This window comes from Sphingobium sp. Cam5-1 (assembly GCF_015693305.1).
Lineage (GTDB): Bacteria > Pseudomonadota > Alphaproteobacteria > Sphingomonadales > Sphingomonadaceae > Sphingobium.
This window is the reverse complement of record NZ_CP065139.1, coordinates 1-115,343: the sequence shown is the minus strand read 5'-3', so window position 1 is coordinate 115,343 and position 115,343 is coordinate 1. Positions and strand designations below refer to the sequence as shown.

The following is a 115,343-nucleotide window of genomic DNA, read 5'->3' as shown; positions in this document are numbered from 1 at the left end:
CAGACCCAGTTCGGCGGCAACCGTGTACAGCGGGAACATATATTTATGATTGATCGCCACCTGCGGCAGCGTGCCCGCCGGGAACACGCTAATCGCCGACAGGCCTACTTCGGCGTGGATACGCTTGATCCGCCTGACTTCTTCCATGCCCTTATTGGGATCGCACGGCAGGTCGAAGAAGAAACGGTCGCCATACATCTCCTTCGCGCGGTAGGACTTCGCATTGTCGCTCCATCCGACCAGCGCCTTGTCGATGCCGTATTGGTCCATCTGCTCGACGGTCCAGGACACGAAATCATCGACCTTGCCGGTCTGCGGAATGTCCTTGAACATATATTGCGCGGGCATCGCGAACTGCTGGAGCGTCTGCTGATCCTTGATCAGCGGCCGGAACGGATCGAACCAAGCGGAACGGTCTTCCGCCTCCGGAATCCCAAGCATGCAGTCGATTATCTTTATGTCCTTGGGCATGCCCATGAGGAACTCTCCTGTTCAGTTGTTTTCGGCCAGCTCGGGCCAGAGCGCACGAAGCGCGATCTTGTTGATTTTCTGCGACTGGTTGCGCGGCAGAGGATCGCGCGAGAAAGCCACGCGCACGGGCGCCTTGTACGGCGCGAGCCTGCCCGCCACCCAATCGATGATGCTACGTTCATCCAGGCCATCCGCATGCACCACGGCGACCAGCGCCTCGCCCAGCCGCTCGTCCGCGATCCCAAACGTCGCGCATTCAGTGATTTGCGGCATTTCGCTCAGGACACGCTCGACTTCGGCGCAATAGATATTCTCGCCGCCCGAAATCACCATGTCCTTGGCGCGATCGACGATGAAGATATAGCCGTCCTCATCCTGATAGCCGATGTCGCCGGTGCGCAGCCAGCCATCGGGCGTAAGGCTCTTTGCCGTATCCTCCGGCCTGTTCCAATAGCCATTCATGATCATGGCACTGCGCACGATGATCTCGCCGGTTTCATTGGGTCCACAGACCGCGCTGTCCTCGCGCTCGATCCGCAAATCTACCAGCGGCAACACCCGTCCCGCCGAAGCACGAGCCGCCAGAAAGTCCGCTCCCACGGCCTGCGCAATCGCGCCCGACGTTTCGGTCATGCCATAGCCGGTGCCGATCATCGCATGCGGGCATAGCTTCCGCACCTCTTCCAGCAGGTTGAGCGGCAGCGCCTGCCCGCCCGATCCAATGTTCCGCACGGAACTAAGGTCAGCATCTTTGCTGCGCGCGCGATGCACCATGTCCCACAACATGGTGGGAACAGTGGAAAGCTGCGTCACCCGCTCCCGCTCGATCAGGCGCACGGCCTCTTCCGCATCCCAGCGGCGCATGACGACGATCTTGCCGCCCGACAGGAACGGCGCAAGGAAGCCAGCACCCAGCCCCGAAATGTGAAAAAGCGGATAAACCAGCAAAATAGCCTGGGGCGGCACCTGCGCTGCGATGGCTTCCACCGGAACACCATATTCCCGCGCCATATTGTGCAGCACCATCATTCCGGTCAGCTGCGTGCCCAGCAATCCGGTAATCAGACTGCGGTGTGATAGCACCGCGCCCTTTACCCGCCCGGTCGTTCCCGATGTGAACAATATGGCGCACGGATCGCCCGGTCCCGCAGTCGCATTGTTCGCAATCGGTGACGTCTCATCACCCAATGGCTGCGTCACGTCGATCAGACGCCCCGCATAGCCTCCGTCGCGCAGCAACGCCGCTCTTTCAGTGTCCGCCAGAACAAGGTCCGGCGTAACCTCCTCGACCATGGTATGAAGTTCGGCGGGCGACCCGCGGCTGTTGAGCAATGCCGCAACGCCGCCCTGCTTCACAACCGCCAGAAACGCCACCACCCACTCCGCGCGGTTGCGCATGCAGATTGCGACCCGCTGCCCCCGCTCGACGCCCAACCGGGCGGCCAACTGATCCCGCCAAGCGAACATGTCCGCAAAACTCAGCCGCCGCTCACCCGTCGGCCCGTCAAAATCAACGATACAGACCTGCTCTCCGAAGCGGCGCGCGCCTTCTATCAATTGATTGAGGTCCGACGGCGCGTTCACGAAAAAGCGCAGCCCATCCTGCTCGCCAATTTCAAAAGGCGTGCCTGGCGCGGTGACTGTCGCGAAAATTGGGTCGATCTTGCTCATGCTATCCTTGGGGATCACTCTACCGCCGTGGAATTTATCGACGAGAGTTGGAGCCGGAGCCGCAGCCCCCGCTCATTCCCGACATCCTCCATCCTCGACTCGTCGCCTGCTTTTGTTGAAGCCAACTTTATTCCCTCATTCGCGTAATTCAACAATATTATTTTTCCGCATGTATCAGACTGCCATTCATACTGCTTCCGCAAGCGAGGAAGTCGCTGAAATGCCCTGAAACCAAAATGATTTTCGCGCTATCCCGGCTTGAATGATAGCGGATCGCGACATCGTTACGATGCCATCATATATCCTCTACGACGCCGCGAAACATCCATATTCGGAATTTATAGATTTACAAATTACGAATTCTGAATGATCCTGAGTCGCATCGCACCGGTTTCGGCAAGAGTGTGATTCTGTTTAGGTGAGGTTCTGGACGTCGAATGAGCGAGGATTTTCAAGGCCGCGTCGCCATCATCACAGGCGGCAGCGATGGCATCGGCTTCGCGACCGCCGCCCTGTTGGCGCAGCGCGGCGCTCAGGTCGTCATCTGCGGCCGCAGGCAGGCGCTGCTCGACAGCGCGCGCGACAGCATCGCCGCACAAGGCGGCCGGATCGAAGCAATCCAACTCGACGTCACCGACACCGATGCCCTTGCGGCAATGGTCGAAGGCACCGCGCAACGATATGGGCGCCTCGACATGCTCGTGAACAACGCCATGTCCACCCATTATGCGCCGATCACCAAACTGACGCTGGAACATTGGCGCAAGGATTTCGCCGTCAACAGCGACGCCGCCTTCGTCAGCACCAAGGCTGCCCTGAAAGTAATGGCTCAGGCGGCCAAGGGATCGATCGTCAATATCGCCTCAACCTGCGGCATCCGCGCGACCGTGAACATGGCAAGCTATTCCGCCTCCAAGGCCGCGCTCATCCACTTCACGGCCGCCGCCGCGATGGAGGCTGCGCCACTCGGCATCAGGATAAACGCGATCATTCCCGGCCAGGTGCAAACCGCACCCACCGAACTGTTCTCGGCACGCGCAGCGGACACTGCCGCCCGTACAACGGCCGCCATACCCATGAAACGTGGGGGCCAGCCCGAAGAACTGGCTCACGCCATCGTTTTCATGTTGTCCGACGCCGCAAGTTACATCACGGGAACAGCTCTACCCGTCGATGGCGGGAAGGCGGCTCAACTTTACATGCCGAGCTGAGGCCCAAACCAGCGACATCCAGAACTGAATAGTCCGGCACACGCAAATAGACTTCGGCGCGTCCGCATTCGTCACAACTACGAACCTTATAATATCTATGGGAGAGATATTGATGGCCAAGACATATACATGTGCAGCGCTACGACTGATCATTGGGGTCAGCGGCTTGGCTCTTGCCAGCCAATCAATGGCGCAGACCGCCGCGACGCCTTCGGAGCCGGGGCTCGATGAAATCGTCGTCACTGCCCAGAAGCGGGCCCAAAATCTTCAGGATGTCCCCATCGCCATCAGCGCGATCAGCTCTGAAAAGGTGGAACAGCTCGGCATTCGCGACAGCCGGGACCTCAGCGGCCTTTCTCCAAACGTCGTAGTGACGCAGGGCACCACCAGCAACAGCGCGGCGGTCTTTTCCATGCGCGGCATCTCGAACGGCGGCAGCGAAAGCTTCGGCATCGATGCTGCCAACGGCCTTTACGTGGACGGCGTCTATATCGCGCGCGGCGGTGCCATGGGCCTTAGCGTCATGGACATTGAACGGGTGGAGGTTCTGCGCGGGCCGCAGGGCACCCTGTTCGGCCGCAATACAACGGGCGGCGCGATCCACTTCATTTCCCGCGCGCCCTCATCCACCTTCCGGCTGAAGGCGGAGGCTGGCTACGGCAATTTCAACGCCTGGAACGGCAAAATTTCCCTCGATCCCGGCGAGATCGCAGGCATCTCAACCACCTTCTCCTACAGCCACAGCGAACGGGACGGGGTCATCGACAACATCCTGCAACCCCGCGACTCCCGCGATCCGGGTGCGCGCAAGTCCGACGCGTTTCGGGCTGGCGCCAAAATCGACCTGGGCGGGACCGGCAGCATCCAATATGTTTTCGACTGGAACCGTATCAAGGGCACGCCGCTCCCCTTCATCCTGACTCATGTGGCGGATGGCACGCCCATTGCCCCGATCACTGTCGATGGCCGACAGGCGCTGGTGACGCAGCAGGCACCGGTCGCTCAATATCTGGCGGGAGCGACCTTCGCCGATCCCGAATGCGCGGCACTGGCCACCCCCCGCCGCACCTACCGGCACGAAGTCTGCAACAACATCCTGAGCCGCGCCGTCGATAAGACCTGGGGTCATAACCTCCAAGTCCAGAATGATTTTGGCGGGTTCAAAGTCAAGTCGACCACAGGCTATCGTTTCTGGAACAGCGACTATGTAACCGATCTGGACGGCCTCGGCGCTTTCAGCGGCCCTGCATTCTCCAACGCAACATTGTTCAACGGCATGCCCGCGTCGCTGTTGCAGTTCATCCCCACCATCCCCGCCGCCGCCATTCCGTTCATCTCCGCAGCGCCTGTGCCAACCATCAGCCAGGATCTCTTCTCCGTCGATAACAGTCGGCGTCACAAGCAGTTCAGTCAGGAAATCGAAATCTCCGGCGACAGCAGCGCGCTCGACTGGGTCGTCGGCGGCTTCTATTTCTGGGAAAAGGGATCGGAGAATGGCCGTCAAAATAGCGGTTTCATTCTGGACACTAACTCGGTCTTCCTCGCCAATTTCGGCCCCCTTGGACCGGGCTTTGCCGCTGCCAACCCGGCCCGTTACCGGCTCGTCCAGACGCTTGCCCGGCTTGACTACACGACATCGAGCGAGAGCACTGCGGTCTATGGCCAATTCACCTTCTACCCGGGTGGTCGTGACAGTGGCATCCGCCTCACCGCTGGCGGCCGCTACACCTGGGACGAAAAGAAGATGATCCGTCTCCAGAACGGCGCAGTCCCGCCTCCCGTCCCTGAATATGGCGCTGCCAAATTCAGCAAGTTCACCTGGAACCTGATGGCGGGTTACGACGTCGCCGATGGCATCAACGTCTATGCGCGCGCCGCCACGGGCTATCGTTCGGGTGGCTTCAATTCTCAGGACCCCGCGCTCACCGGCACCAACCAGCTGGGCAGCTTTGAACCGGAGAAGGTGACCTCCTATGAAATCGGGGCAAAGACGGAATTGTTCAACCGCCGCCTGCGCCTGAACGTCGCGGCCTATCACAACATCTACGACAATCTGGCCGTTATCGGCCCCGTCACCGACGCTCCAGCGGGCACATTTGCCACCCGGATCATCAACGCGGGCAAGGTCGTCTATAATGGCGTCGAAGCCGAAGCGCAGGCGGTCCTTTCCGACAACTTCTCGATCGATGGCAGCATTGGCTATATCGACATAAAATATAAGGAGTTCCTGGCCGGACAGTCGCCCGTGGCCGGGGAGCCTGCGGTCAACATCGCGTCGATCGCAACGCCCGGCTATACGGCACCGCTGACCGCCAATGTGGCACTGAACGCGCAATTCCCGCTGAACTGGGGTAATGCAACCCTGCGTGGTCGGATCGGCTATACGCATGAAGACGGCAAATATAATTTCAGCAGCAGCCTCGGTTCCCCGTTCAACGAACAGATCAAGGGCGATAATATCGACCTGATCGACGCCCAGATCGGCATCGACGGCATTCCGCTGGGGACGGGCGAAGGCGAAGTCCGCCTGTGGGTGAAGAACCTCACCAACGCGAAGGATTTCGTTCGCGGCATCGACTTCGGCCAGCTCGGCTATGCGGGCGGATATTATGCCGAACCGCGAACTTACGGCATCACCGTCGGCGCCAAATTCTAACCCTTTTCGGGGCCATCCCGCCCTCCCATGCCCCGTCTCCTCCCGGAGGCGGGGCCTTTTTCTGCCTGACCTTGGCGATCATTTCACTTCGCATTCAGCCTCGTTGCGCTAAAACAAGAAACCGACCTAGCGCGAAGGGATCGCCGAACTTGCTGAAATCATTGGCCGCCGCATCCCTTCTTGCCCTGCCTTCAGGCTTCGTTGCGACAGCCAATGCCGAAACCTATTATGTGAGTTCCACGCTGGGCGACGACAGCTTCAACGGCACCTCACCAACGCAGCCTTGGCGCTCTCTCTCGCGCCTATCGACTTTCCCGCTGCAACCGGGCGATCAGGTCAAGCTGATGGCGGGATCGGTATGGCGGGAACCTCTCACCCTCACCCGATCGGGCAGTGAAAAGGCGCCCATCACCGTCACCTCTGACGGAACAGGCCCTCGCGCGCGGATTGATGCAGGCGGGGTTTCTCCCCATGCCGTCGGCATCATCAATGCGGATTATGTGACGGTCAGCGGTTTCGAAGTCACGAACGACAGCCCCCTTCCCGCCCACCGCACCGGCCTTCTCATATCAGCGGAGGATCGCGGCATCACGCGCGGCATCCGCATTCGGGACATGTACATTCACGATGTACGCGGGACCAACGACCGAAAGGATAATGGCGGCATAGTCTTCCGCGCCACCGGGCAAAAGCTGCCGACCCGGTTTGACGACCTCATCATCGAACGCAACATCGTCTGGCGCGTCGATCGATCCGGCATAGCCGGGATCAGCGATCAGGTGACGTCCTCCAACTGGTTCCCCAGCGAAAAAGTCGTCATCCGCGACAATTATGTGGAGGATGTTGGCGGCGACGGCATCGTACCGCGCGGCACCAATGGCGCGCTCATCGAACATAATATCGTGCGCTATGCGGGCAGTCGCGCGCCCGGCTATAATGCAGGCATCTGGCAATGGAGCACCGATAACAGCCTGATACAATTGAATGAGGCCGCCTATACCCGCACCCGCTATGATGGTCAGGGCTTTGATTCCGATTTCAACTCCCGCCGCACGACGTTCCTCTACAATTACAGCCATGACAATGCAGGCGGCTTTCTGCTCATCTGTTCGCCCGGCCAGGACGACAGCGCCAATATCGGCAATCACAAGACCGTCGCCCGCTTCAACGTCAGCCGCAATGACGGAACGCGCATATTCCAGATCGCAGGCAATGTGTCGGACGCGCTGATCGAGAAAAATGTCGTCCATGTCGGAAAGGCGATGGACGTGCAGATGGTCGTCGCGACCCAATGGGACGGATGGGCGCGCGGCGTCCGCTTCCGCAGCAATGTGTTCAAGGTTGCGGGGACTGCCCGCTACGGTAGCGAGATCGGGCGCAACGGCCCTGACTATCTGATCAAGGCGGGCTTTGACCCAGCGGAATCTTTCCGGTTCAAGGGCAACAGCTATTTGGGCAGCCATGTCGATGCCCCCGATGACGGGGCCGCCCAGATCGAAAGCAGCTATGAAGAACAGCCTGCGGACTGGCAGGTCCCCGTTTTCGACCCCGCCAAACCGGACGGCTTTCCCCAATATATCGAAAGCCATCGACTCTGGATGCTGGAAATGCTGCGCCGCGAACTCGGAACCTTCGTGAAACTGAAGCAGCCCCACCGCCTTCATGTTTCAGAAGTGCGGAGGTAGAGCATCTTGGCCACGCCACCTCTCTATGACATGCTGATCGTGGGCGGAGGGATAAACGGCGTCGGCATCGCCCGCGACGCAGCTGGGCGGGGTTATCGGGTCCTCCTGATAGAACAGGACGATCTTGCCAGCCAAACCTCGTCCGCCTCAACCAAGTTGATCCACGGCGGCCTGCGTTATCTCGAATATGGCGAGTTTCGGCTGGTCCGTGAATCCCTGATCGAACGGGAACGGCTTTGGCGCATGGCGCCTCACATCATCTGGCCGCTTGGCTTCCTGATGCCGCAAAACCTCTCGACGCGCCCGGCATGGTTGGTGCGTCTCGGCCTCTTTATCTATGACCATCTGGGCGGTCGGCAGAAATTGCCCGGCACGCGGACGATCGCGCTCGATCGATCGCCCCTGGGAAACGGCCTTGCAAACCGCAAGGGACGCGGCTTCCTCTATTCGGACTGCTGGGTTGAAGACAGCCGCTTGGTGGTACTGAACGCGATGGACGCGGCCAAGCAAGGCGCGCATATCGAAACCCGCACCCGCCTGCTCCACGCCCGCCGGGACGGGTCAGTCTGGTCAGCCACGATCGAGGATGCGCATGGCGTTAAGGAAGTGCGCGCACGCATATTGGTCAATGCCGCAGGTCCATGGGTCGCCGACATCATCGCCCGCTCCGGCCTCCATAGCCGCCGGAAAGTCCGCCTCGTAAAAGGCAGCCATATCGTCGTCCCACGCCTCCACGAAGGGGACCATGCCTTCACGCTCCAGCACTCTGACGGCCGCATCATCTTCGCCATTCCCTATGAGCATCACTTCACGCTGATCGGCACCACCGAACAAGAGTGGCACGATCCACCGGGCAAGCCCCAAATCAGCGAAACCGAGGTCGACTATCTGCTGGGCGTGGCAAACCGCTATTTCTCCCGGAAAATCGCGCGCGAAGATATAATCTGGTCCTATTCAGGCATCCGCCCCCTCTATGACGATCAGGCAGGCAATGCCTCCGCCGTCACCCGCGACTATGTCCTCGATCTCGACAGCGAAGGCGCTCCCCTTCTCAGCATCTTCGGCGGTAAGATCACCACCTACCGGAAACTTGCCGAGCAGGCGCTCAATCTCCTCGCGTCTCAAGGAATAGAGACGCGGGGCGCCTGGACCGCGAACGCACCGCTTCCGGGCGGGGACATGCCCGGCGGGGACCTCAACGCCTTCTTGCGAGAGTTGGAACACCAATATCCCGCCCTGCCCCATTCGCTCCTCCACCGCCTGGCCCGCGCTTACGGCACCTGCGCCCTGAAACTGCTGGGCGCCGCCGGAACGCTGGACGATCTGGGGGAGATGTTCGGCGGCGACCTCAGCCGTGCCGAAGTCGACTATCTTGTCAGGGAAGAATGGGCACAAACCGCGGAAGACATTCTCTACCGCCGCAGCAAGCTCGGCCTGCACCTGACGCCGGAAGCAAGCGAGCGGCTTGCCCGCTATCTCGACCATCCTGTTTCATGCCGATCCGATGCCCGGAATGAGTGAAGCACAGCGCCCCAGGTGGGGAGATGGGTCTTTTAGGACGCTGTGCTTCTCTCCCACAGTGCGACCCGAGGGAGTTGAGGCAGCGCGATATGGCGGGACTATCCCGCACATGATCGCGATATGCCTGTAACCGGGATCGGGCAGGCTCGATCGATATCCTGCGCCAGCCCGACCGGGGGCTAATTCAGCCCCGCCGACAAATCGCGTGGCCAGGCGGCCCAAATTTCAGAAATGGAGAAAAAGGGATAAGCGGTTTCATCGCGTCAGGTCCTGTTTCGGTAACCCCGCTGTCTCAATCAAGAGATCGGAAGCTTTGCGTCCTGCCGTCACCAGCAGTTTGCCTTTTCGTCAGATCACTCGCCGCAGCGCGCTTCTCTGCCTTGGGAATTATTTAACCGAATTATCGCGTCAGGTCAAACATTTGTGGCTAAAAAAAAGATGAGGCCTGACAACTTTGCTGCCGATCCATCTGTAGTTGTTCATCTCTTCCCAACAAGCCGCGACCCCTTCCCCGGAACGACTTGAACCGATAACAGCATCACGCGGCGCCAACGAAGCAGGTGGGACAAGGAATGACAGATCAGTTGATCATCTTCGTGCAAAATGGCGTCGGCCGTATCCGCCTGAACCGGCCACGGGCGATCCATGCGCTAACGACCGAAATGTGCGCCGCCATGATCGATGCCCTGCTCGCCTGGCGTCACGATGAGGACGTGTCCGCCGTCATGCTCGACCACGCCCCCTCCCCCGATGGCGACCCCAAATTGTCGCGCGGCTTCTGCGCCGGCGGCGACATCGCCATGGTCGCCACCAGCGCGAAAGGCGACTGTTCGGAAGCGGAGCGCTTCTTCCATACAGAATATCGGCTGAACCATCTGCTGTTTATATATGAAAAGCCCATCATCGCCTTCATCGACGGCATAGTCATGGGCGGAGGCGTCGGCATATCCGATCCTGCGCGGTTTCGCATCGCAACGGAAAGAACCGTCTACGCTATGCCCGAAACAGGTATCGGCCTTTTCCCCGACGTCGGCGGTGGCTGGTTCCTGCCACGCATGCCGGGCCGCACCGGCACATGGCTCGCCACCACCGGAGCCCGCATCAACGGAGCGGACTGCGCAGCGATCGGCATCGCCACCCATTATATGGCCTCGGAAAAGCTCGATGCGGTCAAGGCCCGGATCATCGCAGACCCCGACGGCATCGGCGAAATCCTCGACGAGATGAGCGACCCGCCGCCCCAATCCGCCTGGGAAGCGCAGCGGGCCAACATTGACCGGCTGTTCGCCCCCGACCGCTACGAAGACATCCTCGCCGCCCTGCGCGCAGACGGATCGGAATGGTCACGAGCGCAGCTCGCGGTTCTTGCGACCAAATCCCCCCAGACGATCAAGGTCGCCCTGCGGCAAATGGCAGAAGGCGCAGCCTTCACAGACTTCGCCGACAACATGCGCAATGAATATCGCATCGCCTGCCACGTCATCCGCCGCCCCGACTTCATCGAAGGCGTGCGCGCCGTCATCTTCGACAAGGACAATGCGCCAAGATGGAACCCGGCCACCCCCGAAGAAGTAACGAATGCGCTTATCGATAGCATCTTCGCACCACTCGCCCCGGACGGGGAATGGACGCCGCTTCCCGAACTCAGCGAGTGAGCGGTCGTTGATCCGGGTCCCGCTCTAAGCCCTGCCAATCAATCACACATCCCAAACGCCGCTAGCCGCCGCATCCTGCGCATATTCGAAAAAACACCTCGGCTTCCGGCCCAAAACCCGCTCAACATCGTCCGTAACATAGGCCAGCTTGCCGTCGGCGATACCCGAATAGGTATAGGCATATCCCTCGGGCAAACCGTTCGACAGGATCGACTCCCGAAATGCGTCGAAACTGATGGGGGTGAAACTGATCTTCCGTCCCGTCGCCTTCGTCAATGCGTCGGCGGCTGCTTCAAAGCCTATCGATTCCGGCCCGGTCAGCTCATAAATCTGTCCACTATGCCGACCGTCCAATAACGCCTCTGCCGCGACAGCAGCGACATCTTCGATATCGATAAACGGCTCGGTCGCAACACCAACGGGCAGCACGATCTCACCCGCCAGCACCGCGTCGAGGAAGAACATTTCCGAGAAATTCTGCATGAACCATGCCGGACGAAGGACTGTCCAGTTCGCCGCACTTGCCCTGAATCCGCCTTCAACCGCATCCAGAAAGCCCTCATCGGCTCGCCCGGAAAGCAGCACCTGCCGCTTCACCCCGCAATCGAGCGCACGCTGTGCAAGCCGCCCAATCTGTGCGCCAGCATCGGGATGCGTATTGTCATGATGCGCGATATAAAGGCTATCCGCGCCCTCCAGCAGGGGTTTCCAGCTGGCCTCATCCTCCCACGCAAACGGCTGCTCCGCGCTACGCGAACCAATGCGAACAGTGTGACCAAGAGCCGTCAGATGATCGGCCAGACGACGACCCGTCTTGCCCGTGGCGCCGACGATGAGAATGGTCGATTTCTGGCTCATTTCTATCCCCTCGGCTGCCATCAGCATATCAATTACAACGATGAATGTAACCTGGCGCCCGCTTTGTCCATGAAGAGTTCCTATACCGGCCGCTCTCCCGGCGACTGGCGCGTTAGCCAAGGACAGGCTATCAGCCCGTCATGAGCGAGGATATCCGCCACATTCTCGATCGCCTGCGTACACCGCCCCACAATGTCGTGGCCCGCGCCCGTCGCATGGTCGAAGCTTATGTGCCGGAGGACCGTCGTGGCCCCGGTTGGGACCGTCACTGGCGCGAACTGGAAGCCTATATCGAATTGCCCGGCCGCTGGATCGGCGGAGAGAAAGCCGAAGATGACGTCTGACAAAATCACCGATCTCCTCGTCGCCCGCCTTGTTCGCGACCACGGCCGCAGCAAGCATCACTGGCGCAAGGTGCTCGGCGCCGTCCGCCTCTACAGCCGCGCCACCCATCCGCATTGCAACTGGACGATCACACCAACGGGCACCTTCCATGAGGTTTCGGTGATCGAAGGGCTGATGGATGACCTTCGAATGCGTTATCCGGTGATCAGCGGCTGAAGCGGCGATCCGCCATTCAGGCCGATCTCATCAACTGCCTGCTTGCGTATTGACTGGTGGCGCCAGCGGGTTGGGGTCCTTCACATCGCCTCTTTCGATCCTTTTTTCCGCTTCGTCGCTTTCCTGATCGCCACCCGCCAGCGGTGATCCCCGTTCCGGCGGCGGGATGTCATCCCAGCCTTCTGCTGGTTCGTCCGATGATTGGCCGCTTTTCCTGTCCTGCTGCATCGACTCTTCCTTTTGCTGCTGTTGATCAACGCCGCGACAGCAGCAGGTATCCATGAGAGAAGTTGGCGCTGAAATGGCATGCCGGTTAGCCCGGCACCCCAAAGCCATCAAAGGCGTTCAGCCACCATGGCACGCGCGCTCAAGGTCTATCGCACCCCTATCGGCTTCCACGACGCCTATGTCGCTGCGCCCAGTCAAAAGGCGGCGCTGAAAGCCTGGGGCGCCGACGCCAATCTTTTCGCACGCGGTTCTGCCGAGCAGGTCACCGACGCAGAATTGATGCGGGAACCCCTCGCCAATCCCGGCAAGGTCATCAAACGACCACGCGGCAGTGAGGCGGAACATCTGGCATCCCTTGCCAAATCACCGCAGTTACCCGGCAAGGCGCAATCCCGCCCGGGAAAAGCGACTCCTCCCAACTCGCCACCGAAGCGCGCATCCTCTCCAACACCACGACCCAGTCGGGGACCACTCGACAAGGCGGAAGAAGCCCTCGCCCAGCAGGAGGAAGAAGGCAGGGCGGCGCTGAGGAAACTCGAAGAGAAACAGGCGCAGCTTCGCAAGCAGATCGAACAGCTGCGCAAGCAGCAGCAGGCCACCTATAGTCAGCTGGCCAGCCGCGTGGAAAACGAACGCCGCAAATATGACGCCGCGCTCGAACGCTGGCGCGCGTCATGATCGATCAACCCGCCAAAAAGATAAGGATTTTTGCCGCTTTGCTCCAACAGCTTGGCACCAGATCGGCTTTGCGTCGTTTATCGTCATTCAGGAGGGGTCTTGAATGGACACCCGTGAAGACATTGTTGCGATAGGGCTGCTGACGCAGAACGATATTCATCGGCTTGGCGAAAGTTTTTCCCGGCTCTTCCCGCTCCCGCGCGACGGCGCCTTCGACGATCTGATTAAGGCGATCGACGAAGCAGACCGCCAAAGGCACCGCCGTACCAAACCATGATCGGCTGCCCATTGTCCTGGACCACACGGGGCTGAAGGAAAGTCGGGTCCGGCTGTAAAGGTTCGACATCATGGTCGGGGCAACCGGACCCGGTTCCGCAAGGTCGGGGGGAACCTCGCGGAAGCCGCAGGCTCCCCGAGCACCGGCGACTGAGCAGCATTCTACAATGACGCGGCTCCGCGAACACTGACGCTTAATGCTGCAAGTCCGGCGATTTGGGACGAAGCCAAATCTCCTTTAGGAGAGTTGACGTAAAGCCACGCTATCCCCATGGAATCGCAACTGGCTATCCCGATAACAGCAGGCTTGAGCAGACCGCCGCTGTGCCGTTATGACGCAACCCATGCGATCCTCCCTTTTGCCGCTCCTGCTTGCCCTGTTTGTCGCTGGCTGCGCTTCGTACCAGCCCGTATCGGACACGCCGGTTCGCGTCGGGCCGCCCTATACGGTGCGCGGTGTCACCTATGTTCCCGCGCAACAACCAGGCTATGATGAGGTCGGCTATGCCAGCTGGTATGGAAATGAATCAGGCAACCGTACCGCGCGCGGAGAGAAGTTCCGGCCGGGCGGTATCAGCGCAGCCCATCCCACCTTGCCGCTGCCTTCCTATGTAGAGGTGACGGAGCTGGGCAGCGGCCGCACCGTGTTGGTTCGCGTCAATGATCGCGGTCCCTTCACGCGCGGGCGGATCATCGACCTTTCCCGAGGGGCGGCGGACGCACTCGGGATACGCAACCAGGGGCAAAGCGCCGTGCGCGTCAGGCTTGCCGAACCCCGTGAGAAGGATCGCCAGCGCCTGCGCAAAGGCAAGGAAGCGAGCGAACGGCCGCCGCTCACCGGCGCAGCCCTTGCCGCGCAACGCCGCCGCCTTCTTTCACCGCGCTGAATTTAGCCTCGCCTTGACGGCCAACCGCTGTATAGCGTCATATATACCTTAGGCGTCAGGCGTCGCATGCATCGGTTCCTTGTTCTGCTCCTCCTTCTGCTCGTTACCGGCTTTGCGGTTGAACCCGCTGAAGCGCGCGATCGCGGGCCTTTGGTGTTGGCCGCCGCCAGCCTCCAGGAATCGCTGACCGCCGCTGCCGATGCCTGGACGGCGCAGGGGCATGACCGGCCCATCCTATCCTTCGCCGCCTCTTCCGCCCTCGCCCGGCAAATAGAGGCCGGGGCACCTGCCGACCTGTTTTTGTCGGCGGATGAACCCTGGATGGATGCCATCGCCGCAAAAGGGCTCGTCCGCCGGGGAACCCGTGTTCCGCTGCTTACCAACCGCCTCGTCCTGATCGCACCGGCGGGCAGCGGCACGAAAATGACGATCCGCCGTGGATTCCCCCTCGCCCGTGCGATCGGCACTGGCCGCCTCGCAATGGCTGACCCGGACAGCGTTCCGGCCGGAAAATATGGCAGGGCGGCGCTTATGGCGCTCGGCGTCTGGCCAGCGCTATCCGGTAAAGTGGCGGCGGCGGAAAATGTCCGGGCGGCTCTTGCGATGGTGGAGCGGCGGCAGGCGCCCTTTGGCATCGTCTATGAAACCGATGCACGGGCGACGCGAGCCGTCCGTATCGTGGGCGTCTTTCCTGCGGCCAGCCACCCGAAAATCACCTATCCACTGGCATTGCTGAGTCGTTCCACCCATCCCGAAGCGACAGCATTTCACCGCTTTCTCCTTTCTACACGCGGCAAGGCGATCTTCCGCCGCTACGGTTTTGGAACGCGTTGACGGTGACCGTCTTCAGTCCGGAAGAATGGGAGATCGTCCAGCTGTCTCTGAAGGTCAGCTTTGCGGCCATGCTCTTCACTCTCCCCTTGGCCTTCGCCCTCGCCTGGGTCCTCGCGCGCTGGCGCTTTCCCGGCAAGCTGCTGCTCGACGCGGCGGTTCACCTCCCGCTTGTCCTGCCGCCGGTAGTGATCGGTTGGCTACTACTCCTGACCCTCGGACCTGCCGGACCTGTAGGAAGCATAATGGAACGATGGTTCGGTGTGACCGTCATGTTCCGCTGGACCGGCGCCGCCATCGCCGCGGGTATCATGGCCCTCCCCCTGATGGTGCGCGCGATCCGCCTATCGATCGAAGCTGTAGATCACCGCCTGGAAGAAGCCGCCCAAACCCTCGGCGCCAGCCCCGCCTGGTGCTTCCTGACGATCCTCCTCCCCCTATCTCTACCCGGAATAGCTGCGGCATTCATTCTTGGTTTTGCCCGATCACTCGGCGAATTCGGCGCGACCATCAGCTTTGTCTCAAACATCCCGGGAGAAACCCGCACCCTCTCGCTCGCCATCTACAGCGCCCTCCAAATCCCGGGCGCCGACGCCGTCGTATGGCGGCTTGCCGTGATTTCGATTTGCCTGTCGCTGGGCGCACTGTTGCTTTCAGAAGCGCTCAGCCGCCGGGTATCGGCCGATAGGTCCAGCCATGTCCTTTGACATCGACGTCCGCAAGCTTCTCGGCCCCACCCTCGTTACGGCGCGCTTTGCAGCATCAGATGGCATCACCCTACTCTGGGGGCCTTCCGGCGTAGGGAAGACCTCTATCCTCAACATGATCGCTGGTCTGCTGCGCCCGGATCAGGGCCATATCAGCGTCGATGGAGAAATATTGTTCGATGCCGATGCCGCCATCGATTTGCCCTCCTATCGTCGCCGCATCGGATATGTTTTCCAGGATGGCCGCCTTTTCCCACATCTTCGGGTGCGCGCGAACCTGCTCTATGGCTATCGGCTTGCGCCGCCGCAGGACAGGTGGATGTCTCTACAAGCGGTCGTCGATTTTCTCGGGATTGAACATCTGCTCAGCCGCCGGCCACGCACGCTGTCGGGCGGCGAAGCACAACGCGTTGCCATAGGCCGCGCTCTGCTGTCTGGTGCCCGAGCCTTGCTCATGGACGAGCCTCTCGCCTCCATCGACCCCGCCCGTCGGGAAGACATCATGGATGTTGTGCTGCGTATACGGGACGAGCTTCGGCTCCCGATAATCTATGTCACCCATAATCCAGACGAAGCCGATCGTCTGGCAACACGAAAGATTGAACTTACGCCTTCATTTCGATAAGGGCGACCAGCCCGCCACCTTCCGCATTCATCAGCCGGACGGACGCATCGAAGGTGAGCGCCAGTGACCGCGCTATAGTCAGACCGATGCCCGTGCCGGGTCGCCCGCCCGGCTGCCCTGACGCCCCGCGAGTAAACGGCTCAAACATCTGATCTAGTTGTTCCGACGGTATGCCCGGCCCCTTGTCCCTGATGTGAATGACAAGCCGACATCCCTGGCGGAAACATCCGATTTCGGCCTCGCCGCCATATTTGATGGCGTTACTGACCAGGTTACTGATGCACCGGCTCAGTGCATTGGGTTTGGCCCGGATCGTCCCGCCACACCCTCCCGCGAACCGCAATGGGGCGCCCAGATCCTGCGCATCCTCGACCATGCTTTCCAGCATGGAATCGATGTCGATGACGGACCATTCTTCCTGCGTCTCGGTACTGGCGGCGAGATCAAGCCCCTCCTTGACCAGGGTTTGCATCGCCTGATGGTCCTGCAACAGCCGCGCACGCAACTCCTCATTTTCGACGAGTTCAAGCCGCAACCTCAGCCGGGTAAGCGGCGTCTGCAGATCGTGGCTGATGGCCGCCAGCAATTGCGTACGCTCGGCAAAGCCAGCACGCGCGCGCCGTTGCATGAGGTTGAAGGTCGATAGCGCCGCGCGCACTTCTTCAGGCCCATTTTCCGGGATTTCCTCCGGGTCGAGCGACAGGGAGAAGGACTCCGCCGCGTGCTCAAGGCGCCGCAGTGGTTGGGTTACGATCCGGGATACGATGATAGCAAGACCAGCAGATGCGATGATGATCAGGAGCATATAGAGCGGGTTGGTCATCATACTGGGCGGACGCTCCATGCGCGGCAGGTTGAGCGCCATGGACCGCCGAGCACCAGTGCTATCGGTAAACCGCACGATCCAGCATGCCGGACGCGGCGCGTTGACCACCCCAGCGGCCCCCGCCGATGGATCATAACGCAGGCGAGGAAAGCAAAATCCTGCAGGAACCTGGCTAGCCTCCGGGTTGGACCCGGGGCCGAACCGCGCCCTGAGCGCTTTTGCAAGCTCGGCATCCGGTTCAGCCACCGCAATGCCCTCCGGCGCCAACGCTGCGCCCATGATCTGCTGGGCCGCCAGCATGGCCTCCACCCGCTTGGGATCACGTTGAAGGCGATGGCCGATATCCTCGGCGCTCGCCACCACCCGCTGCATGCGCCATTGCTGAAAGTCATGGCTCCTGCTCTGTTCAGCAATCAGCAAAGCCAGCATCGCGGCCAACGACATGCCAATCGTCAGCAGCAGGAATATCTGTCCTGTCAGCGAGCGCAAAAAACCTCGAACACGGCTCCAAAGACGCTCAATCATTCGTAGGACACCGGACTGGCGAGTACATACCCTTCGCCCCGCACCGTCAGAATGAGTTCCTCACCCCCCGGCATGGTCGCCAGTTTCTGCCTCAATCGGCTTACCTGTAGATCGGTCGAGCGGTCGAACGCAGCAGTCGCTCGACGTTCAGGCACAAGGTTTTCCCGTGAGAGGACCACATTGGGCTCATCGATAAACCGGGACAGCAGGCGGAACTCCGCTGACGAAAGCATCACCAGTCGCCCGTCTTCAGCGATCAGCCTGCGCTGGAAGAGATCGAGGCGCCAGGGACCGAGCCTGGCGACACGCACGCCTTTGTCGCGCTGCCGGTCGGGTTCGTCAGCATGGGATCGGCGTAGCAGGTTGCGTATGCGAACGAGCAATTCGCGTGGCTCGAACGGCTTTGTGAGATAATCATCCGCTCCCAGTTCCAACCCGAGCACCCGGTCGATCGCACTGCCTCTGGCGGATACCATGATGATGGGGACGTCATTTCCTTCGGCCCGCAACTCCCGGCACAGGGTGAGCCCGTCACCGTCCGGGAGGTTGAGGTCAAGCACGATGAGGTCGGCCGGATGCACCGAAAGGGCCTGATAAAGCTCTCCCAAGCTGCCCGCGGCTATCACCTCATAATGTTCCTGCCGCAGCTGCTGAACAATCAGGTCCCGAATATCGGGGTCATCATCGACTACGATCAGGCGTGCTTGGCGGCTGTTCATCTGGTCAGGCATCGCCTCCTTTTACGGCGTTCAGCATTAAAAGTCTGCCTTCCTCAGAGCCTCTGATACGCGCCGATACATTCTGACATATTGCGATGCACAATGGCACATGTTCGGCCTTTTCAAACCCCTGCCAACACGCGAATAGGGGGGCGTCGGAGCCTGCCAGCCAGCTGGCCCGTCCTTCACCCGGCGCTCCCCCTCCCCCTGCGCCGGGTGAAGTTTCCGCTCTGCTGAACCCCGCCACTGGATCACCTGCCGCCATGCCGCTGCGCTCTGCACTCTCCACGTCCCGCTACGCTCAATTAGGCGCGGCATTTTGTTTGCTCGCGACTGCATGCGGCCAAAGCAAACCGCCTGAGAAAAAGCAGGTCGAAGTGGGCGTAGTCACGCTTCAGGCGCAGGACGTTACCGTATCGACAGAGCTACCCGGACGTACCGCTTCGACGCTGATGTCTGAGGTGCGACCTCAAGTTGCTGGGGTCGTTCAGAAGCGCCTCTTTACCGAAGGCTCCTACGTGCATGCGGGCCAGCCATTATATCAGATTGATCCATCCCTCTACCGCGCCTCTCGCGACGAAGCGCAAGCTGCGCTAGCCAATGCGCAGGCGACGGCGGTTGCGGCTCAGGCCAAGGCGCGCCGCTATCAAGCGCTTGGGCAGACAGAGGCCGTAAGCGCGCAGGAGCGGGACGACGTGGTCGCGGCTTCGCGGCAAGCAAGCGCCGCCATCCAACAAGCGCGCGCTTCGCTTCAGACTGCCAGCATAAACCTGCGCTTTACCGAAGTCCGGGCACCGATCAGCGGGCGCATTGGCCGTTCCTCAGTTACGCCGGGCGCATTGGTCACAGCCAGTCAAGCTGCCCCCCTCGCCACGATCCAGCAGCTTGACCCGATCTTTGTCGACATTACCCAGTCCAGCGCGCAGCTCCTGGCGCTGCGCCGCAATCTGGCTGCGGGTAAAGCACTACCCGCCAGTGCCACCATCCGGCTGAAACTGGACGATGGCAGCGACTATCCGCTTGAAGGCCGCATAGAATTCGCCGAGCCCATCGTGGACCCCAATAGCGGCACCATCACCCTGCGCGCGCGCTTCCCCAATCCTGACAGTCTCCTCCTCCCCGGCATGTTCGTGCGCGTCGTGGCCCCGCAGGCCGTCGTCCCCAATGGCATACTCGCGCCCCAACAGGGGATCAGCCGTGACCCCAAGGGCAATGCCACCGCACTTGTCGTCAATCGCGCGAACAAGGTGGAGCAACGCACCGTCACTACGGCACAGGCGATAGGCGACAAATGGCTCGTGACAGCAGGCCTCAAGTCCGGTGATCGGCTGATCGTCGAAGGAACGGACAAGGTGAAGCCGGGCGATACCGTCCGCGCCGCAACCGTCGGCCAGGGGAGTTAGGTCCTCCGATGCTCAGCCGCTTTTTCATCTATCGGCCGATTTTCGCCTGGGTGATCGCGATCGGCATCATGCTGGCCGGACTTGGGGCCATGCTGTCGCTGCCTATCGCTCAATATCCCGATATCGCTCCACCTGCGGTCAATATCAGAGCGAGTTATCCTGGCGCCTCGGCTGATACTGTGGAGACCAGCGTCACTCAGGTCATTGAGCAGGAACTAACGGGCATCGATGGCCTGATGTATTTCTCATCGACGTCCACCGCCAATGGTCAGTCGCGTATCACCGCTACCTTCAACAAGGGCACCGATCCCGACACCGCGCAGGTTCAGGTCCAGAATAAAGTGCAGCAAGCGTTAAGTCGGTTGCCGAACGCAGTTCAGCAGCAGGGCCTGACCGTCACCAAATCGCAGACTGACTTCCTGATGCTCGTCGCGCTGTACGATCGTACCGATCGAGCCACTCAGACTGATATCTCCGACTATCTGGTCAATAATTTTCAGGACCCCATCTCCCGCCTGGAAGGTATAGGCGATGTTCAGATTTTTGGATCTCAATATGCGATGCGCATCTGGCTGGATCCTTACAAGCTCGCGACGGTCAAACTCATGCCGTCGGACGTTGAAAGCGCGATCCGGTCCCAGAATGTCGAAGTTTCCGCCGGTCAGATCGGCGCTGATCCGGCGCCCGCCGGACAGCAACTGAATGCCACCGTTCGCGCGCGTGCACGCCTCCAGACTCCCGAAGAATTTCGCAACATCATCGTAAAGACTCAAAGCGATGGATCCGTCGTTCACCTCTCCGATGTTGCTCGGGTCGAACTTGGGAATGAAAGTTACACCTTTTCAGCCGCGCTGAACGGACATCCTGGATCGGGCATCGCGCTCCAACTCGCTCCCGGCGCCGACGCTCTGAAGACCGCCGAGCTCGTCAAGGCAAAGGTCGCCGAGCTGTCCACGAACCTGCCTCATGGGTACAGCATCGCATTCCCGCGCGATACGACACCCTTCATCCGGCTTTCCGTGGATGAGGTCATCAAGACACTTATCGAAGCTGTCGGACTGGTCGTCGTGGTCATGTTCGTCTTTTTACAAAGCTGGCGCGCGACGTTGATCCCTGCGGTGGCGGTGCCGGTCGTCCTGCTCGGGACGTTCGGCGTGCTGGCCCTTTTTGGCTATTCCATCAACACGCTCACCCTGTTCGGCATGGTGTTGTCCATCGGCCTTCTGGTCGATGATGCGATCGTAGTGGTCGAGAATGTCGAGCGGCTGATGCATGATGAGGGGCTTGACGCGCGCGACGCCACAATCAAATCGATGGAAGAGATAGGCAGTGCGCTGATCGGCATAGCGCTTGTCCTTTCGGCCGTCCTCCTGCCCATGGCCTTTTTCGGTGGTTCCACGGGGGTAATTTACCGGCAGTTCTCCATCACCATTGTGTCCTCCATGCTTCTGTCCGTGGTGGTTGCACTCATCCTTTCGCCCGCCCTGTGCGCCACATTATTGAAATCGGCTAGTGAGGAGCGCCGTCAGCAGGGTTGGGCGGGCCGGTTCAACCGCTGGTTTGGGCGCGTGACCGGCGGCTATATGCGGCGGCTTGAGGCAATCATGCATCGGCGCGCCCTCTTCTGGACAATCTATCTGCTGATACTGGGCGTCCTTGCGCTGATCTTCGTTCGTCTGCCGACCAGCTTCCTCCCCGTAGAGGATCAGGGGCAGGTCATGGTGCAGATGACCCTTCCCGCTGGTGCCAAGTCGACGCGAACCGCGCAAGTGGTCGAGAGTGTTCGCAACTACTTCCAAAGCGAAGAAGGAAATAACGTCGGCAATATATTCATAGCCCAAGGTTTCAGTTTTGCGGGACAGGGCGAAAATACCGCGCAAGGCTTCATCAATCTCAACCCTTGGGAAGACCGGAAGGGTAAGGCGAACAGCGCAACCGAGATCGCGAACCGAGCTACAAAGCAGCTCGCAGCCGTACGTGATGCGAAAATTCTGGCCATGACACCGCCCGCCATCCGTGGCCTGGGTCAGTCGAACGGCTTTACCTTCGAGCTGCTCAACACAGGCGGCCTCAGCCGAGACAAGTTCCTGGCCGTGCGCAACCAGCTGCTCGCTGCAGCTTCGCAAAGCCCTCTGCTCGCGGGCGTGCGTGCCGCTACGCTCGAGGACACGCCCCAGTTGAAGGTCGATATCGATAATGAAAAGCTGGCCGTGCTTGGACTTACCCAAAATGATGTGGACGATGTATTGAGTTCCGCCTGGGGAAGTAGCTATATCAACGACTTCATTGATCGAGGACGCGTAAAGCGCGTCTTTATGCAGGCAGACGCGCCTTATCGAGCTTTGCCGACCGACATTGAAAACTGGCAAGTGCGTTCCGCTGCCACAGGCGAGATGGTTCCATTCTCCGCTTTCGCTACCACCCATTGGGAAATGGGTCCGACAACAGTGTCCCGTTTTAACGGCCAATCCTCCTATGAAATACAGGGACAGGCCGCACCCGGTGCGAGTTCGGGAGAGGCCATGGATGAAATAGCGCGTTTGCAGCAGCAATTGCCGACCGGAACCAGCTATGCCTGGAGCGGCCTTTCATACCAGGAACAATTGTCCGGCGGACAGGCGCCATTGCTTTATTCTCTCTCCGTGCTGGTCGTCTTTCTCTGCCTCGCTGCGCTTTATGAAAGCTGGTCAGTGCCGCTCGCAATATTGTTCGTAATCCCGCTGGGCCTGATCGGGGCAGTCGTCGCGGTGTGGGCGCGCGGGCTGGAGAATAATGTATTCTTCCAGGTAGGCCTCCTCACCACGATGGGACTGGCGGCCAAGAACGCAATCCTGATCGTTGAATTCGCTGAGTTTGCCTATCGCGATGGCAAGGACGCGATGAGCGCGGCGATCGAAGCAGCCAAGCTCCGTTTCCGACCGATCATAATGACCTCGCTCGCCTTCATCGCGGGCGTTATGCCGCTGGCGCTCGCTCATGGTGCTGGCGCACAAAGCCGCATCGCCATCGGCACGGCGGTTGCTGGCGGCATGCTGACCGGAACATTGCTTGCCATCTTTTATGTGCCGCTGTTCTTCTTCACGATCATGCGGCTTTTCAGACGCAAGGACCATTCATCTGTCACCGGGTCGGAGGTGCCGGCATGAGGCGCTTGCTCCCCCTCGGCCTGTCCGTGACGCTGACCGCCTGCAATCTGGCGCCCGCATATGAGCGGCCCACCGCGCCCGTTCCGCCCGCCTGGCCAAATGGATCCGCATATTCAGCCGCCCTTCCTACAGAAAAGGCAGGTTTGCCTTGGACGGCTTTGGTCGGCGACGAACGGCTGCGGACCATCATTGATCGGGCGCTAATCAACAATCGCGATCTTCGCGTAACGCTGGCCAACGTTCTAGCGGCGCGCGCCCAATATCGCATTCAGCGGGCCGCGCAGATGCCTACGGTCACGGCGGAGGCCAACGCAACGCTCACGCGCCGGAATGACCAACGTCAGGATAGCTACAGCGCCGACATCGGTTTTAGCGCGTTCGAAATCGATCTGTTCGGCCGCCTGCGCAACTTGAGTGAATCCGCCCTTCAATCCTATTTCGCGAGCCAGGAGGGCTCGCGCGCCGCGCGCATCGCGCTCGTCGCGGAAACGGCCAGCGCCTATGCAACGCTTGCTGCGGACCAGCAATTGCTCACCGTAGCTCGTGATACGCTCAGCAGCGCCGAACGCACGCTCGCGCTTACACGATCGCTCAACGGCGTCGGCCTTTCCGGCAAGCTTGACGTCCATCAGGCGGAAACGATCGTCGAACAAGCGCGCTCCGATGTCGCGGCCTCGGTCACGCAGGCGGCGCAAGATCGCAACGCGCTGGATCTGCTCGCCGGAGCGCCGGTAGAAGAAGCTCTACTCCCGCTGTCGCTCTCCGCGCTGATCAGCACGACTACCCAAGTCCCTGCCGGGATTTCATCAGATGTCCTGCTCCAGCGGCCAGATGTGCTGCAGGCCGAACACCGTTTACAGGCTGCAAATGCGAATATCGGCGCCGCAAGGGCTGCGATGTTCCCGAAGATCAGCCTGACGTCAGCGATCGGTGTCGCCAGTTCAGCACTGTCGTCGCTTTTCACGGGCGGCGCATTCAGTTGGACGGCTGCGCCATCGGCGAGCCTTCCCATTTTCGGCGGCGGAATCAAAGGCAATGTCGAATATAGCAAGGCGCAGCAACAGGCTGCTCTAGCCAGCTATGAGAACGCCATCCAAAGCGCCTTTCGTGAAGTCGCCGATGCCTTGGCACGCGCAGGCACCATAGGCGAACAGCAGCAGGCTCAGCGAGCTCTCGTCGCATCGAATGAGAATGCCTACGCCTTGTCCCAACAGCGTTATCGCGCGGGAATTGATCCGTTCCTGTCCACACTCGTGAACCAGCGCTCGCTCTATTCCGCCCGACGAAGCGCGATCGCGACGGACCTTGAACTGTTGCTAAACCGTATTTCTCTTTATCGCGCAATCGGCTCTGATTTTTAGGTGTTACTCGTATTGGCTGGAGCGCCGCAACCTCCCTCTCCACCAAGTTCGGTCAAGCCGGGCGAACTGACTTTGGGCGCGACAGTTTCCGAGCAGTTTTCTTTGACGAAACGAGCTTCGAGCCACGCCGCGTGCTGCGCGGCATGGCTCGATCCTCACGCAACAGGCATTGGCAGTCCTCAGCTTTGATTATCAGGCGCTGACCTGAACTTCGCTGATAAGGGCCAATAACTGCTGAGCATGTTCCTTTCGGCAAATGAGCAGGTCAGGCAGATACACATTTGCCTGATTGTAGATCAGAGGGCTGCCATCAATTCGCGAGCAGTGCAGGCCGTGCGCCTTCGCCACGGCGACAGGTGCCATACTGTCCCATTCATATTGGCCGCCGGAATGCAGGTAAATGTCTGCCTGCCCCAATATCACCGCCATCGCCTTGGCGCCGGCCGAGCCCATCGGAACAAGCTCGGCACCCAGCTTTTCCGCGACCGCGACAGCTTCGGCGGCCGGGCGGGTGCGGCTGACTACCATGCGCAGCTTTTCGGGTGCAGGCGGGATCGGCTGCGGCTGATCCGACCGAACTATTGTACCCTTCCCTGTTCCGGTCAGGTCAAGGCCCGGCAGCGCTACAGCGCCGATCTCCGGCTGCCCATCGATCGTCAGACCGACATGGACCGCCCAATCGGATCGCTCCTCGCCATATTCCCGGGTGCCATCGACAGGATCCACGATCCAGACGCGGCTTTGGCTCAGCCGCTCGGCATTGTCCTTCTCTTCCTCAGACAGCAACCCGTCCTCGCCCCGTTGTTCACGCAAGGCGTGAACAAGGAACTGGTTGGCCGTTTGATCGCCCGCCTTGCCCAGCGCCTTGGCGCTGAACATGCCGCTGGCGCGCACTTCAAGCAGGATGCGTCCAGCGGTTTCGGCAAGATGCGCCGCGAGGTCGGCGTCGCTCATGCCGCCGCTCATGGGATCAGCCTGGCGACGATGGCGTCAGCGGCTTCCTCGGCAGTCATCGCCGTGGTGTCGATGCGGATTTCCGGGTCCTCTGGAGGCTCATAGGGGCTGTCTATGCCGGTGAAGTTCTTGAGATCCCCGGCACGCGCCTTCTTGTAGAGACCCTTGACGTCCCGCGCTTCTGCTTCAGCAAGCGGCGTGTCGATGTGCACCTCAATGAACTCGCCCGGCTGCATCATCTGCCGCACCATTTCGCGCTCCGACCGGAAAGGCGAGATGAAGGCGGTGATCACGATCAGGCCCGCGTCGGTCATCAGCTTGGCGACCTCGCCCACGCGGCGGATATTCTCCACGCGGTCGGCGTCGGTGAAGCCCAAATCCTTGTTCAGGCCATGGCGCACATTGTCGCCATCCAGCAGGAAGGTGTGCCGGTTCATCCGCGCCAGTCTCTTTTCCACCAGATTGGCGATGGTCGACTTGCCTGCGCCAGAAAGCCCGGTGAACCACAGCACGGCCGGCTTCTGGTTCTTGAGGCCCGCATGGAACTCGCGGGTGACATCGGTCGCCTGCCAGTGGACATTCTGCGCCCGCCGCAGCGAGAAGTGCAACATGCCCGCCGCCACTGTGGCGTTCGTGATCTTGTCGATCAGGATAAAGCCGCCCAGCGCCCGGTTCTGCTCATAGGGCTCGAACACGATCTGCTTGTCGGTGGACAGGTTCGCAACACCGATGGCGTTGAGGTCCAGCGTCTTGGCCGCCAGATGCTCCATCGTGTTGACGTTCACCTGATATTTCGGATGCTGAACCGTCGCGGTAACGGTCTGCGTCCCGATCTTCAGCCAATAAGGACGGCCCGGCAGCATTTCCTCGTCCGCCATCCATACGATGGTCGCTTCGAACTGGTCGGCCGCCTGTGGAGGATTGTCGGCCAGCGCGATGACGTCGCCGCGCGAGCAGTCGATTTCGTCAGCGAAGCAGATCGTCACCGACTGACCCGCCACCGCTTCTTCAAGGTCGCCGTCCAGCGTCACGATCCGGGTAACCGTGCTGGTCTTGCCCGAAGGCAGCACGCGGATCGCATCACCCGGCTTCACGGTTCCGGTGGCGATCAGGCCGGAAAACCCCCGGAAATCGAGGTTCGGGCGGTTAACCCATTGCACCGGCATGCGGAACGGCTTTTCCGCGTCGGTCGCGCTGTTGACTTCGACGGTTTCCAGATGCTCGATCAAGGCCGGGCCCTTGTACCAGGGCGTGTTGTCCGAAGGGCCAGTGATATTGTCGCCCTTGAAGCCGGAAATCGGCATCGGCACGAAATGCTGAATGCCGATCGAGCGCGCGAATTCGGTATAGTCCTTGACGATGCTGTCATAGATCGCCTGGTCATAATCGACCAAGTCCATCTTGTTCACCGCTAGAACGATGTTCTTGATGCCGATCAGGTGCGCCAGATAGCTGTGCCGCTTCGTCTGGGTCAGCACGCCCTTGCGCGCGTCGATAAGGATGACGGCGAGGTCGGCGGTCGATGCGCCGGTCACCATGTTGCGCGTATATTGTTCGTGGCCTGGCGTGTCGGCGACAATGAACTTGCGCTTTTCGGTCCCGAAGAAGCGATAGGCGACGTCGATCGTGATGCCCTGCTCGCGCTCGGCGGCGAGACCATCGACCAGCAGGGCGAAGTCGATTTCCTGGCCCTGCGTGCCGACCTTTTTGGAGTCCGCCTCCAGCGCGGCGAGCTGATCTTCGAAGATCATCTTGCTGTCATAAAGCAGGCGGCCAATCAGGGTCGACTTGCCATCGTCCACCGACCCGCAGGTGATGAAGCGCAGCATCGTCTTGTGCTCATGCACCTTCAGATATTCGTCGATATCCTCGGCAATGAGGGCGTCGGTCTTGTAAATAGGTTCGTCGAGAATGTCGGTCATGTCATCTGTCCCGTCATCCCGGCATCGGCCGGGATCTCGTTGATCTGGGGAAGGGCCGAGCCTCAAATGGTCTACCATCAGGCCCGAGGCCCCAGCCTGCGCTGGGGCTGACGCTTCGGAACACTTGCGCATTCCGTGGTGCGTCAGAAGTAACCCTCCTGCTTCTTCTTCTCCATGCCAGCTCCGCCTGCATCCTTGTCGATGGCGCGGCCCTGGCGTTCGGACGTAGTGGTCAGCAGCGTTTCCTGGATGACCTCCGGAAGCGTCTTCGCCTCACTCTCCACCGCGCCGGTCAGCGGGTAGCAGCCCAGCGTGCGGAAGCGGATCGACCGCATCACCGGCGTCTCGCCTTCCTTCAGCGGGAAGCGCTCGTCATCCACCATCAACAGCATGCCGTCACGCTCAACGGTCGGGCGCTTATCGGCAAAATAGAGCGGCACGATCGGCACATCGTTAAGGTGGATATACTGCCAGATATCCAGTTCGGTCCAGTTGCTGATCGGGAAGACGCGGATGCTTTCACCCTTGTTCTTCTTGGCGTTGTAGAGGTTCCACAGTTCCGGACGCTGGTTCTTTGGGTCCCAACCATGCGATGCCGTGCGGAAGGAGAAGATGCGCTCCTTGGCACGGCTCTTTTCCTCGTCGCGGCGGGCGCCGCCGAATGCCGCGTCGAAGCCATAAAGGTCGAGCGCCTGCTTCAAACCTTCGGTCTTCCACATGTCGGTATGCAGCGCGCCGTGGTCGAACGGGTTAATCCCGCGCTCCTGCGCTTCGGGATTGTGGTAGACCAGCAGCTCCATGCCGCTTTCCTTGGCCATGCGATCGCGCAGCTTGTACATTTCCTGGAACTTCCAGGTCGTATCGACATGCAGCAGCGGAAAGGGCGGCGGCGAAGGATAGAATGCCTTGCGGGCCAAATGCAGCATCACGGCGCTGTCCTTGCCCACGGAATATAGCATGACCGGCTTTTCAGCCTCGGCCACAACCTCTCTCAGAATATGGATGCTCTCCGCTTCCAGGCGCGCCAGGTGGGTGAGCGTTTTGCTATCTGTCATCGTCTTTTCCAGCCTTTCGCTGACCCAGATGACAGAAGGCGCGAATCATCAAACCTCCCAGATGGGAGAGAGATATTTCTTCCATTGTCGCATGCCGAATATTTAATCAGTTACAAGAGCGCGAGCCGATTTTTCAGGCGTTTTGGGGCGACTTTTCGTCTTCACCCGAACTCAGTTCCGCCTCATACCCAGAGATGATCCGCTCCAATGTTGTGCAATAATCGCCGAGGATGTCCGGCAGCGGCCCCCAATTTTCAGTCTCGTACTCAGGGAGTTGAATCAGCACCTCCCTCCGCATCATGCTGATCGCAGCACCGATTACGACCTGATTTATCTCGATATAAACGTTCAGGGCCACAGCAGGAGGGAGCCCCCTCGCCTCCAGCATCGAGAGGACCCTCTGCGAATAGTCAAACGAATGCTGTTCGGGTTCTTTTCCGATCAGATTGGTGATGAGGTGAGGCAGGGACTGAAAGAGACGATAGGTAACTGTCGCATGTTCGCGCAATATATCCTGCCAACTCTGTCCTTCATCCTTGATCAGCGCTTGTCCCACGAGACGCTGTGCCACGAGTTGCAGCAGATGTTCCCGCCCCCGCACATAGCCATATAGCGTGGCGACGCCGGTATTCAGCCTTTCGGCAACCAGGCTCATTTCCAGCTTGGCGATGCCGACCTCGCAGGCGGCATCGACAATCCTTTCTAGCGTCAGCCTTCGGGGACGTCCTACCGTCCGTTTCGCCTGACTCGGCATTTCGCTCTCCAAATTCGATTTCAAAGCGATTCTAGCGCGCCTGTTTATATTGACAACGTTTCCCTACATTCTTGCACGAACTGGTTGATCTATGGATAAATTATATCGATCGCCTCGTCGCGGCGGTCAGGCGTGTCTGCCCGCCACCGCACAGATCCGGTTGGCCGTTCAAGGCGTCGGCGCACCCGCCCCTCGCTGCGACCCATATGGAATATATTGGCGGCGTCCTCGATCTGACGGTCGCCCATCGTCATACGATCGCGTTGGTGCAGATAATCTCCCCAGGTTGGACAATGATAATGTTCGGTCCAAAGTTCAGGATCGGCGATGTCACGTGCCACGGACCAGCCAAAGGCACCACTTCGCAGGCGCGCGCTGCGCACCTTCTGCATCGCGGCATAAAAGTCGCGCGCCTTGTCAGTATCTACCCGATAATCAATTTCCACGACGATGGGACCACTGCGCGAGGTCAGCGCAAGGCCAACCTGCGGCTGATGACTGAGTATGCTTTGTTCCAATCCATCGGGGAGCGATCGCGCCAACGGAAAGACGAGGCCGAGAATAGTGCTGAACACCATCGCTGCCCCCGACATCATCATCGCTTCACCTGTTCCTAGAGCAGTAGCGACCGATCCCCACAGCCACGCGCCCAGAGCGAGCCCACCGGTCAACGCCGAGCCATAGCAGGCAAGCGCGCGCGCCGTGACCCAGCGCGGTGCTGACATCTGGACAGCAACGTTGAACTGCGCGACCAGGATCATCCATGCAAAGCCCGCAACCAGTAGTGCCGCGCAAGTCAGAAGGGTGTAGCTGCTGATCCCGGCGAGGATGATCATTGCGCCCAGCAATATCGACAGCAGCCGCGCAGCCTGCTCCGGCCGCAGACGCCGACGCACCAGATCAAGCCCGGTCGCGCCCAGCACCGCGCCCACGCCATAGGCACCCAATAACAAGCCATAGGTGCTTGCCGATCCGTGCAGCAGATCCTTTGCAATCAATGGGGTGAGTGCAGAAACTGAAGCCCCCGCCAGACCCACGACATGTGTGCGGATAAGCACGACCCGGATTGGGGGCGAATGCACCGCATAGCGGACCCCCGACACGATCGCCCGATCGATCCTTTCCGGGGGCAAGCGCGAAGGCTTATGTTCTCGCTGCCACATCAGGAAGGCGAGGATCAGCGGCAGATAGAAAAAAGCGTTGGCTGCAAAGGCCGCCATCGCCCCTAATGAGGCAACGATAATGCCGCCGATTGCGGGGCCGAAGCTGCGCGCCACATTGTAGCTGATCGTGCCGAGCGCGATCGCTGCGGGCAGATGTTCACCGCTTACCTGCTCTCCGATCGAGGCTTGCCAGGCAGGCCCATATAAGGCGACGCCCGTGCCAATCAGGAAGCAGAAGAGCAGCAAGGTCCAGGGAGAGAGCAGTTCCGCACCGGCAAGCAGCGTGAGGCAGATCGCCATCAGTGATGCGAAGGCAAGGCCAGCCAACGCCACCTTGCGCCGGTCGAACATGTCCGCGATCGCCCCGGCGGGCAACGCGACGAGCATCAAAGGCAGCATGAGGGCCGTTTGGACCAGCGCCACCATCTGCGGCGATGAACTCAGCCGCGTCATAAGCCAGGCCGCGCCGACGCCCTGTATAAGTTGCCCGAAGTTCGAAAACAGGCTGGCGATCCAGATTGTGCGGTAAGTCCGCTGGCGCAATGGCTCCAAAAGGGCGAAGCGGCCCGCCCCTGAGGGCGCGGTTTCAGCTGTGGTTACGGCCTTGTCGCTCATCTGCCTTGGTCTCGTTTCACGCTGAACACTTGTCTTGTGCGGCACAGGGACAGAATATTGCTGAACGTCCCGGAGTTTTCCAGCAAGGGTTTCGATTTAGGTTGTCTTCTGACTATCAGGCAGCCGAGGGACAACTCCCCGCTAAGTTCAATCGCGACGGAATACAGGAGCGCGCTTTTCGAAGAAGGCAGCGAAGGCTTCCTGAGCCTCTTCGGATTCCAGCATCTGTTCGAAGAGCCGTGCTTCCTCTTCGATCCTGTCGAGCAGCGCGGCAGGATCGCCCTTTAGCAGCCGCCGGGTGGCCGCCAGTGCCTTGGGCGGCTTCTTCATCAGGGTGGCCGCCTTCGCCCGAGCGTGATCAAGCAATTCGTCGGTGGGTATCACAGCTGTAACCAGACCTGACCGGTCAGCGGTTTCGGCGTCCATTGGCTCGCCCAGCAACAGCATCGCCGCTGCTTTTGCATGGCCCAGCGTCGCGGGCGCTAGCAGGCTTGAGCCAGCTTCCGGCACGATGCCCAGATTGACGAAGGGCATGATGAAGCGCGCGTCGGACGCCGCATAGACAAGGTCGCAATGGAACAGCATCGTCGTGCCCACGCCCACGGCCAGTCCTTGGACGGCAGCGATCAGCGGCTTGTCGAAGCCTGCAATGGCGCGGATGAATGCGAATGCAGCCGCGCCACCCTGCGGTCCTTGCGTAAAGTCCTTAAGGTCATTGCCTGCGCAGAAGGCGTCACCCTTTCCTGCGATCAGGACAGCGCCGATGTCGCTCCGCCCCGATGCGTCGGAAAGGGCTGCGGTCATGCTGTCGTACATGGCCGCGGTAAGCGCGTTCTTTTTGTCGGGGCGGTCGATGTGGATTTCCAGGACGCCGCCCTGTTCGATAATTTCGATCCCGTTGCTCATGACCGCCTCCATTTCCCAAGCGCCCACTAATATGTTGATCGGCCGGGCGTCTATCCTTTTTCCGCCAGACTGCCTACAGCCGCGGCATGAGCCGTCTCCGGGAAATTGCCGACCCCTTCCTGCTGCTGCTGATCGCCATGGTGGCGCTGGCCTCCTTTCTCCCCGCGCGGGGCGAGGGTGCGCATATCGTTGGCATCCTTGCGGATGCGGGCATTGTGCTGCTGTTCTTCCTGCATGGGGCGAAGCTGTCGCGCGAGGCGATCTGGGGCGGGGCGACGGCGTGGAAGCTGCATCTGGCGACGCTGGGAACGACATTCGCGCTGTTCCCGCTGGTCGGACTGGCGACGCAGCAGGTGGAAGCGATCCCCGGACAGATGCGAGCGGGGCTGCTCTTCCTGACGCTGTTGCCATCGACGGTGCAGTCGTCGATCGCCTTTACAGCGATTGCGCGAGGCAACGTCGCGGCTGCGGTGGTGAGTGCGTCCTTCTCCAACTTGCTAGGGATCGTTCTGACGCCAGTGCTGGTGGCAGTGCTGATGCAGAACAGCGTCGGAGGGAGCGGCGGCCTGATCTCGTTATCGGCGGTGGAGGGGATAGTGTTGCAGTTGCTGCTGCCCTTCCTGCTGGGGCATCTGGCGCGGCCGTGGATTGGCGGCTTTGTTTCGCGGCACAAGGCGATGCTGGGAAGAGTGGATCGCGGATCGATACTGTTAATTGTCTATTCGGCGTTCAGTGCCGCAGTGGTCGAAGGACTGTGGCATAAGGTGTCGCGGGAAGAATTGTTGTTGCTCGCGCTGTTGTCGATTGCGATTTTGGTGGTGGTGCTGCTGTTCACCTGGGGACTGGGGCGCTTGCTGGGATTGTCGCGGGAAGATGCGGTGGTGCTGCAATTTTGTGGGTCGAAGAAGAGTTTGGCGACGGGGGTGCCGATTGCCGGGGTTTTGTTTCCGGCGAATGCGGTGGGACCGATATTGTTGCCGTTGATGGTGTTTCACCAGATTCAGTTGATGGTTTGTGCCGGACTGGCGCGGCGTTATGGAAGTCGTGAAGGAAATGGCGAATAGAACGGGATTTTCCGAAGCCCGTGAGTTGTTGTACATATGTATAAGTATGACGCGGTCATTATCGGGGGCGGGCATAATGCGCTGGTGTGCGCATTCTATCTGGCGCGCGCGGGTTACCGGGTCCGCATATTGGAACGGCGGCACATCGTAGGCGGCGCAGCGGTGACGGAGGAGTTTCATCCCGGTTTCCGCAATTCGGTCGCCAGCTATACCGTCAGCCTGCTGCATCCCAAGGTCATCGCCGACATGGCCCTCCCCGACCATGGCTATCGCGTGATCGAACGGCCGGTCGCCAATTTCCTGCCGCAGCCGGACGGACGCTATCTGAACGTGGGCGGCGGCATCGAAAGGACGCAGGAGGAGTTCGCAAAGTTCAGCGCGAAGGATGCGGCCGCCCTGCCCCACTATCAGGACGCACTGGAGGTGATAGCGGACCTGCTGCGCGACATGATGCTGAAAGCTCCGCCCAATGTCGGCGACGGGCTGTCCATGCTGACGGCGGCATTGTCGCAGGGACGGCGCGTCGGCGCATTGTCGCTGCACGGGCAGCGCGACATGCTGGACCTGTTCCTGAAATCGGCGCGCGCCTTTCTGGATGGCTGGTTCGAAAGCGAGGCGGTGAAGGCGGCCTTCGCCTTTGACGCGGTGGTCGGCAATTATGCGTCGCCCGATACGCCGGGCAGCGCCTATGTCCTGCTGCACCATGTCATGGGACAGGTGAACGGCAAGAAGGGCGCATGGGGCCATTGCGTCGGCGGCATGGGCACGATCACCCAGATCATGGCGAAGGTCGTCCGCGCGATGGGCGTGGAGATCAGCCTGGAGGCGCGGGTCGAGCGGGTGCTGGTGGACGGCGGGCGGGCCGTCGGCGTCAGGCTGGAAAGCGGGGAAGAGGTCATGGCGGCGGCGGTGATCGCCAATGTCGGTCCCAAGCTGCTGTACGAACGGATGATGGACCCGGCCGACCTGCCATCTGATTTCCGCAAGCGTATCCGGGGGTTCAGGACGGCGTCGGGCAGTTTCCGCATGAATGTCGCGCTGTCGGCGCTGCCCGACTTTTCCTGCCTGCCGGGACCGGGCGAGCATTTGCAGGCCGGGATCATCATCGCGCCGGACATGGACTATATGGACCGCGCCTTCATGGACGCGAAGACAAGGGGCTGGTCATCCGCGCCGATCGTCGAGATGCTGATCCCGTCGATTGTCGACGACAGCCTGGCGCCGCCCGGATGCCATGTAGCGAGCCTGTTTTGCCAGCAGTTCGCGCCACAGCTGCCCGATGGACGAAGCTGGGACGATGCGCGGAGCCAAGCAGCGGATGATGTGATCGCGACGGTGGACGCTTATGCGCCCGGCTTTGCGGCGTCCGTGATCGCGCGGGACATATTCTCGCCATTGGACCTTGAGCGGAGGTTCGGGATGATGGGTGGCGACATCATGCATGGCGCGATGACGCTGGACCAATTGTGGGCGGCACGGCCGGTGCTGGGCCATGCCGGTTATCGCGGACCTGCCGAAGGGCTTTATATGTGCGGCGCGGGCACCCATCCGGGCGGCGGTGTCACGGGCGCGGCGGGACATAATGCCGCGCGCGTGGTCATGAAGGACATGGCGCTGGGCGGACGGCTCCGGCGGCGCAAGCGTGCCGATTGAGCCTGTCGGTAGGGGAATCGAGTCTGCGGCATGAATGCGCGCAGAGAGAGAGATTCGCGCGGCACGAGCAGGCGCATGGACGTCACCAACCCCCAAAATATGTCGAATCCGGCACGAAAATATCGGTTAATGGGCAAAAACACCCCTAGTTGCGGGCGATGAGACAGGTTAAGACCCGTCGTCCACGAAAGGGAGACGATCGATGAACAATACCGAACTCGCCGAAGCAGTTGCAGCCGAGCATGGCCTGACCAAGGCCGACGCCCGCAAATATGTGGACGGCGTGTTTGCCGCTATCGCTGGCGCCGCTGCCAAGGGTGACGAAGTTTCGCTGAGCGGCTTTGGGAAGTTCAAGGTCAAGGATCAGCCGGCACGTGAAGGCCGCAATCCGTCGACCGGCGCAACCATCCAGATCGCAGCATCGAAGAAGCTGACCTTCACGCCCGCAAAGGCGGTCAAGGATCAGCTGAACGGCTAACGGGCCGGGCGTCCCTTCCGGCAAGGAATGGGGCGCCGTGAATGTTACGATTGCATGACGTGCAATCGACATGCCGATCTAAACAATTGTCAGAAGAGGATCGCGGCGGCAAATGCCGCCCTGCCTTTCAGGCATCCTCTCCTAAAAACTCATTAGGCCGGTCCTTTTTGGACCGGCCCTTTTTTTTGGTCCGCAACGCGACGGCCGGTTACTTTCGGCGATGGCGGCGTATTTTGGATGCGCATTCCGCGCTCCCCCCCCGGCGACAATATATAAGATGGTTACGACCCAAATTGTGGGTAGAGCCGCGTTCAATCAACATCTTCACCCATCATGTCGATAATGAGCCAGGACAAGATCAGCCCTCTACTAAGGGCGCCGCAGCAGCGGAACATCAGAAGCGTCCTTCATAGGGACAGATATCGCCACACTAAAAGAGTGAAGGTGATTTACATTTGAGTTGAAAGCGCGCAGAAGGTCGCCACAGTTATTCAGTGCGGAGAAGCGTGCCAATGTCTGAAAATTCGCAGCCCGACATCACGACGCTCACAGTTCAGCTTTTGAGTGCGTTTGTCTCCAACAATTCGGTTACGAGCGAGGGGCTCGCCGAGCTTATCCGGACCACCCGGATCGCCTTGACTGAAGATCCGGCTGCGGAGTCTGCCGAGGCGCAGGCAGCGACTTACACACCGGCCGTTTCCGTTCGCAAAAGCCTGTCGTCACCCGACCACATCCTGAGCATGATCGACGGCAAGCCATACAAGACGCTGAAGCGCCATTTGGCGACGAATGGCCTTTCGCCGGACGAATATCGCCAGCGCTACAATCTGCCCAAATCCTATCCGCTGGTTGCGCCCAGCTATTCCGAAGCGCGCCGCGCGGTTGCCACGCGCCTTGGCCTGGGCCGCAAGCCCGCAGCCGCCAATGGCGTGAAGGCAGCCGCACCCGCGCAGGCGGATGCAGGCGCCAAGGCGGCACCGAAGGCAGCCGGTGCCGAAGCCAATGCGAAGGCTCCCGCGCGCAAGGTAGCGAAGGCTGCAAAGCCCGCCAAGGCAGCGGCGAAGCCCGCAGCCGCTTCGGCAAAGGCGGCTGACGGCGCGCAGCCGAAGGCGGCCAAGGCAGCACGCAAGCCTCGCGCAAAAGCGGCACCGGCCGGGGCCGAAGCCAAGAGCTGACGCTCCCTTCTTTTCCGAGATAATGGACGGGCCGTTGCGGTTGGCGCAATGGCCCGTTCTTTGTCAGTTGAAGGTCAGTCGTCCCTGGCGGTCACGCGCACCGGTACATGGCCCACCCGCTTGGCGAGTTTGGCCTCATCGGTCAGTTGCAGGCGGCCCGAACGCAGGATGACATCGCCACGCCGCCGCATCTGTTGCAATGTGCGGTTGACGTGAACGGACGTCAGGCCGAGGGCATCGGCAAGGGCGTTCTGCGTCAGCGGCCATGCAAAGCTGCCCTCACTCACCAGTCCGCACAGCGCCAAACGGTCGCGCAATTCCAGCATGAGATCGGCGAGCCGTTCCTCCGCGCTGAGGCGGCCGAGGCGCGTGATCTGGGCAAGCAGATAGGCTTCGTCCAAGGCGTGGCTGATCCGGTAAGCCTGCTGAAGCGCCGGGGAGCCGATGGACGGCGCGGCGCAGACCGTCAGCTGGCTGAGCGCGACGACGGTCGATACCGACAAGGGGCGGTCGTGATGGCAATTGCCGATGAGGTCGCCGGGCAGGATTATGCTCATGATCTGCCGCCGTCCATCGGGCAGGAAGCGCGTTCGAGCGGCCCAGCCATTGAGGATCAGCAGCGGGTTTGGAACAGGCCCGCCCTCCGCGATCAGTTCGCGGGCGGGCTTCAATATGCGGCTGCGCAGGGCGGCATCGGCCAGCGCCGCCTCCGCATCCTGATCCAGAGGGGCGAGCGCGGAGAGCCTACGGATGGCGGGGCGCGCCGGAGCGGACAGGCGGGTGATGACAGTCATGGCCGGGACACCGCGTTGATGGCGGCGCGTTTACCGATCAGCCGCGCCATCGCGAACGGTTTTCCGGACCGGGGCGCGTCAATGGACCGCAGGCCGCCCCTAATTGTCATGGATAGCGGCAAGTACTTCATTGGGAATGCCTGTCCCATTTCGCCGACCTCCAGAAGCATCGATTTTGCCTGCAAAGGTTAATATGAACGGATGGGAAACGATGTTGGAGACGAAAGGGTCCACATGTGGTGCTCAACCTGAACCGGTTCGTCTTAAGCCCGCCAATGGCAGTTGGCATTCGCCCGATGACGTCGCGGGCGATGGAGCCATATGCGCGTCGGTATATGTGCGTCATTGGGGGGATGGCCAAGAAGCATCGAACGCGCGGCGTTAGGTAGAGTATGGCCGGACGCCGTGGGCCTGTTCCATCGGTAATCCGATCGGGGCGGTCAGAGACCAAGCTCCCCCTGTCGCGGGCGCACTGGCGCGGATACTGGCGGGGAAATCGGCGGCTGCATGGGCGGCATGGCGGCGGATGCTATCAGAATGCGAGCGAGGCCGGTCAGCGTATAGACGGCCTGCCGCTGTGCGCCGCGATTATGGTGATCGACGCGGTAGCCCTGATAATGACGGCGCAGCAAGCCCGCCGCGACCATTTCCGATACGGCGCGGCTAAGGTTGGTCTTGCCCGAAGCGCGGACGCGCAGCTTCACTTCCTCTTCAACCGCAAGACTGGCGGCGTCGGGATCGACGGGAAGGCGCCCCTGTATGGCAAGTTCCGCTCGCACGCGCGCGGTCAGCGCCATGCGGCGGGGATCGCGGCCGCCCATGGGGGTCAGCGCGTCGCACAACCAGTCGCGCAGGGGCTGCAAGCCGCCCTCTTTCGCCACTAACGGACCGGCACTGCCGTCCGGGCGTGCCGCTTCGGCAATCAGGGTCAGCAGCATGAAGGCGTAGCGGGGCCGCGTGCTGACATGGGCAAGCCGGTCCAGCAGGGCGGACAAATCGCCACTGGCCGAAGAACGAGGCTTGATCGAACCGTGAAACATAGCGGGGACGAATCAAGCACAGGTGGAGGCCAATGTGAATCCCTTGCGTTGGGCATTGGTCGCTTTTGTCACGAATGACACTTTGCCCGAGGGTAAAGTGTCATTGTTGGCACTTTGGTCGGTGGCGTAGTTGAGGGAAAGTGGATGGCGATCAGTGGAGGCCTGAGCCGCCTCCGCTAAGTTCCTTGGCGATGGAACCGACCATGTCCTTGGCGTCGCCGAACAGCATTTGGGTGTTGCTGTTATAGTAGATCGGATTGTCGATCCCGGCGAAGCCCGCGTTCATCGAGCGTTTGATCACGAACACAGACTTGGCCCTGTCCGCCTCGATGATCGGCATCCCCGCAATCGCGCTCTGCGGATCGTCGCGCGCCGACGGGTTCACCGTGTCGTTCGCGCCGATGATCACCGCAACGTCCGCCTGCGGCAGTTCAGGGTTGATGTCGTCAAGGTCGACCAGCTGTTCGTAAGGCACGTTGGCTTCGGCCAGCAGCACGTTCATGTGGCCGGGCATGCGGCCCGCCACCGGGTGGATCGCGAACTTGACGTCCACGCCCTTCCTGGTGAGCGCCTGATACAGCTCGCTGACCTTGTGCTGCGCCTGGGCGACGGCCATGCCATAGCCGGGGATGATGACCACGCTGCTGGCATTTTCCAGCTGCATCGCGGCTTCCTCGGCAGACGCCGAGCGTACGACGCGGTCGTCCTTGCCGCCCGCAGCGCCTGCGACCACCTTGCCGAAGCCGCCGAACATGACGTTGGCAAAGCTGCGGTTCATCGCCTTGCACATCACCAGCGCCAGGATGAAGCCCGATGCGCCGTCGAGCGCGCCCGCCACGATCAGCAGCTTGTTACCCAGCGCAAAGCCCATCGCCGATGCCGCAAGGCCCGCATAGCTGTTCAGAAGCGCGATGACCGTCGGCATGTCCGCCCCGCCGATCGGGATGACCAGCAATATGCCGAACAGCAGCGCCAGGCCGGCGAACAGCGGGAACAGCCAGGTCTGCGTCGGATCGATCGCGAGCATGATGCCGATCGCCACCGTCGCCAGCGCCACCGCGCCATTGACGATGCGCTGGCCGGGGAAAGAGACCGGACGGCTGCCCATCAGCTCCTGCAGCTTGGCAAAGGCGATGATCGAGGCCGTGCAGGTCAGGAAACCCAGCAGCATCTCGAACATCAGCGCCCACAGGATGAAGCCGCCCGCATATTCCGCATGGGCATGCTTGTAATATTCCGCCGCACCGATCAGGCCTACAGCCAGCGCGCCAAAGGCGTGGGAGATGGCGGTTCGCTGCGGGATCGCCGTCATCGGCATCAGCAGCGCCATCGGAATGCCCGCCGCCGCGCCCGCGATCATCGCGATGATGATCAGATTATAGTCCACCACCTCATGCTGGACCAGCGCGCCGACGATGGCGATGACCATGCCGATCTCGCCCGCGCGCACGCCGCGACGGGCGGTCGAGGGATGGCTCATCCACATCAGCGACAGGATGAACAAAGCGGACGCGACAATCGCCGCGAAGGGTACGAAGGCGTCCATCTGTTACTTCCCCCGCGGCTTGAACATCTTGAGCATGCGATCGGTGATCATGAACCCGCTCACAAGGTTCACCGTCGCGCAGAACACCGCGATGAAGCCCAGCGTCTTGGCCAGCGGCGTTGCGCCCGCCTCACCCGTGATCGTGATCGCCCCCACAATCACAACCGCCGCTATCGCATTGGTCAGCGACATCAACGGCGAGTGCAACAAAGGCGACACCTTCTTGATCAGCTGAAAACCAAGAAAAGCCGCCAATATGAAGACGAACAGATAATCTGCATTGAAAGCGTTCACTGACTTATCCCCTGTGTTCAGGCCGCCGCTGCCTGCACGAAGCGCGGGTGGACGATCTCGCCATGGCGGGTCAGCGTTACCGCTTCGATCAGAGCGTCATCGGCGGGCATCGTCAACCTGCCTTCCGCCTTGTCCCAATAGGCTTCGATGAAATTATAGCAGTTGCGCGCGAACAGGTTCGACGCGTCCACGGCGACCTTCGCCGCGCCATCGACAAGCCCGATGAGCTTGACGCCATGACGCAGCACCATTTCCCCGGCAACGACGCCTTCGACATTGCCGCCGCTTTCGGCGGCCAGATCGACGATCACGCTGCCCAGCTTCATGCTTGCGATCTGCGCGTCGCTGATGAGGCGCGGAGCGGGCCGTCCGGGGATGAGGGCGGTCGTGATGACCATGTCCTGCCCGGCGATATGCCCGCTGACCAACGCCGCCTGACGCTGCCGATAGGCTTCGCTCATTTCCCCGGCATAGCCGCCCACCGCTGCGGTCAGCTGGTCGCCATCCTGAATCTCTTCGAATATGGGCTTGGCGCCCAAGGACATGATCTGCTCGCGCGTTTCGGGTCGCACATCGGTGGCGGATACGACCGCGCCCAGTCGCCGTGCGGTCGCGATCGCCTGAAGGCCCGCGACGCCCACGCCCATGACGAACGCCTTGGCGGCAGCGATCGAGCCTGCGGCCGTGGTCATCATCGGCAGGCAGCGATTAAGTTCGGTCGTGGCCCGCGCAACGGCATGATAGCCAGCGAGATTGGCCTGGCTGGACAATATATCCATTGCCTGCGCGCGGGTCGTGCGCGGGAGCAGTTCAAGCGCCATCGCTTCCACCCCCAGATCGGCATAGGCTGCCATCCGGGCTGGATCGGCAAAGGGTGCCAAGCCGCCGATGAGCTTCGTTCCCGGACGAACCCCCAACAGGTCGGTGGCGGCCGGAGGACGGACCGTGACCAAGACATCCGCCTGCCCAAGCGCATCCTTGCGATCCACGATCAGGGCGCCCTGCGCGGCATAGGCGTCATCAGAAAAACCCGCAGCAAGACCTGCACCGCGCTCAACCAGCGTCGACAGGCCGAGCTTTGCATATCGGGCGACAATCGAAGGCGTCATGGCTACGCGATGTTCACCAGCCACCTGGTCGGCCAGGACGGAAATATTTACCATCGATCCTCTCTCTGCCTCAGTCAGCCGGGCAACGATCGCCGCAGCTGATATGCCTCGCTATGCGGGGATAGCCCGATTCAGCCTTCGCGGGCTGCGTCAGTGATAAAGGTTATATGACATATGTCAATTATCAATGCAGCCCACGCAGAGGCGTGCAGCGGGCCGTCATGGAGCAGGCGCCGTCATGAAGACTGGCGCCTGCCCAAAGGTTCAAAGCGAAATGCCGCCGTCGACGCAGGTGATCTGGCCGGTGACATAGGACGCCTGTTCAGACGAAAGGTAGAGCACCATGCTGGCAAGCTCCTCGCCCCGACCCGGCCGATTGCCCAGGCGAATGCGGCTGGTCATCCATTCCAGCGCCTCGGCCCCAGCTTCACCGCCGGTCATGGCACGGCCCGGATCATCGAGCGAAGCCTCCGTCTTGTCGATCGCGCCCATGCCGAAGTTGAACCAGCCCAGGCGGACGACATTCGCGCGCACGCCATAGACCGCCTCTTCCGCCGCGAGATAGAGCGCCATGCTTTCCAGACCAGCCTTCGGCACCGCCGATTGACCGTCGCGATCGAAGCGGCGGGCGTTGCCGAAGCTGGTGCAAACAGTGATGACGCCCTTATTGGCGCGCATCTGTTCCTTGGTGGCGCTGATCACATTGAAGAAGCCGAACAGTTCGGTCTTGACGAGAAACTCCATGAAGCTGGGCTTCACGTCGGCCAGTTGCAGAGTGTTGTCCCACATCGGCCCGGACGCATAGATGACCGTGTGGATATGGCCAAAACGCTTCACGACGCTGCTGATGCATTGTTCGACAGCCTGCAAGTCGGTTATGTCCAGCTTGCTGGCCGATGCCGTTACGCCTTCGCTTTCCAGTTCATTCACCAACGCATTCGCCTTGGTTTCATTACTGTTGTAGGTAAAGGCGATATTGGCGCCAGTCTTTGCAAAGGCGCGCACGATCGCTGAACCCGCGCCGCCGGTTCCGCCGATGATGAACACGGCACCTTCGCGCCGTACCGTCAAATTATAGGTCATTTCTTCCTCTCCATAAGTCCGCGTTGCAAGCACTCAATCCGCCAGCGAACGCCCGTCAGTGCCAAAGGTGTTTGCATATTACCTGACGGTTGTCGTTCATTTAGTCAATGACCAATGCGCTGTACCGCCCCCCAAGGGGCCGCCTCCCCCGCCCCATTCAGTCGATGCCACCATTTATCAATTTGACGAATGAAGGCATATTGGTTAGCAGACATTTGTCGTTTGTCGAGAAATCAGCGACGGAGGAGCAGGGCATGAGCCGCTCCGGGTAGAGGATGAATGATCACCAAAAGGTCACCTAAAGCGCTGCATAGCGGACGGCCAGATCGCTCAAGGGCCAGGAAATACGCTGGTTTTCGGACCTGCGGCATGTCCTTGGTCACCGGCGGCCGACATGGTCCAATGCCGTCGGCGAAGATCGGATCCCTCGCGCGATTACCCTCACCGTCGAATCAATCATCTGACAATTGTCTTTGAAGGAAGCAACGCCATGAGTGATTTTATCTTCACACCTGCCCTCGCTATCACGCAGATCGCTTTTGTGGTGCCGGACGCCATCGAAGCCGCCCGTGCCCATTCCCGCCGTTATGGATCGGGGCCGTTCTGGGCAGTCGAACATTATCCGCTTCACGTGCATCGCTATCGCGGCAAGGACAGCGTTATCGACGTTACCTCCGTCTATGGTCAGTGGGGCAATATCACCGCCGAATTCGTGCAGCAGCATGATGACGAGCCGTCCGCCTATCGCGACCTGGTGAAGAAGGGTGAGTCGCGGATTCATCATTTCGCCATGTTCGTCGATGATCTGGACAAGCGGATGGCGCAATATGAAGCTGAAGGCTGTGAGGCTGCTCTTTATGGCGAAACCTTCCCTAATCGTATGGGCCGCTACGCCATCATGGATACGTCGAAACAACTTGGCGTGATGACTGAACTTTACGAAGAAGAAGGCACCCGCCCCTTCTACGACCATATGAAGAAGTCCGCGGAAGGATTTGATGGAACCGATCCGATCCGCCGGATGCAGTTCACCGACCTTTAACGCGAAGTGGAGCCGCCCCGGCAGCTGAAAGGTCGGGGCGGCTACCGCATGTAGCGAAGGGTCGCCGGATCGGCATTTCCGCACGCCAGATTCCATAAGTTGGCGGATTTCGAACCGCGATTTTGGCTCACTGATGGACGCTTGCGCAACCCCCGGCAAGCTGGGCATCGAAATACCGCCACTAGAGCATGATCCGATCAAACTGGATCGGATCATGCTCTATTTGTCTTTTGTTTCCCGCATTTTCCGAGCCAGCAGATGATGCCATCTGCCTCGAAAATGCTCTAGAGCGCGCTGCGTTCAATCGGACTTAGCGCGTTCTAGCTATTTGTTGTCGCATCCTTTTTTGCGCAAAAAACCGGTTTCCACTCTTACGCACGATGCTCGAGCGAAAGGGAGGGGCGCCGACGCTCCCCTCCCTTTCCATTTTCCTCACGCCATTCGGACGGAAGCAATGCCCCCGCCCGCACCGCTCTGTCGTCGTCAGCTGCTCAGATGCGCCGTAGCGCGCGCGGCCACCTCGCCCAGTTCGGACAGGATCGGGTTGCGGCGGAGCGTGAGTCCGCCATTCACCTGAAGATTCTGGCCGGTCATGAAACATTCGTCGGATGCCAGCCACACGACGGCAGCCGCAATATCTTCGCGCGTGCCGAGGCGGCCGAGCGGATATTCCTTTGCAAAGGCGTCGATCAGTTCCTTCACGCTGAAGCTGTCGCCAGCCATCGGCGTTTCGGTGAGGCCCGGCGAAATGGAGTTCGCCCGGATACCACGCGCGCCATATTCGTTGGCGACGGTACGGATCACATGGTCGATTCCAGCCTTGGTGCCCATGTAAGCGGCGTGATTTTCGAGCATGATGGTCGCCGTGGCGGAAGAGATCTGAATGATCGATCCGCCCTGCCCCATGACCCGCAACATCGCCTGGATGAAGAAGAAGGGACCTTTGAACTGGATGTCCATGATCTTGTCGAGATCAGCCTCCGTCGTTTCATGGGTCGGCTTCATCAGCCCCCAGCCAGTCGCGTTCACCCCGACGTCCAGCTTGCCATAGGTTTTGACGGCAAAGTCAGCGGCGGCATCGACATCGGCTTTGCTGGTGATGTCCATCAATATATAGCTGCCACCGATCTGCTCCGCGATCGCGCGCAGCGGTTCTTCATGCCGCCCTGTCACGACGACCTTGCAACCTTCCTGCGCCAATCGCTCGGCGATTTTCTGGCCCATATTGGCGGTTCCTGCCGCCCCGGCGACCAGCGCCACCTTTCCTTCAAGCCTCATCTGAACAACTCCTATGTTTCAATTGGCGGCGGCCTGTCATTCTTCGGCTCTGAGCATTGTCGGGCAGTGTTGGAGCCTGCCCCGCCGCCCAGAGCCGAAGTCCGGATCAAAAGCGTGCCGTCAGCGACGCGCCCCACTGGCGGCCGGGCGACGGATTGGCGAATTCGATGAAAGTGCCTACCGCGTCACCGGAGGTATATCCATCATATGTCGTGTTGTTGGTGACGTTCTTCACAAAGCCAGCCAATTCGACGGTCGTGTTGCCCGCGACGGGCAGCTCATAACGAACGCCAAGATCGATTTTCGTCACCGGCGGGATGGAACCGCGAGGATCGTTCAGCACGTCCGTTTCATAGCGACTGGTGTGGAAAATCGCCGCGTTGAGTCCCACAGTACCCGGACCGGCCGCGAAGCTGTAGTCCGATATGGCGCCTGCGGTCCATTTGGGAACGCGCCGCAGCTTGAGGCCGCTCAGATCCGCCGGACCTTGGCCCAGATCTCCGAAGAAGTCCTTATATTTGGCGTCCAGATAGCCCACGGACCCGGTGATCGTCCAACCGCGCATCGGTGCGAGGGCCAGCTCTGCTTCAAAGCCCTTATACTGCGCCTTGGCGACGTTGAGCGTAGTAGCGACATTGGTCGTACCCACGACCTGGAGGACATTTTCCTGCTTTTCATCCAGCGTATTGTGGAAAGCCGACAGGTTCAGGCGAACGCGCTTGTTGAAGAGTTCGGTCTTGAGGCCGATTTCATAGGCTTGCATCGTCTCTGGCTCATAGGCCTGAACCGCGGTGACCAGATTGCCGGGGCGTCCGTTGAACCCGCCGGTGTTGTAGCCCTTGCTATATTGCGCATAGGCCAGAATGTCGGGCGTGAACTTATATTGCAGATTGACCTTCGGCGTGAACTTCTTGAACTTCGCCCGGCCTGTCACCTGTCCAACCAGCGGGCCAATCGCGTCATTGTCACGCGTCGTCGATAATTCCGGCGCCCAGAGGCTGTAATCGGTCGTCTTCTTGTCCCAGGTCTGACGGCCGCCGACGGTCAGGCGCAACTTGTCGGTGATATCATAGTCAGCCTGGAAGAACAGGGCGAACGTCTTGTTCGTCTGGAAAGTGCGATAGCGATTCAGGGAATTGAGGAACGCTACGCCCGGCGGTGTCGAAAAGGTCGGCAAGCCGTTGGTCAGAATGACATTTCCATTTGCATCCATGTCCGGCAGCACCGCGGCGTCCAGCGACGGGTTCTGCTTTTCGGTGTACCGATAATTCATATAGAAGGCACCCGCCACGATGTTGAACGGGCCTGAGAAAGAGGTCGCGAAACGCGCTTCTTGCGAAAATTGCTTCGCGTCGACCGATGCCTTGTCACGGAACAGGGCGAAGCGCGTCGCGTCGAAGTCGCTGGTCTGCCGTTCGTGGAATTCGCGATATCCGGTCAGGGACGTGAACTTCACTTCATCGGTCAGGTCATAGGAAATTTCGCCAGTGCCTGCGGTGAGACGCAGGGAAGCTGGCAGCTGGGTGGTTTCGACTTCATTCTTGCCCTGATCCAGATCACTCAAGGGACGGCAGATGATCTGCGTTGCGGGATTGAGGCAGGTGGAGTTCAGGCCGCCGAAATAGCCCGGGATGGGATAGGCGATAAGGTCTGGAACAGGCGTGGCCACATAGGGCGGGATGGCGCTGTCATTTTCCAGCCGGTCGAAGGCGACATAGATGTTGAGCCTGTCCGTGGGCGTCGCAACTGCCGCCAGTGAATATTGCCGGACATCGCGATCCCCTTCGCGGCCGCCGGCCACGATGTTGCGGAACTGACCATTGTCCTTGCGCACGGCGATGGTTGCCTTGACCGCCAGTATATCCTTGACGACGGGCGCCATGATATAGCCTTCATAGTCGTTCTGGCCAAAGCTGCCGATAGTGAAGCGAACCTTCCCGGTCGTGTCGGCGGACGGATCTGGACGCAGGCGCACGACGTTGATCGAGCCGCCCGTCGTGTTCTTCCCGTTCAGAACGCCTTGAGGGCCGCGCAGCACTTCCACGCGCTGCACATCGAACGCGTCGATCAAAGCGCCGCGCTGGAATGCGATGGGGATCCCGTCGAGGGTGATGCCGATGCCCGGTTCCACGCTGGGCAGCACGTCCTGAATGGAAATGCCGCGCAAGCTGATCTGCGGCACGTCCACGGCGGCGCCCGACCGTGTGACGGTCATGCCCGGCACGAGGCCGCGAAGGCCGGTCAGGCCATCGACGCGGGCCTTTTGAAGCGTGTCATTGCTGAATGCGGAAACGGAGACAGGCACACTTTGCAGTGGCTCGGCGCGCTTTTGCGCGGTTACGATGATGTCCGAAAGTCCTTCGGATTGCTGCGGCTGATTGGCTGCGGTCGCGTCCGGCGCTTGCTGCGGCTCCGCGGCCAATGCCGCCTGAAAGCCGCCCAACGCAGTTGCGATCGCTATCGCCGACGAAAATGCCAGGCCTCGCATATGCCCTCCCCATTCAACGCTGATTTTTGATCCGATGTGGCCGCGACTCTTTCTGAATCGACTTGTCGCTACACAAGTGTGCTAGCTAACTGCTTTTCGCCGGAGGGTCAACAGTGAAGGGACCGCAATAAGCGCTTGTGAGCTTTTTATCTGACATATGACGCTTATTTTTTTCCTGTCCCGGGCCGGTCCTTGATGCATCACGTCGTCGCTTGAATATCAGACGTTCGTCATTTAACGTGAGGTTGTGCGGTGAGAGCCAGGCTCCGGCCGCGATCGCAAGGAGTGGATATCAGATGAGCGTTTATCTTCAGGCAACGTTGGAACTCGATTATGAGACGCTTCCCGTCTTTTTGAACATAGTTCCTGAGATGAAGCGCATCGCCGAAGGCGCTGGTTGGGAGATGATCGCCGGGCTCGTCACCAAGATCGGCCGGGCCAATACCGTCATCCATCTTTGGAAATTGCCCGACATGAATGCTTTCGATGCCGGTATCCAGGCCATGGCGAGCGCGCCTGAAGGTGGCAAAATCTATCAGGAAATCTGTCGCAGCGGTGCGAAGGAAACGCTGATCTTTGCTGATGCAGCGCCCTATTCACCGGCGCATTGACACAGAGCTGAAAATGAAACGGCGGGAGGCTTGGAGCTTCCCGCCGTTTTTTACTGGTGCTCCCCGGCCGTAGTGACTGGGGACCGTCGTTAACTAAAGCTGATCCAGCTCCGCCATTATATCTTGCGGCAAGACTGTCATGCAGGCCTGCGCATTGGCGTAAACCTGTTCGGGCTTGGTCGCCCCGGCGATCACGGATGAGACGAAGGGCTTTGCGGCGAGCCAGCCGAGAGCCAGCTTCACCATCGGAATGCTCGATTTGCGGGAAATCTCCCCGAGACGGCTGACCTTCTCAAACCGTTCCGGCGTCAGGAACTTGTCGAAGAAGGGGATTTGCTTGAGGGTTTCCAGACGGCCCGAACTGTCGTCGCCGCCCAGATATTTGCCGGTCAGCAACCCGTTGGCGAGAGGGAAATAAGGCAGAAACCCGACGCCATTGGCGACCATCAAGGGCGCAAGTTCGCTTTCGACATCGCGTGCCAGCAGGCTGTATTCGGATTGGCATGATATGAAAGCCGCACGATGGGTTGCTCCCGCCGCGTCCAGTGCTTCCGCCAGTTGCCCGGCGCTGTGGTTCGCACAGCCGACATAGCGCACCTTGCCCTCCTGAATCAGCTGGTCGAATGCGGCCAGCGTTTCGCCAATCGGCACCTTCGGATCGGGATAATGTAGCTGGTAGAGATCGACATAATCGGTGCCCAAATTGGCCAGGCTTTCTTCCAACGCCTGACGCACATAGGCAGGGGCCGCGCCCTGATTATCGTCGCTGTCCCCAACCTTGTCGCCGACTTTCGTGGCGATGATGACGGAATCCCGGCGACCGCGAAAAGCTTCGCCGAGGATGCGTTCCGATTCTCCGGGAGGAAAGCCATAGTTGTTGGCTGTGTCGAAGAAGTTGATCCCGGCGTCCAGCGCAGCCGAGATCACCTCAAGGGATTTTTCCTTGTCGAGGAACCAGCCGAAATTATTGCAGCCAAGACCAGCAATAGAGACTTTCAGGTCGGATTTCCCGAGATTACGCTTTTCCATGTCGAGAATATCCCCTTCAGGGTTGGCCATATATGTAGCGGATGGGATCGGACCCGTCCCAGCCGTCGGCGGCATCCCGCACCATCTTGTAAAAGTCGCTGACAACGGCCTCTTCATAAAATTCGGTCAGCATGCCGAACTCCTTGCGCGTGTCCATCATCGCATAGGGGCTGGGTTTGGAGTCGCCAAGCGGAGACACGACAGAATAGAGGATGTTATCAAAGCCCTTGCTTTCATAATCCTTGATCGCTGCGTGAATGTCGTCAACGAACACCGTCATATGGTGCAGGCCGGGACCGCCCGTCGGATAAAGTTCGCTGTAGGCCGATGGCGTGTCGCAATGCTGTTCCACCAGTTCGACCATCACATCGCCCCATTGACCCACGACACCTGTCGTATCGAGGTCAATTTCCTTGCCGCGATAGGTTTGCAGGTCATGGGGAAGGTGCGCGAGCACGAAGAAGGGGCCGGACCCGAAACGGGCCATGTGTCGGCGCGCCCATTCGATCGCGTCCGGTACAACGAATGCGATCTGCCGCACCTTTTTGAGTTGGCCTGAAACAGGGTCCAGGAACATCGAGCCTCTCCTTGTCTTTAGAGCGCCGCCCGTGGGTGCAGGCGCACGTCTTGCGTTTCGCCAGTTACCGGACGACATCCGTTACACCAAAGGCGCTGCGGGCGCGGACGCCCGCAGGCCATTTGTCATTCAGCGGCGATAGACATCTCATTTTCAGCGATCAGTTGATCGATGCGGTCGTGATAGTGGGAAATCCGCTTTTCCTGCCCGGCCAGTTCCGCGCCATTCCACCCGCGCGAATGCATGCCGCGCTGCTGCGCCTCCATGATGCCCGCATCGCCGTCGAGCGTGATGCCAAGGCTTCCTTCGCCAAAGTTGCGCCATTCGCGTTCCACAGGCGCCCGCGCCGTGTCAGCCACGCCGCCCGCCGAGGTCAGCATCTTGGTAAAGAAATCCTCTGAACCCGTCGCATAGAACCAGGTGTCGAAGGTGCATTTTTCCGGATCGGTCGGATGCGGCCAGGCGCGCAGGAACAGCATGCCGTCCGAAAAACAGGTCAGCGTCAGATTGGGGAAAATCGAATAGAGAAAAGTGTCGGTCAGCTGCGCGTCTTCCATCCGGTCATAATGGCTATGGCCGCGCTCGACGCCCAGCTTCCGCTTCTGCGCAATAATCGCTTCACGGATCGCCAGCGGCTTGTCCTTGAAATCTTCCGGATCGAGTTCCCAGGTCTTGAGGTCCTGGATCAGATACTCGTCGATTGCCAGCTTGCCGTCCGGCAGGTAGCGCGAAGGCTGGCTGCCCGGCGTCACCAGACGCGCATGCCCGTTCTTCAGCGTTTCGATGACCGCTGTCACATAATAGGGCTCGTTCACATACAGCCCCTCCGGATGCGCGGTGGGGATGTGGTATGTTTCGCGGAAATTGTCCGAAATGATCTTCCAGTTGCAGGGCATCCGCACCGATATGGCCTGGGTGCAATGCATCTGCTCGAAGGGATAGCGCGCCAATGGCTCGTACAGTTCGCCCAGATACTCCTTGAGGGGCATCGGGTTGGCGTCCATGTTCACCCAGACGAAGCTGGCGAAGGTCTCGCTGTTGATTTCCGCGAGCCGCTTGCGTCCGCATGGGGAGCCTGCGGCGAAGTCCTCCGGGTCCTGCGCGCCGATGCATTCGCCTTCCAGCGACCATTTCCAGCTGTGATAGGCGCAGGTGAAGGACGGCATGGACCCTTCCGCCACGGACACCAGCTTGTTCCCGCGATGCTGGCACACATTGTAGAAAGCCTTGATGCCGCCATCTTCCTGACGCACCACTAGAATGGATTCCGCGCCGACCTCTTCCACAAGGAAGTCACCCGGCTCAGGAATCTGGTCTTCGCGGCAAACCACGAGCCAGCTCTTGGTCCAGACCGCATCCCACTCCCGCCCCGCGAAGTCGCGGTCGAAATAGCGCCAGCCCTGAAGTTTCGAAGAACGTCCGGCTCCCGCCTCGGCGACCAGATTTTCCGTCATTTCCATCTCCTGTCGATTCAATCCAGGCGCATCCCGGCGCGCTGATCCTGTTTCCAATCGTCCAGCTACATCCGACGGCCCGCTTTACGCGCACCAGGCAAAGGGCGGCCAGGTTCTGGACGATCATGCATAACGGACATTTGTCCGTCAATAGCGGAGTATCCTTCCTTCGCGGGGTCCGCGCCTTTACGGCAGATCCCGCGCAAGATTTATCCTTGTGACGGCTTGTCCACCGCCTGGGCGATCTTCATCGCCAGATCTTCAGCAACCGGCTTCAGCATCGGTCCCAGCAGCAGGTTGAGAACCGGCCCGGTGGCTCCGCCCGCCTGAACGTTGAGCCGGAAAGTGATCTGTGTGTTCGGATTGCCCACATCTGCCACGGGTTTTGCGACTTGCACATCGGCACTGTTGGTGACGCGCCGCAATAGCCAGCGGGACAAGCGTTCCCACAATCTGCTCAGCCAACCGCCGGAAGACGAATGTGCGGAAACGGGGGCAGTTGGCGCGGCATTGGGCACGCTGCCGCCCAGGTCCGTTGCCAGAAACTCGCCCGAACCAGTGACAGGCTCCTGCAAGCCCTGCATCACGAAGGTCACGCGGCTAGGCTCGTTCCATTCCGTAACCTGAACCTTGAACTCCGCGCTGCGGGTCAGGCCGCCCAGCTCGCCCTTCACAACCCAGATGGATTCATCGCGGTTGATCTTCTCGTGGCGCTGATACCCTGTGAGGAACGGCGCCCAATTGTCCATGTCCTCGACGAAATTCCAGACCTGAGGCAGGGAGGCGGCGACCGTTGTGGTATGTTCGACTTCGGGCAATGTCGCCTCCTTTTCAGAACCTGTTGACGCTGGACGCCGCCTCGCGTCCGGCGATGTGGCCGAAGACCAGGCCCGGCCCGATGGTGGCCCCGGCGCCCGGATAGGCCATGCCGGTGAACCCGCCGGAGACGTTCCCCGCCGCGTAAAGGCCGGGGATGCGGCCACCCCTGACATTCACCACTTCCGACTTGGCGTTGATCTTCGGTCCACCCTTTGTGCCGAGCACGCCGGAATAGACACGGCAGGCGTAGAAGGGGCCTTGCTGGATCGGCCCCAGCGACTGGAGCGCACCTTCGCGCGATGGGTCGCCATAATGACGGTCATATTTGCTCCGGCCACGGTGGAAGTCGGGGTCCTCACCCCGTTCGACATTCGCGTTGAAGCGCGTGACCGTGTCTTCAAGACCATCGGGGTTTACGCCGATTTTCTCCGCCAGTTCGCGCAGCGTCGGCGCGGATTCGAGCCATGCCGGAATCGGATCGCCAGGATAGCGCGTGCCGAACGGATATTTGTCGAGGAAAGTCGAATCGAGGATGATCCAGGCGGGCAGGTTTGGATAGTCGAACGCCACTGGGTCGAAGTTGCGGAAGGAACGGCCAACGTCATTATAATTGTGGGCTTCGTTGACGAAGCGCTTGCCCGCGCGGTTGACCATGATCGAACCGGGCGAGGCTCTTTCGCCGACGACCATGCGGTTGAGCTGCTGCCCTTCATATTCGTCGCCCGGAATGCGGATCATCGGCATCCACCATGCCTCATGAGCGTTCGCCATGCTGGCCTGCGCTTCGGCCGCCATGATGAGACCGTCGCCTTCATTGTAAGGCGGGCTGAGCGGTCCTTCGATGGGACCGCCCATCATGTCGGTCACCATGTCCTTGTTCCATTCAAAGCCGCCGCTCGCCAGAATGACGGCGCGACGCGCGCCGATCCGGACCATGCGGCCATCCTGTTCGACCTCTATGCCGACAATGGCGCCATCGTCGATCACCAAACGCCGGCCACGGGCGTTGCGGCGAAACTCCACGCCCTTGTCCAGCGCGCCCTTGATGAGGCCAGCCATCAGCGCCATGCCGGTGCCCACCATGCCCTTGGCAAGGCGGTCGCCGATGATCTCGGGGTCCAGCATATTGGTCCCGTCATCGATGTCGGTCATCGATACAGGCAGCGGGAAGCAGGGGGCGGAACGCAGGTGCGCGCGCAGTTCCCCCAACTCGCCCGCAGGAAACAGGCCGGGGCTTACCGAGCGGCCGAAGGTGCCGCCGGGATGTTCAGGATGATAGTCCGGCGTCTTGAGCGCCCGGAACGCCAACTGGGTCTCTTGCTCAAGATAACGCAGCACGCCCGGCGCTTCATCGACATAGGTTTCGGCTAGTTCGATGTCCATTTTGCCGAGCGAAAGGCTGCGAAGATAGGTGAGCGCCTGTTCGCGCGAGTCAGTCGTTCCAACCTCATGCATGTGGTGATTGTTGGGGATCCACGGCACGCCGCCGGACACGGCGCTCGTACCGCCCAGCTTGTCGCTGCGCTCCAGCACCAGCGTCTTGCAGCCGCGATGCTGTGCCGCGATCGCGGCGGAAACGCCCGCCGCGCCGGAACCCATGACCACCACGTCGAAAACCTCATCCCATACCGGCATTATAGCTCTCCAGTCGCTCGCGGTTCGCGCCGCTTCCTATGTCGTTTGCACTTGTCACGCATGGCTGCATCCCTTGATCAGGTCCGCCGCCTTTTCGCCGATCATGATGGCGGGCATGTTCGTGTTCCCGCCGACGAGCGTCGGCATCACCGACGTGTCGGCGACCCGTAGCCCGCCAATGCCCCTGACCCGCAGGCGGGCATCGACGACGCTGTCATCGTCCGATCCCATCTTGCACGTACCGGCCGTGTGATAATCCGCATTTGCATTGGCGCGGATGAAGGCGTCGATCTGGCTGTCAGTCTGTACCGACGCGCCCGGCGACAATTCATCGCCGCGATAAGGATCGAAGGCGGCCTGTCCGAAAATCTGGCGGCACACTTTGATCCCGTTGCGGAAGTCGACCATGTCGCGGGTATCGCTGAGATAGCGGTGATCCACGACCGGGGCGGCCTGCGGGTCGGGCGAGGCCAGCGTCACATGCCCACGGCTGTGGGGCCGTACGACGCAGACATGCGCCATGAAGCCATGACGCGGCATCAGGCCCGTCAGCGTGTCATTCATCAGCGCCAGCACGAGCGAGAGCTTTATGTCCGGTTCAGCGACGTCCGGCCGCGATCGCACATAGGCGACCGCTTCCATGCCGGTGCTGGCGAGCGGCCCCTTACGGAAAGCCAGATATTGCGCAAAGGCCAGCGCCCCCTTCAGCGGGCTGACATATTGATAATGGGAAACCGGCTGCGTCACCGCCTGCTTCACATAGGTGGACAGATGGTCCTGAAGATTCTGACCGACGCCGGGCAGGTTATGGACCGGGTCCACGCCGACCTGTGACAGGGTCGCCGCGTCACCGATTCCCGACAGCATCAGAAGCTGGGGCGAATTGATGCCCCCGCCGCAGAGGATCACCTCGCCCCCCGCGCGGAGGTCCAGTTCTTGCCCTTTTTCCCGGATGCGAACGCCGACGGCGCGGCCATTTTCGACCAATATCTTCAGCACCTGCGCGCCCAGACGCACGTCCAGGTTCGGGCGTGAGCGGAACGGCTTTATGTAGGCGGTCGCCGCGCTCCAGCGGCGGCCCCGGCTGACGAACATGTCGACGGGACCGGCGCCATCGCGAACCGCGCCGTTGGTATCGTCATTATAAGGATAGCCTGCTTCTTCACAGGCTTGCAGGAACGCCTTGGCGAGTGGATTATGAACACCCGGTCGGCTGATCCTGACCGGCCCTGAGTGACCGTGCCACCGTGCGTCCCCGCCCGGCTCGTAGCTTTCGGCCCGCTTGAAATAGGGCAGCACGTCCTCATAGGACCAGCCGGAATTGCCCAGCGCCGCCCACCGATCATAGTCACTCGGCGTGCCTCGATCATAGATCATGCCGTTGATCGAGCTGCCGCCGCCTAGAACCTTGCCACGGGGGAGGAAAAGGACGCGGTCGTTCAGCTCTTCCTGCGGCGCGCTCCTGTAGTTCCAGCTATGCCTGCCCGACGTCAGAAGCGGCATCAGCCCGCCGGGCGCATGGATGAGCGGATCACGGTCAGCGCCCCCCGCCTCAAGCAGGATCACCTTGTGGCGGCTGTCTTCCGACAGTCGGTTAGCGACGGCGCAGCCCGCCGCCCCCGCGCCCACAACGATATAGTCCGCGTTCAACGCCCGCGCTCCGGCAAAGAGGTCCGTCCATCATAAAGGGGAGCCGCGCCGCAACGGCCGACCGGCGCACAGTGGCGGAAATGCAAATGACCTTGCAACGATCCTACTCCTTCAGGACGCATTTCGCCCCAATTTTTCCCCGGACGCCGTGACGCGCCCCGATCCACTTTATGCGACCCTTGTCACATTACGCAATGGCGGCTGACCGCAACTATCTCAACTTACCTCCGCAGGCACCGCGACTTCCACCTGACCATCCACGACACGTGTTTCGAACGTGCGGAGCGGCTTGTCCGTCAGCTGTCCCTTGGGATTTCCGGTTCGCAGATCGAAGGGCATGCCATGTTCGGGACACAGCACCATGCAGCGCCTGATGCGTCCGGCCGCCAGGGAAAATGCGCGATGCGTGCATTCATTCTGCACACAGAAAAACTCTCCGTCCGCGTGACACAGCAGAAGGTCCAGGCCGTTCACTGTTATCGGCTTACTGCTGTTGTTGGGCAGGTCGGCTGCCGCCGCGACGGGAAGGAAATCGGCGCTCATGCTATGGTCAAGCCTCCATCAACGACAAATTCGGCACCCGTCACATAGGACGCCTCCTGCGATGCCAGGAACAGGGACATGTTCGCGACATCTTCCGGTCGGCCCAAGCGGCCGAGCGGGATCGGCGCAATGGCGGCGTCGATGGCGGCCGGATCGCCCTGAAGCAATTGGCCGACCATCGGCGTTTCGATCGTGCCGGGGTGCACCGAATTGCACCGGATGCCATAGGGCGCTTCATCGAGCGCAACACTTTTGGTCAGCGCACGAACAGCCCCCTTGGTAGCGGCATAAGCAGCGCTTCTGTGAACGCCCGTCAATGCGGCAATGGACGAGATATTGACGATGGAACCGCCGCCATTGGCGCGCATGCGCGGGATCACCGCCTGGCAACCCAGGAAAGCGCCCCGCAAATTAATTTCGAAAAGGCGGTCGAGCATGGCGACGGGTGTGTCAGAAACATATGCCGCATGATAGATGCCCGCATTGTTCACGAGAATGTCGATGTGCCCGAACCGTTTGAGGACGTCGGCGGCGAGTTCCTGCCATCCCTCTTCCTGACGGACATCCTGTGATCGGGACGACGCAATGCCACCTTCCTGCGTGATGGATGCCGCAACCGCCGCCGCGCCCGCTTCGTCAAGGTCCGTCACGATCACCGACGCGCCTTCCCGAGCGAACAGGCGGGCGGTTGCCGCGCCCATGCCGTGCATCGAGCCAGCGCCTGTGATAATTGCCGTCTTGCCAGACAGTCGACTGCCCAACGCACCTCTCCCTACAGCCCGCTCCATATCCGGCGTGATCGATCACCACAGCCTTTCAGAGACAGACAAATGTCACATAAGGACCATCTATCGCGCCAGCGGAAAGCTGTAAAGCGATATCGTGCGCTAGGATACTATTTTTGCAATATCGGAGTTGACAGCTGTCATCGAAGCGCCTTCACTTGAAACCTCACCTCGCTATGATATGGTTCAACGATGAAAAAACAGGGACTGGCGCCGCTCAAAGGTAAAGCGGAGAAAATTTCAACGAAGATCAAGCCTCACAGTTTGAGGACAGATTCCGAGCCCAATACCCTTCAGTTTCTTCAGAGCGAGTTGCTTTCCGAACGGGAGAAGCTGGGGCAGCGCGCGCCGGGCAGAGCCCGCGTAGACCGGATCATCGAAGCGACGATTGAACTGCTCAAGGCGCATAAGCCAGCTGACATCTCCATCGCCATGATCGCCGACCATGGCGGCATCACCCGGACATCCATCTATTCCCACTTCGCCAGCGTCGACGAGATATTGGGCCAGATCGCGATCCGCTTCGTCCAGCAGACTGGCGTCGAAGTGGAACGCTATGTTCGGCGGCGCAAGCCCGAAAGCCTGGAGCAATTGGTCACGTTGATGATCAAGGGCATCCAGGAATATTTCAACCAACCCAATCCAGCGAAGCCAGGCGCCCTCGCTCGTCACATTCCATTCGAGTCCCGCCATTTGGTGCGGGATTTCGACAAGGTTGCTGCCCTGCCCTACCATACTTTGTGGCATACAGGCTGGGCTGTCGAACCGCTGTCGGAAGAAGATCCGTTCCGCACGCTTGTCATCATCCAGTCAGCCATTTTCGAAGCCAGCATCCAGCAGCAGGGCAAGATCACGGATCTGGCGGTAAAGCAGGCGACAGAAGTCGCGCTGGATTTCCTCGCTCGGGCCGAAGCGCGTTACGGTGCAGCGCCGGAAGAAACTGCGCCCGCAGAGCCCACGCCGGAAGACAGAATAATGGCGGCCGCCCGAACCCTGGCCGCGCATGACGACCCGGCACTCATTGAGATGGCCACGGCGCAGATCGAATTGCTCGCGTCCACGGTCACCAAATTGGCAGCCAAGCCAGCGGCGAGGCGTCGCAAGAAAGCGTGAATTGAACAATGCCGACGCTGTGTCGGCATTTTCGCTGACGTTCCCCGGCGCTGAAGTTCCCCGGCCCAGCGTACATGACTGCCGGGCGGGTGTCGGGGAAGGACGAGTCGTTCGCCTTCCCATCGCCGCATTTCTGTAACCCGGCATCCGTCCGATTCCGGCATTGTTGCGCGCCCATGACGCCGACGCAGTGAGCGACGGCGCGCGCGCCTGCTGCCCCTTTGTCCTTGCTTTTCAACGTCCGACAAGCGTCAGATATTGGTCGGCGATCACCGGCTTGGTCCTACGGCCTATTATCCAACTTTCCATTATGTCCGGAATAGGTTTTCATATGATCCGTGGCTGTCCCAGGACGAGCCATCGGTAATCAGATTTATAGTCGCGCGAAAAATGACGCGACAAACGGAAGACCGACAACAGACATAAATGGAGGGGATAACATGCGGACCTTTACAGGAACTTCGCTATTGGCGCTCAGTTTGGGCGTGATGGCACCCGGTAGCGCCTTGGCGCAAGCTTCGGCGGACTCGAAACAGTCCTCGTCGACTGAGCTGGCGGACATCATCGTCACCGCTCAGAAACGGGCCGTGCCGTTGCAGGACGTGCCCGTCGCCGTGACGGCTTTCACCGGCGAGGCCATGCGTGCATCCAACCTGGATGCGTTGACGGGCCTGCGCGGCATGGTGCCCGGCATGACGATTTCACGCTCAGGCGCTGCGCTCAACACGCCGCAGATCAGCTTGCGCGGCATCTCGCTTCAAGATCCGAACCGCGCCGTCGAATCCGGCATCGGCTTCACCATTGACGGCATTCCGCTGGCATTTCAGCGGGGTACGCTGCTCGACGCGTTCGATATCGAACGACTGGAGATTTTGCGCGGTCCGCAAGGCCTGCTGTTTGGTCGCAACACGACGGGCGGCACGGTGAACGTTATTCGGTCACGGCCCGATCCCGACGCTCCCGTCAGCGGCAAATTGCGCGCGACGGTGGGCAGTTTCGGACGGACGGACTTTGAAGGTGTCGTCACTGCGCCCATCATCCCCGGCCTGCTGGCGGTCAAGGGCGCGATCGCGGTCAAGAAGCATAATGGGGAGTTCCGCAACAGCATCGTCGGCGATCGCGAAGGCAAGCGCGATATGCGGGATTATATGCTGTCGCTGGTCGCTACCCCTTCGGACCGGACGAGCATCTACCTTTCGCTCGAGCGGATGGAGGATGACAGCGAAGTGCCGCCCTATGTCCCCGTCCTGACCCCCGACCTCATTCCGCTAACCGGCCCCAAGCTGCTGACAGCCAATGGTCTGGGTACGCTGGGATATCCGACCTATGTCTCCGGACAGAATATACAATGTCTCAATCCTGCGACCTCTATCGTTTGCAGGCCGCTCAGCAAGAAGCGTAACGATGTCGAGACGTCGCAGTTTCCGGCCTATTATAATCTTAATGCCGTGACGCTGGAGATTGCGCACGAACTCGACGGCGTCAAATTGGTCAGCCTGTCGGGCTATCGTGAGGACGAGGAAGATCAGCTCGGCGACTTCGACGCGACCCGTTTTGCGATACAGCGTAACGACAAGCGGGAAAGCTCCTGGCAGTTTTCACAGGAGTTGCGCGCGGAAACGCAGTTCGATGGCCCGATCAACTTCGTGGCGGGCGCTTTCTTCATCGAATATGCATTCACCGCGCGACAGTTCCCGTCGGTCGATTTTGCCGGGCTGTCGGCGACAACCCCGCCGGGCACGGCCTACTTCAACTCGCTCAACGCCTATCGCATCCGGCAGAAAAGCCGTTCCTTCGCGGTCTTCTTCCAGGGTGACTGGGACATTACGGACAAGCTGCGCCTGACGGCCGGTGCGCGGCAGACATGGGATCGCAAGCAGACGAACTTCACGCTGTGGGGAAGGCTCCAGCAGCCGATCCGCGATCAGTTCGTTCTTGGCCCGCAGCAAGGGCCGGTGAGCGCTTCGGTCAAGTTCGACGAGCTGACCCCACGCATCGGGTTGCAATATAAGATCCAGCCCGACCTGCTGGTCTACGCCAACTGGAGCCGGGGCTATAATGCGGGCGGGTTTAACGGCCGCGCGGGAAGCATCGTCAACGCCGTCATCCCCTATCGTCCTGAAATCATGGACGCCTATGAAGTCGGCTTCAAGAGCGAATGGTTCAACAAGCGGGTTCGCCTGAACGTCGCGGCGTTCCACAACACGCTGAAGGACAAGCAGGAAGATATCCTGACGGTCGCACCGGGAGGAGGCATTGTTACGGCGACGGTGAATGCCGCCAAGGCGCGGTACAAGGGCGTGGAGGCCGAACTGGCGGTGGTCCCTGTCGCCGGATGGACGATCACAGGATCAGCCGGTTATCTGGACGCGAAATATCTGAGTTTCGTCGGGAACCTTGCGGGTCAGGGCCTTGCGGACCTATCGGACCTGAAGCTGCGCCGTACGCCTAAATGGACTGCGGGTCTGATCTCCGACTATGCTTTCGATCTGGGGGCAGGCCGAGCGGGACTTAATGCCGCGCTCTATTACACGTCGCGTTACGAAACGAGCGTTCTCAATGATCCACGCGGGTCCATTCCCCCGGTGACCAAGGTCGACCTGGCCATGCGTTACCAGTTCCCGGTGCATGACAAACTCGACCTGACGCTGACTGGCTTCGTCAAGAATGTGACGAACAACACCACTTATGACGGATTCACGTCCAGCAACACGATCGGGTCGTTCATCGACTTTGCGATTCCGTCGGTCGGCAGGACTTGGGGCGTGTCTCTGGCGGCAGACTTCTGATGGGACTGGAAGAACTCATCCCGCGCAATGAGAGGATGGCGCTGTTGCAGAATTGCTGGGTCGTGACGGACCTGGACGATGCGATGGAGCGGTGGTTGTCCATGGGGGTCGGGCCGTTTCTCCGGCGCGACTCCGACTATCCTGACGCATTGTATCGCGGGCGGCCCGAGCCGCTCGCTTTCAAGGCGGCGCTAGCGCAAGCGGGGCCGGTTCAGATCGAACTGATCCAGCAGACGAGCAAGGGGCCGTCCGCCTATCGCGACATGGTTCCCGAAGGCCAGACCGGCTTTCATCACATGTGCCGGATCGTTCACAATGTCGGCGAAGAAATCAGGCGCCTGAGAGCGCGAGGCATAGAGATGGCGAGCGAGTTCCGGTCAGTCGGCGGGGCGCAGGTCGCCTATGCCGACACCCGCAACGAACTGGGCTGCATGCTGGAACTGGTGCCCGCAGAGCCGGTGTTGATCAACCTGTTCCGGGATGTGGCAGAGGCTGCGCGATATTGGGACGGGCGCGATCCCGTCCGCATGCTGGAACTTAAAGACGGCGCGGCCGCACAAGTTGGAGGATCACAGTGAAGACAGAGGCAGCCAAGACGCTGGACGAAGTTACGTTCGCGACGACGGCGGATGTTGTAATCGCGGGGCTGGGAGGGGCTGGCGCTTCCGCCGCGATTGCCGCAGCCGAAGCGGGCGCAGAAGTTTTGGTCATTGAAAGGACCTCTGGCGGGGGAGGCTCTACCGCCATGTCCGGTGGGTTCATCTATCTGGGCGGCGGCACGCCTCCGCAAAAGGCCAATGGCTTTGCCGATACGCCGGAGAATATGGCCCGGTTTCTGAAGGCTACGCAGCCGAAGGCGGCCGTGGACAAGATCGAGGCCTATTGCGAGGGTAGCGTCGGCCATTATGACTGGCTGATGTCGCTGGGCGTCACGTTCAACGAACGCTATTTCGACGGCAAGCATTTCCACCCCCATAGCGATGAAACGCTGGTGTGGACCGGAAGCGAAGCCTGCTGGCCCTTGTCTGAAGCGGCGGAGCCTTTCCCGCGTGGTCACAAGCCGGGGGGCGGATTTGTCGGGCATCTGCTGTTCGACCGGTTGCTCCAGCGCCTGCATGAACTAAAGGTGCGCGTGATCTACGATGCAGCGGTCAACGCGCTGGTTCGGGACGAGGCAGGCGCGGTCGTTGGCGTCCAGTATCGGCAGGAAGGCCGCAACATGGCGGTGGCGGCGCGCAAGGGTGTGGTGCTGGCGACCGGCGGTTGCGAGTGGGACCGGGACCTGGGCCTTGCCCATGGATCGAAAGCTGGGCGGGAGGGCATCGCTCCGCTGGGCGTGCCGACTGCTGACGGATCGGGCATAGCGCTGGGCCAGAGCATGGACGCGGCGATCGTCGGGCTGGATCAGAGCATGATCACATCACCCTTCTATCCGCCCGCCAGCCTGGTCAAAGGCATATTGGTGAACAGCGAAGGCCGCCGCTTCGTGGCGGAGGACGTCTATCACGCATGGTCGACCGACGCGATTTTGAGCCAGCCCGAGGGCAAGGCTTACCTGATCTGCGACAATGTCAATTTCGGACGGCCGGAGCTTGGCGACATCAGGTCCGAGCGCAAGCATGAGGTCGTCGATGCCTGGGACAACATTCCGGAAATGGAAGCCGACCTTGGCATGCCTGAAGGGTCGCTGGTGGAGACGATCGGCAATTATAATCGCTATGCCGCGACGGGCTATGACGAGGAATTCCGTAAGAACCCCAAATGGCTCGCCCCGATTTCGGAGATACCCTATGCCGCGATCGATTGTTCGGTAGGTTCGGCCTATTTCTGCTGCATCAGCCTGGGCGGCGTTGATACTGACATCGATGGCCGCGCGCTGAAAGCCGATGGTACGCCTGTTCCCGGCCTTTACGCGGTCGGTCAGGTGGCCCCCAATCTGTCGGTGGAAGGCTGGGGCTATGCGAGCGGTCTGTTGATCGGCGGCGCGACCTTTTTCGGGCGCAGGGCAGGCAAGGCCGCTGCCGCCGAACCTGTCCGCCACGCTCTCGATCCCGGATCGAAGTACCCCGAATTACCGGCAGATGTCGCCTGATCACGCGCGAGTGATCGGCAGTCTCCAAATATACGCCTATCATTTCAGGAGCATTTCATGACATCCACCCCGACGGCCAATCTCTACGAAAGATTGGAAGAAGATCCCTGGCGTTTCCTGGAACTGAGCCAGGAGGAACTGTTCGACCTGGATTATGCCGAAGTCGAAAAGATCCAGCTCGCCCTGTTCCAGCGGCGGTTCCGGGATTTGAAGCCCAAATTGCGCGCTCTCCAGCGTCTGGCCGAGGAAGTCGGACTAGAGGAAGTCAGCGGGTTCGATGACCTCACCCGTCTGGCGATGCCGCACACCATGTTCAAATCCTATTCCGCGCTGGACGTGCAGAAAGCGCGTTTCGACAAGCTGACCCGCTGGCTTCAGGCGCTTACGACGCACGACCTTTCGGGGGTGCATGCCGAACATTGCGAGTCGATCGAACAATGGTTGCTGGAAGTTGAGCGAGTGACGCCATTGCGGCCCGTCACCTCGTCAGGGACCAGTGGTAAGATTTCGCTCTTCCCCCTCAGTACCGTCGAAGAAACCCTGTTCGTTGATAAGAACACCTATATCGTCGAGCCATATCGCGACGAACCGGGCATTGACGCAAAGAGTGGCGAATATGTTTTCGTCTGTCCGTGGCCTTCCCGCTACGGCCGTCACAACATTCCGCTCATCATGCGTGTTCTGAAGGAAAACTGCTACGACGGTCGTGAGGACATGTTCATCACCCTCGACGATGGCACATTGACCGCTGACGAGATGTGGTTGAACGGGCGGCTGCAACGCGCACAGGCGCTGGGCGAGGAACTGGAACTGAGCCCGGCCGAACAGGCAATCGCCAGTGCGCTCGCAACCCGTGCGTCCAATGCGGATGAACGGTGGACCCGCTTCATCGAGAATGCCGTGGTTGGCCTGAAGGGTCAGAAGGTCATGTTCTATGGGGCGCTCATGAACCTCTACCTCATGGCCGAGGCGTGCCGGAAGATGGACATTTTCGTCGAATGGCATCCCGATTCCATGATCATGACCGGCGGCGGAGCCAAAGGGTTTAGCTTCCCCGAAGGATGGCGCGATGTCGTCGCCGAACGCTTCCCGCATCATGTGCCGGGGCGCGTGAAGGAAGTCTATGGCATGACCGAATCCAGCTCGACGGCGGTCTGTTGCCCCCATGACAAGCTGCATCCCCTGCCCTGGGGCATCACGCACCTGATGGACCCGGCAACCGGCCAATCGCTGCCGCGCACCGGCACGCAGACAGGACGCATGGTCGTGTTCGATCCCATGCCCACCACCTTCTGGGCCGGAGTTATCACAGGCGATCAGGTGACGGTCCATTTCGACGGCGGATGTGCATGCGGGCGCAAGGGTCCGTTCATGGACAATGACATCAACCGCATTTCGGAACTGAATGGCGGCGACGACAAGATCGTGTGCGCCCGCACGCCGCAGGCCTTCCAGAGCCTGGAAGATTTCCTGGCCAAGGCGTCCTGACCCAATCTGTCTCGGAGTATCGAAGATGAAAGAATATACTATCCCGCTCATCATCCGGGGCCGCATCATAGAAGATGACCTGGTCCGCTTTGAAGGGCGTCGGGGAGAAATCGCGTTCCTGACCCCCGACGTGAACAAATATCTGGACCAGATCGTCCTGCGCAATGGCGCTGACCTTCAGGATTATTATTCGGTCAGTCTGGACAATATCCTCGACTTCCTGGAGGAATTGGGCCGCAGGCTGCACCCGGACACAAATCCCGACATTCGCATGGCCCTTGAGATGAATATGCAGTCGTCGGGCCAGTCGCCCGATATACTGCGCACCGCCTATGTTTCCTTCGCCGCAAACCTGCGGCGGACCATTGTCGAGGAAGCCGTCGATCAGAATATCGGCCGCGACTATCTGGAAGGCTGGAAGCCGAGGCCACTGCATGACCGCGACGCGATGGTGCGCGCCTTTGGATCGCGCATCGTTCACCTGAACGCAGGGAACGCCCCCAATGTGGCGTTGCACGCGGTGATCAACGGGGCTGTGCTACGCTGTGACAATATCGTCAAGAGCCCGTCGAACGACCCCTTCACTGCCGTCGCCATCGCGAAGACAATGATCGCGATGGACCCCGACCATCCCATCACCCGCCACATGACCGTCGCCTATTGGAAGGGCGGGGACCTGGGCTTTGAGAAGAAGCTGTATGACACGCGCAACATCGACAAGATTGTTGCGTGGGGCGGCCCTGCGTCGATGAACCACATCCGCCAGCATCTGACCTCCGGCCTCGACCTGATCGCGCTCGATCCCAAGGTCAGCGCCTCGATCATTGGCGCGGAGGCGTTGGAATCAGAGGAGCAGATGGGCTGGGTCGCGCAACAGTTGGCCAAGGATTTCGGCTATTTCAATCAGGAAGGCTGCGGCAACAGCCGCCTCGCCTATGTCGTGTGCGGCGACGATGACCGCTCGCTCGACAAGCTGAACCGCTTCGGCCGACTGGTGCATGAAGCGTTGCAGGCGCTGCCCGCCGCCTATAGCTCCCCCCACCCCGCGTTCGACCCGGTGCTGCGCGACGAGATAGAGGGCATTCGCTATTCCGACGACTTTCGCGTGTTCGGCGTCAAGGCCAATGAGGGCGGCGTCATCGTGTCGCAACAGGCGGAGGCGGTTGAATTCAGCGACCGGATCGGTGGGCGCGTCATCAATATCATTCCCGTGCCGAACCTCGACGCGGCGGTGGCGGCGGTGACCATCCACACCCAGACGATCGGCATCTATCCCAATGCGGCGCAGGCGGAAATTGCCGACCGATGCATGTTACGCGGGGCGCAGCGGCTCTCACCACTGGGCTGCATCGCTTATGAAGGGCTGGGTTATCCGCATGATGCCATGGAAATCATGCGCAGGCTCGCCCGTTGGGGTGTTCGCGAGCAATTTGACGAAGCCGTTGCGGAGGCAGGCGCCGGAATGATGTGCGCCGCCTGACGAGGCGGGGCACATTTTGAAGGGGAGCGGGATCATGGATTCTCCGAGGGACCGCTCAATGTTACGATCTTCCCCGATCGGGCGGCTCCGGTGAAAGCTCCCCTTCCTTTTTTAACGCGCGGTTAAAGCACCGCCGTCACATTTGGCGGTAGCGCTCGTCGATAAGTTTGACGGCCTCTTCTTCCCAATTGTCCAATATGTGGCTGATCTGGTGGCCGATCTCCGACATGATCTGGCCCACCAGCATCGGAGAAAGGACAATGGAAGTGATTGAAAAGGCCGCAACTTGCGGGTCGGTATCCGCCCGATAATATCCCTGACTCACCAATGTCCGGATCAATTCCTGCATCCGGATGAAGCTGCCCTGCGATTTCTTCTGCCGGTAAGAATGCCAGACGGTCGAATAGGGGCGGAAACTTTCGATAAGGACCACGCTGGCCGTGCCCCGGTGAGTTTCCAGCACCTTCATCCAGGCACTGACAATCTTGCGCGTGGCGTCCTGGCAATCGGTCAGGAACAAGGTGTTGAGATCATTGAGTATCTGCGCGATGTCGCTGCTCAGATTGTCCAGCGCCGCGTCGATCAGGCCGTTCTTGCCGTGATAATAATAATGGATCATGCCGGCATTGGTCCCGGCGGCTGATGCGATTTCCCGCGTCGTCAGATCCAGATGACTCTTGTTCCGCAAGCCATGCTCCATTGCATGGAGCAGTTCGTTCGACACTTCGCGGTTGTCGGAGACCGTAGGCCGACCACGCGCGGAACATGCGCCAGGGCGGGCGTCGCCTGCGTTCGTCATGGGTACCTCTCCATCACTGCATCGATGCAGTCACTCCCGCCGACATTGTCCCATGAAAGGAAGAGAGGCGCAACCGCTACGAAAGGTGGCAGCGCTGCGCCTCGCTCATGGATCGATTTGTCTTACTGAGCGATCTGGTGCAGCGCGCAGAGCTTGTTGCCGTCCGGATCGCGCAGATAGGCAAGGTACAGAGCCCCCATCGGCCCCTCGCGCACGCCCGGGGCGTCCTCAACGGAAACGCCGCCATTGGCTACCCCTGCCGCGTGCCATGCGTCCGCCTGCTCAGGCCCCTGAACGGCGAAACCGATCGTGCCGCCATTGGCATGCGTCGCGGGCTGGCCGTCAATGGGCTTGGTGATCAGCAGCGACAGGCCGTTGTGCATGTAGATCAGCCGTCCATTATCATCGACAAAGGCCGGTGCGCCACCAAGCGCCCCAAGCGTCGCGTCATAAAAACGCTTTGATTTCTCTATGTCATTGCTGCCAAGCACGATGTGCGAAAACATGAAACTCTCTCCATAAAATGCCACCCTTGCGGGCGGGAACGTGCAGGTGGGAGCTGGGTATATTTCGAACTAACCGACATCTGTCAATAACAGCACGCACTGTAGATTGACTGATGTCCGTCAATTCGCCGGTCAGGCGGGAGCGAGCGCGTCCTGCTCCGCCTCTCGCAAGCATGACTGAGCGGCCCTGCGGCCTGTGAACACGCAATCCGCGAGGGAAAGGCCGCTGATGTAGGTGCGCGACGGTATGCTTCCGGTAGCGCGGCCCGCAGCATAAAGGCCCGCTATGGTGCTGCCATCGGCGCGCCGCACGGCGCCTGTCGCCTCTTCGAGCGCCAACCCGCCCAAAGTATGGAAGGTGATGAAGCTGTAGCGGTTGGCGAGGGACACATTCATTGCGACATAGGGACCGTTGCCAAGCGACTTCAGATGATCCTTCAGCTTTGAAAAGTCGTCGTCATGCCGGTTGCGGACCATGTCTTCATAGCGGCGTACAGTCTGGCGCAAGCGATTGGGATTGATGCCGCATTTTTCCGCAAGCACATCCAGGTCCCTCGCGCGCTTGGTGCCGCCGAGCATGAGATTCAGCATGGCGGGGGCGCCAAAGCGCATGAATGCGTCCAGGCCATCCGTTGCCACCTGGCGCATCGCCTTGCGAATGTCTTTGGTGGACATGATCAGCCACGCCTTGCCCTCCGGCTGGGCGGCAATGGCGCGGCCCAGAGTGCCGACATAGACGGCTTCGTTGGCGAACCGGTCCCCCGTCTGATTGACAAGAATGCCATCCAGCAACGCCGCGGGAGGAGATTGGACCCGCCCGACGAACATCGCATCCATGCCCACGGTATCGGCGCCCAGCGCCGTGCCGAGCTGCACGGCCGTGCCATCGTCCCCCAGGGTGCCAAGGCGCATCATGGTCTTGTAATGCTTGCTCAACATGGGCGCATGTTGGCCGAGCATATCGAGGTTGAAGACGAAACCGCCGGTTGAAAGGATGACGCCGGTCTTCGCCCTTATATAGCGCAACTGGCCATGTTCCCGCTCCATGACGCGGGCCGCCTTGCTCGCGGTTTCGGCCTTGCTCTCTTTGAACGGAGCGGTAGGCGGGAACTTGTCGTAATATTTCTGATGCTCGGCGTGCTTGGCGGCGGGAAGCTCAAGCGCGGCGACGCCGACGACGCGCCCATCACCATCGACAACAAGGCTCTGCACGATCGTATGCAGCTTCTTGCGAATGGCTGATCGATCGGCGGTTTCCCGCAAGGCGCGATACAGCTTGTTGCCCGTAAAGCCGCGCCCCAGGGTCCGGTGCCCTCGCGGCGCGGGTTTGGCGTCGCGGCAATAGGCCTCTACCTTCTCATTGCCGGAATATTGCAGGAAATAGCCTTCCGGCGGATAGGTCGTTTTTCCGGTGTAAAGTTTGGTCCCGAACACGACGCCATGCGACTGCAACCATTGCAGATTGCCTGCGCTTTGATCGCAAAAGCGTTTCAGCGTCTCTGGCTGAACGACATCGCCGACCTCCAGCCGAAGATATTTCAGCATATTGTCGGGATCGTCCTCGACCCCGTTTTGCCGCTGAATGTCGGTGCCGGCGGCATAGACGACGCCGCCGCTGAAGGCCGTTGCGCCGCCGCCATTGAAGCGGTCTATGGCAATCACGCTGGCGCCGTTTTCCACCAGTTCGAGCGCGGCACAAATTCCCGCGCCGCCGTAGCCAACGACGACGACGTCGGCTGCATCGTCCCACTGGAACATGTCGGCATTTTCGATGGAAATCACCGGCTGACCATCTTGGGAAATCATTTCATCTCTCACGCCATCATTTCCTTCGAAGATATTTCTCTGCCGTCGCTCATCACCGATCCGCACAACATCCGCTTTTCCGCCCGCGTCCGATTACAATCTCATGCCGCCGCTTGCCTGAATAATCTGTCCGGTGAGCCAGCCGGAGGCGGGGGATGCGAGGAAGAGGACGATCTGCGCAATGTCGTCGGCGGTGCCGATGCGGCCAAGCGCGGCCATGCTTTTGAACATGCGCATTGCCTCCTCACTGTCCCGATAGCCGTTGATGAGGTCGGTATCGACCGGTCCAGGGGCGACAGCATTGACCCGAATATTACGCGGCGCAAGCTCTACCGCCATCGAAACCGTGAACGAATTCACCGCCGCCTTGCTCATGGCATAGGCAAAGCCGGGGGGCTGCGCCATCAGTCCGCTCATCGAGGAAATATTGACGATCGCGCCGCCATCATTGAAGCGCTTCAACGCCTGTTGGGTGACCAGTATCGGCGACTTGAAGTTCACCCGATACATGCTGTCGATTTCTTCTTCATCGATCGTGGTGATTGGAGAGGTTCGTCCCGCGCCAGCATTATTGACCAGAATATCAAGCCGCCCTCCGGCCTGTTCATCAAACTGCTGGAACAGCTGCCTCACCCCTTCGGAATGGCTGAGGTCCGCCTGCACAATCACGGCATCGCCGCCCACTTCGCGCACTGCGGCTGCCGTCTGTTCGGCGCTTTCGCGGCGCGAAGAATAGTGCGCGACAATCCGCGCGCCGCTTTGCGCCAGGGCAACGGCGATCTGCCGACCAATGCCTCCCGAGGCGCCGGTCACCAACGCAACCTTCCCGTCCAATACAGCCATCTTCACACCTCTCCCAACCAGAAGCCCGACGCTTGAGGCCGGGCCAACCGTCTTCACAAGACGGCGTCTTACCGTGTCATTACGTGACTAATGTCTGACAAACTGTCAATACTGCCCGCATATGTCCTTGATATGCTGTGCGGCAGGCAGAGAGGGAAAGCCCATTGTGTCTGCCATTCTGCCGTGTCATAGAAGCGTATATAAGACGAATGTCATTTAATTTCTGGAGAGGTCATGACTGAGGAGTTCGACTTCATCATTGTCGGTGCAGGCAGCGCCGGTTGCGTGCTTGCCAACAAGCTTTCGGAAAATCCATCGAATCGGGTGCTGCTTCTGGAGGCCGGTGGCGAGAACAAGCATATGTTCGTTCGCATGCCAAAGGGTGTGGCGAAGCTGGTCGGCGACCCGACATTCGCGCAATATTTCCCGGTCCAGCAGCCGCGTGAAGAAGGACTGGACGCGAGCGAGATCTGGCTGCGGGGCAGAGGATTGGGTGGATCTTCGGCCATTAACGGTATGATCTATATCCGGGGCCAGCCCGAGGATTTCGAGCAATGGGAAGAGCGCGGCGCGAAGGGATGGGGCTGGAACACCATGCTGCGCGCCTTCAATGCGATCGAGGATCATGAGCTTGGCGCATCCAACGAGCATGGCGTGGGCGGCCCGGTGCATGTCTCGACCTCCAAGTTTCATTATCCGCTCGCAGACCGGATGATCGAGGCGGGCCAGCAAATGGGCTTGCCGCGTAACGACGATTTCAACGCCGGAAGCCGGGAAGGCGTCGGCTATTATCATTATAATATCAAGAACGGGCGCAGGCAGAGCGCGGCTGTCGCCTTTCTGGACCCGATACGCCATCGGCCCAATCTGGTGATCCGGACGGGCGTACAGGTGGACCGCATCATCATCGAACAGCGCAGGGCGAAGGGCGTCATGTGCAGGATCGGCGGGCGCAAGACGGAGTTCCGGTGCCGGGGCGAAGTCATCGTGTCGGCAGGCGCGATCGCGTCCCCCAAGCTGCTCCAGCTTTCGGGAATCGGGCCAGCCGAGGATTTGAAAGCCGCAGGCGTCGATGTCATCGTGGACAGCCCGGACGTAGGCCGACGGATGCAGGAGCATCCCATTTACGGCATCAACTACGACTTGCAGGGCGAGAAGGGCCTGAACCATCGCTATCGTGGCCTGGGTCTGGCCCGTAGCCTGGCCGAATATTTCCTGTTCAAGGGCGGCCCGATGGCGACGGTCCCGCAGGAAGTCGGCATCTTTGCGCGCAGCCGTCCGAGCGTAACCCGCCCGGACCTCCAGTGCTTCGTTGGTGGCGTCACCCTGGCGCAGGGCGAGGCGGATGTTGCGGTCCCGACCAATGGCGTCAACAAGACGCCCGGCATGATGATCGCCACGGCGATGCTGCGAGCCACCAGCGAGGGTTCTCTTACCATAACCTCGCCCAATGCCGACGATCCTTTGCGTATCCATCCCAACTGGCTGACGACGCAGGAGGATTGCGAGACGGCGGTCGCGATGGTGCGTTTCGTGCGCAAGTTGATGACGCAACCCGCCATCGCGCCCTTCGTGACGCGCGAAATCGCGCCGGGCCTGAACGGCAACGACAGCGACGACCAGATATTGACCGCCGTACGCCGTCATCTGAGCTGCGGCACCCATGCCGTGGCAACGTGCCGGATGGGCAGCGATGATGAATCCGTGGTCGATCCGCGCACGCGCGTTCGCGGAGTGGACGGTCTGCGGGTGATCGACTGTTCGATCATGCCCAACCTGACCTCGGGCAACACCAATGCACCGGTAATGGCAATGGCGTGGCATGCGTCATCGCTGATCCTGGAAGACGCGCGCTAGAGCGATTTCCCAAGCGATCGAGATCGATCGCTGGTTAAGAAATCGCGGCAAACAAAGGGTTAGGGCGACGTAGGCAGCCGCGAGCAAGACCCGCAAAGGGCGTGCGCGGCCAGCCATAGGATAGAATGCAGGAGAGATAATCGTGACGACCCAATGGGATGAGGAAACAGACGTTCTGGTGGTAGGCTCTGGCGCTGCCGGTTGCTCCGCGGCGCTGGCGGCCCGGACGTCCGGCGCTGAGGTACTGCTGCTGGAACGCACGGATAAGCTGGGTGGCACGAGCGCCGTTTCAGGCGGCGTCCCGTGGATTCCCAACAACCATCATATGCAAGAGATCGGGCGCAGCGATTCCCGCGAACAGGCCCTCACCTATCTTCGCCGCATTTCGCTGGGCAAGATGGACGACGTCATGATCGAAACCTTCGTGGATACGGCGCCGCAGATGCTGCTGTTCCTCGAAAAGGAGACCGATCTTCGCTTCCGCGCGCTCCAGATGCCCGATTATCATCCTGAATTTCCCGGCGGCAATATCGGCCGTTCGGTGACCGCAGGGATTTTCCCCGCCGGGCAGCTTGGCGAACTGCGTCCCGCGCTCCGGGCGAGCGCGCATTTCCCCATCCCCATTTCCATCGCGGATGTGGAAGACGGCATCAACGTGCTGGATTCCGAGATTATCGGCGGTCGCCTCAACGAAGATATGGTCGGCATGGGCGGCGCTTTGATGGCGGGGTTGCTCAAGGGGGCGCTGGATCACGGCGTCCGGATCAGGCGCAATGTCCGCGTACTGCGGCTTGTGCAGGAAGGTGATGTCGTGGTCGGCATAGAGGCGGACAATGACGGCAAGCCCCTGCGCATCGGCGCGCGCAAAGGGGTGATCCTGGCCTGCGGCGGGTATGAGTGGAACGAGGACATGACCCGCCAGTTCCTGCGCGGCCCGATGCATGGTCCGCACAGCCCGCCGTGGAACGAAGGCGACGGGCTGAAGATGGCGATCCAGGCTGGCGCGTCGCTCGGCAATATGTCGGAAGCCTGGTGGCAGCCATCCGTGACGATACCGGGCGAAGAATATGACGGGCGGCCACTCGTCCGGCTGACCGGCATCGAACGCTGCGGTCCCGGGTCGATCATCGTCAACCGCACAGGTCGCCGCTTCGTCAACGAAGCCTGCAACTATAATGATATCGGGCGGGTGTTCCAGGCCTTCGATCCGGTGAACTTCGACTATCCCAACCTGCCCGCCTGGCACATCGTCAGCCAGGATTATATGGATCGCTTCCCCTTCCTGACGCGCTATCCGGGCGATCCGGTGCCATCCTGGATGGTGAGCGCCGACACGCTGGCCGAACTGGCGGGCAAGATCGGGGTCGATCCTGCCGGGCTGGAAGCGGAAGTCGCGCGCTTTAACGATAATGCCCGCAAAGGGGTCGATCCCGACTTCCATCGCGGTGAAAGCGTCTATGAGCTGTATTGGGGCGATGCTAGCGCAGAGGGTGCCGCGAAGACGTTGGGGCCTCTGGAACGCGGTCCCTATTATGCGGTCGAAACCAAGATCGGAACGATCGGGACGAAAGGCGGCCCACGTACCAACGAGCGGGCCGAGGTGATGAGCCTGTCGGGCGGCATCGTCCCCGGCCTTTACGCGGCGGGCAACGCCATGGCGAGCATCATGGGCATGGCATATCCGGGCGGCGGCGCGACGCTCGGTCCCGCGCTGACCTTTGGCCACATTGCTGGCCGTGAAGCCGCGCGCGGATCAAACCGCTTCTGAACACCCTGTCGAGCAGGAAGGGCCTCCCCCCTTCCCGCGATGCTGACGAAGGAATTTCATCATGAATGATCCGAAAATTGTAGCGACCTATTACACGATCGCGGGGGATGCTTATCCCGGTGCGCCTGTGGCCAGCCCTTTTCCGCTGGAACGGCGGGCCGCTGCGGCAGTCGCTGCGGGCTATTACGGCATGGGCCTGTCAGGCGATGATCTGGCCGCGAACGTTGCCTTGCATGGCACGGCGGGCATTCGTCGCATCCTGGACGATGCCGGTATCCAGTTCCTGGAAATCGAGTGCCTGACTGACTGGTTTGCGAAGGGCGAGGCGCGGGCCGCTTCTGATAAGATGCGTCGCCTATGGCTGGATACCGCCGTCGAGATCGGGACCAAGCATATCAAGATCGTCGGAGACATCAGCGACAGTGGCGTATCGATGGAGACCATGGCCGCCGACTTCCGGCTGCTCTGCGATCAGGCTGCGGAGGTGGGCGCCCATGTATCGATCGAGGTCTTTCCCCTAGCCAATATTCGCGACCTCAAGTCGGGGCGGCAACTTATCGAAATGGCCGGGTCGGATAATGGCGGGCTGTTGATCGACATCTGGCACATGACGCGTCCGGGCATTCCTTATGAAGAGGTAGCAGCGCTCCCCGCCAGCTATATCAAGCATGTCGAGCTGGACGACGCGGCGGCTGAAGTCGTTGGCGGTCTGTTCGATGACTCGACGGACAATCGTCTGCTGCCGGGCGAAGGCAGCTTCGATGTACCAGCCTTTCTGCGAGCCATCGCGGCGACCGGATATGACGGCTGTTACGGGATCGAGATGTTGTCGCACGAATTTCGTGCGCTTGAGCCGGAGGAAGCGGCGAAGCGATCCTTCGACGCCGTCGCACGCCAGTTCGCGCTGGCACGAGAAAATGCCTGATCGGCCGTGGCGGCGCCTTCAATCAGGCGCCGCTGCAAAGACCATATGATAGTTTCAGGAGGACAGGGTGCCCGAGCAGGATGGGATTGAAGAAACCGACGTCATCGTGATTGGCTCGGGCGCTGCGGGGCTAGCAGCTGCCCTGAGCGCGCGTTATGCGGGAGCAGATGTCGTCATTCTGGAACGTTCGGAAAAACTCGGCGGGACCACGGCGATGTCAGGGGGCGTGCCCTGGATTCCGTGCAATCACCATATGCATGAAGTCGGGACCAGCGACAGCCGCGAGGCGGCGCTCACCTACATGCGGCGTCAGTCTTTGGGCCGTATGGATGACGAGATGATCGAAACCTATGTCGATCAGGGCGCGGACGTCATCAAGTTCATCGAGGCGCAGACGGACATTCAATTTAGGGCGCTGAAATGGCCCGATTATCATCCCGAGCTTCCCGGCGGGACGTTCGGACGGTCCCTGTCGGCTGGCTTGTTTCCCGGCAATAAGCTGGGGGATTTGCGGCCGAGATTGCGGAGCAGCCTGACCTTTCCCATTCCGGTGTCGAGCAACGACCTTGAGGATGGCGTTGACATCTTCGACCCCGCCATAATCGGCGACCGGCTGGAAAAAGGGCTGGTGGGCGTTGGTAACGCGCTCGTGGCAGGACTCGCCGCCAGCGTGGTTGAGAAAGGCGTGCGCATCCTGTTTGGCATGCGCGCGCAAAGCCTTGTCATGCATGAAGGCGCGGTCACGGGCGTTGCGGGCAGCAAGGACGGCGAGCCCTTCGAGATGCGTGCGCGGCGTGGCGTCATTATCGCCAGCGGTGGCTTTGAATGGAACGCCGGTCTGGTGAAGGACCTGCTGCGCGGGCCACATGAGGGAGCGGCGAGTCCGCCAGACAATGAGGGTGATGGTCTGTTGATGGCAGCGGAGGCCGGGGCCGCCCTTGCGAACACGGATGAGGCCTGGTGGATGCCGATCATGAAGATTCCGGGCGAGGAATATGATGGCAATCCCGCGATCCGTTTTGCCGTGACCGAGCTGACGAAGCCAGGGTCGATCATGGTGAACCGCAAGGGACAGCGGTTCGTCAATGAAGCATGCAATTATAACGATCTTGGCCGCTCTTTCTTCCAGTTCGACCCTCAGACGTTCGACTATCCCAATCGGGAGGCGTGGATCATCTTCCATCAGGCTTATCTGGACAAATATCCGGTGCTCACACGCTATCCGAGTGACCCTGTCCCGAACTGGATGATACAGGCGGCGACGCTGCGCGCGCTTGCAGAACAGATCGGCGTCGATGCCGATGGCCTGGAGCGGACGGTCGAACAGTTCAACAGATCAGCCCGCGAAGGCAGCGACCCCGCCTTTCACCGGGGCGAGAGTCAATATGATCGCTATCATGGGGATTGGTCGCTGGAAGGCGCACTTCAAACGGTCGGGCCGCTGGATCAGGCGCCCTATTACGCGTGCCGGGTCTATCCCGGCGTTTTGGGAACGAAGGGCGGCCCGAAAATCAGCGCCAGAGCGGAAGTGCAGAATTTGCGCGGAGGCAACATCCCCGGCCTCTATGCGGCAGGCAATGCCGCCGCGAGCATTACCGGGATGGCTTATCCCGGCGCGGGGGGAACGATCGGCCCGGCACTGGTCTTCGGCCACATCGCTGGCCGGGAAGCTGCGGTCAGAACGAACCGCAGATAGGCTTCTCCAAAAAATAGATACATATATTTATCGTTCGCATGTTTACTTACTTGACAGCCGTCGTTGATGGTGCTGAAATGCGCCCACCTGATAGGGGTGCGGCAGTTGGCACCCTTATGCGAAGCGGCCGAAAATGATACTACTTCATAACAAGGTCAGACAAAGAAAACATAATATTCACTTTGTTCCACTTTCGGTCGAGTAATTCATAACTATAATGTTTAGTCGAGGGGAAGATCAATGAAGAAGAAGACGTTTTCGATCGCGGGCTTATTATTGGCGAGCGTGGCCCCCATGCCCCTGCTTGCCCAAACTGATGCAGCCCCGCAAAATGACGCAGCGTCCACATCCTCGCCAGCAGGGCTTCAGGAGATCATCGTTACGGCTCAGCGCCGTAGTCAGAACCTGCAGGATGTTCCCGTCGCGGTAACGGCGTTTACAGGAGAAGCTCTGGAAACAAAGGGCATTTTCCGCGTGTCCGACCTCCAGCAGGCAGACTCGTCACTGTTCGTCTCACAGATGTCCGGCGTTGTCGTGCCGTTCCTGCGCGGCGTTGGGAATCCCGGCGCATCAACACCGGGTAACGAAGCAAGTGTTCCTGTCTATATCGACGACGTCTATTATTCACGTCTTGCGAGCGCCTATCTCGAACTGGCGAACATCGAACGTGTTGAAGTACTCAAAGGTCCGCAAGGAACATTGTTCGGTCGCAATTCAACCGGCGGTCTGATGCAGGTTTTCACGCGCGATCCCGGCCAGACCACTGATCTTTCAGCAACGCTGGGCTACGCCAATTACGATACGATCAGCGGCAAGCTCTACGCGGCGACGCCGCTGGGTGAAGGCGTGGCCGCCGGAATCTCCTTCAGCGGTCTGAACCAGGGTAATGGATGGGGCAAAAACCTGTTCACCGGCAAGGACACATATCGGCGCAAATTCTATAATATTCGATCCAAGGTCGTGTTTGAACCGAGTGACACAACCAAGATTCGCCTGAGTGGATTCTACACCTATCAGCGGCAGAATCAGGGCAATTCGGTCAATATCTATCCGGGAACGACCCGTGGCTATCCGCTGGGGTCACCCCTTGAGGGCACCCAATATTTCCAGCCGCCGGGCTTTTTCGATATCTATGAGAATACCGAGATTTTCCATCGCCTCCGCGGTTGGGGAGGGTCGATTAAAATCGATCAGGAGCTTGGCTTTGCGGATTTCACCAGCATCACGTCCTACCGGAAGGCGAAAGAATTCCTGAGTTATGAGGGCGATCATACCGAATTGAACTGGCTGGCATTTCCGATCAAGATCGGAGACCGGCAGATTACCCAGGAATTTCAGTTGAAGTCTTTGTCTTCATCGAAGATCAGCTGGATCTTGGGCATGTTCTATATGAATTCGCGCACCGACGTGAATGTAGCTATCAACGGTGACGCCCTCACTCTGAACGGTCTTGCCAGCCAGAATATTGCTAGTCAGCAAAGAATCGAGTCGCTGGCTCCCTTCGCGCAGGCGACTTTCCCCGTCGTGGATGACAAGACGAATGTCACACTTGGCCTGCGGTACACGAAAGATCGCGTGGTAGGGGACGGCCATGTGTCGCTAACGCCGCTAGTCGGGGCCGACATCCCCGCTGGAAGTTTTCACCAAGTTGCCAACTTCGACAAATGGACCTACAAGGTTTCGGTCGATCACAAATTTACTGACGATATCATGGCTTATGCGACATGGAGTCGCGGCTACAAGTCGGGCACGTTCAATACTATTCCGTTGGCCGCCCCACCGACCAATCCGGAAACGGTGACGTCCTACGAGGCGGGTTTGAAGATGACCCTGTTCGAACGCAGGGTGCGCGCGAATTTCGCCGTGTTCCGCAACGACATCAAGGATCCGCAGGTCCAGCTGGTCCAGCTTGTAGACACGCCTGCTGGTCCGACGCCCTTCGTCGCCTTTGCCAATGCGGACAAGGCGCGGACCAAAGGTTTCGAGTTCGACACATCATTCCAGGTCACTGAGCGGCTGAGGCTTGATCTGGCCGGGCAATATCTATGGGCGAAGTTCATCAGCTTCGACAGTGCGCCGATCAACGTTCCGATCTTCGCCCCGCCTTGGGGCGTGGCGCTGGCAGTCGGCGATGTGGGTGGCAACCGGCTGTCCCAGACCCCGAAATGGAAAATCAACGCTGGCTTCAACTATGATCTGCCAACCTCGGTCGGTCAGTTCAGTTTTGCCGGTCAGATGTCCTACCGTTCCAACCTGAAATGGGACCCCGACAACATCCTGACGGAACCCAAGCTGACGCTGTTCAACGGCAGCATCTCGTTCAAGCCGGAATTCAATGACAAGCTGACCTTCCGTCTATGGGGCGCGAACCTCACGAACGAGAGATATTTCAACAACGAAATTCCGCAGACCAATACGCCTGCCGGTGACCTGGGCGGCGTTGGAGATCCGCGGACTTACGGGGTCGAAGTCCGCTTCGATCTCTGATCACAGTCGCCTGCATGGTTGCTGGAAAATGAAAAAATGACCCGCGCCATTTCTATTGGCGCGGGTCATGAACATGGCCGGTATCGCCATATTCATGGTCGACAGGGCGCCTTTGCGCCCTTTCCCGGTTTTTTTGGAGGCGATTATGCTCCTGCACGAAGATTATCCCCACACAGTTCCGGCCCGGGCATGGTTGCGTTGGAAGGAAAATTACTTCTGGGTCTTCATGGACCCCGATCGCGACTTGTGTTGCCTCGCGCATAGTACCGCGGAGCCGACCTTTGACCGGGCTTTTGCCTCCTTCACGGTGCTGCATAAGGGTGTAAAAATCAGCCACAGCGGCGAGGTTCCCCTGCCCCAGCCGTTCGAACATCAGAAGCTGCTGCGCTATGGCAATCAGACGGTGCATTTCCTGAAGCCGCAGGAAGAGTTTCTTGTTGAATATGAGGATGAGAATGTTGCGGCATCGCTGCGGTTTACCCGGCGCATGCATCTGTTCGACTTCCTCGCCTGCGCGGACGTCAATCCAGACCAATTCTCTATTTCGGAGAATACCGCGCTCGACAGATTCGGCTTCCGCCATCAGGGCCAATGCATGAATGCGACCGGCAAGGTGACGTTCAAGACAGGGGAGCTTGCGGGTGTGTCCCTTGATGTGAACGGATCGGGTTATCGCGACCATAGTTGGGGCATGCGCAACGACCAGATCGTGATGGATCACAATTGGTCCTTCTTCAACTTTCCTTCGATGGGCTTCCACCTGTTCACCGTCCGTAACATCGTTCGCCCTGAGAATATGACGGCGGAAGGCTATATCGCGCGGCCGGAGGGGAATGAGGTCATCAAGACCCTCAGGATCGAGAATGTCGGCGAAGGACCGGAAGGAATGCCCGACAAGGTCATCTTCCACACCATGACCCTTGGCGGCGAGAAATTCACGCTGACCGCTGACGTTGGCAACGCCTTTGCCCGCCTGCCGCTGCATTCGCAGAAGCCCGGCGCGAAGGTCTATTATAATGTCGAGAATATGTGCCGGGTGCGATGTGAAGAGACCGGCGAGGAAGGTCTGGCCAATGTCGAGATCGGGACGTTGAAAGACGTATGAAGCGCTGACGCGCCATCCGGCCGGAATATGCCGGATGGCGCGCCCCTCTAAGCCTCCCGGATATGAGCGCCGGGGATCGTCCGTTCGTAGCAACCATAACCCTTCACCGTCCCGTTGAGGAGGAGGGTGACGGACTGCTCGTCAACCACGCGCGTCGGACCCGGATCGGTAGGATAGACACCGACATAGGTGTCATTGGGCGAAGCGAGCGACAGGTAGGAGCTGCCGTGGAATGCGGCAGTGTCGATGACCAGCGTGCCGTTCTCATAACTTAGCACCGTCCGGATCAGCTTTTGGTCGTCATCCACATGGTTGCATCGTTCGATCTGTTCGATCTTCGCTTCGAAGCTCTTGCCATCCTCATAGACGACTGCCTCTGAAAACACGACCTGTTCACCCTGATCGATCTCTGCATCGAAGAGCAGGAAGGACAAGCCGTTTTCAAAATAGCCCTGAAACCACTGATGGCTGTGCAGATTGCGGTTATCGCGGCCGCCAAGGCTGTGATCCCGGTTGGCCATCGCGTTGAAGGTGAACTGCTCGCTGCCGACGCGGATCGATCCGGAAAGAAGACCGGGCTGTTCGATGTGGCCAGCGGGCAGAAATTCCTGCAACGCGCCGACCTTGTGGAGATCCCAGATGTCGGCCGTCGATGTGAAGGTCAGGTCGAACGAAGCAGGCGTACGGCGTCCGTCTCCCACCAACCCCTCAAGCATCTGCCTGGCGGGAACACGCATCACGCCGCCTTTGAAGTGGTAGGTCAGCTTGCGCCCTGGCTCGACGATCCGCACCGCCAGATGAGGTCCGCCCGGCCCGGCCGCCGCAGCGAAAGCATCGCCTATGGCGCGATGGGCGATCACCGTTCCATCAGGCAAGCGGATGATCACGACTTCGCGGAACTGGGTGAGATCATGATGCCAGCGGCCGATATGGAACCAGAGGCCCACGCCCGATTGCGGATCGAACCCGGCGAGACAGAAATTCTCGCTCCAATTGTCGATGTTGGGGAAGGCGCCCTCCCAGGGCGTCTCCTTCAGCGGGATGTGCATGATCTTCTCCAACGCAGGGGAGCGCCGCGCCTTTAGCGGACGGAAGGAAAAACCGGCGCGCGCTTTTCGAGAAAGGCTGTCACGCCCTCTTCGAAATCAGCGTCGCCGACACAGGCGACGATGCCATCTGTTTCGGCATCGAGGACCTGCGCAAGGCTGCGCGCGGCCGATTCATTGACAAGCTTTTTCGCGGCCACGACGGCGCGTTGCGGCGCCTGCGCGAGGCGACGGGCGATCTTCATCGCCTCCCCTTCCAACGCTTCGGCTTCAACGATCTTGTGGAGCATGCCCAACCGGTGCGCTTCGGCGGCATCGACCTTCGCCCCTGTCAGTAGCAGCATGCGGGCCATGCGCGTTCCCACCACCTGCGGTAGCACCGCTGTCACGCCGCCATCGGGGCTGAGCCCCACACGCTGGTGTGCGAAGATGAAGGTCGCGCTTTCGTCGCCAACCGCATAGTCGGCGATCAGAGGGTAGAACAGTCCCGCGCCCGCAACTGCTCCCCGCACCGAGGCAATGATTGGCCGATCGAATGCGACGACGGCCTCCACCAAGTGTCGCGCCAAGGGCAAGCGGCGCGCGAAATCCGCCTGCCGCACCGCCACCTCCTGCTTGATCGAGTCCGCAAAGCTCGCGACGTCGCCGCCCGCCGAAAAAACCTTGCCCTCGCCCCGAACCAGAATGCACCGCACGGTTCGATCCGCCTGCGCGGCACGGAAGAGTTCGGTCAGCAGCGGCACCATTGCCTTAGGGATGGAGTTCCCTTGCTGTGGCCGGTTGAATGACAGACGCAGGACGCCATCTTCCACATCGACCAGATAGCTTTCGTCCGGCGCCGATTGAAGCATGCTTGTTCTTCCTTCCCTGCTGATCAGGCCAGCGCCTTGCGAACGGCAGCTTGGATCGTGTCGGCGCTGGGCGCGAACGCCTGCTCCAGCGGCTTGGAAAATGGCACGGCGCAATAGGCTGCGCCCACGCGTTGGACCGGGCCTTTGAGCGTGCCCCACAATTCCTCGGAGATGACCGACGCGATTTCGGCGCCGATGCCAAACTGCTTCACCGCCTCATGCACGACAACCGCGCGACCGGTCTTGCGCACAGAAGCAAGCACGGTTTCCCGGTCCCAGGGCGAGATGGTGCGCAGGTCGATGACCTCGACCGAAATCCCTTCCGCTGCCAGCGCATCGGCTACCGCGAGGCTCAGCGTCACCATCAGCGAATGCGCTATGATCGTCACATTGGCGCCTTCGCGGGCGATGCGCGCCTTGCCGATCGGAACGACTTGCTTGGTCACCGGCGCGGGGGTCCAGTAGCTTGGCATATTCTCGATGAACAGTACGGGATCGGGGTCGTCGATGGCGGCCCGCATCAGGCCATAGGCATCGTCGGGCGTTGAGGGGGCGACCACCTTAATGCCTGCCGTATGGGCGAACCATGCTTCAAGATAGTCACTATGCTGACCGCCCGTGGAGAAACCCGACCCCGTCATGGTGCGGATGACCATCGGCACGCCGGTCTGCCCGCCTGACATGAAGCGCAGCTTTGCAGCATGGTTGAAGATCATGTCCATCGGGACCGCGATGAAGTTCATCAGCATGATCTCGGCCACCGGCTTATACCCGCCCACGGCTGCGCCAATCGCTGCGCCGATAATCGCCTGTTCGGATATGGGCGTGGATTTGACGCGCTCTTCGCCGAAGCGGGTGGATAGCCCCTTGGTCACGCCCATGACGCCGCCATCCTGCGGATCGGCCACATCCTCGCCAAGGACGATCACCTTGGAATCGGCCTCCATCGCATCGTGAAGGGCCAGGTTGATGGCTTCCACCATCGTCATCTTCTTGGGTTCGGTGTCCTGCGACGCGGGTGAAGCCTGCGCAGCGGATGCAGTGATTGTGTCGGTCATTGCCATTACCTCAAGCGATTTCTTCAGCGAACACGTCACGCTTCAGTTCGGCGACGTCGGGGAAGTCTGCGGCTATGGCGGCTTCGATCGCGGCCACGATCCGGCTGTCAGCATCCTTTTCGATGGCGGCCAGGTCCGCTTCCGTCGCGATCCCTTCCGACAGCAGCCGGGCGCGCAGGACGGGCATCGGGTCCTTTGTCTGCGCCTCGGCATAGATGGCCTTGTCCATATAATGGCCCGCCTCACCGAGGATGTGGCCATTGAAGCGGAAGGTCATGGCCTCGATCAGCGTCGGCCCCTCCCCTGCCCGGGCACGTTCGATCGCAACCTTGGCAGCGCCGTACATCTCATCCGGGTCGTTCCCGTCCACGGTCACACCGGGCATGCCGTAAGCCGCAGCCCGATCCGAAATGCGGTCGATCGCCCGCGAATATTCGGGAGCCGTATGTTCGGCATAATGGTTGTTCTGGCACAGGAAAATGACGGGCAGCTTCCACACGGCGGCCATGTTCATCGATTCATGGAAGGCGCCGATATTCGTCGCACCATCGCCAAAGTTCGCGACGGATACCCGGTTGCGGCCGTCGAGCTTCGCTGCCCAGCCAAGGCCGGTGGCGATCGGCATGGACGATCCCACGATGCCCGTCGTCACCATCATGCCCTTTTCAGGGCAGGTGAGGTGCATCGGGCCGCCCTTGCCCTTGCACGTGCCAGTCACCTTGCCTGCAAGTTCCGCCCACAGTTCATCCAGAGGAAAACCCTTGGCGAGCATGTCGTGGATGCCGCGATAGATGGTGCAGATGTAATCATCGTCATCCAGGCTGACGGAGATCGCCGAGGGGATGATTTCCTGCCCGCGTGGGCTGTAATAGGGCATCACCAGCTTGCCCGCCATCATCTGCTTGATGACATGTTCGTCATTCTGCTTGATGAGTGTTGCCTTGCGATAGATTTCCAGGAGCGTTGCCGCGTCTGGTTTTGGCCAATTGGACATGTCATCCACTCCAGCTGATTTTCTTAATAGGACTTCGGCAGATCCAGGACTTTTTCGGCGATGAAGCTCAGGATCAGTTGCTCGGTGATCGGTGCGATCCGCATCAGGATTGACTCGCGAAACAGCCTTTCCACCTGATATTCGGTCGAATAGCCCATGCCGCCATGCGTCATGACCGCGCGGGTGCAAGCGTCAAAGGCAGCGCGGCCACCCAGGAATTTCCCGGCATTGGCCTCCGCTCCGCAGGATTTGCCCGTGTCATACAGGTGCGCCGCCCGCATGATCATCCAGTATGCGGATTCCAGATAGGTCCAGTTTTCCGCCAGCGGATGCTGGATGCCCTGATTCTGACCGATATAGCGGCCGAAAACCTTGCGCTCACCGGCATATTTGGCCGCTCGCGCCAATGCTCCCCGGCCCAGCCCAACCGCTTCGATGCCAACGAGTATGCGTTCGGGATTGAGGCTGTGCAGGATATAATGGAACCCCTTGCCCTCTTCACCGATCCTGTCCTCGTCCGGCACGAAATAATCATCGATAAAGGTCGCGTTGGAATCCACCGCGTTCCGGCCCATCTTGGGGATACGACGCACCTCAATCTGACTTTTGTCAAGGTCGGTGTAGAACAGCGTCATGCCGTCGGTCGGCTTCTTGCATTGTTCCTTGGGCGTCGTGCGGGTCAGCAGCAGGATCTTGTTCGCGACCTGCCCGGATGACGTCCAGATTTTGCGGCCAGTAACACGATATCCGCCCGGCACTTTCGTCGCGAAGGTCTTGATGCTTGTCGTGTCGAGCCCGGCGTCAGGCTCCGTTACGCCGAAACAAGCGCGGTCCGTGCCCGCGATCAGCGGTTCGAGCATACGCTTCTTCTGCTCGGCCGTGCCGTGAACCACCACGGCATGAGGACCGAAGATGTTGAGGTGGATCGTGCTCGCCGCCGAATAGCCGCCTGCGCTTGCCGACACCTCATGCATCATGATGGCGGCTTCGGTTACGCCCAGATTGGCGCCGCCAAATTCCTCCGGCATGGTTATGCCCAACCATCCGGCATCGGCCATCGCCTTGTGGAATTCGGATGGGAAGGTCTTCTCATCTTCGCAGCGGGACCAATATTCGTCCCCGAACTGGTCGCACACCTTCCGCACACTGTCACGGATGGCTTCCTGGTCCTCTGATAAGCTTATATCCACTGCACTGCTCTCTTTGCGCGGGGCTTGCCGATTCAAGCGCGCCCAAACATTGGTACGCGATATTACTATATGCTTCATCCCCTATGTCAAGCGCGCTGAGGGGTAGCAAAAGGATAGATTTTGGCCTCCAACAATGCGTCTGTTGATTAATATGTCATCGTATCATATGCATGCGGTCTAAAGAGGAAGCCAATGACAAACGCACGTCATATTTGGGCCGTGGCCGAAGCCTTGCAGCGAGAGGTTCGCCCCTTCATCACCGACCGCGATGCGCGCGCGACGCTGGACAACGGCATAAGGGTGCTGACGGCTACGGCCAATGGATTGGAAATGGGGCCGTCTGCCTTCATGGGCTCGCCCAGTCCGGTGCAGCTCGCGGACACCGACCGATTAGGAGGCCCCGCTGAAAACGCCGCGGCCTATCGAACGACGGGCGCGGTCATTGCAGACGTAGCCGGATGTCTGGACCGGGGCGATCAACTGACCGCTTTCAGGGACGCGATAGCCGGTGAACGCAGCCTTCTTGAGTCAACCATTACGCGCATGGACGAGGTAGAGCGCGCGCCACCCCGGCGGGTGGGAGCGGATAAGGACTCCATCGATCCCAAAAGATTGGAAGCCTATCTCCGGCAGCGAACCGGACGTGAGGAATTGCGCGTCGATTCGTTCAATCTGGTCGTCGGCGGCAGATCGCGCCAGACGGCGCTGCTCGGGCTCACAAATATGGGCGATCTTCCTGCCCGGCTGGTCATCCAGCGCGGCATCCCCAATCTGGCCACCAATGACAGCTTCCTGGACGAACTGACGCAGTTCAATTTGCTGGGTCTGCTGCACAAGGCAGGCATGCGCGTGCCAGCACCGGTTCTGGTGGAGACGGACCCCGCTTGGCTCGATGCCCCCTTCATGCTGGTCGAGCATGCTCCCGGCGCGACAGCGCAACCGGAATATTGGCTGCCGGTCGCCGACCGCAATGTTGTACTGGATCTCGCCAGACAGATGGCGATCCTGCACAAGCAGCCGATCGACGAAGTGGGACAGGGCCTGCGTCCTTCGCGCAGTTCATTCGACATCGAAAGCTGGCAGGCGGAACTGGAAGGGATGGCGAGCGAATGGCACGACCTTGCCCGCTGGCCCTCCATCACCATGTCGGCCGCCATTTCCTGGCTGCGCGCCAATGTCGACTGCCTGGATGATCGGCAATCGATCGTTCACAATGACATGATTTTTCATAATGTTCTGGCTGAGAACGGCAACATTACCGCGGTCCTTGACTGGGAGCAAGCGGCGATCGGTCATGCCGGTGAGGACCTTGGCTATTGCTATCCGGTCGTGATCGCGGCGACTGACTGGGAAAGTTTCATGGACGCCTATCGCGCTGCGGGCGGCCTGGACATTCCGCAGAGGCAAATCGATTATTTCGCCCTGCGCGCCGGATTGCGGTTGATGAACCTGGTGCTGAAGGGCGGCCGGGATACTTTCGAAAAGGGGCTGAGCGACGATATCTTGGTTGCCAGCGCAGGGGCACATTTTACGCAGCGGCTGATGCACCGCATCGCCCTGGTGCTGCGTTCCGTGCTGGAGCGTTCCTGATGTCGCTCATAGAACCATTCGCGCTGCACGTTCCGCAGGAGCAGCTTGGTGATCTCCGCCAGCGGCTGGAGCGGACGCGCTGGCCGGACGAGGCGCCTGTTTCAGGCTGGGAACAGGGTGCGCCATCAGCCCGGCTGCGCGTCTTGGCCGATCATTGGCGCACTAACTATGATTGGCGGAAATGCGAGGCATTGCTCAACAGCCTTGGCCAATTCCGGACGCATATCGACGGGCTGGACATCCATTTCCTCCACATCCGTTCGGCCGAGCCGGACGCCATGCCGCTCCTGCTGACGCATGGCTGGCCTGGTTCGGTGCTGGAGTTCCGCAACGTCATTGGCCCGCTGACCGATCCGCTTTCGCATGGCGGGAAGGCATCAGACGCGTTCCACCTCATCATACCCTCTCTGCCAGGCTATGGGTTTTCTGGAAAACCCCCGGTCACTGGTTGGGGGGTGGAACGGATTGCAAAAGCCTGGGCCGAGTTGATGCGACGGTTGGGCTATGACCGTTATGTCGCCCAGGGCGGCGATTGGGGTTCGCTGGTGACGATGTGCCTTGCTGTCGATGCGCCCCCGGAGCTGGCCGCGGTCCACTTCAACATGCTTTCTATCGTTCCGCCCGATCTGGCTGGCTCTCTTCACCCTGAGGAGCAGACGGCACTGGAATCCATGCGGCAGTTCAACGACGTGGAATCAGCCTATGCCCGGCTTCAGGCAACAAAACCCCAGACGATCGGCTTTGCACTGGCCGACTCCCCGATCGGTCAGGCAGCCTGGATTTACGAAAAGATTCAGCGCTGGTCCGATTGCGACGGAATGCCGGAAAGCGTCTTCTCCATGGACGAGATGCTGGACAATATCACACTTTATTGGCTGACCAACAGCGGGGCATCATCCGCGCGCCTCTATTGGGAAAGCATGAGCGGTTTCCGGCCCAGAAATGTCCAGGTGCCGTTGGGTTACAGCCACTTCCCGCGGGAAATCATCTGGCCTGCCCGCGCGTGGGCAGACCGATATTTCGAAAACATCATCCATTGGAACCATGTCGAAAAGGGCGGCCACTTCGCGGCCTGGGAGCAACCCGGCATCTTCGTGCGCGAATTACGCGACTGTTTCCGGACGGTGCGCGGCTGACGGCATAAGCAACGTAGCGCGATCCAATCACTGATATTGAGGGCATATAATGGCGTCTGAAAACATACTCCCCCTTACGGGCATCAGGGGAATCATCGCGCAGAAGATGAGTGAAAGTCTGCAAAAGACCGCCCAGCTCAGCTTCTTCTGCGACATTGACGCATCCGCGCTTGTCGCTGCGCGCAATAGCTGGAAAGCGGCCGACACGAAATTGGGCTATGAAGACCTGATCATCGCCGCACTGACATCCATCCTGCGCGATTTCCCCCTGTTCAATGCTGTGGAAACAGAGCGTGGCGTGGAGCCGCAGGAGCAAATCCATGTCGGTTGCGCGATCGCGCTGCCCGGCGCGCTGGTCGCACCGGCCATTTTCGATGCGGGCAACCTTTCCCTGCCAGACATTGCGGAGCGACGCGCTGACCTGGTGGCGCGGGCAAGGGTAAACAAGCTCACCATCGCTGAACTCACTGGCGCCACGGTGACGGTCACCAATCTGGGCCTGACGCGCGTGGAGCATTTCACGCCGATTCTCAGCTATCCTCAACAAGCGATCATCGGCCTGGGGCGCATGACGGCCAAGCCGTGGGTAGCCGAAGATGGCGAGACGATCGTGGTGAGGCCGGTTATGGGATTGTCGCTGACCGTCGATCACCGGATCATTGACGGCGCTCCGGCGGGCGATTTCCTCACCCGTTTGGCGCAGGAACTGGAAAGCGGCTCTGCCTTCTCTCCTCCCACGATATGATCCACAGCTGAAAAAAAGGAGCCACGCATCATCCGATACGCGGCCCCTTTGGCCTTACCATGCCATTTCTGGCGAAAAAGCGTGGCTCAGCTCCCCTTTTTGCCTTCCAGATAGAGATCCAGCTCAGCATAGAAATGCTGAATCCGGCGCTCCTGCTCGGAAAAGACGATGGTGCCGTTCAGTCCCTTGGATCGCATGCCGCGCTGCATCGTCACCATGTTGGCGATGTCCTGCTCGACCACTTCACCTGCCTGGGGGTTTTCATGGGTCGAACGGCGGATCGGGGGGCGAACCTTACCCGAAACATCGACATCGTCCTCCACGCCCATATAGGCTGGCGGCCGCCGTCCTTCCGCCAACTTGGCAGACAGCACCAGGACATCCTGATATCCGCGTTCCGGGTCGGTCGGATGCGGCCGGAACCGCTGGAGCAATATGCCTTCGGGATGCATGTTCATCGTCACGTTCGGGAACAGCGACGGATTCCAGTCATCAGTCAGTTGATTGTCGGTGTAGCCGGAATAATCGACGCCGAACGGATTGTTCTCGCTTCGCTTGGCCTGCTGCAATGCCCGGCGGACATGCCGCGCATCGCCTTTAAGCGCCGACATCTTCACGCCCGCTTCCTGAAGAAAATAGGCGAGACCGACATTGACGAAGCGATTGTCCGGCCAACGCGGGCTGACAGAGCCTACCGAGAACAGGTTGCGATTATGCCCGTTACGGTAGAAGTCATACTGGACATAATGGTCATCGACATAAGGCTTGATCTGGGGATGCGTTGCGTGCGCGTGATAGGTCTCATTGAACGCCGAGTACATCGTCTTCCAGTTCGCGGGGACGTCTACCGTCAAATGCTTGACGACGAACATCTCCTCGATCTTATAGGAAGCCAGCATCGGGAGAAGATCAGCGTAATATTCCTCAAACGGCATCGGATTGGGATTCATGCTGACGAACACCAATCCGCCCCATTCCCTGACATGGACCGGGGTTAGATCCAGGTTCTGGCACAGCGCTTCCTCGCGGAATGTCTCCCGGTCGGTCACGCGTACATTCTTGCCGTTCAGGTTGAAGCGCCAGCTATGCACGATGCAGGTAAAGGAGGTGGCACCGTGGCCGAAATCATCCTGTACCAGCTCATTTCCACGATGTTTGCACACATTGTAGAAGGCGGCCACGCCTTCCTTATTGCGGACGATGATCATGGACTGCTTGCCCACGTCGAACCGGAACCAGTCGCCGACATTGGGGATGTCGCTGGATACCCCCGCCAGCAGCCAGACTTTGCTCCACAGCCGATCCTCCTCGGCAGCCATCACCGCCGGATCGATGGACCTGCTGGTTTTGACGGTACGATAGTCAGCGATATTAGGATGGAGGTCTTCCAGCCGCCAGGGCGACTTCTTTTCATAGTCGGCGGTGACTTCCCCCGGCTCCAGGATAAAGCTTTCCGGATCAGACAATTGTTCTTTAATAGGACGGTCGTTGAACCGGATTTCCGCGTAGCGAGCATTTGCCGCCATTTATCTTACTCCTGAGTACCCCCGGATCAGAACTGGACACGCTTCGTAAAGCCGCCGTCGATGACCAGATTGGCCCCCGTAACGTAGCCGGCCGCCGGGCTCGCAAGGAATGCGATCGACTTCGCAACCTCCTGGGGTGTCCCCAGCCGTCCCATGGGGATCTGGGCAACGATGCCGTTATAGAGGTCCGGCATGAGCGCCTTGGCGCCTTCCCAATTCCCACCGGGATAGCTGATCGGGCCAGGCGTCACCATGTTAACGCGTATGCCCTTGGGTGCCCAGACCTGCGACAGCTGCTTGCCGTAGGTGATCAGCGCCGCCTTGATAGCGTTGAACGCCTGGGGCATCAGGAATGTCTCGATTGCTGCCGTGCTCGACATGAAGATGACAGAGCCAGCCTGCGACTTTTCAAGATATGGCTCGAGTGCTTCGCAAGCATCGACCGCGCCCAGCATGTCGATACGATAGCTTTCGTCCCAGTCCATGGCGCCTTGCGCGCCCGATGAGCTGATCGAATGGATGAATATGTCGCACCCGCCCAATTCTTCGGCGAGGCCCGTCAGCATCGCCTTATAACCTTCGCGATCCTCCAGCGTGAATTCCCGTGTGACCGCCTTACCGCCCAACTCGCTGTTAAATTCCTCCAGCGCGTCTCCGTTGCGCGAGAAGAGGCCCAACTGCGCGCCTTCCGCAGCGAACAGTTCGGCGGCAGCGCGGCTGATCCCGCGGGTCGCGCCGCCCATGATGACCTTCAATCCTGACAAGCCCAGATCCATGAACCCTCTCCCATTTTTGGATAATGACTGGCAAAGCCGGACACCGGCCTCCGCGCCCCATCATTGTTACTATGCTAGCATACTATTTTCAATAGCCGACATTAGTCATTTTTCCAGTAAAGCTGATCCATGCCTTCGCCAGCGTCGAAGCGTGCCTGAATCGCCTTCATGCTGGCCACGCTGTCGGGATGCGCGAACAGGCCCTGGCTGATCAGCTGATCATTCTCGATGCCCTGGCTCTGGTTTAGGTCTTCCGCTTCGCCCAGCATCTTCTTCATCCCGGCAACCGACTGCGGCGGGAGTGATGCGATATGCCGGGCGAGCGCAAGCGCTTCCTCGACCGCTTTGCCTTTGGGAACTACGCGATTAAGGCCGCCAAGCTCATATAGCCGTTGCGCGGTTAGGGGGCGCCCGGTCAGAACGACTTCGGCAGTGGCCGTCCGTCCTATCAAACGCATCAGACGGGAAGTCCCACCGATGCCCGTACCCGCTCCAATGGCTACTTCCGGCTGGCTGAAGCGCGCCTGTTCCTCTGCGACGCGCAAGTCGCATCCCCAGCCCAGCTCACAACCGCCACCGGATGTGTCACCGTTGATCGCAGCAATCGTGACCGCAGGCCCACGGTTGAGAAGCTGGAGCGAGCGGAACCACCCGGCTGGATCGCCGGTCGCCGCCTTCCCTTCGACCAGGTTCACGATGTCGCTCAGATAGGCATGTTCGAGCCAATGCCCCTCCATCGACGACGCGAGCACGATGACGCGCGCCTTTTGCTCGATCGCCGCCTCCAATGCATCCGCAAGCAGGCTCACCGTGGCGCAGGTGGTAAGGCTTCCCGATACACCACCATCGCCCACCGTGATCAATGCGACGCCCTCATCGGGCCATTGCGTGTCCACATTTCCCTTCACGTGCTTCTCTCCTGATTCTGGCAGATCGCGTTGCAGTATCGCTCAACGCTCCTTGACAACCGTCACTACAATATGGCGCATAAACATACAAATGTCATTTATTGATGCAGGCAAGGCCATGATGCAAGATGATGAGACAAGGCCACCGCCAAACGTCTGCATGATTCGCAGCGGCATCCGGCACGGAACAAAGGGGGATGAGGTGGCGAGAAGCAGTGACAAGATGAAGCGGGCGGAAAAGCCGGATAACGACGTGCAACAATGCTCATTCCCGATGTTCAAGAAGACATTGGCATATCAGGCGCAATTACTGGCCCGTATCACGCAAGCGGATTATCTTGAGAGAATCAGGATGACAGGAATAGCGCCCGCGCAAGCCTATGTTCTTGGAGAATTATGGCTGGAAGAACCTCTCTCTCAAGTGGAATTGTCGCGAAGACTCGAGATCGGCAAAGCCACAATCGGACAGACGCTTCAGAGGCTTGAGAAAGCCGGCATAATTGAAAGGCGACGGGTGGCGGCCGATCGGCGACTGGTGATGGTCCACTTGACCGCCAAAGGGCAGACATTGCACCAGCCGCTGAAGATCGGCGCGATTGAGCAGGACGAGCTGCTCTCGCGAAAGCTGGGGTCCGAACGAATCGCCATGCTGACGGACCTTCTGGAGGAATCAAACCGACTCCTGTCGGGTAGCTTGCCGCTCGATGCTGGCTGAAAGGAGATATTGGAATGAGACAAATTCTGCACAGCCCACATATTTTCGCGGGTGATAGTATGCTAGCGTTCTAAATTCTGCTATCTGTTGCTACAAGGTCGAGCGAGCCCAAGCATCACTGGGAGAGGACATGAAGTTCGAACATTATGAAACCCTGGCTTTCGAGCGTGAGGGACGGGTTCTGACCATAAGGATGAACCGCCCGGACGTGCTGAACGCGGTCAGTTCCGCTCTCCATGAGGAAATGGCCCGCGTCTTCTTCGACGCTGCGGACGACCCCGAGAGCGACATCATCGTCCTGACCGGATCAGGCAACGCTTTTTCCGCAGGCGGTGATCTGGAATGGCTGGAAGACCAGGCCGCCGGCCGACGTGAACCTTTCGTCAATGACGCAAAAAGCATGCGACGCATCGTCATGGGCCTGCTCGACTGCCCCAAGCCGGTGATCGCCAAAGTGAATGGCGACGCGATCGGCTTTGGCGCGTCTATTGCCCTGCTGTGCGACATCGTCATCGCCGCTGATCATGCCCGATTCGCCGATCCCCACGTTAAGCTGGGGCTGGTCGCCGGTGACGGGGGCGCGCTGATCTGGCCGCAACTGATCGGTTTTGGCAAGGCGAAGCATTATCTGCTGACCGGCGAGGCAATCGGCGCGGTGGAGGCGGAAAGATGCAATCTGATCAGCTTCGTGGTTCCGGCGGCCGAACTGGACGGCTATGTCGCCAAATATGCGGAACGCCTCGCTCGCGGCGCGCAATCGGCGATACGCTACACCAAATCGGTCACCAACATCGCCCTGCGGCAATTGTTCAGTTCCGTGTTCGAAGCTGGCGTCGCTTATGAAGGACTGGCGACCTACACCGCCGATTTCGGCGAAGCGTTGCGTGCGGTTCGGGAAAAGCGGCATCCATCCTTCACCGGCCGTTGATCGGATGGGAGGGGCGCTTTCCATCTTGCGCTCCCCTACATTACGTATGTATGCATATGGTATTGATACACACTATTTAGGGCTAGGTTGAGCCTATGGATCCCGCTTACAGTGAAGAGGATAAGGCGTTTAGAGCCGAAATCCGAGCGTTTGTGGAAGCCCACCTTCCAGCAGAGCTCGCCCGGCGCGGCCGCCACGACTTTCATCCCCACCGCGAGGATCAGGCGGCCTGGACGCGCATTCTCGCCGAGCGGGGATGGTCGATGCCGCATTGGCCTGCCGCTCACGGGGTACCGGGCTGGAGCGCCGTTCAGCGGTTCATCTTCGAGGATGAGATGCGGCGCGCCTATGCGCCTACCGCAGACCGGATTGGCGCTGAACTGGTCGCGCCTGTCATCTACACATTCGGTTCGGAAGAGCAGCGGCAGGCCTATCTTCCCGGCATAAGGCTGGGCGAGACATTCTGGGCGCAGGGATTTTCGGAACCGGGCGCGGGCTCCGACCTGTCGTCGTTGCGCACGCGCGCGGTGAGGGATGGCGACCATTATGTCGTCAACGGGCAAAAGACCTGGACTACCGAAGGGCATCATGCCGACATGATGTTCATGCTCGTGCGGTCCAACCCCGACGTCAAGCCGCAAGCTGGCATATCGTCGCTGGTCGTGGACCTGAAGACGCCCGGCATCACCCGCCGTCCAATCTGGACATTGGACGAGGGACTGACGGTCAACGAATTCTTCTTCGACGATGTGCGCGTTCCGGTCGAAAACCTGATCGGGGAGGAAGGGCAAGGCTGGACCCACGCCAAGTTCCTGCTGGGGAATGAACGCACCAACAGCGCCGAAGTACCGCACACCCGGCGCGACATCGCCCAGCTTCGCGAAATCGCCAGTATCGAAAGGAAGAACGGGCGCCCGTTGATCGAAGATCCGGTCTTTCGCGCAAAGCTGGCCCGGATAGAGATCGACACGAAATCGCTGGAAATCGCAGTGCTGCGCGCACTGACATCCGACAATCATGGCAGCGCGTCCGTCGCGTCTTTGGTCAAGGTTCGCGGATCGGAGCTACGCCAGCGCGTGGCCGACCTCGCCGCCGAAGCCTTGGGCGACTATGGCATTGCCGTCAGTACCGATGGCGACGCGGAATATCGCCTGCACGATCAGGATCATGGCGCCAGCCCCACGCCGGAGCATGGCATCGGCGTCGCGGCCAAGGCGATGTTCCGCCGCGCAACCACCATCTATGGCGGGGCGAACGAGATTCAGCGCACCCTGATCGCCAAGACCGTCCTGGAGCTGTGACATCATGGATTTCAACTATACAGCCGAGCAGGACGCTCTGCGGGACAGCGTCAGGCGCTTCGTCGAACGGGAATATGACTGGGAAAAGCGGTTCGCCATCATCCGGTCGGCGGAAGGGGTCGCGCCGGATCATTGGGGAGCCTTCGCTGAACTGGGCTGGCTGGGCGCGGGCCTGACGGAAGAGGCGGGCGGTTTTGGCGGCGGGGTCGCAGAAAATGCGCTGATAGCCGAGGAACTGGGGCGCGGTCTGGTGACCGAACCCTTTATCGGCCATGTCCTCGCCACCCAATTGCTGGCGGCCATTGGATCGGACAGGGCGGGCGCCATGCTCGCGGACCTGGTCATGGGAGAGCAGCGCGCCGCTGTCGCTTTGCAGGAGCCTGCGGGGCGCGGCGATTGGCGGACTGTCGAAACGTGCGCGGAGGGTTCGGGGTCGTCGCGGCTCCTCACCGGTGTCAAATCTCTGGTCGAAGGCGCGAGCCACGCAGACATGCTCCTCGTGACCGCCCGGCATGACGATCAGGTGGGCATTTATCTCGTTAAACAGGGTCAGGCTGGTGTCGATCTGCGCCCTTATCGTACGCTGGACAATCGGCGGGTCTGCGACATTCATCTGGACGGCGCGTCAGCCGAATTGCTCATGGAGGGCGCTCAGGCAGAATGTGCGGTCGCGCTGGCCGTTGATCATGCCACCGTTGCCGTTTGCGGCGAAGCGCTGGGCATCATGGACGCTGCGCTCTGGGCCACGCGTGACTATCTCAAGGTCCGCAAGCAGTTCGGCACGACCATCAGCAATTTTCAGGCTCTTCAACACCGCATGGCGGACATGCTGATCGAGGTGGAGATGACCCGCTCCGCGCTGTTCCATGCGCTGGGCGCGATGGAGGAAGAAGAGCCGATCAGGACCGCGGCCGTGTCAGCGGCGAAGGTTCAGGCGTCAACCGGAGGGTTGTTCGTGGGCCAGCAGGCGATCCAGCTTCACGGCGGGATCGGCGTGACAGAGGAGCTGAATATCAGCCATCATTATCGCCGCCTCTTCGTCATCGCTCGGCAGTTTGGCGACGCCGACCTGCATCTTGCTCGCTTCGCTCAAGCGACGGACGAAGTAGAAGGTCGTTAGGATTGGGCGACACCACGAAACAGGGCGACTTCCTGGTTCCCTGCTTCGCGTAGCGTAACAAGGCCCATCTCCTCGATCAGCCATTCTCCGTCTGCTAGCCTGAAGTCGTAGGAGAGCAGGCCCCAAAGCTCATGAAGCGGCGGCGTCAACTCTTCGCAACCGGCCCAGCCATAGCGTTTCGCGCGCAAGGTCGCCCGCTCGGCCGTCACGGAGACGATCGGGTTAAGCAACATGTGGCAAGACGTCTTGGCGGGAGGATTGAGGGACGCGATCCCTGTCACCAGATCGTCCACAGGCACCATAGCAGCCTCGTCGCCTACCAGAACCCCTATTCTCACAGTGACCGTGGGCGTGAAGCAACGCCTTACCCGCCGCCAATCTTTCGCATCAACGGCTTCGTCGAGCGTGTATGCGGCCTTCAATACCGCTTCGACAGGGTTGGGATGGGTCATGGCGCGTTCACCGGCATGCGCGCGCCCCACCGGATCGCCCGCCGGATAACTTCCATATAGACCGGATTGTCCCACGGCCCCACCTGCGGCTCGATCTCCGCGATAAAGGGCTGCATGTCATATCGTCCGCAACTGTGGCCCGGCGCCAGGAACAGCGCTTCGCCCTCGCCGTGACGATGGAGCACCGCTTGCGGACGCGGCGTATCCTCCAGCCACGGCCCCTTCACATATCCGGGCGCATCGCCGGTATAGCGGGACTCGAGCAGGATCTCGCTCTCACCACGCAGTTCCAGAATATAGGGTTCATCCACCACTTCGAAAGGCGGCAGGCCCGCTACGATCGGGTGGTCGGATACGGGGCGCACGGTAAAGGGCTGCGGCGCGAGGTGGGAGAGAAAGCGGCAGCCCAGCAGATCCATATAGGCCGGATGCCGGTCTGGCGTGTCCGTAAGACCGGGCAGTTTTATGCCGCCAATCTCTACTTCTGGACCGGAAAACTCGATGTAGGCCGCGCTGCCATGGATGGCGAGCCATCTCCCGCCGCGCGCCAGGAATTGCTCCAGTTCTGACAGTGCTTCGCCTTCCGGGAAAATGTTCGTGGTGTAGGTGACCAGAAAATCAGCAGCCCTCAGCGCCTCGAGATCATGAAAGCCGTTGGTGCATGTCGTCCTGATGCGCTCATGCTCCCCCAGTCGCTCCAGCAAGCGGCGGCGCACCATGTCGAAATCATGGAAGCTGCCACCGATGACGAGCAACGCCCGCACGATGCCGCTTGCCGGTTCATCCTTCATCGCTTTTCCCTTCAGTTCCAGTTCGCCTGCCCGCCATCCACCGGGATAGTCGCGCCGGTGATGTAGGCGGCATCTTCGCTCGCCAGGAAAAGGACCGCGCGACCGATATCGGATTGGGGATCACCGATCCGCCGCATGGGGATGGTGGACAGATAGGCGTCCGGCCCCTCTGGCTTGGCGTCAAGCCAGGCGAGCATGGCGGGCGACCCGGCAAGTGGCGCGATGTTGTTGACGCGGATGCCGTCTGGTCCCCATTCGGATGCCGCCGCCCGCGTCATGGCGCCGATCGCCTGCTTCGCGGCGGAATAAGCGGCGGTCCCGCTCGTGTCCCAGTTGACGGCGGTCGAAGAGACGATGTTGATGATCGCCCCACCGCCGCGCCGCTTCATATGAGGATGAACCGCCTTCATCATGCGGAAGGCAGCGAACGGCCCGCTTTCGAAGGTCAGCAAGAGCCCCTCATCGTCGATGTCGAGCAACGGCGCCAGCACTGCCTGCTGTGCATTGTTGACCAGAATATCGATGCCGCCATGCCGATCGGCGGCATAGGCGACGAGAGCCTGTATGTCCGCCGCGTTTCGGACGTCGGCGGGTGGAGCCACGTCCGCCTCGCCACCCGCAGCCGCTATTTCGGCATGCACGGCGTCCAGCTTGGCCTTTGTGCGGCCTGCCAATATCACAATCGCTCCGCCAGCCGCCAACGCCAACGCGATACCGCGCCCCACGCCTTGCCCTGCCCCCGTGACGAGCGCGATCTTGCCGGTGATATTCATTTGGCCTGCCCTTCTTTTCCAAACCAGCGCTGATGCAGGAAGGACAGGGACTGCCCGGCGATACGCCACACGCCGCCCTCCCTGCGATAGACATCCACATAATGGCCATAGGCTTGCCTGATACGGCCATGAGGCGGCGCGCGCTCAAAGAAGATGTCTTCCATGGGCCAGATCGCCTTGGCGCTGTCGCCTTCCACTTCGATTTCCGGCGTGAAGCCGTGGTGAATGCTAATGACGGGGCTCAGCGCCGCCGTGATGAACGCCACCATATCGGCGCGCCCCCGAACGACAGCTGGCTGATTTCCCGGGAATAGCTCCGCCAACTGCGCTGGCGCGAGGATGCTTCCATCCGGACCACGATCGACGATGTCATCCAGGTCGAAATAGGCGTCCTCAGTCAGCATGTCGTGCAGTTCATCAAAACATTTCGTATCGATGACCCTGAAATAGCGGCCTTTCAGGTTACGAATTGCCTCAACAGCTGATTCCTCGCGGGACATTGCACTTTCCTTATTCTGGACTGCGGCGGCCGGTTCAATATTGCGCCGACTGACCGCCATCGATCGGGATGACGGCGCCGTTCACGAAGGATGAGTCGGCAGACAGAAGGAAGGCAACGACCGACGCGACCTCTTCGGGGATACCCATGCGACGCATCGGATTATGCGCGACGAACTGCGCGGCGGCTTCCTGCCAGTCATCCGGATTTATCTGGCGCAGCGATGCTTCGACCAATGGCGTCAGGATGGCGCCCGGAGCGACCGCGTTGATGCCGATGCCCATCGCGCCATATTCCAGCGCTGCGTTGCGGGTCAGGCCCACGATCGCATGCTTGCTGGCGGTGTAACCGGCCTGCCGCCCCGAACCGCGAATACCCAGCGCGGACGCCGTGTTGACAATCCGGCCATGGCCCTGCCCCGCCATCACTTTCAGCACATGCTTCAAGCCCAGCAGGACACCTTTGGCATTGACCGCCATGATGCGATCAAAAAATTCGGCATCGACATCCTCGGTGGCGACCTGCCGGTCTTCGATGCCTGCATTGTTGAAGAAACCGTCGATCTTGCCGAAGCGGGCGACGGCCTTCTCCACATAGGCGCGGACCTGATCTTCCTGAGACACATCAGCTTGCGCCAACAGAATTTCCGCCTCCGGGCAAAGCTCCCGGACGGCACCATTGGCTTCTTCCAGACCCTCCGCGTTCACATCGACCAACGTCAGCTGCGCGCCATCCTGCGCACAGCGGATTGCTGCCGCCCGGCCAAGGCCCGAACCGGCGCCGGTGATGATGATGACCTTCCGTTCCAACCTTGCCATTGCCGCCTCTCCCACCGGGCCTTCCCCTGTCTGCTGAACATTGCAGCAGACACTAATACGCGACATATGTCATTTTTATTCCCGTGACACCGCCCTCGGTGCTGACAGATGTTGCATAAACGATCTAAAGCATATAGTACGCATACGGATTAGATGCGTAAAGAGGCAAGGACGGGCGGGGCCTATGCGACGGCTCGTTCAGCCACTGCGCACCAACATATTTTCCTAGGTAAGCAAGGAAGAGGGCATGAGTTTTCTAAAAGGCAGAGTGGCGATCGTTACGGGCGGCGGGCGTGGCGTCGGCCGCACCTATGCGCTCAAGCTCGCACAGCATGGGGCGAAGGTCGTGGTCAACGATCTGGGCGGCGACGCAGCGGGCGGCGGGGCCGACACGACCCCGGCGCAGGACGTGGTGAGCGAAATCAAGGCCATGGGCGGCGAGGCCGTCGTTAACGGTGGCGACGTTTCCAACTGGGACAATGCCCGGGAGATGGTCAACCAAGCCGTTGAAACTTTCGGCCGCCTCGACATCCTCATCAACAATGCGGGCATCCTGCGCGACCGCATGCTGGTCAACATGACCGAGGAGGAATGGGACATCGTGGTCAAGGTGCACCTGAAGGGCACCTTCGCACCCACGCATCATGCCGCCAATTACTGGCGCACGGAAAGCAAGGCGGGGCGTCAACCGGATGCCCGTGTCATCAACACGACGTCGCATTCGGCCCTGTTCGCCAACATCGGCCAGGCAAACTATGCCGCAGCCAAGGGTGGCATTGCGAGCTTCAGTCAGGTCGCCGCACGCGAATTGCAGCGGATCGGCGTCACCGTAAACGCCATCGCGCCGCGTGCTGAAACACGCATGACGGCGGGATTGCGCGAATGGACGCCCGAGCAGCTGGAGCGCCGCGACCCTGAATGGATTGCGGGATTCGTCGCCTGGCTCGCCAGCGCCGAGGCAAGCCAGGTGAGTGGCCGAGTCTTCGAAGTCTGGGGATACGGCATCACCGTCGCCGAAAGCTGGCAGCATGGTCCGAGCTGCGAAGCGTCGAAGGACCCGACCGTACTCGGCGAGCGCGTCTCCAAGATTTTGAAATTCGCGCGGTCGAACGCCGGGATCAACCCGGGCGAATGGCTCGACCCCTGATAGCAGCGTGACGGCGGCGGGCCGTCGAACGTCCGCCGCCTCTTTGTATGGGTAAGCTCGCAGGAATATAACAATGTCTCTGGACGCTTTGTTTGAACCGCTGACGATAGGGTCGCTGGAAATCCCGAACCGGGTGGTCATGGCGCCCCTGACTCGTGCCCGTGCGGACGACCGGCACGTGCCCACGCCGCTTCAAGGCGAATATTACGCCCAGCGCGCGGACGCGGGCCTGATCATTTCCGAAGCGACTGCGGTCGATCCGCTGGGCATGGGCTGGTATCGCGCTCCGGGTATTTGGTCGGATGAGATGACGGAGGCTTGGAAAGCTGTCACGCGGCGCGTCCATGCGGCGGGTGGGCGCATCTACTGCCAGCTTTGGCACATGGGCCGGTTGGTGCTGCCGGATTATATCGGGGGGCAGCAGCCGATTGCTCCGTCGCCCATTGCCGGGGAAGGCGAAACGATGGCGCCGCCTCCTGAAGACTATCAGGGCGGTTTCCTGCCGATGAAACCTTATGTCGTACCGCGCGAAATGACGCAGGCGGATATCGGCCAGCTTGTCGCCGCCTATGGCCGGGGAGCGAGAAACGCAAAGATCGCAGGCTTCGATGGCGTCGAAATCCACGGGGCCAACGGCTATATCATCGACCAATTTCTGCAATCGAAGAGCAATCATCGGCAGGATGGCTATGGCGGCAGTGTTGAAAATCGCGTCAGGCTGTTGCGTGAGGTGATCGAGGCGGTGACCGCAGAGGTCGATCCCGCCCGCGTGGGCCTGCGCGTCAGCCCGACAAGCGAGCGCAAGGGCATGGGTGATGCCGATCCGGGAGCCCTGACCGAAGCGATCGGCCGCCTCGCGCAGCAGAGCGGGCTTGCCTATATTCACCTGATCGAGCCCATCGCGTCCGGCTTCATGGAGAAGCCCGATTACCCGGTCATGGAGCGATTACGCGCCGTCTTTTCAGGGACGATCATCCAGAATGGCAGCTTCGACGGCCCCGCTGCGGGCGAGGCCATTGCCAAGGGCAAGGCGGACGCCATTTCCTTTGGCCGTCCCTACATCGCCAATCCTGACCTCGTCGCCCGGATAAGGCGCGGCCTTCCGCTTGCGGAGGCGAATTTCGACTATGCCTATGTGGGAGAGGAAAGAGGCTACACGGACTATCCTGCTTTCAGCGCGTCGGAGTGTTCCGTCTGAGAAACAAATATCACGGCGATGGACGCGTACGTCGTTCATTCGCCACGATGCTTAATCGATCATCTTCGGCGTCACGGTAGCGCCGCCCAAGGAGAAAATATCATGTCGACTGAAATCCTGCTGCCCAAGCTCGGCTTTTCCATGAATGAAGGGCTGCTGTCCGAATGGCTCGTGGCCGATGGCGGGGCAGTGACGGCCGGAGAGCCGCTATTTGCCCTGGAAAGCGACAAGTCCACCCAGGAAGTGGAAGCACCGGCATCGGGCACGCTGAAGATTTTCAAGGAAATCGGGGAAACCTATCCCGTGGGCACTGTGCTGGGCGAGATTATCTGACGAATTATTGATAAAAACTGTCATCTCTGGAGAGGCGGCGCAAAGCCGAAAGTCATATGAAACGCACTGACAAGGTCATCATCACCTGCGCCGTCACCGGGTCGATCCATACGCCGAGCATGACCCCCCATCTGCCGATCACTGCCGACCAGATCGCCGCCGAGGCGATCGCGGCGGCAGAGGCAGGGGCCGCGATGGTTCATCTGCATGCCCGTAATCCCGAAACCGGGCAGCCGTCACAAGATCCGGAGCTCTTCCGGCAGTTCCTTCCGCGGATCAAGCAGTCCACCGACGCCATCGTCAACATCACCACGGGCGGTGGTTTGGGCATGAGTCTGGCTGATCGGCTGGCGCCCGCGAAGATGTTCAGGCCCGAAGTCTGTTCGATGAACATGGGATCGGTGAACTTCAACATTTCCGGGGCCGGGGCCAAGATTTCGGATTGGCAGTATGATTGGGAACTGCCCTATCTGGAGATGACAAAAGACTTCATCCTGTCGAACACCTTCGCCCAGATCGAGCAGGCGATGACGCAATTATCGGACCAGGGCACCCGGTTCGAGTTCGAATGCTATGACGTCGCGCACCTTTACAATCTTGCCCATTTTGTTGACCGCAAGATGGTGGAGCCGCCCTTCTTCATTCAAGGCGTGTTCGGCATATTGGGCGGCATCGGGCCTGATCCTGAAAATGTCATGCACATGAAGACGACGGCGGACAGACTGTTTGGCGAAGACTTCATCTTTTCCGCGCTCGCCGCAGGAAAGCACCAGATGCGGCTCGTCACCTTGTCCGCGCTGCTGGGCGGATCGGTGCGCGTCGGACTGGAAGACAGCCTCTATGCTGGCCGGGGCAAGCTCGCGACGTCCAACGCCGAACAGGTGGCCAAAATCCGCCGCGTGCTGGAAGAACTTAGCCTGACAGTTGCCACGCCGGACGAAGCCCGCGCCCTGATGCAGACAAAGGGTGGAGACGATGTCGCATTCTGACGGTGAAGCGATCGGCGGGCTGCTAGCGCAGGGTCTGGCCTTGGCGGAAGGGCCTGCGCTGGACGATAGCGGCCTTATCCTGCCGTCCGATTATCCCAATGTCGCTGCCGCCGTTTCGCCCGACAAGCCAGCCATCATATTCGGCGATCATAGTTGGACTTATGCCCAGCTGGACCGTGGTTGCGATGCAGTCGTCACGTTGCTTGGCGAGTATGGCGTCAGGCAGGGTGGCCGCCTCGCCTATCTCGGCAAGAATAACGATCTGTTCTTCCTCATCTTGATCGGGGCCATTCGCGCTGGTGCCGTCCTCGTGCCGATCAACTGGCGCAATACGGCTCCGGAAACGGCCTATGTGCTGGAGGATAGCGAGGTCAGCCTGGTCATTACCGACAGCGAGTTCCTTCCGCTGCTCAGGGAAGCGGACAAGCGCGGCCTTCCGACGCTGGTCGTGGATGAAGAGGGGCCGCAAGGTCTACGCAGCCGGATTGTGGCGGCACAGCCAGCGCCTCGCTCGCCGCTGGACCCGCACGCACCCTGCCTGCAACTCTACACCAGTGGCACCACCGGGCGTCCCAAGGGCGTCGTCACGTCCCAATATGCGTTCGGCATCCATCGCCATGTGGAGAATGTGTCTGGCTATTTCGCCGACTGGGGCGATGACGAGGTGCTGCTTTCCCCCCTACCCACCTTTCACATCGGTGGGATGTCATGGGTATGCACAGCCTTGGTGCGCGGTGCGACCGTCCACATCATCGCGGACACCGCGCCCGCGACCATATTGGACGCTTGCCTGGAATTTGGCGTTACCCGCACTTTCATCGTGCCGACGCTGGTGCGCGGGCTGATAGCGGAGATGGACGCGCGGAATGTTCGCGTACCGACGCTGCGCGGTATCCACTATGGCGCCGCGTCGATGGACCCCGGCCTGTTGGAACGATCGGTCGATCGCTTCTCCTGCCACTTCCTGCAATATTACGGCATGACCGAAATCACCGGCACAATGTCGATCCTTGGACCGCAAGAGCATGACGTTAATCGCGCGCATCTGCTCCGGTCGGTGGGACGGCCCCTCCCCGGCTTCAGCGTTGCCATTCGCGATCCGCAAGGCCAACTTCTGCCCGTGGACCAGCCAGGCGAAATATGGGTCAAGTCGCCCAGCCTGCTGATCGAATATTGGAACAATCCGAAGGCAACGTCGGAAGCGTTGATCGACGGCTGGTATCGATCGGGCGACGGGGGAAGGCTGGACAAGGATGGCTATCTGTTCCTGACCGACCGGATCAAGGACATGATCGTTTCGGGCGGGGAGAATGTCTATCCGGCCGAGGTCGAGGCCGTGTTGCGCGATCATCCGGCCGTGATGGACTGCGCCGTGTTCGGATTGCCTCATCCCAAATGGGGCGAAGGAGTGACCGTAGCGGTCGAAGTTCGTCCCGGTCATGAACTCGATACGGAAGAGCTCATCGCCTTCGCACGGCAGTCGCTGGCTGCCTACAAGATTCCGCGCCGGATCGAACTAGGCGTTGCACTGCCCCGCACAGCGTCGGGGAAGGTTCAGCGCGGGCTGGTCCGCAAGCAATTCCTGAGCGGGGAATAAGCCGAGTATCGGCGCGCACGGAGACATATCCGTGCGCGCTGATGCCGCTCTATGCTTCGCTCACCTGCGCGGAGCAGCGGTCGAGCACCACCACATCCCGTTCCGCCGCCACCGCGCGGAAACGCAGCTGGCCGCCGCCCTGCTCGTAAAATTCAAAGCGGATCGTCTCGCCCGGCATGACCGGCTTGCTGAAGCGGACGAACATGCCCTTGAAGCGCGCCACGTCATTGTCGCAATAATGCGCCAGCACCGCGCGATTTGCGAGGCCCTTGGTGCACAGGCCATGCAGGATCGGCCGGTCGAACCCCGCCTTTCGTGCAATCGCTGGCTCTGCATGCAGCGGATTCCAATCCCCGCTCAAACGATAGATCAGGGCCTGGCCCGGCCGGGTAGCAATTTCCACCACCGCGTCGGGCTTTCCTTCCGGCACCGGATCGGCGGCCGGGATGGCATTGCCGAAACCGCCCTCCCCGCCATTGCCGCGCATGAACAGCGTCGATCGCACGGTCGCCAGATGATCCCCCGTGACCGTATCATACAGCGCCTTTTCCTGATGGAGCAGCGCGCCGCGCCCTTCACCTTTGTCCTCGATCCCGGCCACGCGATACTCGCCTCTTATCGTGCCCGTCGGGGGCAGCGGCTTGTGCATCGTCAAATCCTGCTCGGCGTGCAGAATTTTCACCCAGTCGATGCCGAATTCCGGCCGCTGCGCCCAGAATCCGGGATGACACAGGATGTTCGCAAAGCAGGGCAAGGAACGCAGTTCTTTTTCATAAACGAACGGCAGCTCTGCCTCATCCAGCGGGTCCAGGCCATAGCCCAGCCCCAGCGCATGGAGGATCGTGTCCCGTTTGTCATAGGATTGGACGATGGGCTCAATCGTCAGGTTCCTGATTTTCTCAATGTCCAAGCGTCATCCCTCCAATGGCGTTTCAAGACCACTCAACAGCCCAGCGGCGTTATATGGTGTGTTATCGTACCATACGCATTATATCTGATTTGACAACCTTTGGTGGGGGGATATAGATTGCAGGCATACGAGTTATTACCGCCTGATATGGAGCTTGCGTGCCGGACTTCATTCCTCCGTTCAGCACCCGCCTGACGAACCGGCAGGTCATCCTTGCACGCCGTCCGGCGGCCAGCCCCGTCGCAGCCGATTTCGCCCGCAAAGACGTCAGCATTGCATCGCCCGACGAGGGCCAGTTTCTGGTACGCAACCTCTATCTTGCGGCGGACCCGGTACAGCGCGGTTGGGCGGCCAATGAGGCCCTTACACCACTAGGTCAGCCGATGCGCGCGCTGGCGGTCGGTGTGGTCGTGGAAAGCCGCGATGATGGCATCCGATCAGGCGATGTAGTCTACGGCTTCTTCGGTTGGCAGGATTATAAGGTCGCGACACGCGGCGACCTGTTGTCGCACATCCCCCATCCGCGCGCGCCGCTTTCCGCCTATGCCGGGGTACTTGGCATGCCCGGCGTGACGGCATGGCTCGCACTTCAAGACATCGCGCCTCCCTATGAGGGCGCGGCCATGCTTGTATCAACGGCGGCAGGTACGGTCGGCAGTGTCGTGGGCCAGATCGGACAGCGCGCGGGCGCGTTCGTCGTCGGCCTGACTGGCAGCGATGAGAAGGTGGAAAGCTGCGTTCGCGACTATGGCTATGACGTCGCCTATAATTACAAGTCCGTCGATCTGGCGGCTACCCTTGCGGAGGCTCGCCCCGGCGGCTTCAACATATATTTCGACAATACCGGCGGCCCGATCCTGGATACGGCGATCCGCGCGATGGCCAGGCACGGACGTATCGTGCATTGCGGCACCGCCGCCACGCCCAGCTGGACCCCCCCGCCGACCGGCCTTCGCAACGAGCGCGAGATATTGATGCGCGCGCTTCTTTGCGGCGGCTTCGTCATCTTCGATCATGTCGCCCGCTTTCCCGAAGCCGTGGAAAAGCTGAGCGACATGGTACTGAACGGCGACCTGAAGTTTCACGACCATGTCGAACCCGGTATCGATCGGGTCAGTGGGGCCTTGGAGGCGCTTTTTGCGGATAGCAACGCGCCCAAGACGCTGGTCTATATTGGCGAGGATTAGCGGCTTCCGGAACTGCGCTCGCGTTCAGTCGCGCCGCCACTCGCCTATGGCAGGCCGCACCGGCTGAACGACGAAATCGCCCGTGAACACGCCTTCCTTGGTGAACGGGTCGCCCGCGAGCAGCGCGCGGACTGCGGCCTCATCTTCGGCCTCCAAAAGGAAAGAGCTGCCTTGGGGACTTGCGTCCGGCTTGTCTCCATCCAGCATCGCACCAGCGACTTTCACCGCAGCACCCTGTTCCAGCCAATAATCCAGATGGCGCTGCCGATGCTCCAGCCGAAGGGGTAGAGCGCCCGGCTTATCGGCGGCCAGAACGATAAAAAACATGAGCTTCCAGCCTTCCCGTCGCTGATTTCAGTCTTCGCCCTCGATCAGGCTCGAACCACCCTGTTCGCGCAGGACGTCCTTCAAATTCTGTTTCACCTGCAACAGCACATCCTCGCACACTCCCCGGTCGGCGTCCGATACGCCTTCCAGGATGCGGCGGTTCATCGTCGCGGCCAGTTCGATCATGAGGCCGATCACGTCGAACCCCTTTTCCGTGATGAACACACGCTTGGCCCGGCGGTCGTTGGCGTCTGCCCTGCGTTCGACATGGCCCGAGGCTTCAAGCCGATCGATCAGCCCGCCAACGGTCACCTTGCCCACTTCCATCAGCCGGGCGAGATCGACCTGCATCATCCCGTCATTGCCTGCCCGCGACAGGGTGCTCAGCACCGACCATTGCGATCGGGTGATCCCGTAAGGCCGCATCAGCAGATCCATCACGGTGCGCCGGATACGCGATACGTCATGCACCAGATAGCCGAACGTGAACTGTTGCGCGGAGGGCCGTTTCGGCGTCTTCTTTTTTGGCGCGGCCGCTTTCAGCGTGTTCGTCATTCTCACCATCCAGTCAAAGGCAATTTCAGTGCGTCATCATCATCCAACGATCCATAATTCGCCCTCACTGCAATAGCGTATGATAGCGAACCCGATGATCAGCAGGCGTATGATGTTTCATAGCCTCTCTATGCTGACCAGCTATGATCTGGCAACCGCCTTCATTTGCCGAACAGGTCGCGGCCGATAATCTGCTTCATCACCTCCGCCGCGCCGCCCGCGATGCGTACAATGCGGGCGTCGATATAAGCCCGCGCGATCGGATATTCGGTCATATAGCCATAGCCGCCGAAAAATTGCAGACACTGGTCGACGACCTTCACATGCAGATTGGTGACCACCAGCTTCACCTTCGCCGCTTCGACGCCGGTCAACTCTCCTGCAAGGAAGCGCCTGATGCACCAATCGGTGAAGGTCCGGGCGGACAGGATTTCGGCCGACAGTTCGGCGAGCACGAATTGCGTGTTCTGAAAATCCGCCAGAGTCTGGCCAAACATCTTGCGTTCGGCGGTGTAGGCGACGGTCCATTCCAGTGCGGCCTCCGCGACGCAGATGCTGCGCACCGCCTGCGTCAGCCTTTCCTGCGCCAGCTTGCCCATCATGATCCCGAAGCCCCCGCCCTCGCGGCCCAGAAGCCGCCAGGATTCCGCGCGGGCGTCCTCCAGGAAAATTTCCGACGTATCCTGGGCTTTTAGGCCGATCTTCTCAAGATTGCGGCCACGCTTGAAACCCGCTTGGTGCGTGTCGATCGCGATCAGGCTGACGCCCTTGGCGCCCGCCGCCGGATCGGTCTTGCAGGCACAGACCATTATGTCGGCGAGCTGGCCGTTGGAAATATAGACCTTTTGCCCGTTCAGCACATAATCATCGCCCTCACGCACGGCGCGGGTGCGGACTTCCTTTACGTCTGAACCAGCACCCGGCTCGGTCAATCCAAGCGCGCCGATATATTCGCCCGCGACCATGCGGGGCAGAACCTCGCGCTTCAGCTCCTCGCTGCCTGCCGTCAGTATATAGGGCGCGACCATTTCCGAATGCACCATGAAGCCGGGGCCGGTGATCCCCTTCTTCGCCAGCTCCTCAATGACGACGACATTGTAGAGCCAGTCGGCGCCAAAGCCGCCATATTCCTCAGGGATGTTGGGGCAAAGGATGCCCACCTCGCCCGCCCGCTTCCATATCTCGCGGGGGACGACTTCGTCCTTTTCCCACTGATGATGGTTGGGAACCAGTTCCTCATCCACGAACCGGGCGACCGTTTCGCGAAACTGTTCATGCTCGGCGGAAAAGATACCGCGTCCGCCTTCGCTGCTGTGCTGCACGTCAACCACGGCGCGCCTCGTGCATTGCCAATGTTCTTTCCGCCTGTTTGAGGTGAGGGATATCCAACATCTTGCCGTCCAGTCCTAATGTCCCGGAATCCGGGTTGGCGGCGAACAGGTCCACCACCCGCCGGGCGAAATCCACCTCATCGGCGGATGGCGAGAAGCTTTCGTTGATGATGTCCACCTGCGCCGGGTGTATCGCCACGCGGCCGGAAAAGCCTTCCGCCCGCGCGGCCTTGCATGAGGCGCGCAGACCTTCGGGATCACGAAAATCGACGTAGAGCGTGTCCACCGCTTCGCCGCCTGCGGCATGCGCGCCGAGCAGGCACAGCGAACGCACCATTTTGTAGGTATGCGTCCATTCGCCGTGCGCATCGGTGTTACCGCTCGCGCCGATAGCTGAACTCAGATCTTCCGCGCCCCATGTCAGCCCGTACAGCCGGTCGAGACCCGCCGCCGCATAATCGCCCAGCCGGAAGGGGGAGACTGCGGTTTCGGTCGCCACCGGCAGGATGCGGATCGAACCCTGCTCGACACCGGATGCCGCTTCCAGCGCGCTCAGATAATGGCTGACCTGCGCCACATCCTCCGGACCGTTGACCTTGGGCAGCATGATGCCATCGGGCGCGACTGGTACGATCGCGGCCAAGTCTTCCAGAGTCCAGGGGGTGTCCAGCGGATTGACGCGCACCCATAGCTGCGACTTTCGTGCAGCGCGTGGACGTTCCTTGATAAAGGCCGGAACCATCTCCCGCGCCACTGGCTTGCGCGCCATGGCGACGGCGTCTTCCAGGTCCAGGATGAAGGCATCGGCAGAGACGCCATCAACCTTGCCCAGCTTCTTCTCGCTGTCGCCGGGGATGAAGAGGAAGGATCGGATCGGCAGGGTCATGACGCAGGCCTTTTGAGCTGTAGGCCGGACCGCTTGCACGACGCTACCAGTTCATCCTTCTGATTATAGGCCTTGTGAAGAAATGTGACGATCCCGGCTTCAGGCCGCGACTTTGACTCGCGCAGATCGATGACCTCGCTCGTGACGTGGATGGTGTCCCCGTGAAACAGCGGATTCGGGAAACGCACCTCATCCCAGCCAAGGTTCGCGACCGCCGTGCCCAGCGTCGTGTCCCCAACCGAAATGCCCACCATCAGGCCAAGCGTGAAGGCCGAATTGACCAGCCGCTGGCCGAAGGGCGTCCCCTTCATATATTCCTCATCCAGGTGCAGCAGCGCCGGATTGTGGGTCATGCAGGAAAACAGAACATTGTCTGTTTCGGTGATGGTGCGCCGAATGGGATGATCAAAGACCATGCCGACTTCAAGCTCGTCAAACCAGACTCCAGGCATCACGCAAGTCCCAGGATAGAGATGGCGGCGATGCCCTGATAGGGAACACCGCCCAGATTGTGGGTCAGTCCGATGGACGGGCTGGCAAGCTGCCGCTCCCCTGCCCGGCCCAGCAATTGGCTGTAGACCTCATAGGCCATGCGCAGGCCCGAAGCGCCGATCGGGTGCCCGAAACATTTGAGACCGCCGTCGATCTGGCAGGGCATCGCCCCATCGCGGTCGTAGCGCCCGTCCAATATGTCGAAAACTGCCCGACCATCGTCGGAAAAGCCAAGGTCTTCCATCGTCACCAGTTCGGTGATGGAGAAACAGTCATGCACTTCGCTGAGGTTCACCTGGCGCTTGGGATCGGTGATCCCTGCTTCCTTATATGCCCGCGCCGCCGCGTTGCGGGTGGTGGCGACATAGCTGCCATCCCACTCATTGGTCTGCGTCTCGCGGCCGGAACTGGTCGACAATTGCAGCGCCTTGATCGTCACCAGGTCCGTCTTGCCCAGCGCCCGCGCGATTTCCGGCGTGGTCACGATCGCGCAGGCCGCGCCATCCGACACGCCCGAACAGTCGAACAGGCCCAGCGGATCGGAAATCATCGGCGCGTTCATGATGGTTTCCATCGGCACCGCCTTCTGGAAATGCGCCTTGGGGCTGTGCACGCCATTCTGGTGGCTTTTCCACGACACATGGCTGATGGCGCGCTTCAAGTCTTCCTTGCTGGTGCCATATTTCGCCCGGTAATAGGGCGCGAGCTGAGCAAAGCCAGCGGGCGCGGAGCCCAACGGCATCCACATGTCGTTAAACGTACCCTTGAAAGCTGGAGGCAGGCCGCCAAAGCCCGTGTCCTTCAGCTTTTCCGACCCGATCGCCAGCGCAATATCCACGGCGCCCGACGCCACAGCATAAGTGGCTCCGCGCAGCGCTTCTGTTCCGGTCGCGCACATATTTTCGACGCGGCTCACTGGAATGCCTTCAAGCCGCAGCGCCATCGCGGCGGGAATGGAGCTGTTGCCGACATTGACGCTATCGCCCCAGCAACCGAACCATGCCGCTTCGATCTGGTTACGCTCGATCCCCGCGTCGGCGAGCGCTTCCTCAAACGCCTCCTTCATCAGGTCGGCCGACCCCATGTCCCATCGTTCGCCGAATTTGGAGCAGCCCATGCCCAGAAGGGCCACCTTGTCCTTGATACCCGTCGCCATGTCGCGAACTCCTCAGGCCGCGCTCAGCGGCGTCGATTTCCAGAAGTAGCGGTTATATCCCCGCTGGCGGTCCTTCTCCTTGATGCGGAAGACCATGCGAACCTGATCCCCGGTGTCGATCCCATCCGGGCCGATATCCACCATCTCCATCAGGACGCGCGCGCCATTGTCGAACTTGACGAAGCCAACCCACAGTGGTGGTGAAGGATGATAGGACAGCCAGTCAGCGGTTGACGTCAGGACTTCCGCAGTCTTGTTCCGCAAGGGAACGTCAGTGAACTGCTCCCCCGGGGCGTGACATTGCACGCAATATTGCATCTGAGGGAACTGAACTGCACCGCAATTGCCGCACTTTCCAGCGTTGAAACCTTCGAGCTGGTCTGCGGAGCGATACTGCTCGGTCAGAGCCGTTTTGGCGCTCTTCTCCGAACGCATGCCCCATTCATTTTCGATCCCGCCATAGAATGACAGCATCCGCAGGTAGCTGTCCGTTCGCAAGCCATCCGCGATAGAGCCGACGACGCCCCGCGCGGGGCGGACGGATGCGATTGCCTCTGTCGCCTGGAATATCAGGACATCGGCACCCTGACCGAAACCGACCAGCAAGATCCGATCGCCCGGCTGCGCCTTTTCCAGCGTCGCCGAGAACATCAGCAGCGCATGGGCCGCACCCGCATAGCCTACGCCATCGTCCAAGGCTCCGGCTACAGCGCCTCCAAACTTCAGCTTCTTGGCCACCATATCCGCCGCACCCTTCAGATAGGAGGGCATGACGAAATGCTGAATATCGCCAATGGAGAGCTGCGCCTGATCCAGCGCCGCCCTGACAGCCTGCGGCACGATCTTCGCATAACCTTCGTCGCGGACCCACCTTTCTTCCCAGCCATAATCGCTCTGGGCGTTCGCCGACCGGAAATGATCGACGAAAACTTCGGTGAGAGACGCTGATCCGATCAGCCGCGCCACCACGTCACGGTCTGAGATCACAAAGGCGGCCGCCCCCGCGCCAAAGCTCATTTCCTGCGCACTGGCAGGCTTTGCGAACGGATTGTCGGATGCCACCACAAGAGTCGGCTCCGCGCCCTTGAGCGCTTGTAGCAGGGCAGAGGTCCCCGCCCGCTGCGACCCAGCGGCGTCCGACGTAGCGACGCTTGCCGGAGCGCCGATCGCCCGCGCCATGATCGCTGCATTTTGAAGGTCGGCATAAGGCAGGCTGGTCGATGCCAGCCGTACGGCCTTGACGCTATCCAGACTGGTGTCAGCCAAAGCATCGCGGGCAGCTTCGACGCCCATGGTGATGGCGTCTTCATCCCAACTGGTGAACGCCCTGCTGCCTTTCGCCTGCCCACGCAGGCCGGGCGCCATCCAACCATGCGCTTCCGCTATCAAGGAACGATCCAGCCGAAGCCGGGGAACATAGGCGCCGTAGCGCGAAATGCCGAGTTGAGTCATTCACCTCACCTGTTCAAGGACGCGGCACCGGGCCGCTCGCCGCTCTTCATTGCGACGGTCATGTTCAGCCAAGGACTCATTTAGTTCGCTCGCGTATGTTACGCAAGGAACTTATTTTATGCAGGCCGCTTTACGCCGGGGATTCGAGGTTATATGGGGTCGTATGCATGCATACTGATGGAGAGGCGCATGAAGATTCTTGTGCCCGTGAAGCGGGTCATTGACTATAATGTGAAGCCGCGTGTGAAGGCGGATGGGACGGGCGTCGATCTGGCGAACGTCAAGATGAGCATGAACCCGTTCGACGAGATCGCGGTCGAGGAAGCCATTCGCCTGAAGGAAAAGGGCGTGGCGACCGAGGTCGTCGCCGTGTCGATCGGCGTCGCCAAGGCGCAGGAAACGCTGCGCACGGCGCTGGCCATGGGTGCGGACCGCGCGATCCTGATCCAGACGGATGACGAAGTCGAACCGCTGGGCGTCGCCAAGCTGCTCGCCAAAGTGCAGGAAGAAGAGCAGGCTGGCCTGATCATCCTGGGCAAGCAGGCGATCGACGACGACAGCAACCAGACCGGCCAGATGCTGGCGGCGCTACTGAACCTGCCGCAGGGCACCTTTGCCTCGAAGGTCGAGGTTGAGGGCGACAAGGTCAGCGTGACCCGTGAAGTCGATGGCGGCCTGGAGACGGTGAAGCTGAACACGCCTGCCATCATCACCACCGACCTGCGTTTGAACGAGCCGCGCTATGCTTCGCTGCCCAACATCATGAAGGCGAAGAGCAAGCCGCTCGCGAACAAGACGCCCGCCGATTATGGCGTCGATATCTCGTCGCGTCTGGAGACGCTGAAGGTCACCGAGCCCGCCAAGCGTTCGGCTGGCGTCAAGGTTGCCGACGTCGATGAACTGGTCGCGAAGCTCAAGGCTCTGGGAGTTGCAGCATGAAGACTCTGGTATGGGTTGAACATGAGGGCGGCGCCGTCAAGGACGCGACCCTTTCCGCCGTCACCGCCGCTGCGAAGCTGGGTGAAGTGCATCTGCTGGTCGCTGGCGCTGGCGTCGGTGGCGTGGGTGAGGCTGCTGCGAAGATCGCTGGCGTGGGCAAGGTCCATGTCGCTGATGACGCGGCATTCGGCCATGCGTTGGCAGAAAATGTCGCGCCGCTGGTCGTTGAACTGATGGCCAGCCATGACGCGTTCGTCGCGCCTGCCACCAGCAACGGCAAGAATATCGCGCCGCGCGTCGCGGCTCTGCTGGACGTCATGCAGATCAGCGACATCCTGTCGGTCGAGAGCGAAGATACCTTCACGCGTCCGATTTATGCGGGCAACGCGATCGCGACGGTCAAGTCCAAGGACGTGAAGAAGGTCATCACCGTTCGCGGCACTGCTTTTGAGAAGGCGGCGCGCGAGGGTGGTTCGGGCGCGGTGGAAGCCGTGGCCTCGACGGGTGACAAGGGTCTGTCGAGCTTCGTCGGCGCCGAGATCGCCAAGCAGGAGCGTCCGGAGCTGACGTCTGCCAAGATCATCGTGTCGGGTGGCCGTGCGCTGAAGGATGGCGAGACGTTCGAGCAGGTGATCTTCCCGCTGGCCGACAAGCTGGGCGCGGCGGTGGGTGCTTCGCGCGCTGCTGTTGATGCGGGTTATGTGCCGAACGACTATCAGGTCGGGCAGACCGGCAAGATCGTGGCGCCGGAAGTCTATATCGCCGTGGGTATTTCCGGCGCGATCCAGCATCTGGCGGGGATGAAGGATTCAAAGACCATCATCGCCATCAACAAGGACGAGGATGCGCCGATCTTCCAGGTCGCGGACATCGGCTTGGTCGGCGACCTGTTCAAGGTGGTGCCGGAGTTGAACCAGAAGCTCTAAAGGCCTCTTTTGTCAGCACGCCAATGAGCCCTCGATCCTGCGACGAGGGCTCCCATCCTGCCATCAGGGGCAAGCATCGAAACGACTGGCTTGCCTTAGGGCCGATCGACATTCAGGAGATGGCGAGCCGAGCCGAAGGCCACCGAAGGTAAAATGGTGGTTTTCCGCGACCCGGAGCGCAGCGTACTCAAAGTACGTGAGCACCGGAAGCGCGGAGAACCGCCATTTGCAGGCCGCCAGAACTGAATGTCGGTCGGACCTAGCTTTGCCCCTCAAATTCCTCCACCATCGCCTGACGTATCAGATACTTCTGTACCTTTCCAGTCACGGTGGTCGGAAACGCGTCAACGATCCGTATGAACCGGGGTATTTTATAGTGGGATATCTGGTTCACACAAAATGCCCTGACCTCATCTTCAGTCAGTTTTTCGTCGGCGCGTAATGTTATCCACGCACAGACTTCCTCCCCCATATGATCGTCCGGCACGCCCACGACGGAGACATCCTCGACGGCTGGGTGCATCCGCAGAAAATCCTCGATCTCACGGGGATATATATTCTCCCCCCCACGAATGATCATGTCCTTTATCCGGCCTACGATGCTCCCATAGCCAGCCTCGTCCAGCACGGCCAGATCGCCGCTGTGCATCCATCCGTCTGAATCGATGGCGGCCATCGTCTGCACAGGATCGTTCCAATATCCCATCATGACGGAATAGCCCTTCGTGCATAATTCTCCCGGCGTTCCGCGCGGGACGATCACGCCGTCGGCATCGACAATCTTGCATTCGAGGTGCGGTTGAACTTGGCCGATGGTGGTGGTTCGACGTTCGATCGAATCTCCGGGCACGGTCTGGAAACTGACGGGGCTGGTCTCCGTCATCCCATAGGCGATCGTCACATTTCGCATGTTGAGGCGATCCACAACGTCCCGCATCAATGGCTCCGGACAAAGCGCCCCGGCCATGCACCCAGTGCGCAATGAGGACGTATCGGTCGCATCCGTCTCGAGCCGTGCCAGAACCGCAATGAACATCGTCGGAACGCCATATAGGGCGGTACAGCGCTCCTCCGCCACCGTACGCAATACCGCCGCAGGATCGAACGCGCTCGATGGATAGATCATGGCCGATCCATGCGTGATGGCCGCAAGGTTTCCCATAACCATCCCGAAACAATGGTATAGCGGCACAGGGATGCAAATGCGGTCGCCGGGGATCAGGCCCATGGCGCTGCCGACAAAATAGCCATTGTTAAGGATGCCGCGATGGCTGAGCGTAGCGCCTTTCGGCAAACCTGTAGTGCCGCTGGTGAACTGAATGTTCACTGCGTCCTCCGCCCGAATTTGCGGCTCAATCGAACGCAGATGATCCAGAGACGGAGCCGACGATAGCAGGTCGTCAAAGCGCAGCCAGCCCGGACGCGGCTGTTCACTGATAAGGATGGCCGCTTTGAGCGTCGGCAGCCGCTTTGCTTCCAACTGCCCCGGTACGCAGCCGGGCAGCTCCGGAGCCAGCGTCTCGATCATGTCGGCATAGGCACTGGTCTTGAATCGTTCGGCTGCCACCAGCGCGCGCAATCCGACGTTGTTGATCGTATATTCGACTTCCGACAATCGATAGGCGGGGTTTATCGTTACCAGGATCAAGCCTGCGCGGACGGCTGCGAACTGCGTCAAGGCCCATTCCGCGCAGTTAGGCGACCAGATGCCGATGCGATCCCCCGGCTGCAGGCCGAGCTCCAACAGTCCGGCAGCCAGCTTATCGGAAAGAGCAAGTAGATCATCATAGGTCCAGCGGATATTCTGTTCCACCGAAACCAAAGCATCGCGATCACCCCACCGAATGGCAGCGTGCGCCAGAGCCTGTCCTATCGTCAAATCCAGAAGCGGGGGGTCCGTTCTACCCCGGACGTAGCTGAGAGCGCTCAC

Annotated in this window: 103 protein-coding genes and 1 riboswitch (1 of these 104 running past the window's edge); of the genes, 49 read left to right on the top strand and 54 right to left on the bottom strand. The window is 60.4% G+C overall.

Going from position 1 to position 115,343, the window contains the following annotated elements:
- Positions 1-477, bottom strand: the 5' portion of a protein-coding gene (locus IZV00_RS14665; protein ID WP_196227169.1) for an amidohydrolase family protein. Its footprint begins 393 nt before the window's first position; only the first 477 of its 870 coding nucleotides appear in the window; the start codon lies at positions 475-477; its stop codon lies off the left edge, out of view.
- Positions 478-492: 15 nt separating this feature from the next.
- On the bottom strand, positions 493-2,142 hold the full coding sequence (locus IZV00_RS14660) for a class I adenylate-forming enzyme family protein (protein WP_196227168.1): 1,650 nt from the start codon (positions 2,140-2,142) through the stop codon (positions 493-495).
- 437 nt (positions 2,143-2,579) lie between these two features.
- Between IZV00_RS14660 and IZV00_RS14655 the strand changes: the two genes are divergently transcribed.
- From IZV00_RS14655 to IZV00_RS14635, 5 genes are all read left to right on the top strand, one after another.
- Positions 2,580-3,353, top strand: a complete 774-nt coding sequence (locus IZV00_RS14655; RefSeq protein ID WP_196227167.1) for an SDR family NAD(P)-dependent oxidoreductase — start codon at positions 2,580-2,582, stop codon at positions 3,351-3,353.
- 112 nt (positions 3,354-3,465) lie between these two features.
- The gene (locus IZV00_RS14650) at positions 3,466-6,009 is read left to right on the top strand and encodes a TonB-dependent receptor (RefSeq protein ID WP_196227166.1); all 2,544 of its coding nucleotides are present in this window, start codon (positions 3,466-3,468) and stop codon (positions 6,007-6,009) included.
- A 149-nt stretch (positions 6,010-6,158) separates the two neighbouring features.
- Positions 6,159-7,694 carry a right-handed parallel beta-helix repeat-containing protein gene (locus tag IZV00_RS14645; RefSeq protein ID WP_196227165.1) on the top strand — a complete coding sequence of 512 codons (1,536 nt, stop codon included), beginning with the start codon at positions 6,159-6,161 and terminating at the stop codon, positions 7,692-7,694.
- 30 nt (positions 7,695-7,724) lie between these two features.
- On the top strand, positions 7,725-9,215 hold the full coding sequence (gene glpD, locus IZV00_RS14640; RefSeq protein ID WP_196227448.1) for a glycerol-3-phosphate dehydrogenase: 1,491 nt from the start codon (positions 7,725-7,727) through the stop codon (positions 9,213-9,215).
- 274 nt (positions 9,216-9,489) lie between these two features.
- Positions 9,490-9,567, bottom strand: a riboswitch (cyclic di-GMP riboswitch).
- 220 nt (positions 9,568-9,787) lie between these two features.
- On the top strand, positions 9,788-10,870 hold the full coding sequence (locus IZV00_RS14635; protein ID WP_196227164.1) for an enoyl-CoA hydratase/isomerase family protein: 1,083 nt from the start codon (positions 9,788-9,790) through the stop codon (positions 10,868-10,870).
- Between the two features lie 42 nt (positions 10,871-10,912).
- Here IZV00_RS14635 and IZV00_RS14630 read toward each other — a convergent pair whose 3' ends face one another.
- Positions 10,913-11,728 (bottom strand): NmrA family NAD(P)-binding protein, encoded by an 816-nt coding sequence (locus IZV00_RS14630; protein WP_230463439.1) that lies wholly within the window; start codon positions 11,726-11,728, stop codon positions 10,913-10,915.
- A 140-nt stretch (positions 11,729-11,868) separates the two neighbouring features.
- On the opposite strand from IZV00_RS14630, the gene IZV00_RS14625 reads away from it, so the two are divergent.
- Complete coding sequence (locus tag IZV00_RS14625) at positions 11,869-12,072, top strand: hypothetical protein (protein WP_196227163.1); 204 nt, start codon at positions 11,869-11,871, stop codon at positions 12,070-12,072.
- Positions 12,062-12,289: a hypothetical protein gene (locus IZV00_RS14620; protein ID WP_196227162.1), complete on the top strand. Its 228-nt coding sequence runs from the start codon at positions 12,062-12,064 to the stop codon at positions 12,287-12,289. The genes IZV00_RS14625 and IZV00_RS14620 overlap by 11 nt, the downstream gene beginning before the upstream one ends.
- A 30-nt stretch (positions 12,290-12,319) precedes the next feature.
- Here IZV00_RS14620 and IZV00_RS14615 read toward each other — a convergent pair whose 3' ends face one another.
- Positions 12,320-12,517: a hypothetical protein gene (locus IZV00_RS14615; RefSeq protein ID WP_196227161.1), complete on the bottom strand. Its 198-nt coding sequence runs from the start codon at positions 12,515-12,517 to the stop codon at positions 12,320-12,322.
- Positions 12,518-12,643: 126 nt separating this feature from the next.
- Here IZV00_RS14615 and IZV00_RS14610 point away from each other — a divergent pair, with 126 nt between their 5' ends.
- The 6 genes from IZV00_RS14610 (at position 12,644) to IZV00_RS14585 (ending at position 16,521) form a co-directional block, all read left to right on the top strand.
- Positions 12,644-13,195 (top strand): hypothetical protein, encoded by a 552-nt coding sequence (locus IZV00_RS14610; RefSeq protein WP_196227160.1) that lies wholly within the window; start codon positions 12,644-12,646, stop codon positions 13,193-13,195.
- Between the two features lie 103 nt (positions 13,196-13,298).
- Complete coding sequence (locus IZV00_RS21225; protein WP_230463438.1) at positions 13,299-13,472, top strand: hypothetical protein; 174 nt, start codon at positions 13,299-13,301, stop codon at positions 13,470-13,472.
- 343 nt (positions 13,473-13,815) lie between these two features.
- Positions 13,816-14,358, top strand: coding sequence for a septal ring lytic transglycosylase RlpA family protein (locus IZV00_RS14600; protein ID WP_196227158.1), 543 nt, complete (start codon positions 13,816-13,818; stop codon positions 14,356-14,358).
- 66 nt (positions 14,359-14,424) lie between these two features.
- Positions 14,425-15,192 (top strand): molybdate ABC transporter substrate-binding protein, encoded by a 768-nt coding sequence (gene modA, locus IZV00_RS14595; RefSeq protein WP_196227157.1) that lies wholly within the window; start codon positions 14,425-14,427, stop codon positions 15,190-15,192.
- A gap of 2 nt (positions 15,193-15,194) precedes the next feature.
- Positions 15,195-15,896, top strand: a complete 702-nt coding sequence (gene modB / locus IZV00_RS14590) for a molybdate ABC transporter permease subunit (RefSeq protein ID WP_268934790.1) — start codon at positions 15,195-15,197, stop codon at positions 15,894-15,896.
- Positions 15,886-16,521: an ATP-binding cassette domain-containing protein gene (locus IZV00_RS14585; protein WP_196227155.1), complete on the top strand. Its 636-nt coding sequence runs from the start codon at positions 15,886-15,888 to the stop codon at positions 16,519-16,521. The genes modB and IZV00_RS14585 overlap by 11 nt, the downstream gene beginning before the upstream one ends.
- On the opposite strand, the gene IZV00_RS14580 is transcribed toward IZV00_RS14585, so the two are convergent.
- Entirely contained in the window at positions 16,502-17,872 is a 1,371-nt protein-coding gene (locus IZV00_RS14580; RefSeq protein ID WP_196227154.1) for an ATP-binding protein, read from the bottom strand. The two genes, IZV00_RS14585 and IZV00_RS14580, sit on opposite strands and share 20 nt — an antisense overlap.
- Positions 17,869-18,603, bottom strand: a complete 735-nt coding sequence (locus IZV00_RS14575) for a response regulator transcription factor (protein ID WP_196227153.1) — start codon at positions 18,601-18,603, stop codon at positions 17,869-17,871. Before IZV00_RS14575 ends, IZV00_RS14580 begins: the two co-directional genes overlap by 4 nt.
- 251 nt (positions 18,604-18,854) lie before the next feature.
- On the opposite strand from IZV00_RS14575, the gene IZV00_RS14570 reads away from it, so the two are divergent.
- Genes IZV00_RS14570 through IZV00_RS14560 form a run of 3 tightly spaced genes read left to right on the top strand, consistent with a single transcriptional unit; the run spans position 18,855 to position 24,501 of the window.
- Positions 18,855-19,994, top strand: coding sequence for an efflux RND transporter periplasmic adaptor subunit (locus IZV00_RS14570; RefSeq protein WP_196227152.1), 1,140 nt, complete (start codon positions 18,855-18,857; stop codon positions 19,992-19,994).
- A gap of 8 nt (positions 19,995-20,002) precedes the next feature.
- Positions 20,003-23,140, top strand: coding sequence for an efflux RND transporter permease subunit (locus tag IZV00_RS14565; RefSeq protein ID WP_196227151.1), 3,138 nt, complete (start codon positions 20,003-20,005; stop codon positions 23,138-23,140).
- Positions 23,137-24,501: an efflux transporter outer membrane subunit gene (locus IZV00_RS14560; protein WP_196227150.1), complete on the top strand. Its 1,365-nt coding sequence runs from the start codon at positions 23,137-23,139 to the stop codon at positions 24,499-24,501. The genes IZV00_RS14565 and IZV00_RS14560 overlap by 4 nt, the downstream gene beginning before the upstream one ends.
- A gap of 192 nt (positions 24,502-24,693) precedes the next feature.
- Here the strand turns inward: IZV00_RS14560 and IZV00_RS14555 are convergent, their stop codons facing one another.
- From IZV00_RS14555 to IZV00_RS14530, 6 genes are all read right to left on the bottom strand, one after another.
- Positions 24,694-25,455, bottom strand: a complete 762-nt coding sequence (locus IZV00_RS14555) for a 3'(2'),5'-bisphosphate nucleotidase CysQ (RefSeq protein ID WP_329604515.1) — start codon at positions 25,453-25,455, stop codon at positions 24,694-24,696.
- A gap of 8 nt (positions 25,456-25,463) precedes the next feature.
- The gene (cysN, locus tag IZV00_RS14550) at positions 25,464-27,377 is read right to left on the bottom strand and encodes a sulfate adenylyltransferase subunit CysN (RefSeq protein WP_196227148.1); all 1,914 of its coding nucleotides are present in this window, start codon (positions 27,375-27,377) and stop codon (positions 25,464-25,466) included.
- A 143-nt stretch (positions 27,378-27,520) separates the two neighbouring features.
- Positions 27,521-28,432, bottom strand: a complete 912-nt coding sequence (cysD, locus tag IZV00_RS14545; RefSeq protein WP_196227147.1) for a sulfate adenylyltransferase subunit CysD — start codon at positions 28,430-28,432, stop codon at positions 27,521-27,523.
- 133 nt (positions 28,433-28,565) lie between these two features.
- Positions 28,566-29,186, bottom strand: coding sequence for a TetR/AcrR family transcriptional regulator C-terminal domain-containing protein (locus IZV00_RS14540; protein ID WP_230463437.1), 621 nt, complete (start codon positions 29,184-29,186; stop codon positions 28,566-28,568).
- 89 nt (positions 29,187-29,275) lie between these two features.
- Positions 29,276-30,964 (bottom strand): MFS transporter, encoded by a 1,689-nt coding sequence (locus IZV00_RS14535; RefSeq protein ID WP_196227145.1) that lies wholly within the window; start codon positions 30,962-30,964, stop codon positions 29,276-29,278.
- Between the two features lie 147 nt (positions 30,965-31,111).
- Positions 31,112-31,870, bottom strand: a complete 759-nt coding sequence (locus IZV00_RS14530) for an enoyl-CoA hydratase (protein ID WP_196227144.1) — start codon at positions 31,868-31,870, stop codon at positions 31,112-31,114.
- A gap of 86 nt (positions 31,871-31,956) precedes the next feature.
- On the opposite strand from IZV00_RS14530, the gene IZV00_RS14525 reads away from it, so the two are divergent.
- The 4 genes from IZV00_RS14525 to IZV00_RS14510 all read left to right on the top strand — a co-directional run bounded on the left by IZV00_RS14525 (position 31,957) and on the right by IZV00_RS14510 (position 36,240).
- Entirely contained in the window at positions 31,957-32,934 is a 978-nt protein-coding gene (locus tag IZV00_RS14525; protein WP_196227143.1) for a bile acid:sodium symporter family protein, read from the top strand.
- Between the two features lie 36 nt (positions 32,935-32,970).
- Entirely contained in the window at positions 32,971-34,587 is a 1,617-nt protein-coding gene (locus IZV00_RS14520; RefSeq protein WP_196227142.1) for a phytoene desaturase family protein, read from the top strand.
- Positions 34,588-34,789: 202 nt separating this feature from the next.
- The gene (locus IZV00_RS14515; RefSeq protein ID WP_097093579.1) at positions 34,790-35,065 is read left to right on the top strand and encodes an HU family DNA-binding protein; all 276 of its coding nucleotides are present in this window, start codon (positions 34,790-34,792) and stop codon (positions 35,063-35,065) included.
- Between the two features lie 512 nt (positions 35,066-35,577).
- A complete protein-coding gene (locus tag IZV00_RS14510; protein WP_196227141.1) occupies positions 35,578-36,240 on the top strand; it encodes a MucR family transcriptional regulator in 663 nt (220 codons plus the stop codon).
- Positions 36,241-36,314: 74 nt separating this feature from the next.
- Here the strand turns inward: IZV00_RS14510 and IZV00_RS14505 are convergent, their stop codons facing one another.
- The 6 genes from IZV00_RS14505 to IZV00_RS14480 all read right to left on the bottom strand — a co-directional run bounded on the left by IZV00_RS14505 (position 36,315) and on the right by IZV00_RS14480 (position 42,106).
- Positions 36,315-37,034 carry a Crp/Fnr family transcriptional regulator gene (locus tag IZV00_RS14505; protein WP_196227140.1) on the bottom strand — a complete coding sequence of 240 codons (720 nt, stop codon included), beginning with the start codon at positions 37,032-37,034 and terminating at the stop codon, positions 36,315-36,317.
- A 440-nt stretch (positions 37,035-37,474) separates the two neighbouring features.
- Complete coding sequence (locus IZV00_RS14500) at positions 37,475-38,074, bottom strand: hypothetical protein (RefSeq protein WP_196227139.1); 600 nt, start codon at positions 38,072-38,074, stop codon at positions 37,475-37,477.
- A gap of 151 nt (positions 38,075-38,225) precedes the next feature.
- Positions 38,226-39,620 carry an NAD(P)(+) transhydrogenase (Re/Si-specific) subunit beta gene (locus IZV00_RS14495; protein ID WP_196227070.1) on the bottom strand — a complete coding sequence of 465 codons (1,395 nt, stop codon included), beginning with the start codon at positions 39,618-39,620 and terminating at the stop codon, positions 38,226-38,228.
- Positions 39,621-39,623: 3 nt separating this feature from the next.
- The gene (locus IZV00_RS14490) at positions 39,624-39,914 is read right to left on the bottom strand and encodes an NAD(P) transhydrogenase subunit alpha (protein WP_196227069.1); all 291 of its coding nucleotides are present in this window, start codon (positions 39,912-39,914) and stop codon (positions 39,624-39,626) included.
- Between the two features lie 17 nt (positions 39,915-39,931).
- Positions 39,932-41,077 carry an NAD(P) transhydrogenase subunit alpha gene (locus tag IZV00_RS14485; protein ID WP_196227138.1) on the bottom strand — a complete coding sequence of 382 codons (1,146 nt, stop codon included), beginning with the start codon at positions 41,075-41,077 and terminating at the stop codon, positions 39,932-39,934.
- 210 nt (positions 41,078-41,287) lie between these two features.
- Positions 41,288-42,106: an SDR family NAD(P)-dependent oxidoreductase gene (locus IZV00_RS14480; protein ID WP_196227137.1), complete on the bottom strand. Its 819-nt coding sequence runs from the start codon at positions 42,104-42,106 to the stop codon at positions 41,288-41,290.
- A 490-nt stretch (positions 42,107-42,596) separates the two neighbouring features.
- On the opposite strand from IZV00_RS14480, the gene IZV00_RS14475 reads away from it, so the two are divergent.
- Entirely contained in the window at positions 42,597-43,148 is a 552-nt protein-coding gene (locus IZV00_RS14475; protein ID WP_196227136.1) for a VOC family protein, read from the top strand.
- Between the two features lie 483 nt (positions 43,149-43,631).
- Here IZV00_RS14475 and IZV00_RS14470 read toward each other — a convergent pair whose 3' ends face one another.
- Positions 43,632-44,426, bottom strand: a complete 795-nt coding sequence (locus tag IZV00_RS14470; protein ID WP_196227135.1) for an SDR family oxidoreductase — start codon at positions 44,424-44,426, stop codon at positions 43,632-43,634.
- A gap of 106 nt (positions 44,427-44,532) precedes the next feature.
- Positions 44,533-46,914 (bottom strand): TonB-dependent receptor, encoded by a 2,382-nt coding sequence (locus IZV00_RS14465; protein WP_196227134.1) that lies wholly within the window; start codon positions 46,912-46,914, stop codon positions 44,533-44,535.
- A 296-nt stretch (positions 46,915-47,210) separates the two neighbouring features.
- On the opposite strand from IZV00_RS14465, the gene IZV00_RS14460 reads away from it, so the two are divergent.
- Positions 47,211-47,525 (top strand): NIPSNAP family protein, encoded by a 315-nt coding sequence (locus IZV00_RS14460; RefSeq protein ID WP_196227133.1) that lies wholly within the window; start codon positions 47,211-47,213, stop codon positions 47,523-47,525.
- 93 nt (positions 47,526-47,618) lie between these two features.
- Here the strand turns inward: IZV00_RS14460 and IZV00_RS14455 are convergent, their stop codons facing one another.
- From IZV00_RS14455 to IZV00_RS14420, 8 genes are all read right to left on the bottom strand, one after another.
- Positions 47,619-48,584, bottom strand: a complete 966-nt coding sequence (locus tag IZV00_RS14455) for an aldo/keto reductase (protein ID WP_230463436.1) — start codon at positions 48,582-48,584, stop codon at positions 47,619-47,621.
- Positions 48,571-49,131: a VOC family protein gene (locus IZV00_RS14450; protein ID WP_196227132.1), complete on the bottom strand. Its 561-nt coding sequence runs from the start codon at positions 49,129-49,131 to the stop codon at positions 48,571-48,573. The genes IZV00_RS14455 and IZV00_RS14450 overlap by 14 nt, the downstream gene beginning before the upstream one ends.
- A 125-nt stretch (positions 49,132-49,256) precedes the next feature.
- Positions 49,257-50,585: an aromatic ring-hydroxylating oxygenase subunit alpha gene (locus IZV00_RS14445; protein WP_196227131.1), complete on the bottom strand. Its 1,329-nt coding sequence runs from the start codon at positions 50,583-50,585 to the stop codon at positions 49,257-49,259.
- A gap of 209 nt (positions 50,586-50,794) precedes the next feature.
- Complete coding sequence (locus IZV00_RS14440) at positions 50,795-51,403, bottom strand: CoxG family protein (protein WP_196227130.1); 609 nt, start codon at positions 51,401-51,403, stop codon at positions 50,795-50,797.
- Positions 51,404-51,416: 13 nt separating this feature from the next.
- Entirely contained in the window at positions 51,417-53,039 is a 1,623-nt protein-coding gene (locus IZV00_RS14435) for an FAD-dependent oxidoreductase (protein WP_196227129.1), read from the bottom strand.
- Between the two features lie 54 nt (positions 53,040-53,093).
- Positions 53,094-54,689, bottom strand: coding sequence for a GMC family oxidoreductase (locus IZV00_RS14430; protein WP_196227128.1), 1,596 nt, complete (start codon positions 54,687-54,689; stop codon positions 53,094-53,096).
- 216 nt (positions 54,690-54,905) lie between these two features.
- Positions 54,906-55,232, bottom strand: a complete 327-nt coding sequence (locus IZV00_RS14425; protein WP_196227127.1) for a Rieske (2Fe-2S) protein — start codon at positions 55,230-55,232, stop codon at positions 54,906-54,908.
- Positions 55,229-55,993, bottom strand: a complete 765-nt coding sequence (locus IZV00_RS14420) for an SDR family NAD(P)-dependent oxidoreductase (RefSeq protein ID WP_230463435.1) — start codon at positions 55,991-55,993, stop codon at positions 55,229-55,231. Before IZV00_RS14420 ends, IZV00_RS14425 begins: the two co-directional genes overlap by 4 nt.
- Before the next feature lie 216 nt (positions 55,994-56,209).
- Here IZV00_RS14420 and IZV00_RS14415 point away from each other — a divergent pair, with 216 nt between their 5' ends.
- From IZV00_RS14415 to IZV00_RS14390, 6 genes are all read left to right on the top strand, one after another.
- Positions 56,210-57,130, top strand: coding sequence for a TetR/AcrR family transcriptional regulator (locus IZV00_RS14415; protein WP_196227125.1), 921 nt, complete (start codon positions 56,210-56,212; stop codon positions 57,128-57,130).
- Between the two features lie 440 nt (positions 57,131-57,570).
- On the top strand, positions 57,571-59,919 hold the full coding sequence (locus IZV00_RS14410; protein WP_196227124.1) for a TonB-dependent receptor: 2,349 nt from the start codon (positions 57,571-57,573) through the stop codon (positions 59,917-59,919).
- On the top strand, positions 59,919-60,497 hold the full coding sequence (locus IZV00_RS14405; protein ID WP_196227123.1) for a VOC family protein: 579 nt from the start codon (positions 59,919-59,921) through the stop codon (positions 60,495-60,497). The genes IZV00_RS14410 and IZV00_RS14405 overlap by 1 nt, the downstream gene beginning before the upstream one ends.
- Positions 60,494-62,011, top strand: a complete 1,518-nt coding sequence (locus IZV00_RS14400) for an FAD-dependent oxidoreductase (protein ID WP_196227122.1) — start codon at positions 60,494-60,496, stop codon at positions 62,009-62,011. Before IZV00_RS14405 ends, IZV00_RS14400 begins: the two co-directional genes overlap by 4 nt.
- A 57-nt stretch (positions 62,012-62,068) precedes the next feature.
- A complete protein-coding gene (locus tag IZV00_RS14395) occupies positions 62,069-63,499 on the top strand; it encodes a hypothetical protein (RefSeq protein ID WP_196227121.1) in 1,431 nt (476 codons plus the stop codon).
- Between the two features lie 25 nt (positions 63,500-63,524).
- Positions 63,525-64,979: an acyl-CoA reductase gene (locus tag IZV00_RS14390; RefSeq protein WP_196227120.1), complete on the top strand. Its 1,455-nt coding sequence runs from the start codon at positions 63,525-63,527 to the stop codon at positions 64,977-64,979.
- Between the two features lie 136 nt (positions 64,980-65,115).
- Here the strand turns inward: IZV00_RS14390 and IZV00_RS14385 are convergent, their stop codons facing one another.
- The 4 genes from IZV00_RS14385 to IZV00_RS14370 all read right to left on the bottom strand — a co-directional run bounded on the left by IZV00_RS14385 (position 65,116) and on the right by IZV00_RS14370 (position 68,933).
- Positions 65,116-65,778, bottom strand: coding sequence for a TetR/AcrR family transcriptional regulator (locus IZV00_RS14385; protein WP_196227119.1), 663 nt, complete (start codon positions 65,776-65,778; stop codon positions 65,116-65,118).
- A 122-nt stretch (positions 65,779-65,900) separates the two neighbouring features.
- On the bottom strand, positions 65,901-66,284 hold the full coding sequence (locus IZV00_RS14380) for a VOC family protein (protein ID WP_196227118.1): 384 nt from the start codon (positions 66,282-66,284) through the stop codon (positions 65,901-65,903).
- A gap of 132 nt (positions 66,285-66,416) precedes the next feature.
- Positions 66,417-68,102: an FAD-binding protein gene (locus IZV00_RS14375; protein ID WP_196227117.1), complete on the bottom strand. Its 1,686-nt coding sequence runs from the start codon at positions 68,100-68,102 to the stop codon at positions 66,417-66,419.
- A gap of 81 nt (positions 68,103-68,183) precedes the next feature.
- A complete protein-coding gene (locus IZV00_RS14370; RefSeq protein WP_196227116.1) occupies positions 68,184-68,933 on the bottom strand; it encodes an SDR family NAD(P)-dependent oxidoreductase in 750 nt (249 codons plus the stop codon).
- Positions 68,934-69,167: 234 nt separating this feature from the next.
- On the opposite strand from IZV00_RS14370, the gene IZV00_RS14365 reads away from it, so the two are divergent.
- From IZV00_RS14365 to IZV00_RS14340, 6 genes are all read left to right on the top strand, one after another.
- The gene (locus tag IZV00_RS14365; protein WP_196227115.1) at positions 69,168-70,790 is read left to right on the top strand and encodes a GMC family oxidoreductase; all 1,623 of its coding nucleotides are present in this window, start codon (positions 69,168-69,170) and stop codon (positions 70,788-70,790) included.
- A 142-nt stretch (positions 70,791-70,932) separates the two neighbouring features.
- A complete protein-coding gene (locus tag IZV00_RS14360; protein WP_196227114.1) occupies positions 70,933-72,558 on the top strand; it encodes an FAD-dependent oxidoreductase in 1,626 nt (541 codons plus the stop codon).
- A 61-nt stretch (positions 72,559-72,619) separates the two neighbouring features.
- Positions 72,620-73,483 (top strand): sugar phosphate isomerase/epimerase family protein, encoded by an 864-nt coding sequence (locus tag IZV00_RS14355; RefSeq protein ID WP_196227113.1) that lies wholly within the window; start codon positions 72,620-72,622, stop codon positions 73,481-73,483.
- Between the two features lie 67 nt (positions 73,484-73,550).
- Complete coding sequence (locus IZV00_RS14350) at positions 73,551-75,179, top strand: FAD-dependent oxidoreductase (RefSeq protein WP_196227112.1); 1,629 nt, start codon at positions 73,551-73,553, stop codon at positions 75,177-75,179.
- 240 nt (positions 75,180-75,419) lie between these two features.
- Positions 75,420-77,666: a TonB-dependent receptor gene (locus IZV00_RS14345; RefSeq protein WP_196227111.1), complete on the top strand. Its 2,247-nt coding sequence runs from the start codon at positions 75,420-75,422 to the stop codon at positions 77,664-77,666.
- A 145-nt stretch (positions 77,667-77,811) separates the two neighbouring features.
- The gene (locus IZV00_RS14340) at positions 77,812-78,771 is read left to right on the top strand and encodes a hypothetical protein (RefSeq protein WP_196227110.1); all 960 of its coding nucleotides are present in this window, start codon (positions 77,812-77,814) and stop codon (positions 78,769-78,771) included.
- A 47-nt stretch (positions 78,772-78,818) separates the two neighbouring features.
- On the opposite strand, the gene IZV00_RS14335 is transcribed toward IZV00_RS14340, so the two are convergent.
- The 5 genes from IZV00_RS14335 to IZV00_RS14315 form a co-directional block, all read right to left on the bottom strand.
- Entirely contained in the window at positions 78,819-79,820 is a 1,002-nt protein-coding gene (locus tag IZV00_RS14335; protein WP_196227109.1) for a hypothetical protein, read from the bottom strand.
- A gap of 32 nt (positions 79,821-79,852) precedes the next feature.
- On the bottom strand, positions 79,853-80,668 hold the full coding sequence (locus tag IZV00_RS14330) for an enoyl-CoA hydratase/isomerase family protein (RefSeq protein WP_196227108.1): 816 nt from the start codon (positions 80,666-80,668) through the stop codon (positions 79,853-79,855).
- A 23-nt stretch (positions 80,669-80,691) separates the two neighbouring features.
- Positions 80,692-81,657, bottom strand: coding sequence for an alpha-ketoacid dehydrogenase subunit beta (locus IZV00_RS14325; RefSeq protein ID WP_196227445.1), 966 nt, complete (start codon positions 81,655-81,657; stop codon positions 80,692-80,694).
- A 79-nt stretch (positions 81,658-81,736) separates the two neighbouring features.
- Positions 81,737-82,720 (bottom strand): thiamine pyrophosphate-dependent dehydrogenase E1 component subunit alpha, encoded by a 984-nt coding sequence (locus IZV00_RS14320; protein ID WP_196227107.1) that lies wholly within the window; start codon positions 82,718-82,720, stop codon positions 81,737-81,739.
- A gap of 23 nt (positions 82,721-82,743) precedes the next feature.
- Entirely contained in the window at positions 82,744-83,910 is a 1,167-nt protein-coding gene (locus tag IZV00_RS14315; RefSeq protein WP_196227106.1) for an acyl-CoA dehydrogenase family protein, read from the bottom strand.
- 192 nt (positions 83,911-84,102) lie between these two features.
- Here IZV00_RS14315 and IZV00_RS14310 point away from each other — a divergent pair, with 192 nt between their 5' ends.
- The 3 genes from IZV00_RS14310 to IZV00_RS14300 are packed head-to-tail and all read left to right on the top strand — an operon-like array spanning position 84,103 to position 87,381.
- On the top strand, positions 84,103-85,500 hold the full coding sequence (locus IZV00_RS14310) for a phosphotransferase (protein WP_196227105.1): 1,398 nt from the start codon (positions 84,103-84,105) through the stop codon (positions 85,498-85,500).
- Positions 85,500-86,636 (top strand): epoxide hydrolase family protein, encoded by a 1,137-nt coding sequence (locus IZV00_RS14305; RefSeq protein WP_196227104.1) that lies wholly within the window; start codon positions 85,500-85,502, stop codon positions 86,634-86,636. The genes IZV00_RS14310 and IZV00_RS14305 overlap by 1 nt, the downstream gene beginning before the upstream one ends.
- A 49-nt stretch (positions 86,637-86,685) precedes the next feature.
- Positions 86,686-87,381 carry a 2-oxo acid dehydrogenase subunit E2 gene (locus IZV00_RS14300; RefSeq protein WP_196227103.1) on the top strand — a complete coding sequence of 232 codons (696 nt, stop codon included), beginning with the start codon at positions 86,686-86,688 and terminating at the stop codon, positions 87,379-87,381.
- An 86-nt stretch (positions 87,382-87,467) separates the two neighbouring features.
- Here IZV00_RS14300 and IZV00_RS14295 read toward each other — a convergent pair whose 3' ends face one another.
- The 3 genes from IZV00_RS14295 to IZV00_RS14285 form a co-directional block, all read right to left on the bottom strand.
- The gene (locus IZV00_RS14295; RefSeq protein WP_196227102.1) at positions 87,468-88,907 is read right to left on the bottom strand and encodes an aromatic ring-hydroxylating oxygenase subunit alpha; all 1,440 of its coding nucleotides are present in this window, start codon (positions 88,905-88,907) and stop codon (positions 87,468-87,470) included.
- 26 nt (positions 88,908-88,933) lie between these two features.
- Positions 88,934-89,683: an SDR family NAD(P)-dependent oxidoreductase gene (locus tag IZV00_RS14290; protein ID WP_196227101.1), complete on the bottom strand. Its 750-nt coding sequence runs from the start codon at positions 89,681-89,683 to the stop codon at positions 88,934-88,936.
- A 101-nt stretch (positions 89,684-89,784) separates the two neighbouring features.
- Positions 89,785-90,591 carry an enoyl-CoA hydratase/isomerase family protein gene (locus tag IZV00_RS14285; protein ID WP_196227100.1) on the bottom strand — a complete coding sequence of 269 codons (807 nt, stop codon included), beginning with the start codon at positions 90,589-90,591 and terminating at the stop codon, positions 89,785-89,787.
- Positions 90,592-90,682: 91 nt separating this feature from the next.
- Here IZV00_RS14285 and IZV00_RS14280 point away from each other — a divergent pair, with 91 nt between their 5' ends.
- The 4 genes from IZV00_RS14280 (at position 90,683) to IZV00_RS14265 (ending at position 94,655) form a co-directional block, all read left to right on the top strand.
- The gene (locus tag IZV00_RS14280) at positions 90,683-91,306 is read left to right on the top strand and encodes a MarR family winged helix-turn-helix transcriptional regulator (RefSeq protein WP_196227099.1); all 624 of its coding nucleotides are present in this window, start codon (positions 90,683-90,685) and stop codon (positions 91,304-91,306) included.
- Positions 91,307-91,436: 130 nt separating this feature from the next.
- Positions 91,437-92,234 carry an enoyl-CoA hydratase/isomerase family protein gene (locus IZV00_RS14275; protein WP_196227098.1) on the top strand — a complete coding sequence of 266 codons (798 nt, stop codon included), beginning with the start codon at positions 91,437-91,439 and terminating at the stop codon, positions 92,232-92,234.
- A 95-nt stretch (positions 92,235-92,329) separates the two neighbouring features.
- Positions 92,330-93,535, top strand: coding sequence for an acyl-CoA dehydrogenase family protein (locus IZV00_RS14270; protein WP_196227097.1), 1,206 nt, complete (start codon positions 92,330-92,332; stop codon positions 93,533-93,535).
- A 4-nt stretch (positions 93,536-93,539) separates the two neighbouring features.
- Entirely contained in the window at positions 93,540-94,655 is a 1,116-nt protein-coding gene (locus IZV00_RS14265; RefSeq protein WP_196227096.1) for an acyl-CoA dehydrogenase family protein, read from the top strand.
- Here IZV00_RS14265 and IZV00_RS14260 read toward each other — a convergent pair.
- From IZV00_RS14260 to IZV00_RS14240, 5 genes are read right to left on the bottom strand one after another with little or no spacing between them, the layout of a single operon-like run.
- The gene (locus IZV00_RS14260; protein WP_196227095.1) at positions 94,652-95,107 is read right to left on the bottom strand and encodes a nuclear transport factor 2 family protein; all 456 of its coding nucleotides are present in this window, start codon (positions 95,105-95,107) and stop codon (positions 94,652-94,654) included. The two genes, IZV00_RS14265 and IZV00_RS14260, sit on opposite strands and share 4 nt — an antisense overlap.
- On the bottom strand, positions 95,104-95,898 hold the full coding sequence (locus tag IZV00_RS14255; RefSeq protein WP_196227094.1) for a ThuA domain-containing protein: 795 nt from the start codon (positions 95,896-95,898) through the stop codon (positions 95,104-95,106). Before IZV00_RS14255 ends, IZV00_RS14260 begins: the two co-directional genes overlap by 4 nt.
- An 11-nt stretch (positions 95,899-95,909) precedes the next feature.
- The gene (locus tag IZV00_RS14250; RefSeq protein ID WP_196227093.1) at positions 95,910-96,671 is read right to left on the bottom strand and encodes an SDR family NAD(P)-dependent oxidoreductase; all 762 of its coding nucleotides are present in this window, start codon (positions 96,669-96,671) and stop codon (positions 95,910-95,912) included.
- Positions 96,668-97,171 carry a nuclear transport factor 2 family protein gene (locus IZV00_RS14245; RefSeq protein ID WP_196227092.1) on the bottom strand — a complete coding sequence of 168 codons (504 nt, stop codon included), beginning with the start codon at positions 97,169-97,171 and terminating at the stop codon, positions 96,668-96,670. The genes IZV00_RS14250 and IZV00_RS14245 overlap by 4 nt, the downstream gene beginning before the upstream one ends.
- Positions 97,172-97,205: 34 nt before the next feature.
- Complete coding sequence (locus tag IZV00_RS14240) at positions 97,206-97,988, bottom strand: glucose 1-dehydrogenase (protein ID WP_196227091.1); 783 nt, start codon at positions 97,986-97,988, stop codon at positions 97,206-97,208.
- A 247-nt stretch (positions 97,989-98,235) separates the two neighbouring features.
- Here IZV00_RS14240 and IZV00_RS14235 point away from each other — a divergent pair, with 247 nt between their 5' ends.
- From IZV00_RS14235 to IZV00_RS14215, 5 genes are all read left to right on the top strand, one after another.
- Positions 98,236-99,135: an SDR family NAD(P)-dependent oxidoreductase gene (locus IZV00_RS14235; protein WP_196227090.1), complete on the top strand. Its 900-nt coding sequence runs from the start codon at positions 98,236-98,238 to the stop codon at positions 99,133-99,135.
- Positions 99,136-99,208: 73 nt separating this feature from the next.
- A complete protein-coding gene (locus tag IZV00_RS14230) occupies positions 99,209-100,333 on the top strand; it encodes an alkene reductase (protein WP_230463432.1) in 1,125 nt (374 codons plus the stop codon).
- Between the two features lie 102 nt (positions 100,334-100,435).
- Positions 100,436-100,666 carry a biotin/lipoyl-containing protein gene (locus IZV00_RS14225; RefSeq protein ID WP_196227089.1) on the top strand — a complete coding sequence of 77 codons (231 nt, stop codon included), beginning with the start codon at positions 100,436-100,438 and terminating at the stop codon, positions 100,664-100,666.
- Positions 100,667-100,722: 56 nt separating this feature from the next.
- A complete protein-coding gene (locus IZV00_RS14220) occupies positions 100,723-101,655 on the top strand; it encodes a 3-keto-5-aminohexanoate cleavage protein (RefSeq protein WP_196227088.1) in 933 nt (310 codons plus the stop codon).
- On the top strand, positions 101,642-103,252 hold the full coding sequence (locus tag IZV00_RS14215; RefSeq protein WP_196227087.1) for a class I adenylate-forming enzyme family protein: 1,611 nt from the start codon (positions 101,642-101,644) through the stop codon (positions 103,250-103,252). The genes IZV00_RS14220 and IZV00_RS14215 overlap by 14 nt, the downstream gene beginning before the upstream one ends.
- A gap of 49 nt (positions 103,253-103,301) precedes the next feature.
- On the opposite strand, the gene IZV00_RS14210 is transcribed toward IZV00_RS14215, so the two are convergent.
- The gene (locus IZV00_RS14210) at positions 103,302-104,162 is read right to left on the bottom strand and encodes a MaoC/PaaZ C-terminal domain-containing protein (protein ID WP_196227086.1); all 861 of its coding nucleotides are present in this window, start codon (positions 104,160-104,162) and stop codon (positions 103,302-103,304) included.
- 158 nt (positions 104,163-104,320) lie between these two features.
- On the opposite strand from IZV00_RS14210, the gene IZV00_RS14205 reads away from it, so the two are divergent.
- Complete coding sequence (locus tag IZV00_RS14205) at positions 104,321-105,349, top strand: MDR family NADP-dependent oxidoreductase (protein WP_196227085.1); 1,029 nt, start codon at positions 104,321-104,323, stop codon at positions 105,347-105,349.
- Between the two features lie 24 nt (positions 105,350-105,373).
- Here IZV00_RS14205 and IZV00_RS14200 read toward each other — a convergent pair whose 3' ends face one another.
- The 7 genes from IZV00_RS14200 to IZV00_RS14170 form a co-directional block, all read right to left on the bottom strand.
- Complete coding sequence (locus IZV00_RS14200; protein WP_196227084.1) at positions 105,374-105,676, bottom strand: YciI family protein; 303 nt, start codon at positions 105,674-105,676, stop codon at positions 105,374-105,376.
- A gap of 27 nt (positions 105,677-105,703) precedes the next feature.
- Positions 105,704-106,231 carry a MarR family winged helix-turn-helix transcriptional regulator gene (locus tag IZV00_RS14195; RefSeq protein ID WP_196227083.1) on the bottom strand — a complete coding sequence of 176 codons (528 nt, stop codon included), beginning with the start codon at positions 106,229-106,231 and terminating at the stop codon, positions 105,704-105,706.
- A 161-nt stretch (positions 106,232-106,392) separates the two neighbouring features.
- Positions 106,393-107,562, bottom strand: a complete 1,170-nt coding sequence (locus IZV00_RS14190) for an acyl-CoA dehydrogenase family protein (RefSeq protein ID WP_230463431.1) — start codon at positions 107,560-107,562, stop codon at positions 106,393-106,395.
- A complete protein-coding gene (locus IZV00_RS14185) occupies positions 107,555-108,448 on the bottom strand; it encodes an HpcH/HpaI aldolase/citrate lyase family protein (RefSeq protein WP_196227082.1) in 894 nt (297 codons plus the stop codon). Before IZV00_RS14185 ends, IZV00_RS14190 begins: the two co-directional genes overlap by 8 nt.
- Positions 108,445-108,900 carry a MaoC family dehydratase gene (locus IZV00_RS14180; RefSeq protein ID WP_196227081.1) on the bottom strand — a complete coding sequence of 152 codons (456 nt, stop codon included), beginning with the start codon at positions 108,898-108,900 and terminating at the stop codon, positions 108,445-108,447. The genes IZV00_RS14185 and IZV00_RS14180 overlap by 4 nt, the downstream gene beginning before the upstream one ends.
- Entirely contained in the window at positions 108,900-110,096 is a 1,197-nt protein-coding gene (locus IZV00_RS14175; protein WP_196227080.1) for an acetyl-CoA acetyltransferase, read from the bottom strand. Before IZV00_RS14175 ends, IZV00_RS14180 begins: the two co-directional genes overlap by 1 nt.
- Before the next feature lie 12 nt (positions 110,097-110,108).
- On the bottom strand, positions 110,109-111,548 hold the full coding sequence (locus IZV00_RS14170; protein ID WP_196227079.1) for a 3-oxoacyl-[acyl-carrier-protein] synthase III C-terminal domain-containing protein: 1,440 nt from the start codon (positions 111,546-111,548) through the stop codon (positions 110,109-110,111).
- Between the two features lie 189 nt (positions 111,549-111,737).
- Here IZV00_RS14170 and IZV00_RS14165 point away from each other — a divergent pair, with 189 nt between their 5' ends.
- Together IZV00_RS14165 and IZV00_RS14160 are read left to right on the top strand one after the other, a co-directional pair.
- Positions 111,738-112,487, top strand: a complete 750-nt coding sequence (locus tag IZV00_RS14165) for an electron transfer flavoprotein subunit beta/FixA family protein (protein WP_196227078.1) — start codon at positions 111,738-111,740, stop codon at positions 112,485-112,487.
- A complete protein-coding gene (locus IZV00_RS14160) occupies positions 112,484-113,413 on the top strand; it encodes an electron transfer flavoprotein subunit alpha/FixB family protein (RefSeq protein WP_196227077.1) in 930 nt (309 codons plus the stop codon). The genes IZV00_RS14165 and IZV00_RS14160 overlap by 4 nt, the downstream gene beginning before the upstream one ends.
- Before the next feature lie 259 nt (positions 113,414-113,672).
- Here IZV00_RS14160 and IZV00_RS14155 read toward each other — a convergent pair whose 3' ends face one another.
- Entirely contained in the window at positions 113,673-115,343 is a 1,671-nt protein-coding gene (locus tag IZV00_RS14155; RefSeq protein ID WP_196227076.1) for an AMP-binding protein, read from the bottom strand.

Excerpts from the sequence above, each read along its gene's own strand:
- IZV00_RS14660 (WP_196227168.1), bottom strand. The coding sequence starts at position 2,142 with ATGAGCAAGATCGACCCAATTTTCGCGACAGTCACCGCGCCAGGCACG.
- IZV00_RS14655 (WP_196227167.1), top strand. The coding sequence starts at position 2,580 with ATGAGCGAGGATTTTCAAGGCCGCGTCGCCATCATCACAGGCGGCAGC.
- IZV00_RS14650 (WP_196227166.1), top strand. The coding sequence starts at position 3,466 with ATGGCCAAGACATATACATGTGCAGCGCTACGACTGATCATTGGGGTC.
- glpD (WP_196227448.1), top strand. The coding sequence starts at position 7,725 with ATGCTGATCGTGGGCGGAGGGATAAACGGCGTCGGCATCGCCCGCGAC.
- IZV00_RS14635 (WP_196227164.1), top strand. The coding sequence starts at position 9,788 with ATGACAGATCAGTTGATCATCTTCGTGCAAAATGGCGTCGGCCGTATC.
- IZV00_RS14630 (WP_230463439.1), bottom strand. The coding sequence starts at position 11,728 with ATGAGCCAGAAATCGACCATTCTCATCGTCGGCGCCACGGGCAAGACG.
- IZV00_RS14625 (WP_196227163.1), top strand. The coding sequence starts at position 11,869 with ATGAGCGAGGATATCCGCCACATTCTCGATCGCCTGCGTACACCGCCC.
- IZV00_RS14620 (WP_196227162.1), top strand. The coding sequence starts at position 12,062 with ATGACGTCTGACAAAATCACCGATCTCCTCGTCGCCCGCCTTGTTCGC.
- IZV00_RS14615 (WP_196227161.1), bottom strand. The coding sequence starts at position 12,517 with ATGCAGCAGGACAGGAAAAGCGGCCAATCATCGGACGAACCAGCAGAA.
- IZV00_RS14610 (WP_196227160.1), top strand. The coding sequence starts at position 12,644 with ATGGCACGCGCGCTCAAGGTCTATCGCACCCCTATCGGCTTCCACGAC.
- IZV00_RS21225 (WP_230463438.1), top strand. The coding sequence starts at position 13,299 with ATGGACACCCGTGAAGACATTGTTGCGATAGGGCTGCTGACGCAGAAC.
- IZV00_RS14600 (WP_196227158.1), top strand. The coding sequence starts at position 13,816 with ATGCGATCCTCCCTTTTGCCGCTCCTGCTTGCCCTGTTTGTCGCTGGC.
- modA (WP_196227157.1), top strand. The coding sequence starts at position 14,425 with ATGCATCGGTTCCTTGTTCTGCTCCTCCTTCTGCTCGTTACCGGCTTT.
- IZV00_RS14585 (WP_196227155.1), top strand. The coding sequence starts at position 15,886 with ATGTCCTTTGACATCGACGTCCGCAAGCTTCTCGGCCCCACCCTCGTT.
- IZV00_RS14580 (WP_196227154.1), bottom strand. The coding sequence starts at position 17,872 with ATGATTGAGCGTCTTTGGAGCCGTGTTCGAGGTTTTTTGCGCTCGCTG.
- IZV00_RS14575 (WP_196227153.1), bottom strand. The coding sequence starts at position 18,603 with ATGCCTGACCAGATGAACAGCCGCCAAGCACGCCTGATCGTAGTCGAT.
- IZV00_RS14570 (WP_196227152.1), top strand. The coding sequence starts at position 18,855 with ATGCCGCTGCGCTCTGCACTCTCCACGTCCCGCTACGCTCAATTAGGC.
- IZV00_RS14565 (WP_196227151.1), top strand. The coding sequence starts at position 20,003 with ATGCTCAGCCGCTTTTTCATCTATCGGCCGATTTTCGCCTGGGTGATC.
- IZV00_RS14560 (WP_196227150.1), top strand. The coding sequence starts at position 23,137 with ATGAGGCGCTTGCTCCCCCTCGGCCTGTCCGTGACGCTGACCGCCTGC.
- IZV00_RS14555 (WP_329604515.1), bottom strand. The coding sequence starts at position 25,455 with ATGAGCGACGCCGACCTCGCGGCGCATCTTGCCGAAACCGCTGGACGC.
- cysN (WP_196227148.1), bottom strand. The coding sequence starts at position 27,377 with ATGACCGACATTCTCGACGAACCTATTTACAAGACCGACGCCCTCATT.
- cysD (WP_196227147.1), bottom strand. The coding sequence starts at position 28,432 with ATGACAGATAGCAAAACGCTCACCCACCTGGCGCGCCTGGAAGCGGAG.
- IZV00_RS14540 (WP_230463437.1), bottom strand. The coding sequence starts at position 29,186 with ATGCCGAGTCAGGCGAAACGGACGGTAGGACGTCCCCGAAGGCTGACG.
- IZV00_RS14535 (WP_196227145.1), bottom strand. The coding sequence starts at position 30,964 with ATGAGCGACAAGGCCGTAACCACAGCTGAAACCGCGCCCTCAGGGGCG.
- IZV00_RS14530 (WP_196227144.1), bottom strand. The coding sequence starts at position 31,870 with ATGAGCAACGGGATCGAAATTATCGAACAGGGCGGCGTCCTGGAAATC.
- IZV00_RS14525 (WP_196227143.1), top strand. The coding sequence starts at position 31,957 with ATGAGCCGTCTCCGGGAAATTGCCGACCCCTTCCTGCTGCTGCTGATC.
- IZV00_RS14520 (WP_196227142.1), top strand. The coding sequence starts at position 32,971 with ATGTATAAGTATGACGCGGTCATTATCGGGGGCGGGCATAATGCGCTG.
- IZV00_RS14515 (WP_097093579.1), top strand. The coding sequence starts at position 34,790 with ATGAACAATACCGAACTCGCCGAAGCAGTTGCAGCCGAGCATGGCCTG.
- IZV00_RS14510 (WP_196227141.1), top strand. The coding sequence starts at position 35,578 with ATGTCTGAAAATTCGCAGCCCGACATCACGACGCTCACAGTTCAGCTT.
- IZV00_RS14505 (WP_196227140.1), bottom strand. The coding sequence starts at position 37,034 with ATGACTGTCATCACCCGCCTGTCCGCTCCGGCGCGCCCCGCCATCCGT.
- IZV00_RS14500 (WP_196227139.1), bottom strand. The coding sequence starts at position 38,074 with ATGTTTCACGGTTCGATCAAGCCTCGTTCTTCGGCCAGTGGCGATTTG.
- IZV00_RS14495 (WP_196227070.1), bottom strand. The coding sequence starts at position 39,620 with ATGGACGCCTTCGTACCCTTCGCGGCGATTGTCGCGTCCGCTTTGTTC.
- IZV00_RS14485 (WP_196227138.1), bottom strand. The coding sequence starts at position 41,077 with ATGGTAAATATTTCCGTCCTGGCCGACCAGGTGGCTGGTGAACATCGC.
- IZV00_RS14480 (WP_196227137.1), bottom strand. The coding sequence starts at position 42,106 with ATGACCTATAATTTGACGGTACGGCGCGAAGGTGCCGTGTTCATCATC.
- IZV00_RS14475 (WP_196227136.1), top strand. The coding sequence starts at position 42,597 with ATGAGTGATTTTATCTTCACACCTGCCCTCGCTATCACGCAGATCGCT.
- IZV00_RS14470 (WP_196227135.1), bottom strand. The coding sequence starts at position 44,426 with ATGAGGCTTGAAGGAAAGGTGGCGCTGGTCGCCGGGGCGGCAGGAACC.
- IZV00_RS14465 (WP_196227134.1), bottom strand. The coding sequence starts at position 46,914 with ATGCGAGGCCTGGCATTTTCGTCGGCGATAGCGATCGCAACTGCGTTG.
- IZV00_RS14460 (WP_196227133.1), top strand. The coding sequence starts at position 47,211 with ATGAGCGTTTATCTTCAGGCAACGTTGGAACTCGATTATGAGACGCTT.
- IZV00_RS14455 (WP_230463436.1), bottom strand. The coding sequence starts at position 48,584 with ATGGCCAACCCTGAAGGGGATATTCTCGACATGGAAAAGCGTAATCTC.
- IZV00_RS14450 (WP_196227132.1), bottom strand. The coding sequence starts at position 49,131 with ATGTTCCTGGACCCTGTTTCAGGCCAACTCAAAAAGGTGCGGCAGATC.
- IZV00_RS14445 (WP_196227131.1), bottom strand. The coding sequence starts at position 50,585 with ATGACGGAAAATCTGGTCGCCGAGGCGGGAGCCGGACGTTCTTCGAAA.
- IZV00_RS14435 (WP_196227129.1), bottom strand. The coding sequence starts at position 53,039 with ATGCCGGTATGGGATGAGGTTTTCGACGTGGTGGTCATGGGTTCCGGC.
- IZV00_RS14425 (WP_196227127.1), bottom strand. The coding sequence starts at position 55,232 with ATGAGCGCCGATTTCCTTCCCGTCGCGGCGGCAGCCGACCTGCCCAAC.
- IZV00_RS14415 (WP_196227125.1), top strand. The coding sequence starts at position 56,210 with ATGAAAAAACAGGGACTGGCGCCGCTCAAAGGTAAAGCGGAGAAAATT.
- IZV00_RS14410 (WP_196227124.1), top strand. The coding sequence starts at position 57,571 with ATGCGGACCTTTACAGGAACTTCGCTATTGGCGCTCAGTTTGGGCGTG.
- IZV00_RS14405 (WP_196227123.1), top strand. The coding sequence starts at position 59,919 with ATGGGACTGGAAGAACTCATCCCGCGCAATGAGAGGATGGCGCTGTTG.
- IZV00_RS14395 (WP_196227121.1), top strand. The coding sequence starts at position 62,069 with ATGACATCCACCCCGACGGCCAATCTCTACGAAAGATTGGAAGAAGAT.
- IZV00_RS14390 (WP_196227120.1), top strand. The coding sequence starts at position 63,525 with ATGAAAGAATATACTATCCCGCTCATCATCCGGGGCCGCATCATAGAA.
- IZV00_RS14385 (WP_196227119.1), bottom strand. The coding sequence starts at position 65,778 with ATGACGAACGCAGGCGACGCCCGCCCTGGCGCATGTTCCGCGCGTGGT.
- IZV00_RS14380 (WP_196227118.1), bottom strand. The coding sequence starts at position 66,284 with ATGTTTTCGCACATCGTGCTTGGCAGCAATGACATAGAGAAATCAAAG.
- IZV00_RS14370 (WP_196227116.1), bottom strand. The coding sequence starts at position 68,933 with ATGGCTGTATTGGACGGGAAGGTTGCGTTGGTGACCGGCGCCTCGGGA.
- IZV00_RS14365 (WP_196227115.1), top strand. The coding sequence starts at position 69,168 with ATGACTGAGGAGTTCGACTTCATCATTGTCGGTGCAGGCAGCGCCGGT.
- IZV00_RS14355 (WP_196227113.1), top strand. The coding sequence starts at position 72,620 with ATGAATGATCCGAAAATTGTAGCGACCTATTACACGATCGCGGGGGAT.
- IZV00_RS14345 (WP_196227111.1), top strand. The coding sequence starts at position 75,420 with ATGAAGAAGAAGACGTTTTCGATCGCGGGCTTATTATTGGCGAGCGTG.
- IZV00_RS14340 (WP_196227110.1), top strand. The coding sequence starts at position 77,812 with ATGCTCCTGCACGAAGATTATCCCCACACAGTTCCGGCCCGGGCATGG.
- IZV00_RS14335 (WP_196227109.1), bottom strand. The coding sequence starts at position 79,820 with ATGCACATCCCGCTGAAGGAGACGCCCTGGGAGGGCGCCTTCCCCAAC.
- IZV00_RS14330 (WP_196227108.1), bottom strand. The coding sequence starts at position 80,668 with ATGCTTCAATCGGCGCCGGACGAAAGCTATCTGGTCGATGTGGAAGAT.
- IZV00_RS14325 (WP_196227445.1), bottom strand. The coding sequence starts at position 81,657 with ATGACGATGGTGGAAGCCATCAACCTGGCCCTTCACGATGCGATGGAG.
- IZV00_RS14320 (WP_196227107.1), bottom strand. The coding sequence starts at position 82,720 with ATGTCCAATTGGCCAAAACCAGACGCGGCAACGCTCCTGGAAATCTAT.
- IZV00_RS14310 (WP_196227105.1), top strand. The coding sequence starts at position 84,103 with ATGACAAACGCACGTCATATTTGGGCCGTGGCCGAAGCCTTGCAGCGA.
- IZV00_RS14305 (WP_196227104.1), top strand. The coding sequence starts at position 85,500 with ATGTCGCTCATAGAACCATTCGCGCTGCACGTTCCGCAGGAGCAGCTT.
- IZV00_RS14300 (WP_196227103.1), top strand. The coding sequence starts at position 86,686 with ATGGCGTCTGAAAACATACTCCCCCTTACGGGCATCAGGGGAATCATC.
- IZV00_RS14295 (WP_196227102.1), bottom strand. The coding sequence starts at position 88,907 with ATGGCGGCAAATGCTCGCTACGCGGAAATCCGGTTCAACGACCGTCCT.
- IZV00_RS14290 (WP_196227101.1), bottom strand. The coding sequence starts at position 89,683 with ATGGATCTGGGCTTGTCAGGATTGAAGGTCATCATGGGCGGCGCGACC.
- IZV00_RS14280 (WP_196227099.1), top strand. The coding sequence starts at position 90,683 with ATGTCATTTATTGATGCAGGCAAGGCCATGATGCAAGATGATGAGACA.
- IZV00_RS14275 (WP_196227098.1), top strand. The coding sequence starts at position 91,437 with ATGAAGTTCGAACATTATGAAACCCTGGCTTTCGAGCGTGAGGGACGG.
- IZV00_RS14270 (WP_196227097.1), top strand. The coding sequence starts at position 92,330 with ATGGATCCCGCTTACAGTGAAGAGGATAAGGCGTTTAGAGCCGAAATC.
- IZV00_RS14265 (WP_196227096.1), top strand. The coding sequence starts at position 93,540 with ATGGATTTCAACTATACAGCCGAGCAGGACGCTCTGCGGGACAGCGTC.
- IZV00_RS14260 (WP_196227095.1), bottom strand. The coding sequence starts at position 95,107 with ATGACCCATCCCAACCCTGTCGAAGCGGTATTGAAGGCCGCATACACG.
- IZV00_RS14255 (WP_196227094.1), bottom strand. The coding sequence starts at position 95,898 with ATGAAGGATGAACCGGCAAGCGGCATCGTGCGGGCGTTGCTCGTCATC.
- IZV00_RS14250 (WP_196227093.1), bottom strand. The coding sequence starts at position 96,671 with ATGAATATCACCGGCAAGATCGCGCTCGTCACGGGGGCAGGGCAAGGC.
- IZV00_RS14245 (WP_196227092.1), bottom strand. The coding sequence starts at position 97,171 with ATGTCCCGCGAGGAATCAGCTGTTGAGGCAATTCGTAACCTGAAAGGC.
- IZV00_RS14240 (WP_196227091.1), bottom strand. The coding sequence starts at position 97,988 with ATGGCAAGGTTGGAACGGAAGGTCATCATCATCACCGGCGCCGGTTCG.
- IZV00_RS14235 (WP_196227090.1), top strand. The coding sequence starts at position 98,236 with ATGAGTTTTCTAAAAGGCAGAGTGGCGATCGTTACGGGCGGCGGGCGT.
- IZV00_RS14230 (WP_230463432.1), top strand. The coding sequence starts at position 99,209 with ATGTCTCTGGACGCTTTGTTTGAACCGCTGACGATAGGGTCGCTGGAA.
- IZV00_RS14225 (WP_196227089.1), top strand. The coding sequence starts at position 100,436 with ATGTCGACTGAAATCCTGCTGCCCAAGCTCGGCTTTTCCATGAATGAA.
- IZV00_RS14220 (WP_196227088.1), top strand. The coding sequence starts at position 100,723 with ATGAAACGCACTGACAAGGTCATCATCACCTGCGCCGTCACCGGGTCG.
- IZV00_RS14215 (WP_196227087.1), top strand. The coding sequence starts at position 101,642 with ATGTCGCATTCTGACGGTGAAGCGATCGGCGGGCTGCTAGCGCAGGGT.
- IZV00_RS14200 (WP_196227084.1), bottom strand. The coding sequence starts at position 105,676 with ATGTTTTTTATCGTTCTGGCCGCCGATAAGCCGGGCGCTCTACCCCTT.
- IZV00_RS14195 (WP_196227083.1), bottom strand. The coding sequence starts at position 106,231 with ATGACGAACACGCTGAAAGCGGCCGCGCCAAAAAAGAAGACGCCGAAA.
- IZV00_RS14185 (WP_196227082.1), bottom strand. The coding sequence starts at position 108,448 with ATGACCCTGCCGATCCGATCCTTCCTCTTCATCCCCGGCGACAGCGAG.
- IZV00_RS14180 (WP_196227081.1), bottom strand. The coding sequence starts at position 108,900 with ATGCCTGGAGTCTGGTTTGACGAGCTTGAAGTCGGCATGGTCTTTGAT.
- IZV00_RS14175 (WP_196227080.1), bottom strand. The coding sequence starts at position 110,096 with ATGGCGACGGGTATCAAGGACAAGGTGGCCCTTCTGGGCATGGGCTGC.
- IZV00_RS14170 (WP_196227079.1), bottom strand. The coding sequence starts at position 111,548 with ATGACTCAACTCGGCATTTCGCGCTACGGCGCCTATGTTCCCCGGCTT.
- IZV00_RS14165 (WP_196227078.1), top strand. The coding sequence starts at position 111,738 with ATGAAGATTCTTGTGCCCGTGAAGCGGGTCATTGACTATAATGTGAAG.
- IZV00_RS14160 (WP_196227077.1), top strand. The coding sequence starts at position 112,484 with ATGAAGACTCTGGTATGGGTTGAACATGAGGGCGGCGCCGTCAAGGAC.